The organism is Sphingomonas sp., from assembly GCF_026460985.1.
GTDB lineage: Bacteria > Pseudomonadota > Alphaproteobacteria > Sphingomonadales > Sphingomonadaceae > Sphingomonas.
In genome coordinates this window covers 111971-220256 of the sequence record NZ_JAPKNM010000001.1, presented here as the reverse complement: position 1 = coordinate 220256, position 108286 = coordinate 111971, and the positions used below count along the sequence as shown (strand labels likewise).

Below are 108286 nucleotides of genomic sequence, written 5' to 3'. Positions count from 1 at the left end.
GACGCTCGTCGAGGTGCTCGTCGAGGGCAAGAGGCTCGGCATGGACCTCGGCGACCCGCAATTGCTCGCGCGCTACCAGCGCTGGCGCGGGCTCGATACCTTCATGGTCGCCGCCGCCACTGACGGGCTGACCCGGCTGTTCGGCGTACCCGGCAGGACCGCCGCTGCGGTCCGCCGCTTCGGCCTCTCGGCGGTCGACAAGCTGCCGCCGCTCAAGGACTGGTTCATGGCCGAGGCGCGCGGCGAGAGCGGCGACGTGCCCAAGCTGCTCCAGGGGCTGACGGTCTGATCCGCATCCGCGAATTTCAGCAAGCGGCGGGTATCGGAAGCCGATCCGACTCGTCGAGACGCTAGGCCAGCTTTCGAGCTTCCTCGATCAACAGCACGGGCACTCCATCGCGAATCGGATAGGCAAGGCCTGCTTCGTCCGAGACGAGCTCCTGCCGCGCTTCGTCGTAACGCAGCTTCGTGCGTGTCGCCGGGCAGACCAGCTTCTCGAGCAGCCAGGGATCGAGCGTCATTGCAGCGTCACTCCGCCTTCCTCGCCGTGGCGGCCGAAGAACTGCATCAGCTGGACGATCAGTTCGGCGCGCGCCGAGAGTCCGTCGGCCTCGAGCAGCGCCTGTTTCGAGGCGACGTCGAACGGCGCGATCTGGGCGATGCCGTTGACGAGCGATTCGTCGTCGAGCCGCGTCACCGCCTCCCAGTCGACCGCATAGCCGAGCCCGTCGGCGAAGCGCCGCGATTCCATCTCGAGCGAGGCGCGCTCGGCCATGGCGAGCACTTCGCCTTCGCGCGCCGCCTCCAGCTCCGCCTCGACCTGGCGGAACGGCGTCGTGACGTCGAGCTCGCGCACGACGGTGAAGCGTGCCAGCCCTTCGAGGACGATGTCGTAGCGGCCGTCGGGCAAGGCCTCGACCTCGGCGATGCGGCCGACGCAGCCCATGTCGAACAAGGCCGGCGGCTCGCTCGCGTCGCGCGGCTGGATCATGCCGATTCGCCGGTCGCGTGCGAGCGCGTCGGAGATCATCGCGCGGTAGCGCGGCTCGAAGATGTGGAGCGGCAGGTGCATCCGCGGAAAGAGCAAGGCGCCCGCCAGCGGAAACACCGAAAGCCGCGTAACGGTCATCCGAACAGGATCGCCGAGAGTTTCCGCCGCTGCGCCGAGACCCAGGGGTCCTCGAGCCCCACTGCCTCGAACAGCTTGAGCAGCCGCTGGCGGGCGGCGCCTTCGTTCCATTCGCGGTCGTCGGCGATCATCGCGAGCAGGGTCGCGGAGGCGGCGTCGCGGTCGCCCGCCGCCATCTGGCCGCCGGCGAGCTCGTAGCGCGCATCCATGTCCTCGGGGTTGGCGGCGGCCTGTGCGGCGAGCCCCGACAGGTCCGCGACCGGCTGCGCCTCGCGCGCCAGCGCCACGGCGGCGCGCGCGCGCTCGACTTCGGGCAGCTTGCCTGCTTCCTCGGGAAGCGCGGCGAGCGCCGCCTCGGCTTCTTCGGCGCGGCCCAGCGCCACCAGCGCCCGCGCGCGTCCCGCCACTGCCTGCGGATGCTCGGGCGCGATCTCGAGGATCTGGTCGAACACCGAAAGCGCGCGCTCGCCGTCGCCCGAATCGAGCACCTGCTCGCCCATCGCGATCAGCGGCTCGAGCTCGGCCTCGGCCGCGGCTTCCTCGCTCTGCACGGGCAGCTGGCGCAGGATCTGGTCGAGCATCGTGCGCAACTGGGTCTCGGTGCGCGCGGTCGACAGGTCGGCGACGAGCTGGCCCTGGAACATAGCATAGACGGTGGGGATCGAGCGCACCTGGAATTGCGCGGCGATGAACTGGTTCTTGTCGACATCGACCTTGGCGAGCGTGACGCCCTTGGCCGCATAATCGGCGGTCACCTTCTCGAGCACCGGGGTCAGCGCCTTGCACGGCCCGCACCATTCGGCCCAGAAATCGATGACGACGAGGCTGGTCATCGACGGCTCGACGACGTCGCGGCGGAAAGCTTCGACGGCTTCCTTCTCGGCGGGGGACAGTCCAAGCGTGGCCAACGGGGGTGCTCCTGGCAGAGGATCGAGGTTGGGCCGCTATGTGGGCGCTCGCGCGTCCCCCGCCAAGCCTTTTCCCGAATCGCTTCTAGGGGGCTTGCGCTGCCCGAAACCCGCTGCTAGTGGCCGCGCCTCACCCGCCCCGAAGCGCTTGCCGCACGGGGCCAGACGCCAGAGCGGGCGTAGCTCAGGGGTAGAGCACGACCTTGCCAAGGTCGGGGTCGAGGGTTCGAATCCCTTCGCCCGCTCCAGCCGTCGCGCGGTGATTTAGCGAAGCTAGATTCCGCATGTTGCGACGGTGCGGTACTTGCCGCGGCGCTTTTCCTCGAAGACAGTGTTTCCCGAATCGCAGATCCAACCTGTTCATCGGGGAGCCATCCCGACTGTTCGAGAAAGCGCCCGTGATGAAGACCGCCTTGAAATTGCTGGCAGTCGCGCTCGTCGCACTGCCCGTCGCCGCGCCGGCTTTCGCCGACGAGGCGCCAGCGCCTCCGGTCGCGACCGAGTGGCGCAATCCTTCCAACAGCGTGCATGTCCGCATCGACACGTGCGACGGCCAATTGTGCGGCACGGTCACCTGGGCGAGCGCCAAGGCGCAGGCCGATGCGCGCCGCGGCGGCACGCAGAACCTGGTCGGCACGCGACTATTCCGCGATCTCGAGCCCGCGGGCCCCGGCAAATGGCGCGGCAAGGTGTTCGTGCCCGATATCCAGCGAACCTTCTCGGGGACGCTCAGCTTCGCCGATTCGAACACGATGGTCGGCAAGGGCTGCGTGCTGTTCGGGATCGTCTGCAAGTCGCAGACCTGGTCGCGGGTGCGCTGACAGCAGTTCGAGCGCAGCTTCCGGGACTGACCGCGCGGACATTCTCGGCTAGACCCCCTCCATGGCAAGCGCACCCATCCGAATCGGCATCGGCGGCTGGACCTTCGAGCCGTGGCGCGGGACCTTCTATCCCGAGGGGCTCGCGCAGAAGAAGGAGCTCGAATTCGCCTCGCGCCAGCTGAGCGCGATCGAGATCAACGGCACCTATTATTCGACCTTCAAGCCCGCGACCTTCGAAGGCTGGGCGAAGACCGTGCCCGACGGGTTCGTGTTCACGGTCAAGGGCTCGCGCTTCTGCACCAATCGGAAAGTGCTCGCCGAGGCGGGCGAATCGGTCGGGCGATTCGTTTCGCAGGGGCTGGTCGAGCTCGGCGACAAGCTCGGCCCGATCTTCTGGCAGTTCATGGCGACCAAGAAGTTCGAGCCCGACGACTTCCGCGCCTTCCTGGCGTTGCTCCCGCGCGAGGAAGCGGGCGTGCAGCTGCGCCACGCGATCCAGGTGCGGCACGAGAGCTTCCAAGTCCCCGAGTTCGTCGCGATGTGCCGCGATGCGGGGGTGGCGATTGTCTATGCCGATTCGCCGCAATATCCGGCGATCGCCGACATCACCGGCGACTTCGTCTATGTCCGGCTCGAGGCGGGCGAGGACGACAACCCGTTCTGCTATCCCGAGGGCGATCTCCCACGCTGGACCGAGGCGGCTAGGACCTGGGCGAGCGGCGGGCGTCCCGACGGCCTCCCCTATGTCGAAGACAAGGACCCGCCGAAACAGCCGCGCGAGACCTTCCTGTTCTTCATCCACGGCGGCAAGGTCCGCGCCCCCGCGGCCGCGCAGGAGCTGATCCGGCGGCTTTCCTGATCCGTCAGGGCCGCTTCGGGCTCGCCCGGTCCGAGACCATGCGCTCGCCGTCGATCACGATCGGGCTCGCCAGCCCGGGAAGCCCCTCCCGCTCGATCTTCATGCCGCGCGCCAGCACCTGGGGATCGGCGAACACCTCGTCCACGGCGTTGATCGGCCCCGCCGGCACGCCTGCCGCCTCGAGTGCCTCGTAGAGCGCGGCCTTGGCCCAGTCCCGGATCGCCGCCTCGAGCAGCGGGATCAGCGCCGCGCGGTTGGTCACGCGCGCCGGATTGGTCGCGAATCGTGGATCGTCGGCCAATGCGAGGCCGAGCACTTCGCACAATTTCCGGAACTGCGAATCATTGCCCACCGCGACGATCAGCGCGCCGTCCTTCGTCTCGAACGCCTGGTACGGCACCAGATTGGCGTGGCCGTTGCCCATCCGGTGCGGCACCCTGCCCGATGCCATCCAGTTGAGCGCCTGGTTGGCGAGCACCCCCACTTGCGTGTCGAGCAGCGCCATGTCGATATGCGCGCCTTCGCCGGTGACGTCACGGCGTCGCAGCGCGGCGAGGATCGCCACCGCCGAATAGACTCCGGTGAAGATGTCGGCATAGGCCACGCCGGCCTTTTGCGGGCTGCCGTCGGGCTCGCCGGTCAGCGACATGATCCCGCCCATGCCCTGGATGATGAAGTCGTAGCCGGCGCGGTGGGCATAGGGGCCGTCCTGCCCGAAGCCGGTGATCGAGCAGACCACCAGCCGCGGATCGGCGGCGCACAGGCTGGCGGGGTCGAGCCCGTATTTGGCGAGCCCGCCGACCTTGTAATTCTCGATCACTACGTCCGCGTCTGCGATCAGCGCGCGGACCTCGGCCTGGCCCTCGGGGGTGGCGATGTCGATGGCGCGGCTCGTCTTGCCGCGGTTGCAGGCGTGGAAATAGGCGGCGTCGTGATTGGCGCCGTCGGGACCATGCAGGAAGGGCGGGCCCCAGTGCCGTGTGTCGTCGCCTTCGCCCGGCCGCTCGACCTTGATCACTTCGGCGCCCAGATCGGCGAGCAATTGCCCGCACCAGGGCCCGGCGAGGATCCGCGCCAGCTCGACCACCCGAAGCCCCTCGAGCGGTTTCATCCCCGATTCCTTTTCTTCAGCCCCTCCCTGCAAGGGAGGGGTAAGGGGTGGGTCCGGGCGGGCGGAGGGCTCGATGCCCTCCGTCTGCCCTTAGTGGCTCGCGCCAAGATGCTCGCTTCGCTCGCAACCCACCCCCGGCCCCTCCCTTGTAGGGAGGGGAGTTCGAGTGCGAGCGACTTCATGGGCGGTGGATCTCGTAGATCACGTGGGGCGTCACCTCGCCCGCCATCGTCCGTTCTACGGTGCCCGGGCGCAGCACGCCGCCGATCTTCACCATCGCCTTGCGCGAACGGATATTGTCCTCGCCGACCATGAAGGTGGCGGTCCGCACGAAGCGGTGGATATGGTCGAGCATCAGCCGCTTGATCTCGCGATTGTAGACACCGCCCCAATAGGCCCGCGCGATATAGGTCCAGCCGATCTCGATCTCGTCGGCTCGGTGGTCATGGCCGTCATAGCGGCTCGATCCGATCACTGCGCCGGTCGCCCGGTCCTCGATCACCAATGCGCCGCCCGAGGCGAGTCCGGCGTCGAAGAAGGCGTCGAACACGTCGCGCTTCCAGCGATCGTGCGCGGGATGGACTTCCCAGATCAGCGGATCGCTGGCGACGGCGAACAGTGCCTCGCGGTCGTCCTCCCGCATCGGGCGCAGCGTCACCAGTTCGCCGGTGAGGATCGGCTGCCGGTCGGGCTCCATCAGAACGCCGCGATGCCGGTGATCGCGCGGCCGAGGATCAGCCCGTGCACGTCGTGCGTGCCCTCATAGGTGTTGACCGTCTCGAGGTTGATCGCGTGGCGCATCACGTGGAATTCGGCCGAGATGCCGTTGCCGCCGTGCATGTCGCGCGCGACGCGGGCAATATCGAGCGCCTTGCCGCAATTGTTGCGCTTGATGATGCTGATCGTCTCGGGGCTCAGCGTGCCTTCGTCGAACATCCGTCCGGCGCGCAGGGCCGCCTGCAGCCCGAGTGCGATCTCGGTCTCCATGTTGGCGAGCTTCAATTGCACCAATTGGTTCGCCGCGAGCGGCTTGCCGAACTGCGCGCGGTCGAGCGTATATTGCCGCGCGGCATGCATGCACGCCTCCGCGGCGCCCATGCTGCCCCAGGCGATGCCGTAGCGCGCGCGGTTGAGGCAGCCGAACGGGCCCTTCAGCCCCTGCACCTCGGGGAGCAAGGCGTCCTCGCCCACCTCGACGCCGTCCATCACGATCTCGCCGGTCACCGAGGCGCGCAGCGAGAGCTTGCCTTCGATCTTGGGAGTGGAGAGACCCTTCGTGCCCTTCTCGAGCACGAAGCCCTTGATCCCGCCGCCATGCGCCTCGGACTTGGCCCAAACCACCATGACGTCGGCGATCGGTGAGTTGGTGATCCACATCTTGGTGCCGGTCAGGCGATAGCCGCCGTCCACCTTTTCGGCGCGGGTGCGCATGCCGCCGGGATCGGATCCGGCATCGGGCTCGGTCAGCCCGAAGCAGCCGATCCATTCGCCGGTCGCGAGCTTGGGCAGATATTTACGCTTCTGCGCCTCTGTCCCGTAAGCGTAGATCGGGTGCATCACGAGGCTGGACTGCACGCTCATCGCCGAGCGATAGCCCGAATCGACGCGCTCGACCTCGCGCGCGACCAGCCCGTAGGCGACATAGCCGAGCCCGGCGCCGCCATAGCTCTCTGGAATCGTCGGGCCGAGCAGCCCCAGCGCGCCCATCTCGGCCATGATCTCGCGGTCGAATCGCTCGTCGAGGAAGGCGCTGGTCACGCGCGGGAGCAGTTCGCCCTGCGCATAATCGCGCGCGGCGGCCTGCACCATCCGCTCCTCGTCGGTCAGCTGCGCGTCGAGCGCGAACGGATCCTGCCAGTCGAACCGGCCCATCTCTGCCATGTGTCTTCCCTCAGCTGCTCGCCGGGCGCGCGACGGGAGCCGCGGCCGGCGGCGTGGCGGACGGCGCTTCGAGCGCGGCCCGTTCGATCTCGAGCAATCCCTGCCGTGCCGCGATATAGCGCTTGGCGGCGACGATCCAGCTCTCGGCGCTCGCGACGCCGGGCAGGTGCACCACCTCGGCGAGCGCCGTCTCGACATCGCCATGCTCGATCGCCAGGCGGGCGCGGCGCAGCCGGTCCGAAGTGCGCGGGCTCGGCGATTCGGCCTGGCGGAGCACGACGAGATCGCTCAGCAGCCGCCGCACGCGCATCCACATGCTGTCGTCGGCACCGCTCGAAAGCCGCGGCGCGATCGTCTCGAGCGCGAGCCGCAAGTCGCCCAGGGTCACTGGCTCGGCCGAGGCGCGGAGGATCAACCCCACCGCCTCGCCATGGTCCTCGCCGAAGCGCTGGCGCAGCTGGCCTTCCAATGGTCCCAGCGGCTGGCCGCGGTCGAGCGCGCGGCGCACCCCGGCGGCGATCATGAGCTGCTCGGCACGGCTGGCATAGGAAGACGCGTTGCGCGCGCTGCCGGCGACGTCGCGCAGCCGCAATTCGAGCTGATCGAGCTTGCCGGCAAGCTCCTGCTCGCGCGCGTTGAGCGTCGCGATATCGGTGCCGGGAGGCAGGGCCGCAGCGGGATTCGGCTGCGGCTGCGTCGCCTCGATCGGCGCCGGCGAGGGCGTGGCGCCCGGCGCGCCGCCTCCGCCCGCAAGCTGGAACGCGGCCGCCGTGACGGCGATGCCGCCGGCAAAGGCAAGGCCGCCAATGAGATAGTGGGTCCGCGTCTCGGTGCCGCGGACCGGCTCCGGCGCGAGGGGCTCGTCGCTCATGCCCCCTTATTCGCTGCCCCGCCCGCGCGGTCAATCGGCGAGCGCGATTGCCGCTTCGATCAGCGCCTCGCTGCGAACATCGTCGGGGACCACTACCCGCTCCCAGCCGGTGCCCGCCGCCTGCGCCGCGCGCGCGCTGACCGCGACCAGGGCGATACCGGCGCGCGCCAGCCCCGCACCGTCCACCACTTCGCCCAGCCGGGCTCCCGCGCGCGCGGACTGCACCAAAGCGACGCTGCCGGCGAGGCGGGGCGCGTCCTGCGGTGGGCAGGGTTCGCTGGCATAGACGGTGATCACCTGCGCCACGATCCTGCCCGGCTCGAGCGTCCGTTCGCGTCCGGCGAGATGCAGTGCATGGCGAATCCCCGCCGCCTCGGCCTGGGCGACGAGCGACTCGGCGCCTTCCGCTCCCACATGGACGACGTGGAACCCCGCTTGTCGAGCGGCCTCGGCGGTGGCCTCGCCCACCGCATGGACGGGCAGAGGACGCAGCGCCGACAGACCTGATCCGCCATGCCGCATCGCGTTCGCGCTGGTCAGGATCAGCGCGTCGAAGCTTTTCGAATCGGGGACTTCCCACGCGACCGGACGCACCGCGAACAGGGGCATCCGGATCGCGATGCGCCCGCGTGCCTCGATCGTCGCCGCGGTGGCGCCATTGCCCGGCCCGGGCCGCAGCACCGCGATCGCGCGGCTCATCCGCCGAACAACCGGCGGATCTCGTCGGGCGCGCCGAGCAGCAGGTCGCGCGCCACCGCGATCGGCAGCACCGGATCGGTCGGCGCGCCGGCTTCCTGTGCGCTGACATGCGCGCTGCCGTCCTCGGAGAGCAATTCGGCCCGGAGCGTCATGATCGCCCCCTCGATCGTCGCGAGCGCGGCGACCGGCGAGTGGCAATCGGCCTTCAATGCGGCCAGCAGCGCCCGCTCGGCGAGGACGCAGGCATGCGTCTCGGGATCGTCGATCTTGGCCAGCAGCGCCCGGGCATGCGAATCGCCGGCGCGGCACTCCACGCCGACGGCCCCCTGCGCTGGCGCGGGCAGCATCACGTTGATGGGGATGGCGATCCCGACGTCATGGCGTCCTAGCCGCTCGAGCCCCGCGGCGGCGAGCAGGGTCGCATCGGCCTCTCCCGCGGCGAGCTTGGCCAGCCGCGTGTCGACATTGCCGCGGAACAGCACGATCTCGAGGTCGGGCCTGAGCCTGCGCATCTGCGCCGCGCGCCGCGGCGAACTCGTGCCCACCACCGCGCCGTGGCGTAGCGCCTCGATCGAATCGGCGCCGACCAGCCGGTCGCGCACATCGGCTCTCGGGAGAACGGCCGCGATCGCGATCTCCTCCGGACGGATCGTCTCGACGTCCTTCATCGAATGCACCGCGCAGTCGATCTCGCCTTCGAACAGCGCGCGGTCGAGCTCCTTGGTCCAGAGCGCCTTGCCGCCGATCTCGGCGAGCGCGCGGTCCTGCACCTTGTCGCCGGTGGTGCGGATGGGGACGATCTCGATCGCGTCGGGCGCAACCGCGTGCGCGGCGACCAGTGCGTCGCGCACCATATGGGCTTGCGTGAGGGCGAGCGGCGAGCCGCGGGTGCCGAGGCGGAAGGGATTCATCCCGCCGCCCATATCCGTTCGTGCTGAGCTTGTCGAAGCACCGGCCCCTTCGACAAGCTCAGGGCGAACGGTTAGGGGATGCCCATGGCGCTGATCCTAGGCCTCGAATCGAGCTGCGACGAAACCGCCGCCGCATTGGTGACCACCGATCGCCATATCCTCGCGCACAAGCTTGCGGGCCAGGAGGCGGCGCACCGGCCTTATGGCGGCGTCGTTCCCGAGATCGCCGCGCGCGCGCATGTCGAGGTGATGGCGCCCCTGGTCGAGGCGGCGCTCGCCGAGGCGGGCGTGACGCTGTCGCAAGTCGACGCGATCGCCGCCACCGCCGGCCCCGGGCTGATCGGCGGCGTCATGGTGGGGCTCGTCACCGGCAAGGCGCTGGCGCTGGCGAGCGGCAAGCCGCTGGTCGCGGTCAACCATCTCGAGGGCCACGGCCTGTCGCCGCGGCTCAGCGATCCCGATCTGGAATTTCCCTATCTGTTGCTGCTCGTCTCGGGTGGGCATTGCCAGCTGCTGCTCGTCGAGGGCGTCGGCGCCTATCGCCGCCTCGCCACCACGATCGACGACGCCGCGGGCGAGGCGTTCGACAAGACCGCCAAGTTGCTCGACCTCGGCTTCCCCGGGGGACCGGCGGTGGAGAAGGCGGCGGCGCAGGGCAACGCGCGCGCGGTCCCGTTGCCCCGCCCATTGCTCGGCTCGGCCGAGCCGCATTTCTCCTTCGCGGGCCTCAAGAGCGCGGTCGCGCGCGTCGTCGGCCAATATGGCGCCGAGGATATCGCCGCCTCGTTCCAGCAGGCAGTGGTCGATTGCCTGCTCGATCGCACGCGCCGCGCGCTCCAGTCGGTCGACGCCACTGCGTTGGTCGTTGCGGGCGGCGTGGCGGCCAATGCGAGCGTCCGTGCCGCACTCCAGGGCCTCGCCGCCGAGCACGGCCTGCGCTTCGTCGCCCCGCCGCTCTGGCTGTGCACCGACAATGCCGCGATGATCGCCTGGGCCGGCGCCGAGCGCTTCGCCGCGGGGCTCACCGATCCGCTCGACTTCCCTGCGCGCCCGCGCTGGCCGCTCGATCCGGATGCCGAGAAGGTGCGCGGCGCGGGAGTGAAGGCATGAGGATCGCCAAATGCGAATAGGTGTCATCGGCGCCGGCGCCTGGGGCACCGCGCTCGCGCAAGTGGCGGCGCGGGGCGGCCGGCCCGTCACGCTCTGGGCACGCGAGCCCGAAGTGGTCGAGAGCGTCAACGGCGCGCACGAGAACCGCCAGTTCCTCGCCGGCGTTTCGCTCGCCGACTCGATCCGCGCCACCGGCGATCTCGCCGAGCTTGCCGGTCACGACGCGCTGCTCGTCGTCGCGCCCGCCCAGCATGTCCGCGCGGTGCTCGCCGCGGCGCCGGTCGGCGCCACCCCGCTCGTGCTCTGCGCCAAGGGAATCGAGGCGGGCACCCGCCTGCTGGTCGGCGAAGTCGCGCACCAGGCCGCGCCGCAAGCCCCGATCGCCGTGCTCTCGGGCCCCACTTTCGCGCACGAGGTCGCCGCCGGAAAGCCCACCGCGGTCACCCTCGCCTGCGAGGACGAGGACCTGCGCACGCGCCTCGCCGAGCGCCTCGCCGGACCGGCCTTTCGGACCTATGGCTCGGCCGACGTCATCGGCGCCGAGATCGGCGGCGCGGTCAAGAACGTCCTCGCCATCGCCTGCGGGGTGGTCGAGGGCGCCGGCCTGGGGCTCAATGCGCGCGCCGCCTTGATCGCGCGCGGATTCGCCGAGATGACGCGTTTCGGCCTCGCCCGCGGCGGCCAGGCCGAGACGCTCACCGGCCTTTCGGGCTTGGGCGATCTCGTGCTCACCTGCAGCTCGACCAATTCGCGCAACTTCTCGCTGGGGGTCGGGCTCGGCCAGGGCCGAAGCGCCCGGGAGCTGCTCGCCGACCGCAAGACCGTCGCCGAGGGCGCACACACCGCCCCCGTGCTCCGCGAGGCCGCGCGCGAGGCCGGAGTCGACATGCCGGTGACCGAGGCGGTCAACGCATTGCTCGAAGGCGCGCCCGTCGCCGATGTCGTCGGTGCGCTGCTGAGCCGCCCCTTGCGCGAGGAAGCGCAATGAAGTGGGCGGCGATGCTCCGGGGGATCAACCTCGGCAAGCGGCAACTCAAGTCGGCGGAGCTCAAGGCCGTAGTCGAGGGCATGGGCTTTACCGAAGTGAAGACGATCCTCGCCTCGGGCAATGTCGTGTTCGAAGCGGGCGACGCGAAACCCGAGGCGCTCGAACGCGATCTCCACGTCGCGCTGGAAAAGGCGACCGGGCTCAAGTCCGAGGTCTTCGTCCGCAACCGCGCCGAGCTCGCCGAACTGGTCGAGAACAACCCCTTCCCCGACGAAGCGCGCGAGCGGCCGAGCTTCCTGCTGGTCAGCTTCCATCGCGACTCGGTCGACAAGGATGCGATCGATCGGGTGGCCGCAAGCTATGACGGCCCCGAGCGGATGGTGGTGCGCGGCCGAGAGCTGATCACCGACTTCCCCGACGGCCAGGGCCGATCGAACCTGATCCCGGTGATGCAGAAGGCCAAGCTGGCGCAGGCCAATACCGGCCGCAACTGGAACACCGTGCTCAAGCTGCTGACGGCGCTGGGGGATTAGCCACAATACTCCCCTCCCTGCTTGCAGGGAGGGGTTGGGGGGTGGGTGCGCGCGTCTGCGCGCCCAAAGACTCATTTGCCGGCCGGAAAAAGCGTCGGACGAGGCATCGAGCCTCGCCCGACGCTAAACCCACCCCTTGCCCCTCCCTTCCAGGGAGGGGAAATCTAGGGCGGCGAGAATATCTAGAAATCGACCGCGATGCCCTTGCGCTCCCAGTCGCCGTAGCGCGTCGGATCCTTGCCGAGCGGATCCTTCGTCTCCTTCGCCGGTTGCGGCGCGGGCACCGGCGGGCTCTTCGAAAGATAGCTCGGGGGCTTCACATGGCTCGGGCGCTGGCCCATGGCACTGGCTCCAATGAACAAGCCTCCCAATCGTCGCCGCGCCCCGCGCGGTCAAGAGCCCGATGCTCCCGGCGTGCCTGCGCGCCGCGCGGCGCTCAAGCTGCTCGACGCAGTGCTCCGCCGCGGGCTCGCGCTCGAGCAGGCGCTCGATTCGGCCGCGCAGGGCCTTCCGCCCAAGGACCGCGGCCTCGCGCATGCCATCGCCGCCGAAGCGCTGCGCCGGCTCCCCGATCTCGACGCGCTGATCGATTCGGCGACGCAGCGCGATTTGCCCGACGACGCCAAGGCGCGGTTCGCGCTCCGCATCGCCCTGGTCCAGGCGCTCGCGCTCGGCACCCCCGGCCATGCCGCGATCGCCACCGTGCTCCCGCTCGTCGACGGCGGGCCGCGTAAGCTCGTCCACGGCGTGTTCGGGACCCTGCTCCGCCAGGGCGCGACCCTGCCCGAGCCGCCCACGCTTCCCGATCCCGTGGCACTCCGCTGGCACGCCACCTGGGGCGACCAGATGATCGAGGATGCCGAGCGCGCGATCGCCGTCCCGCCGCCGCTGGACCTCACGCTGCGTGACCTCGCCCGCGCGCCCGATCTCGCGGGCAGGAGCCTGCTCCCCGGCCATCTCCGCCTCGACGAGAAGGCTGCGATCCCCACGCTCGAAGGCTATGCCGAGGGCGATTGGTGGGTGCAGGACCTCGCCGCCTCGCTCCCCGCCCGGCTGATCGGCAAGGGCACAGGGACCGCGCTCGATCTCTGCGCCGCGCCGGGCGGCAAGACGCTCCAGCTCGCCGCCGCGGGCTGGCAGGTGACCGCGGTGGACGTCTCCGAAAGTCGTCTCGCGCGACTATATGAGAATCTCGAACGCACCGCCCTTGGCGCGCAGGTAATCGCCGCCGATCTGCTGCAATGGCAGCCGGCCGCGCCCGCCGACGCCGTGCTGCTCGACGCGCCGTGCAGCGCCACCGGCATCTTCCGCCGCCACCCCGACGTGCTCCACCGCGTACGTCCGTCGCTGATCGCCGAGATGGCCGAGCTCCAGGCGCGTCTCCTCGCCCGCGCGGCGGCGTGGGTGAAGCCCGGCGGGACGCTCGTCTTCTCGACCTGCTCGCTCGAGCCGCAGGAAGGCGAGGCCCAGCTCGAACGCTTCCTCACCGAGCAGTCCGGCTTCGCGATCGACCCGATCCGCGCCGACGAGCTGCCGCAAGGGATCGTACCGCAGGACGACGGCACCCTCCGCCTCCTCCCCGGCATGCTCGCGGAGCAGGGCGGCCTCGACGGCTTCTTCATCGCGCGCCTGCGCCGGGTCGATTAGGACTCACACGAAGACACAAAGCCACGAAGAGAAATGCCGCAAAGCGGCAGTGAGCCGCACATCTTCGCATTACTCTTTGTGCCTTCGTGTCTTCGTGTGAGCTAAATCTCTTCCACCTCCCGCATTGCGCCCGATTCGCGCGATGCTTAAGGATTCCTCCATGCCCGCAGTCCGCATCGCCCCCTCGATCCTTTCCGCCGACTTCGCCCGGCTCGGCGAGGAGATCCGCGCCATCGATGCGGCCGGGGCCGATTGGATCCATGTCGACGTCATGGACGGGCATTTCGTGCCGAACATCACGATCGGCCCGGGGGTGATCAAGGCGCTGCGGCCGCACACCGCCAAGCCGTTCGACGTGCACCTGATGATCGCGCCGGTCGATCCCCTGCTCGTCGCCTTCGCCGATGCCGGCGCCGACACGATCTCGGTCCATCCCGAGGCGGGCCCGCACCTCCACCGCACGCTCCAGACGATCAAGGCGCTGGGCAAGCGCGCCGGCGTGGTGCTGAACCCCGCGACTCCGGTCGACGTCGTCGATCACGTGATGGACCTGATCGACCTGATCCTGGTGATGAGCGTCAATCCCGGCTTCGGCGGACAGAAGTTCATCGAGAGCCAATTGCCCAAGATCACCGAGCTGCGCCGCCGGATCACTGCGTCGGGCCGCGCCATCGACCTCGAGGTCGATGGCGGCGTCGATCGCGACACCGCGCCGCGCGTGATCGCCGCGGGCGCCGACGCGCTCGTCGCGGGCACCGCCACCTTCACCGGCGGCCCCGATCGCTACGCCGCGAACATCGCCGCGCTGAGAGGCGGATGAACGACGGGCCAGCCGACTCCGGCGCCGACGGAGTCGAGGAGGGCAAGCGGCTCATCCGCACCGGCGGCGATCGCGGGCTGAGCCTCGCCGAGCGCATCTCCGAACGCTTCCAGCGGCTGACCTGGCGTACCCCGCTCCACGCGATGCGGCTCCGCGGCCGCCATCCGCTGAAGCTCATCGCGGTGCCCGACGATCCCTTCTTCGGCGATCCCGCATGCGGCAACGCGCTGCTCGAAGGGAAGGTCAAGTTCCGGGGCGAGGAGCGCGCGATCGAGGCGCTCGATTTCACCGCTCCCGACTGGTCCCCCGCCTTCGCCGAATATCTCCAGAGCTTCGCCTGGCTGCGCGACCTCTCCAGCGTCACCACGCGCGCCCGCGCGGTGCCGATCGCCGAGGAGATCATGCAGCGCTGGCTCGACGCGCATGGCGAGAAGGTCTCCGATCCCGCCTGGCGCGTCGATCTCTGGGGCCGCCGGATCCTGTTCTGGACCGCGCATGCGCCTTTGATCCTCTCCTCGTCGAACCTGATCTACCGGTCGAGCGTGCTCCACGCGCTCGCCCGCGGCGCGCGCCACTTGGATCGTGGCGCCGATCGCGCCCAGCCGGGCGTGGCGCGGATCGCGTCCTGGTGCGGGGTGCTGGTCGCGGGGCTGACCATGCCGGGCGGCGATCCGCGCCGCGCGTTCGGCGAGAACGGCCTCAAGCGCGCGCTCGACCAGTCGGTGTTCGAGGACGGCGGCAGCGTGACGCGCTCGCCCGTCGCGCAGCTCGAATCGATCCAGTTGCTCACCATCCTCGGCGAGGCCTATGCCGCGCGGCGGCTCGCGGTGCCGGAGTTCATCGAGGCGACGCGCGGCCGCATGGTCACTGCGTTGCTCGGGCTGTGCCACGGCGACAAGGGGCTCTCGAGCTGGCAGGGTTCGGGCCCGGTGCCGGGCGACGTCATCGAGCAGGTGATCGAGGCCACCGGCGTGCGCACCCGGCCACTCAAGCAGGCGCGCGAATGGGGCTATCAGCGCCTCTCAGCCGGCCAGAGCATCCTGATCATGGACGCCGCGCCGCCGCCGCTGGCGCGGCTGGTCGAGGGCGGCTGCGCCTCGACGCTCGCCTTCGAGCTCTCCGACGGGCCCGACCGTATCGTCGTCAATTGCGGCGGCGCGCGTGCCGCGCATTACAAGGTTCCGGCGGCGCTCGTCGAAGGGCTGCGCACCACCGCCGCGCACTCGACGCTGATCCTCAGCAACTCCAATTCCACGGCGATCCATGCCGACGGCACGCTCGGCCGCGGCGTGCTCGAGGTCGAGCTCGCGCGCCACGAGACCGAGAATGCCAGCCGGATCGAGGCGAGCCATGACGGCTATGTCCGTCGCCACGGCTATGTCCATCGCCGCGTCGTGGCGATGTCGCCCGACGGCCGGGACGTGCGCGGCGAGGACATGCTGCTCCCCGCCGATCGCCGCAAGCACAAGACGCCGACGCTTTTCGTGATGCGGTTCCATCTCCATCCGCAGGTCGAGGTCATGCCCACCGCCGACGGCCTCGCCGCGATCCTGCGCGTGCCCTCGGGGCATCTCTGGCAATTCCGCTGCAAGGGCGGCAGCCTCGCGGTCGAGGACAGCGTCTGGGTCGACGCGCGCGGCCGCCCGCTCACCAGCCAGCAGCTCGTCGTCACCGGCGCCAGCCCGGCGGGCGGCACCAATGTCAGCTGGCTGTTCCACCGGGCGAAATAGGGGCATTTAGGGGTTGCGACGCGGGGCTCGATCCTTAGGAGGGCGGGCCATGGATCAGGTCAGCATCAAGCGCGCGCTCCTTTCGGTCTCCGACAAGACCGGAATCGTCGAACTCGGCCAGGCGCTCGCCGCGCACGGCGTGGAATTGGTCTCTACCGGTGGCACCGCCAAGGCGCTGCGCGACGCGGGGCTGGAGGTGCGCGACATCTCCGATCTCACCGGCTTCCCCGAGATGATGGACGGCCGCGTCAAGACGCTCCACCCCAAGGTCCATGGCGGCCTGCTCGCGGTGCGCGACAATGCAGAGCATGTCGCCTCGATGCAGGAGCATGAAATCGGCGCGATCGACCTGGTCGTGGTCAACCTCTATCCCTTCGCGCAGACCGTCGCCCGCGGCGCGGCGCGCGACGAGATCATCGAGAATATCGACATCGGCGGCCCGTCCATGGTGCGCTCGGCCGCGAAGAACCACGATTCGGTCGCGATCCTCACCGATCCCGCCGACTACGCCTTGGTCTCGGAGGGTAGCACCACGCTCGCCCAGCGCCGGAAATTCGCCGCCAAGGCCTATGCCGCCACCGCCGCCTATGACGCCGCGATCGCGAGCTGGTTCGCCTTCGCCGACCAGGGCGAGCGCTTCCCGCAGACGCTCCCGATCGCGCTCACCAAGGGCCCCGAGCTGCGCTACGGCGAGAATCCGCACCAGTCGGCCGCGCTCTATCTGCCCCAGGCCGGCGCGCGCGGCATCGCCCAGGCCGAGCAGCTCCAGGGCAAGGAGCTCAGCTACAACAATTACAACGACGCCGACGCCGCGCTCGAGCTGGTCAGCGAATTCAAGGACGGCCCGCCGACCGTCGTCATCGTCAAGCACGCCAATCCCTGCGGCGTCGCCACCGCGGATACCTTGAAGCAGGCCTATCTCCAGGCGCTCGCTTGCGATTCGGTCTCGGCATTCGGCGGCATCATCGCGGTCAACCGCAAGCTCGATCGCGAGACGGCGGAGGCGATGGCCGGCATCTTCACCGAAGTCGTCGTCGCCCCCGATGCCGATGACGACGCCCGCGCGGTCTTCGCCGCCAAGAAGAATCTCCGCCTGCTGATCGCGGGCGACCTGCCCGATCCCGCCCGCCCGGGCCTGATGCTCAAGTCGATCGCCGGCGGCATGCTCGTCCAATCGCGCGATAACGGCCGGCTCGGTGAGCTCAAGGTCGTGACCAAGCGCGCGCCGAGCGAGCAGGAACTGGCCGACTGCCGCTTCGCCTGGACCGTCGCCAAGCACGTCAAGTCGAACGCGATCGTCTATGCCAAGGGTGGCAGCACCGCGGGTATCGGCGCGGGCCAGATGAACCGCCTCGAATCGGCGCGCATCGCCGCGTGGAAGGCGAAGGACGCCGCCGAAAAGGCCGGCTGGGCCGAGCCGCGCACGATCGGTTCGGCGGTCGCCTCGGACGCCTTCTTCCCCTTCGCCGACGGATTGTTGGCGGCCGCGGGCGCCGGCGCCACCGCGGTGATCCAACCCGGCGGCTCGATCCGGGACGACGAGGTGATCGCCGCCGCCGACGAAGCCGGGCTGGCGATGGTCTTCACTGGGATGCGGCATTTCCGCCACTGATCGCGACCAAATTTCAGGTCAGCCTTGCTGACCTTCTCGACAGCGGCTTTGAAATTTTATAACAAGCGTCCGGAACCCGAGTCCGTGCGTTCTCCGGAACGATACGGGCCGTAATTCGGAGAGATCATGGACGCCCCGCGCGCCAATTTGCCGCCGCTTTCGTTGCACGTGCCGGAGCCGCGCTTCCGCCCGGGCGACGAAGCCGACTTCAGTGATGTCGTGGTTCCGCCCGCGGGTTCCGCCCGCCGTCCGGACACCGCCGAGCCCGCGAGCAGCTTCCGCGAGCTGGCCTATACGCTCGTCCGCGTGCTCGACGAATCGGGCCAGGCGGTCGGCCCTTGGAACCCGCGGCTCGATCCGGAAGCGCTCCGGAAGATGCTCCGCGCAATGGCGCTCACCCGTGCCTTCGACGAGCGGATGTTCCGCGCCCAGCGCCAGGGCAAGACCAGCTTCTACATGAAGTCGACCGGCGAGGAGGCCGTCTCGGTCGCCGCCGCGATGGCGCTGGCGTCGGACGACATGTGCTTCCCCTCCTATCGCCAGCAGGGGATCCTGATCACGCGCGGCTATCCGCTGGTCACGATGATGAACCAGATCTACTCGAACAAGGGCGATCCGCTGCAAGGGCGCCAGCTGCCGATCATGTACTCGGCCAAGGATCACGGCTTCTTCTCGATCTCGGGCAATCTCGCGACGCAATATCCGCAGGCGGTCGGCTGGGCGATGGCGAGCGCGGCCAAGGGCGACACCCGCATCGCCGCGACCTGGTGCGGCGAGGGCTCGACTGCCGAGGGCGACTTCCACTCGGCGATGACCTTCGCGACCGTCTACAAGGCGCCGGTCATCCTCAACGTTGTCAACAATCAATGGGCGATCAGCAGCTTCTCGGGCTTCGCCGGCGCCGAGGCGACCACCTTCGCTGCGCGCGCGGTAGGCTATGGCATTGCCGGGCTGCGCGTCGACGGCAACGACGCGCTTGCGGTCTATGCCGCCACTGAGTGGGCGGCCGAGCGCGCGCGCACCAACCAGGGCCCGACGCTGATCGAGCATTTCACTTATCGTGCCGAGGGCCACTCGACCTCGGACGACCCCACCGCGTACCGCTCTGCGGGCGAGCCCAATGCCTGGCCGCTCGGCGATCCGATCCGGCGCCTCAAGGACCATCTTATCGCGATCGGCGAGTGGGACGAGGCGCGCCACGCCGCACAGGACCTCGCGCTCGCCGAGGAAGTGAAGCGCGCGCAGAAGGAAGCCGAGAAGAACGGCATCCTCGGCCACGGCCTCCACCAGCCCTTCGAGACGATGTTCGAAGGCGTGTTCGAGGAGACGCCGTGGCACCTCCGGGAGCAATCCGAGCAGATGATCGCCGAGCGCAAGGCGGCGGGGATATGACGATGAATGCACACACTCCTCTCTCTTTGGGAGAGGAAGGGGCCCGCTCGGCGCAGCCGAGTGGGAAGGTGAGGGTGAGCGCAAGCCCTCGCATCACCCTCACCCTTCCGCCGCTTCGCGGCTCCCTCCCTCTCCCGATGGGAGAGGGAGAATGACCCGCATGAACATGATCCAGGCGATCAACTCCGCCATGGACGTGATGATGGAACGCGACCCGAATGTGGTCGTGATGGGCGAGGATGTCGGCTATTTCGGCGGCGTCTTCCGCGCCACTGCGGGGCTCCAGGCCAAGTACGGCAAGACCCGCGCCTTCGACACGCCGATCACCGAGATCGGCATCGTCGGCGTCGCGATCGGCATGGGCGCCTATGGCCTGCGCCCGGTCCCCGAGATCCAGTTCGCCGACTATATCTATCCGGCGCTCGACCAGTTGGTCTCCGAGGCGGCGCGGCTGCGCTATCGCTCGAACGGCGATTTCACCGCGCCGATCACGGTGCGCTCGCCTTATGGCGGCGGCATCTTCGGCGGCCAGACGCACAGCCAGTCGCCCGAGGGCATCTTCACGCACGTCTCAGGGATCAAGACGGTGATCCCGTCGACGCCCTATGACGCCAAGGGGCTGCTGATCGCAGCGATCGAGGACAACGATCCCGTCCTCTTCCTCGAGCCCAAGCGCATCTATAACGGCCCGTTTCACGGCCATTATGACCGCCCGGCCAAGACCTGGGCCGATCATCCTGCTGCCGAAGTGCCCGCGGGCCATTACCGCGTCGAGCTCGGCAAGGCGGCGACGGTGCGCAGCGGCGAAGCAGTGACGATCCTCTGCTACGGCACGATGGTCCATGTCGTTGCCAACACGATCGAGGAACTGGGCGTTGACGCCGAGATCATCGACTTGCGCACGCTTGTGCCCCTCGATATCGAAGCGATCGAGGCGTCGGTGAAGAAGACCGGTCGCTGCATGATCGTCCACGAGGCGACGCGCACCTCGGGCTTTGGTGCCGAGCTCTCCGCGCTCGTCCAGGAGCGCTGCTTCTATCATCTCGAAGCCCCGATCGAACGCGTCACCGGCTTCGACACGCCCTATCCCCACAGCCTCGAATGGGCCTATTTCCCCGGCCCGGTCCGCATCGGCGAGGCGCTCAAGAAACTCCTGAAGGACTGACCGCGATGGCTCGTTTCACGTTTCGCCTGCCGGATATCGGCGAAGGCATTGCCGAGGCCGAGATCGTCGCCTGGCACGTGCGCGTCGGCGAGCGTGTCGAGGAGGACCAGCAGGTCGCCGACATGATGACCGACAAGGCGACAGTGGAGATGGAGTCGCCGGTGTCGGGCGTGGTGGTCGCGCTCGCGGGCGAGGTCGGCGACCAGGTCGCGATCGGTTCGGCGCTGATGGTCGTGGAGACCGATGGCGATGGCGCCGAAGGGCCGGCCGAGGAAGTGATCGAGGCGGAGAATCCGGGCGTCGAGGAAGTGGCCCAACCCACCGTTCGCGCTGAGCCTGTCGAAGCGCCGTCCTCCTCTTCATCCGAGCCGCAGAAGGAAGAACAGCCCTTCGACAAGCTCAGGGCGAACGGGGAGAGCGTGGCCGCTCCGCACCGCCACGTCCTCGCTTCCCCCGCCGTCCGCGCCCGCGCGCGGGACCTCGGCATCGACCTTGCCTCGGTGAAGTCGGATTCCGATCGCGTCCGCCATGCCGATCTCGACGCCTATCTCCGCTACGGCCAGGCCCAGGGCTATCACGCCCCGCACGCCAGCCGCGCGCGCGAGGACGTGCCGGTCAAGGTCATCGGCATGCGCCGCCGCATCGCGGAGAACATGGCCGCGTCGAAGCGCGCGATCCCGCATTTCACCTATGTCGAGGAGATCGACGTCACTGCGCTGGAAGATATGCGCGGCGATCTCAACGCCAATCGCGGCAATCGCCCCAAGCTGACGATGCTGCCCTTCCTGATCGTCGCGATCTGCCGGACGATCCCCGCTTTCCCGATGATCAACGCGCGCTACGACGACGAGGCGGGCCTGATCACGCGCCACGGCCGCGTCCATCTCGGCATGGCGACGCAGACCGATGCGGGCCTCATGGTCCCGGTGATCCGCGATGCGCAGGACCGCAACGTCTGGCAGCTCGCGAGCGAGATCGGCCGCTTGGCCGAGGCCGCGCGCACCGGCAAGGCGAAGAGCGAGGAACTGAGCGGCTCGACGCTCACCGTCACGTCGCTCGGGCCCTTGGGCGGGATCGCCACCACCCCGGTGATCAACCGGCCGGAGGTCGCGATCATCGGCCCCAACAAGATCGTCGAGCGGCCTATCTTCGTGGGCGACGAGATCGTCCGCGCCAAGCTGATGAACCTGTCGATCAGCTGCGACCACCGCGTCGTCGACGGCTGGGACGCGGCGAGCTTCGTCCAGGCGCTCAAGAAGCTGCTCGAGACCCCCGTCTTGCTCTTCGCCGATTGAGATGACGCCGCGGGGCAAGATCGCGCTGGCGGTCGGGCTGTCGCTCCCGCCGGCAGGGCTGCTCTGGGTCGCGCTTTGCCATGCGCTGCCGCCCATCCAAGGCGATCCAATGGCGTTCGCGCTGGGGTGCAGCGCCGCCGCGCTCCTGCTCACGCTGGCGCTCGGCATCGAGGCGGTGGCGCACGAGCGGCTGTTCCATGCCTCGATCGATCCCCTGGCCGGGGCCGATTCGCGGCGGCTGGAGGTGAACCAGCGCTATCTCCGCAATACGCTCGAGCAGGCGGCTCTGTTCGTCCCCGGGCTGTTCCTGCTCGCGCATCATGCGAGCGACCTGCGCGTCGTCGCCGCCACGGCGATCGTCTGGACCCTGGGCCGCTGGGCGTACTGGATCGGCTATCATGTCGACCCGATGTGGCGCGGGATCGGGGTCTTCTCGATGGGGATCAGCCTGGCCCTGCTCGTCTACGGTGTCGGCGTGTTCGGGCATGCGCTCGCCGGCTGGGCCGGCACCGCGGCGCTGCTCGGTCCGTTCGTGCTGGTCGAGATCTACCTGTTCGTCGCGCTCCGGAGGCCGGCAGCCTGACCGGTCCGGGGCCGGCTCAGCCGCCCGCGAAGATCGACTTGCCGAGCATCTCGCGCACCCTGTCGCGTCCCTCCGTCATGCGTGCCTCGCCGGCGCGTTCGATCCGCTCGGCTTCGCCCGCCAGCTCCATCCGGCGTTTCGACAGCGCGCGGAAGCCTGCCTCGTCGGCGGTGCTGCGGAAGCCGAAATAGCTGTTGCTGTTGAACCAGCTGCGCTTGGCCAGCAGCGCGCACAATTCGGCCGTCGTCTCGGTCATTGCGAGCTGGTTGGCGAGGAGCGGATCGGTCGAATCGTTGCGCGCATTCGCCATCGTGGCGATGCCCTGCTTCGTCTTCGCCGGCAGGTTGGCGGCTTCGAGGGCGTCCGCCAGCGCCTTGGCGCGCTGGCTGCGGGCGGCCGCCTGCGACTTGGCCAGCGACTGCAGCTCCCGGATCGCGGCGCATTGCGCCAGGGCCCGCGGATCCTGCTCGAGCAGATAGGGACTGGTCAGATTGCCGACGCCGAGACGTCCGAACGCCGTCCCGAAGTCGCGCTTGGCCTGCGCGTCCGCGGTAACGGCCTCGACGAACATCCGCGAGAGCGGCCCGCGTGCCGCGGCGCCCGCCGGAGCCTGCGCCGCGCCGCCGGGACCGAACTCGACTTCGGCGAAGCTGCTCGCATCGGCGCGGGCGACCGTCTGGTACTGGCCGTGCGCGATCAGCGCCGCGCCCAGTCCCGCCGCCACGAGCAATGCCAGCGAACCCAGCTTCCAGCCGGTCGCCGAATGGCGCGTGGTCACCGCGAAGCCGATCCCCCACAGCAGCAGCGCGAGGGCCGCGCCCGTGCCCAGCAGCACCGCCAGCGGCTGTTGCGGCGCGATCCGCGGCAGCAGCAGCGCGCCGAGAACCAGCAAGGCGATTCCCGCCAGCGTCGCGAGCACAGGATGATCATACGGCGCCGGGGGCGCCGATTCCTCGAATTCCTCCATGATTTCCCCCCTTTGGCCGCCAAAGCTAGCGGGCTTCGCGGCGGTGACAAGGGTTGCTTGTCGCCGCCCAAGCGCGTCGCCCTTGCCCGATCCGGACCGACAGGCGAAGGGGGCACATGCGCAACTCGTCCCAGCCCGGCGCCGCGGGGCTCGCCTTCGGTGTCGGTTCCTACACGCTCTGGGGCGTCCTGCCGCTCTACATCCATCTGCTGAAGGACGTTCCCGCCCTTCAGGTGCTCGCGCATCGCGTGCTCTGGTCGCTCGGCCTGCTCCTGCTGCTGATCCTCGTGCTGCGCCGCGGGCCCACGATCCTCGCCGCGGCGCGCGGGCGCACCCTGTTGCTGCTCGTCGGCAGCGCGCTGATGATCGGGATCAACTGGATCGTCTATATCTGGGCGGTCCAGAACGGCCATGTGCTCGAAGCCAGCCTCGGCTATTTCATCAACCCGCTCGTCAATGTCGCGCTCGGCTTCGCCTTTCTCGGCGAGCGGCTGCGCCGGTTCCAGGCGGCCGCGATCGCCGTCGCCGCGGCGGGCGTGCTCGTTCTCGCGATCAGCGGCGGCGGCGCACTGTGGCTGTCGCTGCTGCTGGCGCTCAGCTTCGGCTTCTACGGCCTGCTCCGCAAAGTCGCCGCGATCGACGCGCTCGGCGGGCTCACCGTCGAGACCCTGCTGCTCGCGCCGTTCAGCATCGCGCTGCTGCTCCATGCCAGCCAGGCGGGCACCAACGCCTTCGGCCAGTCGACGAATCTCGATTGGCTGCTCGCGCTCGCCGGGGTGGTCACCGCGCTGCCGCTGCTGTTGTTCGCCGCCGCCGCGCGCCGGCTGCCGCTCGCGACCTTGGGGCTGCTGCAATATATCGCGCCTTCGCTGCAATTCGCCGAAGCCGTGCTGATCTTCGGCGAGCCCGTGCGTTCGGTCCATATCGTCACGTTCACGCTGATCTGGGCCGGCTGCGCGCTCTATGCCTTTGACAGCATCCGCGCCGTGCGTGCGTCCGAGGTCGCGCGAACCTGATATTCAACCATATGGTTGACTAATCGAGTGCCGGGGCCAAATTCAACCATATGGTTGAACAACGACTCGACACGACCTTCCACGCGCTCGCCGATCCCACGCGGCGCGGCATGCTCGCCACGCTGGCGCTCGGCGAGAAATCGATCGGCGAGCTGGCCGAGCCTTTCGCGATGACCTTCGCGGGCGCGGCCAAGCATGTGAAGGTGCTCGAAGGCGCCGGGCTCGTCGCGCGGCGCAAGGTCGGCCGCAACCAGCTCTGCCGGCTCAATGCAGGTCCGCTTGCCGAGGCCGACAAGTGGCTGCGCCAGTGGGAGCAATTCTGGACGCTGCGGCTCGACCGGCTCGAGGCGCTGATCGAAGCCGACAAGGAGAGAGACGCATGAAGGTCACGCTGCTCAGCATCATCGTCGACGATCAGGCGAAGGCGCTCGCTTTCTATCGCGACACCCTGGGGTTCGTCCTCAAGGAAGACGTGCTGACCGGCCCTCCCGGCGCGCCGCACTGGATCACGCTCGCGGGCCCCGAGGATCCGGAAGGCGCGCGCATCTCGCTCGAGCCCAATTTCTTCGACTTCGTGAAGGCCTATCAGGCGACGCTGAAGGAGCGGGGCATTCCGCTCACTGCCTTCCAGGTCGACGACATCGCCGCCGAACATGCCCGGCTCTCCGCCGCGGGCGTGGTCTTCAAGGGGCCGCCGAGCGTGGGCGATGCCGCCATGCCGTCAATGGCGACCTTCGACGACACCGTCGGCAACTGGATCATGCTCTACGAGAAGCCCAAGGGATGAGCGGCTCCGTCATCCCCGAGATCAAGCGAGGATTCGCCTTCGATGGCGCTCGCATATTGGAGAATTGAGATGGCCGATTCGATCACCGGCGAGACGCTGCGTTTCGAACGCGACCTCGCCGCCCCCGTCGAGACCGTTTGGCAATATCTGGTCGATCCGGAGCTCCGCGCGCGCTGGTTCATGGGCGGGCCGACCGACCTGCGCGAAGGCGGCACGATCGGCATGACGATGCGCCACGGCAACCTCGCCGACGAACCCGATCCGATGCCCGAACGCTACGCCCCCTATGACGGCAAGGCCTGGTCGGAGAAGATCACGCGGCTCGAGCCGCCGCGGCTGATCGCCTTCAGCTGGTCGGGCGGCGAGGCGGGCGAGGTCACGATCGAGCTCACGCGGATCGGCGACGCGCGCACGCGCCTCGTCCTCACCCATGCGGGCCTGCGCGGCCCCGACGACGCGCGCAATTTCGGCGGCGGCTGGGGCGCGCATCTCGCGGTGCTCGAGCGCCGGCTGGAGGGCAAGCACATCGCCAGTTTCTGGGCGCTGCACGCCCAGGCCGAGGCCGCCGCGGCCAGGGCGCTGGGGCTGGTCTGAGTGGTATCAACATTCAAATCCTCCCCCGCCAGGGGGAGGTGGCGCCGAAGGCGTCGGAGGGGGAGGTAGGCAGTGCACTCTCCAATTGAGCATAGCGCTTCCGCCCCCTCCGTCATGCTTCGCATGCCACCTCCCCCTGGCGGGGGAGGATAGGAAGGCTGAATGTCGACACGCCTTACGGTATCTCGAACAACCCCGCAGCGCCCATGCCGCCGGCGGTGCACATCGAGACGACCACGAAGCGCACCCCGCGCTTGCGCCCCTCGATCAGCGCATGGCCGACGAGCCGCGATCCGGTCATCCCGAACGGGTGCCCGATCGCGATCGCGCCGCCGTTGACGTTGAGCCGCTCGGGATCGATGCCGAGCGTGTCGCGGCAATAGAGGCACTGGCTGGCGAACGCCTCGTTAATCTCCCACAGGCCGATATCCGCGACCGTCAGCCCCGCGCGCGCGAGCAGCTTGGGCACCGCGAAGACCGGGCCGATTCCCATCTCGTCGGGCGCGCAGCCGGCGACCTGGAAGCCGCGATAGATGCCCAGGATCTCCCTGCCCTCGGCCTCGGCCGTTCGGCGGTCCATCAGGATCTGCGCGGCGGCGCCGTCGGAGAGCTGGCTGGCATTGCCCGCAGTGACGTTCCGCCCCTCCTTCACGAAGTCGCCATCCTTCCATACGGCCTGCAGCCCGGCGAGTGCCTCCACGGTCGTGCCCAGCCGGATCCCTTCGTCCTGGGTCACCGTCACCGTCTCGCTGCCGGTGCGATTGCCCTGCTTGTCGTACAGCGCCTTCTCGACCGTGATCGGCACGATCTCCTCGGCGAAGGCGCCCGTGGCGAGCCCCGCGGCGGCGCGCTGCTGGCTCTCCGCCGCGAACGCATCCTGCGCCGCGCGGCTGATCCCGTAGCGCTCGGCGACGATCTCGGCGGTCTCGATCATCGGGATATAGGCCGCCGGCACCCGCTCGATCACCGATCGGTTCACCACGCGCGGTGCGTTCTGCATCGTCAGGCTGATCGATTCCATGCCGCCTGCGAGCGCGACGTCGATCTCGTCGGTCATGATCGAGCGTGCGGCGAGCGCGATCGCGGTCAGCCCCGAGCCGCATTTGCGGTCGAGGCTGAAGGCCGGGACGCTATCCGGGACGCCCGCCGCGAACAGAGCGAGGCGCGCCATGTTGCCGCCCTGCGTCCCCCATTGGTTGCCCATCCCGTAGAAGACGTCGTCGATCCGGCCCGGATCGATCCCGGCGCGCGCGATCGCCGCGTTGATCACATGCGCGGCGAGCACCGGCGCCTCGGTCTGGTTGAACCAGCCGCGCCCGGCCTTGCCCACGCCGGTCCGCGCGGTCGAAACGATGGCAGCCTCTCGCATCCAGCACTCGCTTTTCGAGTTTCGGGTATGGAGTCCGGTGTAGGGCCTGTACCCCTTACCCGCAATGGCCATGACGGAGCGGATTTTGGCGCACAGGGAGGAATGAGGAGGGAGCGATGCGGTGCCATCGAGACCGACGAATGACGCTGCTGTGCGCCAAAAGCCGCCAGCCGCTTCGCGGTCGCCCGGAGACGCACGCTGGACTGCGTCAGCCCGCTTGCACGGGCCACCAGCCCGCGCTGCGCGAGCTTCCTTGCCAGCGCACGTCTCCGGGCGATCCTGGCCGTTGTGGGCAAGGGGTACAGGCCCTAGCGGCGAGTGCTCCGATTGCAAGGCTCAGTCGGTGAAGTTCGGCGCGCGCTTCTGCATGTTGGCCATCACCGCCTCGATCTGATTGGGCGAGCGGAGCAGCGCCGCCTGCTCGGCGCTCTCGGCGAGGAGGATGCCTGCGGCGTCGGCCTCGAGATTGGCGAGCCGCTTGGCCGCGCGGACGGCCTGCGGGTTGCGCCCGGCGATCGCCTGGGCGAGCGCCATCGCCTCGGCATGGGGATCGCCCGCCACGCGCGTCACGAAGCCCAAAGCCTGCGCTTCCTCCGCGCTGAACTCGCGCGCGGTATAGACCAGTTCGCGGAGCGCATCGTCGCGCACATTGCCCCGCCACAAGGCGAAGCCCGCCATGTCGGGGACGATCCCCCATTTCATCTCCATCACCGACAGCCTCGCATCGGGCGCGGCGATCCGCACGTCCGCCCCGCTCGCGATCTGCAGCCCGCCTCCGAAGGCGACGCCGTGCACTACGGCGATCACCGGCACCGGCAGCGTCCGCCAGCCCCAGGCGACCTGCTGGAAGTCGTTGACGAGCCCGTGCGTGCGTGCCGCGAGGTCGATTCCCGATCCGGCGCCCGCCATGCTCGCCATGTCGAGCCCGGCGCAGAAACCGCGCCCCTCGCCCGAGAGTATCACCGCGCGCAGCCCCGGCATCGCCTCCAATTGCGCGATCGCGTCGATCAGCGCGGCGAACATCGCCGGATCGAGCGCGTTGAGCTTGTCCGGCCGCGCGAGCCGGACCTGGGCGACATGCGCCTCGACGTGGATGGTGACGCGCTGCTCGGTCATTGCGGCTCCTCTCTCTGCTGCGCACGCTACGCCAATCCGCACGCGCGGTCAGCCCGGCGCGACGAGCCGGTATCCGCGTCCCTTGTCGGTCACCAGCATCGGCGCCGCGAACCCGCGGTCGAGCTTGGCGCGCAGCCGCGAGACATGGACCTCGACGACATTGGTGCCCGGATCGAAGCGCAGTCCCCAGACGGCGGCGAGCAGCTCGTCGCGCCCGACGCAGCGTCCCGCGGAGTGCGCGAGGTGGAGCAGCAGCGCATATTCGCGCGGCAGCAGCGCGATCGCTCGGCCGTCGCGTTCCACGCGCCGTTCGACCGGATCGATCCGCAGACCGCCCAGTGCGATCGTCAGCGGGCGCGCGCGCAGCCGCGCCGCGAGCCGCGCGACGATCTCGCCGGGGCAGGCGGGAAGCGCCACCGCGTCGTCGGCCCCCGCATCAAGCGCGCCTTCGATGCTCACGCCGCACTCGCTGGAGATCGCCAGCATCAGCGCGCCGCGCCAGCCCTGCGCGCGCACCATCTCCACGCAGCTCGCAGGATCGCGGCCGTCGAGCCCGATGATCGCCGCCTGCGCCCCGCTATGGCCCAGGGCGCCCGGCGCGATCGGCACCAGGCACAGCCCGCGCGCGCCCGCAGCCTGGTGGAGCTCGGGGATGTCGAGTGCGCATGCGATGATTGCGGCCACCGGTGCAGCCTAGCGCGCGATCGCGCTGCTTCGGACCAGACTGCCTCCGTTACGGATCAGCTCGCGCGGCCAGCCGCAGCCGCGCGTGGCCCGCCAGATAGGCGCTGGGCGAAGCAGCGGCCCGCTCGAGCTGCACTGTGGCGTCTTCGGGGATCGCCGAGGCGAGCGCGTCGAGCGCGGTCACGCGCATCCGGTCGCAGGGATGATGCCGGAGAAACGCCGCCGCGAGGTCCTGGCCGTTGGCGACATGCACCGCGACCGCGAGCAGGGCCTCCGCCGCGGTGCAGGTGAGTCCCTGCGCGATAGTGCCGCGGCGGATGTCGAAGCGAAATTGGTCGAGCCAGGGCTGGCTCGGATCGGCGCCGAGGATGTTGAGCGAGACCGAGAAATCGTCGGGGGGCAATTGGACGTGAATGTCGCGGCGCATCCGGTAGAGCATCAGCTTGCCCTGTTCGAGCCGCGAGCGCTCGACGAAGCGCAGCCGGGCGTCCTCCCCCGGTACCCCTGCGATCGCGCCGACCTCATATTCGAAATAATCGCTCCAATAGCCCGGTCCCAGATAACCATAAGTCAAGAAAGGGAAATTATGATCGTGCGGCAGGTCGTAGAAAAAGGCGTCCGTGCCGCTGGCGCGCACCACCGGATCGGCGCGCGCCGGCCAGAAATTGGCGCGGAGCACGGTGCGCCCATTGGGCGGATGGAGCAGGAAGACCTGCGCGCCATAGCCGTTGCCGCGATGTTGGGCCTCGCACCGCCCCTTGAGCTCGCCGATCGCCAGCTCGGCGAGGAAATCGCGATTGCGCCCCAGCCGCGCGAGCAGGGGGCCCAGCGCCGCGAATTCCTCCTCGTCGCGTGCGTCGAAGCGCGTGGCGTCGAGCGCCTCGACCAGTTCGCCGAGCTCGATCGCGTCGCCCGTGCCGGGCTCGATCAGGCGGGGCATCGCGCTTCCGCCAGGCGCCGTTCGACGATCGGGAGCATGCGCGACGCCGCTTCCCGCACCTCGGCTTCGAGGTCGCCGCGCGCCATCTCCGCCAGCCGTGGCGCCGCCGCCGCGGCATCGAGCGCCAGCCATTCGCGCATCGCCGCCCAGCGCAGGTGAAAGCCCGGTGCGTGCGTCGCCTCGGCGAAGCATCCGCCCGCATCCGTCCGCCCGGCCGCGCGCAGGAAACGCAGCAGCATCTCGGTGCGCGACGGCCGATCGTCGGCATCGGCGACGCGGACCAGCGCCCCCCCGGCGATGGAATATTCGCGCATCAGCGGCATCGCCCCTGCGCGGATCGTCGCTACGATCGTCACCACGTCGCTCTCGGCATCCGAGACCAATTGCGCCTGCGTCCGGCCGTCGATGCGATGCACCCCGCCGTCCCGCAGCGCGATCGGCGCCATCGGCGTGCAGCGCGGCGCGTGCGCTGCGCCGCCGAGCCCCGGCGCCTCCGTCCGCCAGCGCCTGAGCCGCGCGCCGCCCGCCTTGACCGTGCGCGTCACGGCGATCCTGCCGGTGAAGACGATCGTCGCCGGCGGCCGGACCGTTAGGGCCGCGGCATTGGTGACGCTCGCCGCAATCGACGCGGCGGGGCAGTCGAACAACACCGCACCGGTCCGCAGCGCATCGCGATGCACCTTGAACGGCGGCTCGAACAGCGGATCCGCGGCCAACGCCTCGACCAGCGGCGCGAGCATCGCCTCCGCCCATCCCGGGTCCGCCAGCAGCCGCTCCGCAGCATCGGCAGCGCGCTCGGGAGCGTCCTCGCAATCAGCGAAGGCGGAGCGCGCGGCCTGGAACGCCGCTCCCGCGCACCATCGGTCGATCGCGACACGCCCCGGCCCCCGCGCCGCCACGATCGCCGCGCGCACCGCCTCGGTCACGTCGTTCATCCGCGCTCAGCCGCCCGGCGCGATCTCGTAGATCAGCGCGGCGATCCCGACGAGCATCTCGAAAAGATCGTCCGCGCTCAACACCTCGGCCGCGCGCATCGCACCGTGCATCGCCACCTGCGTTCCCAGCTCGACGATCTCGCCGGGATCGATCTGCAACAGTCCCATATTCCCTTCCCCCCCGGAAAGTACCCGAGAGAGAGGCTAGATCGCGATGGCGCGACCATGCACGTTACAACCGTGTAATGTGAGGAGGGCCGCCGGTTTGCGCGCCCCATCGCCGCGCGCTAGGGCAAGGCGATGAGCGACAGCGAGACGCCCCCGGGGCGCGCCTTCGATCCCCGAAAGCTGTTCGGCGGCCGCTTCGGCGGGCATGGCGGAAGGCTGGGGATCGTCTATCACGATCATGGCGAGGACTGGGCCGAGCTGGCGCTCCCCTATCATCCCGACCTGGTCGGCGACGAGGCCTCGGGCATCATCGCCTCGGGGCCGATCCTCGCTTTGATGGACATGGCGACCAGCGTCGGCGTCTGGCTCAAGCTCGATGGGTTCAAGGGGCACGCCACGCTCGACCTGCGCATCGATTATCTGCGCCCGGCGCGGCCCGGCCACACCGTGATCGGCCGCGGCGAATGCTATCGCATCACCCGCTCGATCGCGTTCGTGCGCGGCCAGGCGCATGACGGCGATCCGGACGATCCGCTCGCGCACGTCGCCGGGACGTTCATGGCGGTGGAGGGCTATTGGTGATCCCCTATGCCCAGTTGCTCGGGCTCGAGGTGGAGCCGGGCGAGACCGCGCCGACGCTCGTGATGCCCTTCGCGATCGATGTGGTCGGCCGCCCCGGCTTCCTCCACGGCGGCGCGATCGGAGGGCTTCTCGAAATGGCCGCGGTCGGCGCGCTCAAACAGGCGCTCGCCGCCGAGGGCGCGGTGCGGGTCAAGCCGATCAACCTCACCGTCGACTACATGCGCGGTGGCCGCGACAAGCCCACCCGCGCCCGCGGCACCGTCACGCGGCTCGGCACCCGCGTCGCCAATGTCGAGGCGGTGGCGTGGCAGGACGAGCCCGATCGCCCCATCGCCGCGGCAAGGATGAACTATCTGATCGTTCGCTAGCCCGGCGTCAGCCGGAGCAGGCGGCCGTTGCTCGAATCCTCGAGCACCCAGATCGCGCCGTCGGGGCCCTGCTCGACTTCGCGGATACGCTGGCCGAGCGGGATGCGCTGCACCTCGGCGGCGCTGGTCGGGGTGAAGCGCACGCGCACCAGCCCCTGGCTCACCAGCCCCGCGATGATCGCATCGCCCTGCCATGCGCCGAACAGGCTGCCCGAATAGAGGATCATGCCCCCCGGTGCGATCACCGGGGTCCACCAGGCGAGCGGCGCGATATAGCCGTCCCCCGGCGCATGGTCGGGGATGTTGCTTCCGTCATAATCCTGCCCGTTCGAGGCGTTGGGCCAGCCGTAATTGCCGCCGCGCGCGATCAGGTTGAACTCGTCGCCCCCGGCGGGCCCCATCTCGTTCTCCCACAGCAGTCCGGCGGAATCGAAGAACAGGCCATAGGGATTGCGGTGGCCGTAGGACCAGATCTCCGGGCGCGCGCCGGCGGTGCCGACGAATGGATTGTCGCCCGGGACGCTGCCGTCGGCGTTGAGGCGGACGATCTTGCCGAGCGTCTTGGTCAGGTCCTGCGCGGGCGATCCCTGCTGGCGTTCGCCCGCGGTGACAAAGAGGTGCCCCGACGGCCCGAACGCCATCCGCCCGCCGAAATGCCCGGTGCCGCCCACCTTGGGCATCTGTTGCCAGATCATCGCGGTGCCGGTCAGCCGCGGGCCGGCATTGTCCTCGACCAAAGTGCCGCGCGCCACCGCGAGGCCGGCGCCCCCGCTGCCCGCCTCGGCATAGCTCAGATAGACGAGCCGGTTGGTCGCGAAGTCGGGATGCAGCGCCACGTCGAGCAGTCCGCCCTGTCCGCCGGCCGAGACCGCGGGAACGCCGCCGAGCGCGGCGGACTTGGCTCCCGCCTGCGTGACGATGCGTAGCGCGCCGCCCTTCTCGGTCACCAAGGCGCGCCCGTCGGGGAGGAAAACCATCGCCCAGGGCAAGGCGAAGGTCGCCACCGCGGTCGATTGCACCGACGCGATCGGCGTCGGCGTAGGCGTGGGGGATGGCGCAGGAGTCGGCGAGGCGCTGGGCGAAGGCGTGGGTGTCGGCGTGACCATGCCGCCGCCGCCACCGCCACTGCACGCCGAAAGCGTGGCCAGCGCCGCGCCCGCCAGCAACAGGGTAAATCGCATCAAAGGCTCCTCCCGCCGGCGGAAATCCTCAGCCGGCAGGGGTCAAACGCAGCAGCCGCCCCTGGGAGCCATCGTCGCCGTCCTCGAGCACGAATATCGCGCCGTCGGGCCCTTCCTCGACCTCGCGGATGCGCGCGCCCATCGGCCATTGGTCGCCCTTCCTGGCGTCGGTGCCGTTCACGTCGACGCGCACCAGCGACTGGCTCGAAAGACCGCCGATGAACAAGTCCCCTTTCCATTGTGGGAACATCCTGCCCGAATAGACGATCAGCCCGCCGGGGCTGATCACCGGGTTCCACATCACCTTGTACTTCTCGAACTCGGGCCGTGTGTCGTGATCGGGGATCGGGCGGCCGTCATAATGATCGCCGTCGGAGACGATCGGATAGCCGTAATTCTTGGCCGGCAGGATCAGGTTCACTTCGTCGCCGCCCTTCGGCCCCATCTCCTGCTCCCAGAGATTGCCCGCCGAATCGAAGGCGATGCCGAGCAGGTTGCGGTGCCCGTAGGACCAGGCCGCCGGGTGGAAGCCCTGCGTCGCGAGCGGATTGCCCGGCGCGGGCTTGCCGTCGGGGGTCAGCCGCAGCACCTTGCCGAGCGTCGCCTTGGGATCCTGCGCAGGATCGAACTTCTGGCGCTCGCCATTGGTGAAGAACAGGTACTTGCCGTCGGGCGAGAAGGCGATGCGTCCCGAATAATGGCCGTTGCCCGAGACGAACGGCGTCGCGCGGAACAGCTCGGTGACGCCGGTCAATTCCGGTTCCCTTTCCCTCCAACACTCATTGTTTGTCGAGCAGACGTCGTTGCCATCATGCAACTGCCCGCGCACCAGCACGACGCCCTTTCCGCCCTCGTCCGCGGTCGAATAGCTCAGATAGACGTGCCGGCTTTGGGCGAAGTCGGGCGCGAGCACGACGTCCATCAGCCCGCCCTGGCCGGCCGAATCGACCGGAAAGGTCGCGACCGTCTGGCGTTGCTTCCCGTCCGCCGAGACGTGGAGCAACCTGCCCAGCTTCTCGGTGACGAGCATCGATCCGTCGGGCAGGAAGGTCATCGCCCAAGGCGATTCGAAATCGGCGACGGGCGTCACCTTGAATGGAAGCCCCGCCGCCGGCGTGGGCGTGTCCTGCGCCACCGCGCCTGACTGCGAATTGCACGCGGCGAGCAGCGCCGCCGCCGGAAGGATCATGCGGAGCTTGCGCATCGGTTCCACCTTGAAGTCGTTGATCGCCCGAACGCACATCCCCCAGTTGCGCGCCGCCGTCCAGACCCGCCCGCGCTCATTCCGGCTGCGTATCAAAAAATTGCGTAAAAACCCCAAGTTGCGCAATTTTGTTCCATGCGCCATTGAGCAGCCAATAGAGAGCTTGGGGCGGATCTAGGTGATCGGACGGTATTTTCTGGGCGCGGTCCTGTGTGCGCTCGTGCAGATGGTCCCCGCGGCGGCGCAGCCCGCGGCGCGCCCCGCGGCCGACTATTTCGCGCAGGCCGCGATCGAGGATGCGACGCTTTCGCCCGACGGCCGGCGCGTCGCGGCGCGCGCGCTGATCCAGGGCCGGCCGCGCCTCGCGCTTTTCGACATGTCCGGTGCCGCGCCATCGGTACGCCCGATCGCGCTGCCCGAGTCCGAGCGGCTCGAATGGCATCGCTGGCTCGGTCCCGACCACCTGCTCGTCAGCCTGCTCCGCGAGGGGCCGGACGCCGCCAGCCGACTCGTCCGGGTCGATCTCACGACGGGCGCGCTGGTCCAACTCGGTGCGCCGCGTCCGGACGCGGGGGACGAAGTGCTCCATGTCTCGCCCGACGGCGCGTTCCTGCTGCTCGTCTCGGCGGTTCCGGGGCGGCCTACGCCCGGCGTCTATCGCGTGAACCTCGCCACCGGCGCCACCACGCTCGAAGTCATGCCCCAGGACCATGTCTGGGACTGGTACGCCGATTCGGCCGGTGTGATCCGCGCCGGCATGGCGCAGGACGGCAAGCGCTCCTGGCTGCTCTATCGCAAAAACGAGCATGACCGCTTCAGCCGCTCGACGCGCGGCGCGGGGGACACCCGCTCGGGAATCGAGCGCTTCGTGCCGATCCGCGGCACGGATCGCGGCTATGCGCTGGCCCAGACCCCGGGCGGCCGGGTCGGGCTCTATGCCTATGATTTCGCCGAGGGGCGGCTCGGCGCCCTGCTCTATGAGGATGCGCAGGTCGATCTCGAAGGCTTCCAGACCGATCCCGATGGCCGCCTGCTCGGCGTCGACACCTCCGCCGATCGCCCCGCGACGCGCTGGTTCACTCCCGAGACCGCGCAGCGCCAGGCGCAGATCGACGCGGCGCTGCCCGGGCGCGCCAATCGCGTGATGGGCGCGAGCGCGGACCGCGCCCGCATCCTGGTGTTCAGCGAATCGGCGGGCGATCCGGGCGCCTTCTATCTCTTCGCCGAAGGCCGCGCGGTCCTGGTCGGCGCGGTCAGCCCGACGCTCGCCGGCAAGCCCGCGGAGATGCGCGCGATCCGCTACCGTGCCCGGGACGGGCTCGAGATCACCGGCTACCTCACTTTGCCCGCCGGCCGCCCCGCGCATGGGCTGCCGCTGATCGTCATGCCGCATGGCGGGCCGTTCGCGCGCGACAGCTGGGGCTATGATCCCTGGGTCCAGTATCTCGCCGATCGCGGCTATGCCGTGCTCCAGCCCAATTATCGCGGCTCGACCGGCTTCGGCCGCGCCTTCGTCGCCAAGGGCGACGGCCAGTGGGGCCGCGGCATGCAGGACGATCTCGACGACGGCGTCGACTGGCTCGCCGGCCAGGGCGTCGCCGATCCGAATCGCGTCTGCATCATGGGCGCCTCTTATGGCGGCTATGCGGCGATGCGCGCCGCGACGAGCGACGCCTCGCGCTATCGCTGCGCGGTGAGCTTCGCCGGCATCTCCGACGTCGGCGCGCAGCTCGCCTTCGACCACAAGACCTTCGAAGAGCGCGCCTATCGCGCGTGGAAGGCGCGCATCCAGGGCGACGCGCCCTCGCTCGACCTGCTTTCGCCCATCGCCCGCGCCGCGGCGCTCCGCATCCCCCTGCTGATCGCGCACGGCACCGCCGACGACACCGTCCCGCCCGATCAGTCGGTGCGCCTCCACGAGACGCTGACCCGCCTAGGGCGCGCGCACGATTATGTCGCCTATCAGGGCCAGGGGCACACGCTCGAGGGTCCGGCCGACAATGCCGACTTCCTCGAACGGGTCGGCCGATTCCTCGCGGCGCACAACCCCGCCTAGCCCCACTTGCTTGCACGACAGCGAGCGCGTATATCGCTCCTGCTTTCTCGACATCGTCAAACATGCCGAGGTCGGGGCCCAGCAGGGCTCCGGCGCTGAAGCTGCTTATCTGATGCCGGAGACCCGATGGCGGACATCGCCGCACTGACCAGCCTGATCGAACCCGAAGCCAAGGCGCTCGGGCTCGCGCTCGTGCGCGTCAAGATGTTCGGCGGCCAGTCCGATCCGACGCTCCAGGTGATGGCCGAGCGCCCCGACACGCGCCAGCTGACGATCGACGATTGCGCCGATCTCTCGCGCCGCATCTCGGACCGGCTCGACGAACTCGAAGCCGCCGGTCGCGATCCGATCGACCACGCATACCGGCTCGAGGTCAGCTCGCCCGGCATCGATCGCCCGCTCACCCGCCTCCAGGATTTCGAGGACTGGAAGAGCCACGAGGCCCGCATCAATCTGAGCGAGCCGACCGAGGATGGCCGCAAGCAGCTGACCGGCATATTGCTCGGCGTGGACGGCGAGCAGGTCAGCATCGACGTCAACAAGTACAAGCAGGTCACGGTGCCGTTCGCCAAGATAGCGGACGCCAAGCTGCTGATGACCGACGCACTCATCGCCGCAACCGCGCCGCTCTCCACTGAGGGCGCAGAAGAATTCGAAGCAGAGGAACAAGACTGATGGCCACTGCCATTTCCGCCAATCGGGCCGAGCTGATCGCGATCGCCGATTCGGTCGCGCGCGAGAAGCTGATCGACAAGGCGATCGTGATCGAGGCGATGGAGGACGCGATCCAGCGCGCCGCCAAGAACCGCTATGGCAGCGAGAACGACATCCGCGCCAAGCTCGATCCGCAGACCGGCGATCTTCGCCTGTGGCGCGTCGTCGAAGTGGTCGAGGCGGTCGACGATTATTTCAAGCAGGTCGACCTCAAGGGCGCGCAGAAGCTCCAGAGGGACGCCAAGATCGGCGACTTCATCGTCGATCCTTTGCCCCCGATCGAATTCGGCCGCATCCAGGCCCAGGCCTCGAAGCAGATCATCTTCCAGAAGGTCCGCGACGCCGAGCGCGAGCGCCAGTTCGAGGAATTCAAGGACCGCATGGGTGAGATCATCACCGGCGTGGTCAAGCGGGTCGAGTTCGGCCATGTCGTGGTCGACCTGGGCCGCGCCGAGGGCGTGATCCGCCGCGACGCGCAGATTCCGCGCGAGGTCGTCCGCGTCGGCGATCGCGTCCGCTCGATCATCCTCAACGTCCGCCGCGAGAATCGCGGTCCGCAGATCTTCCTCAGCCGCGCGCACCCCGACTTCATGAAGAAGCTGTTCGCGCAGGAAGTCCCCGAGATCTACGACGGCATCATCGAGATCAAGGCAGCCGCCCGCGATCCGGGCTCGCGCGCCAAGATCGGCGTGATCAGCCACGATTCGTCGATCGACCCGGTCGGCGCCTGCGTCGGCATGAAGGGCAGCCGCGTCCAGGCGGTCGTCCAGGAGATGCAGGGCGAGAAGATCGACATCATCCCCTGGTCGCCCGACACCGCGACCTTCGTGGTCAACGCGCTCCAGCCGGCCAATGTCAGCCGCGTCGTGATCGACGAAGAGGACGACCGCATCGAAGTCGTCGTCCCCGACGACCAGCTCAGCCTCGCCATCGGCCGTCGCGGCCAGAATGTCCGCCTCGCCTCGCAGCTCACCGGCAAGGCGATCGACATCCTCACCGAGGCCGACGCCTCCGAGAAGCGCCAGCGCGAGTTCGTCCAGAATAGCGAGCTGTTCCAGAACGAGCTCGACGTCGACGAGACGCTCGCGCAGCTGCTCGTCGCCGAAGGCTTCGGCAGCCTCGAGGAGGTCGCCTATGTCGAGCTCGACGAGATTGCGAGCATCGAGGGCTTCGACGAGGAGCTCGGCCAGGAGCTGCAGAGCCGCGCGCAGGAAGCGCTCGAGCGCCGCGAGGAAGCCAACCGCGCCGAGCGCCGCGCGCTGGGCGTCGAGGACGATCTCGCGACCATGCCCTATCTGACCGAGGCGATGCTGGTCACGCTCGGCAAGGCGGGCATCAAGACGCTCGACGACCTCGCCGATCTCGCCACCGACGAGCTCGTCCAGAAGAAGCGCCAGGAGCCGCGCCGCCGCGCCGAGAATGCGCGTTCGTCGGAGCGCGCCGAGGACAAGGGCGGCGTGCTTGCCGAGTACGGCCTCAGCGACGAGCAGGGCAACGAGATCATCATGGCCGCCCGCGCGCACTGGTTCGCGGACGAGGAGCCGGCTCCGGCCGGTGCGGAGGACGCTGTTGCGGACTCCGGGCAATGATACCGCTGGCGTAAGCGCTGGGCTCTTCTTCAGCCCCTCCCCTTCAGGGGAGAGGTTGGGGTGGGGCAGTGCGGCAGGCGAAGGTCTCGGTGAGACACCTGCCCCACCCCCAACCCCTCCCCTGAAGGGGAGGGGCTTATGAGTCATGACCCCATCCGCACCTGCATCCTCGCGCGCGAGGAATCGCCGCGCGACGGGCTGATCCGGCTCGTGCTCTCGCCCGACGGCGAGGTGCTGCCCGATATCCGCGCCAAGGCCCCCGGCCGGGGCGCATGGATCGGCGTGGACCGCGCCGAACTCGAGGCCGCGCAGGCCAAGGGCAAATTGCGCGGCGCGCTCGCGCGGGCGTTCAGGACCCAGGACATCCGCATCCCCGAGGATCTCGGCGAACGAATCGCGAGCCAGCTCCAGCGGGGCGCGCTCGATCGGCTCGGGCTCGAGGCCAAGGCGGGGCACGTCACCACCGGCGGCGAGAAGCTCGACAAGGCCGCGCGCTCGGGCAAGCTCCATCTGCTCCTCCACGCGTCGGACGCGGGTGAGGACGGCGCCGGCAAGCTCGCCCAGGCATGGCGCGTCGGATCGGATATGGAAGGCAGCGGGCGCAAGGGGTTAACATTGCCCGTCCCGCGCACCATATTGTCCTTGGCGCTGGGCCGCGAAAATGTGGTACATGCCGGCCTTACCGACGCCAAAGCGGCCAAGCGGGTGAGCGACGCGCTCGACCGGTGGCTGCACTTTATCGGACCCGACCCCGTTCCCCGCCCTTGCGAAACCGGCTCGCAGGGCGCATCGGCGTTCCCGCCGAGCGGGTCGCAGAATACGACGAACTCGACTGAAGGACTTTGAGCACGCGCATGAGCGATACTGAAAACGAAAAGCCGAAACTGGGCATGCGCGCGCCGCTGGGGCTGAAGCGCACGGTCGAGACGGGCAAGGTGAAGCAGAGCTTCAGCCATGGCCGTTCGAACACCGTGGTGGTCGAGGTCAAGCGCCGCCGCGTCCTCGGTCCGCACGGCGCGCCGCAGGAAGAGACGACGGCGCCAGCGCCCGAGCCCGTCGTCGCGGCGCCAGCGCCGCAGGCGCCGCGCCCGGCCGCGCCCGCGCCGCGCCCCGCGGTCTCGAACGAGACGGCGCAGGAGCGTCAGGCCCGCCTGCTGCGCGAAGCCGACGAGCAGCGCATGAACGCGCTCGAGGAAGCGCGCCGCCGCGAGGAGCGCGAGCGCGCCGAGGCTGCCGAGGCCGAGGCCCGCCGTGCCGAGGAGCGTGCGCGCGCCGAGGCCGAAGCCGCCAATACGCCCAAGGTCGAGGCCAAGCCCGAGCCCGAGCCTGAGCCCGCCGCGGCACCCGAAACGGTGCCCCAGGCTGCTCCGGCGCCGGCGCCGGCTCCCACGCCGGCACCGCCCCCGCAGCCGGTCGGCATCCAGCTCGATCCGAGCCGCCCCGCGCCGCGCCTGTTCACGCCGGTGCAGCGTCCCGAAATCCCCAAGCCGCAGCCCAAGCCCGAGCCGCAGCCGCAGGAGCGCCCCGCAGCCGCCGCATCGGCGCCCGCGGCGTCGACCGCCGCGCCTCGCTCGGCCCCTTCGGGCGGCGCCGGCCTGGCGCCGCGGCGCCCCGCCGAGCCCGCGCGTCCGCAGCAGCGCGATCGCAAGGCCGACGATCGCCGCCAGTCGGGCAAGCTCACCGTCAATCGTGCGCTCGGCGACAATGACGGCGCCCGCGCCCGTTCGCTCGCCGCGCTCAAGCGTGCCCGCGAGAAGGAGCATCGCCGTTCCTATGGCGGCGCGCGTGAGCCGCAGGCCAAGCAGGTCCGCGACGTCGTGGTGCCCGAGGCGATCACCGTCCAGGAGCTCGCCAACCGTATGGCCGAGAAGGGCAGTGACCTGGTGAAGGCGCTGTTCAAGATGGGCATGCCGGTCACGATCAACCAGACGATCGACCAGGATACCGCCGAGCTGCTCGTCACCGAATTCGGCCACAACATCCAGCGCGTCAGCGAGAGCGACGTCGATCTGGTCGAGACCGAGGCCGATGCGCTCGAGACGCTCCAGCCGCGTCCGCCGGTGGTCACGATCATGGGCCATGTCGATCACGGCAAGACCTCGCTGCTCGACGCGCTGCGCGGCACCGACGTGGTCAAGGGCGAGGCCGGCGGCATCACCCAGCATATCGGCGCCTATCAGGTCACGCTGAAGGACAAGTCGAAGGTCACCTTCCTCGACACGCCGGGCCACGAGGCCTTCACCGAGATGCGTGCGCGCGGCGCCAACGTCACCGACATCGTCGTGCTGGTGGTGGCCGCGAATGACGGGCTGATGCCGCAGACGATCGAGGCGATCAACCACACCAAGGCCGCTGGCGTCCCGATGATCGTGGCGATCAACAAGATCGACCTGGATTCGGCGAACCCGCAGCGCGTGCGCGAGCGTCTGCTCGAGCATGAGGTGATGGTCGAGCAGATGGGCGGCGAGACGCAGGACGTCGAAGTCTCCGCACTCAAGAAGATCGGCCTCGACGAACTGATCGAGAAGATCCAGCTCCAGGCCGAATTGCTCGACCTGAAGGCCAATCCCGATCGCGCCGCCGAAGGCACGGTGATCGAGGCCAAGCTCGACAAGGGCCGCGGCCCGGTCGCGACGATTCTCGTCGGCCGCGGCACGCTCAAGGTCGGCGACGTCTTCGTCGTGGGCAGCGAGAGCGGCAAGGTCCGTGCGCTGATCGACGACAAGGGCCGCCAGATCAAGGAAGCCGGGCCGTCGATGCCGGTCGAGGTGCTCGGCCTGTCGGGCGTGCCGATGTCGGGCGATCCGCTCCAGGTCGTCGAGAACGAGGCACGCGCGCGCGAAGTCGCCGAATATCGCCAGGGCGTGGCGCTGCAGAAGCGCACCACCCAGGCGCCGGCCAGCCTCGAGAGCATGTTCTCGGCGCTGCGCGACAAGCAGGCGATCGAATATCCGGTGGTGGTCAAGGCCGACACCCAGGGCTCGGTCGAGGCGATCGTGGGCTCGCTCAACAAGATCTCGACCGACGACATCAAGGTGCGCATCCTGCACTCGGGCGTCGGCGCGATCACCGAGAGCGACGTCAATGTCGGCGCGGCCTCGGGCGCCCCGATCATCGGCTTCAACGTCCGCGCCAACGCCAAGGCGCGCGAGATCGCCGAACGGCAGAAGGTCGCGCTGAAATATTACGACGTGATCTACGACCTCACCGACGAGATCCGTGCCGGCATGGCGGGCGAGCTCGGGCCGGAGGCGTTCGAGACCGTCGTCGGCCGCGCCGAGATCAAGGAAGTGTTCAGCGCGGGCAAGCACGGCAAGGCGGCGGGTCTGCTCGTCACCGACGGCGTCATCCGCAAGGCGCTCAAGGCGCGCATCACCCGCGACGATGTCATCATCTACACGGGCGAGATCGCGTCGCTGCGGCGCTTCAAGGACGACGTCGCCGAAGTGCGCGCGGGCCTCGAATGCGGTGTCACGTTCAGCCAGAACTTCACCGACATCAAGGCGGGCGACTATCTCGAGACCTTCGAAGTCGAGATGCGCGAACGGACGTTGTAAAAGTCTCCCTCTCCCCTTGTGGGAGAGGGAAGGGGCCCGCGCCGAAGGCGTGGGAAGGGTGAGGGGGACCTAACCTACTCAGCCATTCCCCCTCACCCTTCCGCCGACTTTCGTCGGCTCCCTCCCTCTCCCACAAGGGGAGAGGGAGCTTGAGGCGGAAACCGATGGACTCGATCTTCGACGATTTCCCCGTCCCCTCCTCGGCCAGGCTGCTCGGCTGGGAAGTGCGGGCGGTGGACGTCGCCGCGCAGACGATCGAGATCGGCTTCACCGCCGATGATCGCTTCCTCAACCCCGCGGGGACGGTGCAGGGCGGCTTCCTCGCCGCGATGCTCGACGACACCCAGGGCCCGGCATTGTTCTCGGCGACCCGGGGCGCGGCCTATGCGCCGACGATCGACTTCCATGTCGTCTGCCTAAAGCCGGCCCTGCCGGGGCGGTTCGTCGGCAAGGGGCGGGTAGTGAGCCTCGGCAAGACCATCGCGGTCACCGAGGCCGAATTGTTCGACGAAGGCGGCATATTGGTCGCCCGCGGCACCTTCACGGGCCGCGTCATGGAAGGCGCGATGGCGCGCCGGGATACAGCATGAAGCACAACCAGACCGAAGACCGTTCCGTCCGCACCCTCCGCGTCGGCGAGCAGGTGCGTCACATCCTCTCGGAGATCCTCCAGCGCGGCGACGTCCATGACGAGACGCTCGCCAGCCACATGGTCTCGATCACCGAGGTGCGCATGTCGCCCGACCTGCGCCACGCCACTGTCTTCGTGAAGCCGCTGCTCGGCAAGGACGAGGAGGTGGTGCTCAAGGCGCTGCGCACCAACACCGCCTATCTCCAGCGCGAGGTCGCCCACCGGGTGAAGATGAAATACGCCGCCAGGCTCAAGTTCCTCGCCGACGAGAGCTTCGACGAGGGCAGCCATATCGACGCGCTGCTGCGCGATCCCAAGGTGGCGCGCGATCTGGGCGAGGAAGATTGACAGGCCGCACGGTAAGACCCATCTTACCGACATGAACGCCGAAACCACGCTCTCGGCCAAGGGCCAGGTCGTCATCCCCAAGGATGTGCGCGACGCAATGGGCCTGAAGCCCGGCGAGAAGCTGCGCGTGCATCGTGTCGGCCGGCGGATCATCCTCGAAGCGCCGGAGGAACCCCGCGCGCGCATCAGCTTCGAAGAATTCCGGCGCCGCGTGCCCAAATATGCCGGCTCTCCGCTCGCGATCGAGGACATGATGGTCGATTTCGATGCGCTCTGGCCCGATCAGGGATGATCGCCGTCGACACGAACATCGTCCTGCGTCTGATCCTCGGTGACGATGAAAGCCAGCTTGGCGCCGTGCGGAAACTGATGGCGGACGATAGCCTGTTCGTGTCGTTGACGGTGCTGCTCGAAACCGGCTGGGTTCTCGAAAGCCGGTGCCGCATGCCGCGCCCCGCAGTCGCCGACGCGCTCATTGCCCTGACTCTGCTGGAGGGCATTCAAGTGCCGCGCTCCGAGACCGTGCTGCGGTTACTCGAGCGCTACCGCGCAGGCGCTGATCTGGCGGACATGATCCACCTCGCTTCCGCCGCAAAGCTCGAAGCATTCGCCACCTTCGATCGGCGGCTCCACCGTGACGCTGACGGCGCATCCCTTTTGAAGATCGAGACCCCTGCCTGATGGCGAAGCTCTATTTCTATTATGCCTCGATGAACGCGGGCAAATCGACGACCTTGCTCCAGGCCGATTTCAACTATCGCGAGCGCGGCATGCGCACCCTGCTGTTCACTGCGGGCGTGCACGATCGCGGCGGCCGGGGCGTGATCGATTCGCGGCTCGGGATCAGCGCCAGCGCGATACCCTTCGATACCGGCACCGATCTCCAGCAGATCGCCGAGGATGCGCATTTCGAGGCGCCGCTCGCCTGCGTGCTCGTCGACGAGGCGCAGTTCCTCTCCATGGCGCAGGTCCGCCAGCTCGCCGCGCTCTGCGACGAGGACGACATCCCCGTGCTCGCCTATGGCCTGCGCACCGATTTCCAGGGCAAGTTGTTCGAGGGCTCGGCCGCCTTGCTCGCGCTCGCCGACTCGCTCGTCGAGATCAAGTCGGTCTGCGAATGCGGCCGCAAGGCGACGATGAACCTGCGCGTCGACGATACCGGCCGCGCGGTCCGCGAAGGCGAACAGAAGCAGATCGGCGGCAATGAGCGCTACATCGCTCTATGCCGACGGCACTTTATGCAGCGTACGGCGTTACCGGCGGAGCTGTCCTCCACAGAATGAGGACTTGATCATGTCCAGAACCTTCTCCGTCCCGCTTCTCGCGGCGTCGCTCCTGACCGCCTGCACCACCACCGGGGACACGCCGCCCGCCGGCGCGCAGGTATCGATCCCGTTCGTGACCGGGGGGCAGATCCGCACCTTCGCCCCCGATCGCGACGGCAGCGGCGTCTTCATCCAGAATGCCCGGCGCGACTGGTTCCATGTCCGCTTCTTCACGCGCTGCAACGAGCTTCCCTTCGCGTTCCGGATCGGCTTCCAGACCTTCGGCAACAGCAGCACGCTGTCGCGCGGCGACACGATCATCGCGGGCCGCGATCGCTGCCGCATCTCGAGCATCGTGCGCAGCGATCCGCCGCCGAGCAGGAGGCAGCGGCGGCAGCAGGAGCAGCAGGGGGAGCCGGAGCAGCCCCAGCCGCAGCCGACGCCGCAAGGCGCCTGATCCGCTGGCGGCGCGGCGCCCGCTGGGCTAGGGCGCGCGCGTGCACGGCTGGATCATCCTCGACAAACCCCTGGGACTCGGCTCGACGCAGGGCGTGAGTGCGGTCAAGCGCGCGCTGCGCGAAGGCGGCTACGGCAAGTTCAAGGTCGGCCATGGCGGCACGCTCGACCCGCTGGCGACGGGGGTACTGCCGATCGCGGTCGGCGAGGCGACCAAGCTGGCGGGTCGGATGCTCGACAGCGACAAGATCTACGATTTCACGATCCGCTTCGGGGTGGAGACCGACACGCTCGACCTCGAAGGCCGTGAGATCGCGGCGTCCGGCGCGCGGCCGACGCTGGCGGAGATCGAGGCGGTGCTCCCCCGCTTCACTGGCCCGATCGCGCAGGTCCCGCCGGCCTATTCGGCGCTGAAGGTCGGCGGCGCGCGCGCCTATGACCTCGCTCGGGCGGGGGAGGAAGTGGTGCTGGCGAGCCGGGACGTGGTGATCCATGCGCTGACACTATCCTCCCCCGGAGGGGGAGGGGGACCGCGAAGCGGTGGAGGGGTAGTTGCCCCAAGCGAAATCGCCCGTGGAGAATACCCCTCCACCAGCTTCGCTGGTCCCCCTCCCCCTCCGGGGGAGGAAGTGGATAGCGTCACCCTCACCGCCCATGTCTCCAAGGGCACCTATATCCGCTCCCTTGCGCGCGACATCGCATATGCGCTCGGCACCGTCGGGCACGTCACCATGCTTCGCCGCACCAAGGCCGGCCCGTTCGGCCTCGATTCCGCGATTTCGCTGGACAAATTGGCCGATGCCGCTAAGGCCCGCACCCTTGAACACCTCCTCCTGCCGCTGAGGGCGGGGCTGGACGACATCCCGGCTCTATCCCTCACTCCCGTCCAGGCAGGGCTGCTCCGTCAGGGGCAGGTTCTGGCCGGGATCGCCGCTGACGGCCCTGTCTTGAGGGATGGCCAATATTTCGCGTGTGAGGACGATGTTCCCGTCGCGCTGGTCGAGGCTCAGTCCGGACTTGTCCGGGTCGTCCGCGGGTTCAACCTGTAAAATGATGTCGTAGGAAAAGACATGTCGATCACGCAGGAGCGCAAGGACGCGCTCGTCAAGGAACATGCCCGCGAAAAGGGCGACACGGGCAGCCCCGAGGTCCAGATCGCGATCCTCACCGAGCGCATCGTCAACCTGACCGAGCACTTCAAGACCCACGCGAAGGACAATCACTCGCGCCGCGGTCTGCTGCTCATGGTCAACAAGCGCCGCAGCCTCCTCGACTATCTGAGGAAGAAGGACGAGGGTCGCTATACCGACCTCATCGCGAAGCTCGGTCTTCGCAAGTAACCTGAAAGGGCGCCCTCGCGGCGCCCTTTTGACATTCGAGCCGCAGGCAATCCGGCCCGCGGCTCTGGCAGGGATGAAGACCATCCCGAACCGCCCGGGCCGGATAGCCCGGACATAGGCCCCCGCCGCATCTGGCAGCGGGAGTGAAGGAACCAAAATGTTCGACAAGAAAACTGTATCGATCGAGTGGGGCGGCAAGACGCTGACTCTCGAAACGGGCAAGGTTGCCCGCCAGGCCGACGGCGCGGTTATCGCGACGCTCGGCGAGACCGTGGTGCTGTGCGCAGTGACCGCGGCCAAGAGCGTGAAGGAAGGCCAGGACTTCTTCCCGCTGACCGTTCACTATCAGGAGAAGTTCTCGGCCGCGGGTCGCATCCCCGGCGGCTTCTTCAAGCGCGAGCGCGGCGCGACCGAGAAGGAGACCCTGGTCTCGCGTCTCATCGACCGCCCGATCCGCCCGCTCTTCCCGGAAGGCTTCTACAACGAGATCAACGCGATCTGTCAGGTCCTCTCCTATGACGGCGAGAACGAGCCCGACATCCTCGCCATGGTCGCCGCCTCCGCGGCGCTCACCATCTCGGGCGTGCCCTTCATGGGCCCGATCGGCGCCGCGCGCGTCGGCTATGTCGATGGCGAGTACATCCTCAACCCGACCGACGCGCAGGTCGAGGCCGGCGAGCTCGACCTCGTCGTCGCCGCGACCCAGGACGCGGTGATGATGGTCGAATCCGAAGCCAAGGAGCTTTCGGAAGAGGTCATGCTCGGCGCGGTGCTGTTCGCGCACAAGGCGTGCCAGCAGGTGATCAAGGCGATCATCGGCCTCGCCGAGAAGGCCGCCAAGGATCCGTGGGAGCTCAAGACCGACGACAGCGCCGCTGCCGTCAAGGCCGAGCTCAAGAAGCTGATCGGCGCCGACATCGCCGCGGCCTACAAGCTGACCAACAAGTCCGAGCGTTCGAACGCCCTCAACGAGGCGCGTGCGAAGGCGAAGGCCGCGATGGCCGAGAAGACTCCCCAGGAGCAGCTCGTCGCCGCCAAGCAGGTCAAGAAGCTCGAGGCGGACATCGTCCGTACCGCGATCCTCAAGGACGGCAAGCGCATCGACGGCCGCAGCACCACGCAGATCCGTCCGATCGAGGCGGAAGCGCACTTCCTGCCGCGCGCGCACGGCTCGGCGCTGTTCACCCGCGGCGAGACCCAGACGATCGCGACCTGCACGCTCGGCACCCGCGACGCCGAGCAGATGATCGACGGTCTCGGCGGTCTCTCCTACCAGCACTTCATGCTGCACTATAACTTCCCGCCCTATTCGGTCGGCGAAGTCGGCCGCTTCGGCGCGCCGGGCCGTCGCGAAGTCGGCCACGGCAAGCTGGCGTGGCGCGCGCTGCACCCGGTGCTGCCCACCAAGGAGGAATTCCCCTACACGATCCGCCTGACCAGCGACATCACCGAGTCGAACGGCTCGTCGTCGATGGCGTCGGTATGCGGCGGTTCGCTGAGCCTCATGGATGCCGGCGTGCCGATCAAGCGCCCGGTCTCGGGCATCGCGATGGGCCTGATCCTCGAGGGCAAGGACTTCGCGGTCCTTTCGGACATCCTCGGCGACGAGGATCATCTCGGCGACATGGACTTCAAGGTGGCGGGCACGTCCGAAGGCATCACCACGATGCAGATGGACATCAAGATCGCCGGCATCACCGAAGAGATCTTCAAGACCGCCCTGCTCCAGGCCAAGGAAGGCCGCGCGCACATCCTCGGCGAGATGGCCAAGGCGCTCGACCACACCCGTGAGGAGCTGTCGGCGCACGCGCCGCGCATCGAGACCTTCACGATCGACAAGTCGAAGATCCGCGAAGTCATCGGCACGGGCGGCAAGGTGATCCGCGAGATCGTCGCCACCACCGGCGCCAAGGTCGACATCGACGACGAGGGCGTGATCAAGGTCTCGTCGAGCGATCCGTCGCAGATCGAAGCCGCGATCAAGTGGATCAAGGGCCTGGTCGAAGAGGCCGAGGTCGGCAAGATCTACCAGGGCAAGGTCGTCAACCTCGTCGATTTCGGCGCCTTCGTGAACTTCATGGGCGGCAAGGACGGCCTCGTCCACGTCTCGGAGATCCGCAACGAGCGCGTCGAGAAGGTCTCGGACGTCCTGAGCGAAGGCCAGGAAGTCAAGGTCAAGGTCCTCGAGATCGACCAGCGCGGCAAGGTCCGCCTGTCGATGCGCGTCGTCGACCAGGAGACCGGCGAAGAGCTCGAGGACACCCGTCCGGCCCGCGAGCCGCGCGAAGACCGCGGTCCGCGCGGTGATCGCGGCGACCGTCAGCGCGGCGGCGGCCGTGGCGGCGATCGCGATCGTGGTCCGCGTCGCGAAGGCGGCGACCGCGACCGGGGTCCGCGCGGCGATCGTGGTGATCGCGGCCCGCGCCGCGAGCGCTCGGAAGGCGGCGACGACAAGGGCGGCGAGGATATCGGCCTCCCCGCGTTCCTGACCGGCGACCGCGACTGATAGCGCGTCTCCGGCGAAAGCTCGGAGCGAAGACAGGGGGCTCGCGGAGACGCGGGCCCCTTTTCGTTGCGAATGAGGGGGTTGCCGCGCGTCGGCCGGGTATATCCCGATTGTGTTCGCATCCGCGCGGGCGCAGGATGGCGGGATGAGCAGGTCGGGGGGCAAGGCCGAGGGCGCTGGACGCTGGCTCGAACGGCTGCCGCTGTTCCAGAGGCGACCGCTGTTGGCCGTGGCCGCGATGCTGGCGATCTGCGCTATCGCCCTGGTGCTGCGGCTCCTGCTCGATCCGCTGATCCCGCCCGGCTTCCCCTTCCTCACCTTCTTTCCCGCCGTGTTCGGCGTGGGGCTGTTGCTGGGGGCGCGGCTCGGCCTGGTCGCGGGGGCGATCTGCGCGCTGCTCGCCCGCCATTTCTTCCTGCCCCGGCTCGAGAGCTTCGCGCTCGCGCCGGGCGCGCATTCGGCGACGACCCTGTTCCTGCTCGTCACCGCGGCGATGATGCTGCTCGTCTATTGGGTGCACCGCTCGACGGCCGGGCTGGTGCGCGAGCGCGAGCGCAGCGCGCAGCTTGCCCAGACGCGCGCGCTGATGTTTCGCGAGCTGCAGCATCGCGTGTCGAACAATCTCCAGGTCGCCGGGGCGTTGCTCGCGCTTCAGCGCAGCGCGGTGTCCGAGCCCGCGGCGCGCCATGCGCTCAACGAGGCGGCGATGCGGCTCACCGTGATCGGCGGCATCAGCCGCCAGCTCTACGATATCGAGGGCCGGCCGCGCCCGCTCCACGCATTGCTCGATCCCTTGTGCGGCGATGTCCTGCGCGCGAGCGGGCGGAGCGATATCGGGCTCGTGGTGCACGCGGCGGAGGGCCTCGCGGTGCCGCCGACATCGGCGCTCCCGCTCGGGCTGATCGTCGCCGAGGCGGTGGCGAATGCGATCGAGCATGGCTTCGCGGAGCGCGGCGGCGCGATCGAGGTCGCGGCGGCCTGCCGCGAGGACGGCGCGCTCGTGGTCGAGGTGGCGGACGACGGCGCCGGGCTCAGCCCGGGCTTCAGCATGGACGCGCATGGCGGCCTGGGGTTGCGGATCGCGACGATGCTCGCGGCGCAACTGGGCGGCGAGTTCGAGATGGTGTCGAACGGCGGCACGATCGCGCGACTCGTCATCCCGGCGGGATGCGAGACCATGGTCGATGCTTCGGACGAATGAGGTCCAGGGGGTTCTGTTGCCCGGCCCCCCTGGCGGCCGCTGGAATCCCCTTCTGTTGCCCGGTGGGGTCCAACCGCGCATCTTGGAATAACCTTAGGCCGTTAGGCCGTGGGGTTACGCCGCAATAGCGAGTGCTTCGTTATCGTTGGCACTTGTGTAGCGGACCGTCACAGTGGCCCACGCTGAGAGATAGATAGCGCTTTTCAACACACGTCGATCCTGGTTCGGCCCCGTCAGAAACGGTGTCCAGTACACCACCACTTATGGTGGAGCCGCCGGGTACTGCCCCCGGGTCCGCTGTGCCTATTGCACGCCTTCGTTTATCCCCATAGCCGGGCGAACCCGGCAGGATCCTATATAGGGACTTCGCGCTTAATGAAAAGGTCAGGTTGAAAGGCCTAAGGCCTTCCCTTCGGCGCCATCAATTGGCATGAAGGGTGCATCATGTTGACGCAGCGTTCCCGTTATGCGCTTCGCGCGATGCTTTTCCTCACCCAGCAGCAGGCCGCTACCGGGCCCGTTCCGATGAACCGCATCGCGACCGAGGCCAATGTGCCGCGCAAGTTCCTCGAGCTCATCCTCGCCGATCTGCGCGAGGCGGGGTTCCTGCTGTCGACCCGCGGCAAGATGGGCGGCTATCGCCTCGCCCGGCCGTCGCACCTGATCTCGCTCGGCGAGATCATCCGCGTGATCGAAGGCCCGCTCGCGCTCGTCCCCTGCGTCAGCCGCACCGCCTATCGCCCGTGCAATGATTGCAAGGACGAAGCGAGCTGCGCGATCCGCCACGCCATGGCGCGCGTGCGCGACGAGACCGCGCGCATCCTGGACGGCACCAGCCTCGCCGATGCCGTCGCCGAGGACCTCGCCGCGGCCTAGCGCGCGGAACCCTGCTTCTTCAGCTCGTCGCGGATCTCGCGCAGCAGTTCCACTTCCGCCGGATCGGCCGCCGCCTCGGCGCTGCTGCGCAGCACCCGGTTGGCGAAGCGCACGAGCAGGAAGACCATGAAGGCGAGGATCACGAAGTTGATCACCACGGTGAGGAACTGGCCGAAGCCGAGCAGGGGCACGCCCGCGGCCTTCAGCGCGGCATAATCGGTCAGCGAGCCGGTATAGCTCGCGGGCACCGCGCCCAGCTTGATGAAGTAGCTCGAGAAATCGAGCCCGCCGAACAAGGCGCCGACCACCGGCATGATCAGATCGTCGGTGAGCGACTTGGTGATCGTGCCGAAGGCCGCGCCGATGATCACGCCGACCGCGAGATCGAGGACGTTGCCCCGCGCGATGAAGGTCCGGAATTCCTTCCACATGGCACCAAACTCCCTGCTGTCGGTTCACGTCGTTTCGCAAGCATGTCCGATTTCGCTTTCGGGCTCCAGTGTTGCCGTCGTATAAGACACTCCTTGAACAAGATCCGGAGGATCACAGGTGATGAAGTTTCGTGCCGCACTCGCGCTCGCCGGCGCCGTCCTGCTCTCGGCCTGCGGGCTCAACAGCGTGCCCACCGCCGAGGAGAACGCCAAGGCGCGCTGGGCCGACGTGCAGGCCAATTACCAGCGCCGCGCCGATCTGATCCCCAATCTCGTCGCCACCGTGAAGGGCGCGGTCGGCGCGGAGAGCAAGATCCTCAACGACGTGGTCAACGCGCGTGCCAAGGCGACGACGATCCAGCTCAGCGGCGAGGATCTGACCGATCCGGCCAAGGTCTCGGCGTTCAACCAGGCCCAGAACGGCCTGTCGCTCTCGCTCCAGCGGCTGCAGGAAGCCTATCCGCAGCTCCAGAGCGTCGGCAATTTCCAGACGCTGATGTCGCAGATCGAGGGCACCGAGAACCGCATCACCATCGCGGTCCGCGACTACAACGCCGCGGTGCAGGCATATAATACCCGCATCCGCACCTTCCCCGACGCGATCGGCGCCAAGATCTTCTACGGCGCCAAGCCGATGACGCCCTTCCAGGCCAAGGCGGGGGCGGAGAATGCGCCGACGGTCGATTTCGGGAACGGCAGCTGAGCCGCGGCCACCCGCGATCCGCACCGGCGCGCGCCAGGTGCGGATTGCGGGCCCTCGCCGGCAATGAAGCCATCATTCGCGAGATCACGACATGAGTATCGTTCGTTTGCTGCTCGCATTCCTGCTCCTCGCGGTCCCCGCCGGGGCGCAGGCGCAGAATTTCCCCAAGCGCGACCGCGAGCCCGTGGTCGATGCCGCCAATCTGCTCGACGCCGCGCAGAAGGCGGAGATCACCAGGCTTTCCGAGGACATCAACAAGGCGACCACGCGCCAGTTCGTCGTCGCGACGATCCCCGATCTGCAGGGCTATGACATCGCCGATTACGGCTATCGGCTCGGCCGTGCCTGGGGGATCGGGCAGAAGGACGCCAATAACGGCATCATCCTGATCGTCGCCCCCGCCGAGCGCAAGGTGCGCATCGAGGTCGGCTACGGCCTCGAGCCGGTCATGACCGATGCGCTGTCGAGCAGCATCATCAACGACACGATCCTCCCCAAATTCCGCGCCAAGGACGTGCCCGGCGGGATCGTCGCGGGCGCGCAGGCGATCGCCGAGCAGATGAAGCTGCCGCTCGAAGCCGCCGAGGCCAAGGCCAAGGCCGCGGCGGACAAGGCGGCGGCGACGCCTCGTCAGGCGCGGCGCAGCGGCGGCGGTTTCCCCTTCGGGCTGCTGTTCTGGGGCTTCATCCTCCTCTTCGTGCTGATCCCGATGCTCGCCTTCGGACGGCGCCGGCGCGGCCCCTGGGGCGCACGCCGCTATCGGGGTGGCGGCGACGACAGCGGCATGCTGCCGATCCTATTGTGGAGCATCGCCAGCGAGATGAGCCGCGGCGGCGGCGGCTCGTCGGGCTGGGGTGGTGGTGGTGACGGCGGCGGCTGGGGAGGCGGCGGCGATGGCGGCGGCTTCTCGGGCGGCGGTGGATCGTTCGGAGGCGGTGGCGCCTCGGGGAGCTGGTGATGCGTCTGACCGAAGCCGATCATGCGCGGGTGAGCGCCGCGGTCACCAAGGCCGAACTCGCCACCGACGGCGAGATCGTCACCGTCGTGGCGGGGCGGTCGGACGCCTATCACGACGTCGCCTTGCACTGGACGGTGCTCGCGATGCTGTTCGTGCTGGCGTTGCTCGCCTGGCAGCCCGCGCCGGTCGAATGGCTCCATGCGATGCTCGTCGACGCCTGGTCGGAGACGCCGCCGCGCTGGTATCTCACCTTCGCGCTGATCCTGATGGCGCTCACCTTCCTCGTCGCGCGCGTCGTCCTCGCGCTCGATGCGCTGCGGATGGCGCTGACGCCGGGGGCGACCAAGACGCGCCGCGTGCATCGCCGCGCGCTGGCATTGTTCCGCACCGCCGCCGAGAAGCGCACCAAGGCGGCGACCGGTGTCCTGCTCTACCTCAGCCTCGCCGAGCATCGCGCCGAGATCATCGCCGACGAGGCTATCCATTCGAAGGTGAGCGCGGACGTGTGGGGCGCGGCGATGGCGGCGCTGATCACGGCGGTGAAGGACGGCCGCCCGGGCGACGGCCTGGCCGAAGCTGTCGCGCAGATCGGGAAAGTGCTTGCCGAGCATTTCCCGCGCAGCGAAGGCGACACCAATGAGCTTCCGGACCGTCTGATCGAACTATGAGCATCCCCGAAGAGCCGATCGAGACCGTCTGGCAAGGCAAGTGGATCGTCGCCAAGCGGCAGGGCAAATGGGAGTTCGTCGCGCGTGCCCGCGGCATCGAGGCGGCGGTGATCCTGGCGATCGACGCGGACGACCATGTCCTCCTCGTCGAGCAATATCGCGTGCCGCTCGGGCGGCGCTGCCTCGAGCTCCCCGCCGGGCTGATCGGCGATTCGCACGATGGCGACACCGCGATGGACGCCGCGCGGCGCGAGCTCGAGGAGGAGACGGGCTATCATTGCGACCAGGCCGAGGATCTCGGCTTCTTCCACGCCTCGCCGGGGATGGTCACCGAAGGCTTCACTTTGGTCCGCGCGACCGGGCTCACCAAGGTAGGCGAAGGCGGCGGGATCGAAGGCGAGGACATCATTGTCCACCGCGTCGCGCGCCGCGACGTACCCGCCTTCGTCGCCGCCAAACGCGCCGAGGGCGTGGCGATCGACGTGAAACTGCTGCTGCTGCTCGCTCAGTCGCTGCTGGGCGACGCGTAGAGGCTTTCCGCGCTCAGCCGGTCCCAATAGCCGCGCTGGAAGGCGATGCGGCCGTCGACGACATGGAAGAAGCCGCAGCCGCGCATCCCCTTGGGGTCGCGCCATTCGAGGATCGCCCATTCGCCGTCGCTGAACCGGTTCTCGGGGATGCACACCATCTCGGCGGCGGCGAACTCCGCGGCGAACATCGACCGGATCGCGTCACGCCCGACGACCGGATCGCGCACGACCTGATGGTTGGTCGCGTCGGCATGGTAGAGGTCCGCGAGCGCGTCCGGATCGGCGGCGTTGAACGCCGCGATCCAGCGGTCGAGCACCGCGCGCGGGCTCACCGGAAATTGTCGGCGTAGGCCTGGAGCTTGAGCTTGTGCGTCGGCGCGGGAACGACGTGATAGGCATAGCCTTCGCGCTCGGCATGCGCCTTGGCCGCGTCGAGCGTGGGGAAGGAGAGGCGGATCTGGTTGGTCGTGTCGCTGCCGCCGTTCCAGCCGGTCAGCGGATCGGCTTCCTGCGGCGTCACGGTCTGGAGCTCGAGCATCCAGAGATCGGTGCGCGCGCGGCCCGATTGCATCGAGTTCTTCGGGCGCTGATAGATACGGGCGGTCTTCACCTTGGCCTCCATGTGACTCCCGCGCCTTAGCGCGCGGTGGCGTTCCTTGCATCAGCCTTTTTGGTCCTGAGCGTCGCCGAGGCGGCGGCCGGATCGTCGGGCCAGGGATGCCGGGGATAGCGCCCGCGCATTTCCTTGGCGATTGCGGCCCAGCTGCCCTTCCAGAAGCCCGGCAGGTCGCGCGTCGTCTGGATCGGGCGGCCGGCCGGCGAAGTGAGGCTCAGCACCAGCGGGGTGCCGTCGCCCAGGGTCGGGTGGGTGGCGAGACCGAACAGCGCCTGGACGCGCACTTCGACGGTCGGGCCGGCTTCGGCGGCATAGTCGATCGCATGGCTCGATCCCGCCGGGGTCTCCAGCCGCGCGGGGGCAAGCCGGTCGAGCGTCTTCTGCCCCTCCCAGCCGAGCAGATTCTGCAGGGCCTGGGTCAGGCCCTCGGCGGGAATCGCGTCGAGCCGGCGCCTGCCCGCGAGCAAAGGCGGCAGCCATTCGTCGAGCGCGGATAGCAAGGCCGCGTCCGAGAGCGTCTCCAGCCCGGCATAGGCCGTGCGGGTCCGCAGCGCCTGCGCGGTCTCGGACCAGGGCAGCAGCGCGAGGCCGTGCGCGCGCACGCCTTCGAGCAATGCCGCCTCGATCTCGGCCGGGTCGGCGGCCGAATCGCTTCCGCTCGACAGCCGGATCGCGCCGAGCCGCCGCTCGCGCAGTGCCTCGATCCGCCCGGTGGCGGGATCGAAGCGCACGCTGCGCCGCGTCTCGATCCGGTCGGCGAACAGGGCTTCGACCGCATCGGCCGCGATCTCGGCGGCGGAAAGGATGCGCGCGCCCGCGGCCATTCCCTGCGTCTCGGCGACGGCGAGCCATTCGGCGTGGGCGAGCGGCGAGGCCGGGTCGAGCCGGAACCCCCGCCCACCGACCGAGGCCCAGGTCTCCCCCGAAGCATCCCGCCGCCGCGCGATCCGGTCGGGAAAGGCGAGGGCGATGCAGGTGGCCAATTCCGTCCCCCTCCCTGCAAGGGAGGGGCTAGGGGCGCGCTCTGCGGCATCCGGAGCTAGTTTCGCCCACCGTTCCGCCAGCCGCCGCCCATTCTCCGCGCGCATCCCGCGTTCGCCCCGCCACCGCCGCAGGCGCAGCTCGAGATCGGCGTCGTTCCCACCCAGCCCGCGCTCGCCGAGCAGCACCGCCACCTGCGCGGCAGTGTGCGCCAGCCCGATCTCGCCTGCGCGGACGAGCATATGGCCCAGCCGCGGCGGCAGCGGCAGGCGCGCGATCGCCTTGCCGTGCGCCGTCGGTCGTCCGTCCGCGTCGAGTGCCTCCAGCGTGGTCAGCCGCTTGCGCGCCTCGGCGACGGCGGCCTCGGGCGGCGGGTCGAGCCAGGCGAGGTCGCGCGGATCGGCGACGCCCCAGAGCGCGCAATCGAGCATCAGCGCCGAGAGATCGGCCTCGAGGATCTCGGGCGGATCGAAGCGCGGCAGCCCTGCCGTCGCCGCTTCCTCCCACAATCGATACGCCACCCCCGGCCCCTGCCGCGCCGCGCGCCCGGCGCGCTGCGTGACCGAAGCCTGGCTCGCCCGCTCGGTGACCAGCCGCGTCATCCCCGCGGCGCGATCGTAGCGCGGCCGTCGCGCCAGCCCCGAATCGACGACGATGCGGATCCCGCCGAGCGTCAGCGAAGTCTCGGCGATCGACGTCGCCAGCACCAGCTTCCGTCGCCCCTCTGGATCGGGCGCGATCGCCGCGCGCTGGGCGCCGGGGTCGAGGCTGCCGTGCAGGCGGTGGAGCGTCACGCCGTCCAGCGCGCCGAGCCGCTCGGCGGTACGCTCGATCTCGGCGACCCCGGGCAGGAAGGCGAGCACCCCGCCTTCGCCCTCGCGCAATGCGGTGCGGATCGCCGCGGCCATCGAGTCCTCGATCCGCGCCTCGGCCGCGCGGCCGAGATGGCGCAGCTCCAGCGGATAGCTGCGCCCCTCGCTCTCGATCACCGGCGCGCCTCCCATCAGCGCCGCGAAGCGCGCGCCGTCGAGCGTCGCCGACATCGCGACGAGGCGCAGGTCCGGCCGCAGCGCCGCCTGCGCGTCGAGCGCGAGCGCCAGCCCGAAATCGCTGTCGAGGCTGCGCTCGTGCACTTCGTCGAACAGGACCGCCGAGACCCCGGCGAGCTCGGGATCGGCCTGGATGCGATTGACGAAGATGCCCTCGGTGACGACCGTCACGCGCGTCGCCGCCGATCGCTTGCTGTCCATCCGGGTCGCATAGCCGAAGGTCCTGCCGACGCTCTCGCCCGCCAGCGCCGCCATCCGCTCGCCCGCCGCGCGTGCGGCGAGTCGGCGGGGGGAGAGCAGGAGCACCTCGCCGTCGCACCAGGGTTCGCCGAGCAGGGCCGGTGCCACCGCGGTGGTCTTGCCCGCGCCGGGCGGCGCGACCAGCACCGCGTTGCTCGCACCGCGCAATGCGGCGAGCAGATCGGGCAATATGGCGTGGATCGGCAGCGCCTCGCTCATCGCGCGCAACCAATTCCCTCAGCCCGGGTTAGGCGAAATCGAGGCGAAGGAGCACGAGACATGGCAAGGACCCTGGCACAGTTCACGATCACTCCCGACGTGAAAGGCGATTACACGCTGCACCTCGAGGACGAGGACGGCGAGACGCTGGAGTTCAGCGCCAGCTACGAGCAGCTGGACCTGATTGTCGAGGCAATCGAGGAGCAGCTCGACAGCGACGAAGAGGACATGCTCGGCGTCGACGACGATGACGAGGTGGAGGAAGAGGAGTGAGCGGGGCTCAATAGGCGCGGGCGACCGCGAACTCGACTGCCTCGACCATCGCATCCTTGGCCGCGCCCGGCGCGAAGCCGCCCAGCGCATCGATCGCCCGCTGCCCGTAGTGGCGCGCGCGCGCCAGCGTATCGTCGACCGAGCGGCTGGCGCGGACCAATGCGATCGCCTCGGCGAAGTCGGCGTCCGACGTGCGCCGCCCGCCGATCGCGTCCTTCCAGAAATTGCGCGCCGCCTCGTCGCCGCGGGCATAGGCAAGGATGACCGGCAGCGTCATCTTGCCCTCGCGGAAATCGTCGCCCGCATCCTTGCCCATGGTCGAGGCGTCCGAAACATAGTCGATCGCGTCGTCGACCAGCTGGAACGCGATGCCGAGGTTGCGGCCATAGGCGTCGAGCGCGGCCTCCTCGGCCTCGCTGCGTTCGGCGACCACCGCGGCGATGCGGCAGGCGGCGGCGAAGAGCGCGGCGGTCTTGGCGCCGATGATGTCGAGATAGCGCTCCTCGGAGATGTCGAGCCGGCGCACCGCGGTGAGCTGGTTGACCTCGCCCTCCGCGATCACCGCGCTGGCGTTCGACAGGATCTTGAGCACCTTGAGGCTGCCGTCCTCGACCATCAGCTCGAAGGAGCGCGAGAACAGGAAGTCGCCGACCAGCACGCTCGCCGGATTGCCCCAGATGATGTTCGCGGTACGGCGGCCGCGGCGCAGGTCCGACGAATCGACCACGTCGTCGTGGAGCAGGGTCGCGGTGTGGATGAACTCGACCGCCGCGGCGAGGCGGTGGTGGCGCGTCCCCGAATAGCCGAGCAGTTGCGCGCTCGCGAGCGTGAGCATCGGCCGCATCCGCTTGCCGCCGCCCGCGATCAAATGTCCGGCGAGCTCGGGGATGAGCGGGATGTTCGACTGCATGCGATCGAGGATGACCGCGTTCACCAGGTTGAGGTCGTGCGCGACCAGCTGCAGCATCGGTTCCAGCGAAGGCTCGGGGCGGGCTCCCAAGCGATGGATGGTGGCGCTCATGGGCGGGCTCTGGCGCGTGACGGCGCCAAAGGCAAGGCTTGCGTAGCGGCGCGGCCCGAGCAAAAGAGGGCGCCATGCCCGACGAGACGCTCAATCGCTATCGCCAGAGCATCGACAATATCGATGCCGCGCTGATCCACATGCTCGCCGAGCGCTTCAAGGTCACCCAGGCGGTGGGCGCCTACAAGGCCACCCATGGCCTGCCCCCCGCCGATCCCAGCCGCGAGGAAGCGCAGATCGCCCGGCTGCGCGCACTCGCCAAGGACGCGGACCTCGACCCCGAATTCTCCGAGAAGTTCCTGCGCTTCATCATCGACGAGGTGATCCGCCACCACGAACGGCTGCAGGGCGGAACAGGAGTGCGATAGCTCCGTTCGGGTCAGATAACCGAGGGGAGCGACGGTGTCCGACGACTATCTGATCTTCCGCCCCGACGACGTCGACCTGACCCGCTCGCCGCTGCGTCACGGCGTCGACGAGCCCACCCATGTGCTGGGCGCATTCAATCCCGGCTTCACTCGGCTGCCGAACGGGAATCTGCTGCTGATGGTCCGGGTCGCCGAGGCGCTGCGCGATCCCGTCCACACCGATAGCGCACGCGCCGTCCGCTGGACGCCCGGGGGCTATGTGCTCGATCGCCACTCCGTCCATCAGATCGACATGGACGATCCGCGCCAGTTCGCGCTCAAGGATCGCAACCCGCGGCTGCTCGGCCTCACTTCGCTGTCGTGGCTGCTCCCGGTCGAGCTCGATGCCGAGGGGTGTACGATCGTTGCGATCCACTATGACAAGGCGATCGAGCCCTCCGCCAGCTATATGGACTACGGCGTCGAGGATGCGCGGATCACCAAAGTAGGCGACGCGTACTGGATGACCGTCTGCGGCGTCTCGGCCGAACGCCACTGCACTGCGATGTACCGCTCGGCCAACGGGCTCGACTACGACCTGCTCGGCGTCGTGCTGGACCATCAGAACAAGGACATGATCCTGTTCGAGGGGAAGATCGGCGGCAAGTTCATGGCGCTCACCCGTCCCCTGGGCGAATGCTATTTCGCCTGGCCCGAGGACAGCCCGTGGCTCGGCGGCCCCTCGATCAACATGGCGCAATCGCCCGACGGACTGCACTGGAAGCCACTCGATATGCCGGGCATCCGCGCGCGCAAGGGCACCAGCTCCACGCAGCGGATTGGCGGGGGCAGCCAGCCGGTGCTCACGCCCGAGGGCTGGATGCTGATCTATCACGGCGTCGAGAAACTGGGCGCGGTGGGCATCTATCGCAGCTTCTGGGCGCTGCTCGACAAGGACGATCCCTCGAAGATCCTGCGGCTCGAGGACCAGGTCCCGCTGCTCGAGGCCAACCCTGCGCTCACTGCCGACATCGCGCACCAGATGTACCTGCCCACCCCGGTGGTGTTCACCACGGGCGTGGCCGATGCGGGGGACCACTACATCGTCGCGAACGGCGAGGCCGACTTGGCCTGCCGGATCACGCACATCGCGAAGGAGCGGTTCCGGTGAAGGGCGAACGGGATGTGGAGAATGCGCAATGACCGAACCGCTCTGGTGGCAGAAGGGCGCGATCTACCAGATCTATCCGCGCTCCTTCCAGGATTCGAACCATGACGGGATCGGCGACCTCAAGGGCGTGGAGTCCCGTCTCGACGACCTCGTAGCGCTCGGCGTCGACGCGATCTGGATCTCGCCCATCTATCCCAGCCCACAAGCCGATTTCGGCTACGACGTGGCCGATTACACCGGCATCGACCCGCGCTTCGGCACGCTCGACGATTTCGATTCGCTGCTGAAGGCCGCGCACGATCGCGGGCTCAAGCTGCTGCTCGATTTCGTCCCCAACCACAGCTCGAGCGAACATCCCTGGTTCCTCGAGAGCCGCGCCTCGCACGACAGTCCCAGGCGCGACTGGTACATCTGGCGCGATCCGGGTCCGGACGGCGGCCCGCCCAACAACTGGATCAGCGATTTCGGCGGCCCCGCCTGGGAGTGGGACGCGGCCACCGGCCAATATTATTACCATGCCTTCCTCAAGGAGCAGCCCGACCTCAACTGGCGCAATCCCGAGCTCCGCCAGGCGATGCTCGACGTGTTGCGCTTCTGGTTCGATCGCGGGGTCGACGGCTTCCGGATCGACGTGCTGTGGCACATGATCAAGCACGCCGACTTCCCCGACAATCCGGCCAACCCCGCCTTCACCCCCGCGATGGGCGAGATGCACCGCGTCCTCCAGCTCCATTCGACCGACCAGCCCGAGGTCCATGGCATCGCCGCCGACATGCGCCGCGTGGCGGACGATTATCCCGAGCGCGTGCTGGTCGGCGAGATCTACCTGCCGGTCGAACGGCTGATGCGTTATTATGGCGAGGGTGAGCCGGGGGTGCACCTGCCCTTCAACTTCCAGCTGATCGAGGCGCTCTGGGACGCGCGCGGCCTCGCCGGGCTGATCGCCGATTACGAAGCCGCGCTGCCGGCGGGCGGCTGGCCCAATTGGGTGCTCGGCAACCATGATCGCCCCCGCGCCGCCACGCGCTTCGGCGCAGGGCAGGCCCGCGTCGCCGCGATGCTGCTGCTCACGCTCCGCGGCACGCCCACCATCTATTATGGCGACGAGATCGGCATGGAGGACGTCGCGATCCCCCGCGATCAGGTCCAGGATCCGCGCGAGCTCCGCGAGCCCGGCATCGGGCTCGGCCGCGATCCGGTGCGCACGCCGATGGCGTGGGATTCGAGCGCCAATGCCGGCTTCTCGACGGCAACGCCCTGGCTTCCGCTCCACGCGGACTGGGCGAACCGCAACGTCGCCGAGCAGCGCGAGGATCCGCGCTCGATGTGGCGGCTCTACCATGACCTGCTCGCGCTCCGCCGATCACGCGCGGCGCTGTCGATCGGCGACTGGCTGCCGGTCGAATGCGCCGGAAACCTGCTCGCCTATGAGCGGCGCCACCGCGACGAACGGCTGCTGGTGGTGCTCAATCTCGGCGACGCGCCCGAGAGCTTCGCGATCCCCGAATGGGCCGAGGGGCTGGAAGTGCTGCTGACCACCGGCACCGGCGGCGATCCGGCGCTGCTCGGCCCGAACGAGGGATATGTGCTCGGATGAGGATCGCGATGCTGGCGCCGATCGCCTGGCGCACGCCGCCGCGTCATTACGGTCCCTGGGAGCTGGTCACCAGCCTGCTCACCGAGGCGCTCGTCGCGCGCGGGATCGACGTGACTCTGTTCGCCACGCAGGATTCGGTCACCGCGGGCACGCTCGCCGGAGTGGTGCCGCGCGGCTATGAGGAAGACACCGCGATCGACGCCAAGGTCTGGGAGTATCGCCATCTCAGCCATGTCTTCGCGCGCGCGGGCGAATTCGACCTGATCCACAACCAGGCCGATTTCCCCGCCCATGCCTTCGCGCCCCTGGTCCCGACGCCGATGGTCACCACGATCCACGGCTTTTCGTCGGATCGCATCCTGCCGATGTACAAGCCGTTCGAGGACCGCGTCCATTTCGTCGCGATCAGCGCGGCCGATCGGCACCCCTCGCTCCGCTACGCCGCGACGATCCACCACGGCATCCGCCTCGACGAATTCCCGTTCGACGCGGAAGGGAGCGACGACCTGCTCTTCTTCGGCCGCATGCACCCCGACAAGGGCGCCGCCGAGGCGATCCAGGTCGCGCTTTCCACTGGCCGCCGACTCGATCTCTACGGGATCGTCCAGGACCAGGGCTATTTCGACCGCGAGGTGATGCCGCATGTCGATGGCGAGCGGATCCGCTATCTCGGCCCGGTCGGCGGCGAGGCGCGGCTGCGCGCGCTCGGCAAGGCCAAGGCCCTGCTCCACCTGATCAATTTCGACGAGCCCTTCGGCCTTTCGGTGATCGAGGCGATGGCCTGCGGCACCCCGGTGATCGCTATGGATCGCGGCAGCATGCCCGAGCTCGTCGCGCCGGGGACAGGCATCCTCGTCCGCTCGACCGGCGAGGCGATCGCCGCGCTGGCGGAGGTGGAAGCCATCGACCGCGCCGCCTGCCGCGCCCATGTCGAAGCGCATTTCTCGGTCGAGGCGATGGCCGACAAATATGTCGCGCTGTACGAGCAGATCCTGTCCTGAATTCCCTCTCCCCTTGTGGGAGAGGGAGGGAGCCGATGAAATCGGCGGAAGGGTGAGGGGGAGTGTGTCTCGAGGGACGTCCCCCTCATCCTTCCCCCTGCTTCGCAGCGGGCCCCTTCCTTCTCCCACAAGGGGAGAAGGAGATTGTCACTCCGCCGCCAACAGCGTCTCCGCGCCGCCCAGATCGACCGACACCAGCCGGCTCACCCCGCGCTCGACCATCGTCACGCCGAACAGCCGGTGCATCCGGCTCATCGTCGCGGCATTGTGGGTGACGATCAGATAGCGCGTCGCGGTCTCGCGGGTCATCGCTTCGAGCAGGTCGCAGAAGCGCTCGATATTGGCGTCGTCGAGTGGCGCATCGACTTCGTCGAGCACGCAGATCGGCGCCGGGTTGGTCAGGAACAGCGCGAAGATCAGCGCCACCGCGGTCAGCGCCTGCTCGCCGCCCGAAAGCAAGGTGAGCGACTGGAGCCGCTTGCCCGGCGGCTGCGCCATGATCTCGAGCCCCGCCTCGAGCGGATCGTCCGAATCAACCAGCTCGAGATGCGCCTGCCCGCCGTTGAACAACGTGGAGAACAATCGCCGGAAATGCAGGTCGACCGCTTCGAACGCGGCGAGCAGCCGCTGGCGCCCCTCGCGGTTGAGCGTGCCGATCGAACCGCGGAGGCGGTTGACCGCCTGGGCCAGCTCGTCGCGCTCCTGCGCGTTGCTGGTGAACGCCGCCTCGAGCTCGGCCAATTCGGCCTCGGCGACCAGGTTGACCGGCCCGATCCGCTCGCGCTCGACATTGAGCTTCTCATGGGCGGCGGATTCGTCCTGCGGGCTGCGCACGCTCTCCGCCTCGAATCCGGCCTTCTGGGGCAGTAAGGGCGGCGGGCATTCGAAGCGCTCGCCCGAGAGGCGCCCCATCTCGATCCGCCGCGCCTCCTGGTTCTCCGCGCGCGCGGTCGCGCCGGCGCGTGCCTCGCGGGCTTCGGCCAGGCCCTCATTGGCGGCGCGGACGGCGCCCTCGGTCGCGCGGAGCGCCGCCTCGGCCTCGCGCTCGGCGGCCTGTGCGGCGGCCGATTCGGCGCGCGCCGCCTCGGTCGCCGCCTCGGCTTCGGCGACCGCGGCGTCGAGCTCGGCGGGGCGCGCCGCGAACGTCATGCTCTCCTCGGCGAGTTCGGCGGCGCGCTTCTCCATCTCGGCCGAGCGCCGCGCCGCCTCGCCCGCGCGCGACTTCCAGCTGCGACTTTCGGCATTGGCCGCGGCAAGCCGCTCGCGTGCCTGGCCGATCTCGCGCTCCAGCGTCCCGCGCTCGCTGCGCGCATTGGCGGCGGCGGCGCGGCGCACCTCGGCCTCCGACGACAGCGCGGAAACGCGCGCCCGGGTGGCCGAACCGTCGGGGAGCGCGGCCTTGGCGGCCTCGGCGCGGGCGAGCTCGCCCGCCGCTTCGTCCTGCTCGGCGGCGATGCGGTCGCGGCGCGATTCCAGGTCGGCGCGCTGCGATTCGAGCCGCTCGAGCTGCGCGGTCGCGCGATCCTCGGCGCGCCCGGCCTCGCGCCCGGCATTCTCGGCATGGTCGAGCATGCGGCGGCAATCCGCGGCGGCGCGGCGCGCCTCGGCGATCGTCTCGTCGATCCGCGACAATTCCGCGTCGGCCGATTCGACCGCGCGCACCGCCGCGGGCCGCGCCTTCTCGATCGCCGCCAGCCGGTTGACGCGCTCGAGCCGCTCGGCCGCCGCGGCGCCGCCCGACCTGGCGACATAGCCGTCCCAGCGCCGGAGGACCCCCGCCAGCGTCACCAGCCTCTGCCCCACCGCGAGCGGCTGCCCGGTATCGCTCTCCGCCACCAGCACCTGGGCCAAGCGGCGCGCCAGCCCCGCCGGCGCCGCGACATGGCCGCTCAGCGGCGTCGTCCCCGCCGGAGCGCCCGGATCGCCGGGGAGCGGTTCCGCCCCCGCCCAATAGCGCTCGGCGCTCGTATCGAGCCCGGCCTCGAGATCGTCGCCCAGCGCCGCGGCAAGCGCGCGCTCATAGCCGGCATCGACCTTGAGCCGATCGAGCAGCCGGTCCTTGCCCGAGGGGCGCGTCGCCTTGGCGAGCGCGGCGGCTTCGCTGTCGAGCTGGGCGAGCTCGGCATGCGCGGCGGCGCGCGCGGACTGGGCGCGGTCGCGCGATTCGATCGCGCCGCGCTCGCTCGCATCGGCGCGGGCGAGCCCGGCGCGCGCGGTCTCGGCCCGGCGCAGCGCCTGGGCCCGCGCCTCGGCGGCGCGCGCCTTCTCCGCCTTGAGCGGCTCGGCATCGCCCAGCGCGCGGATCTCGGCATCGATCCGCGCCTGATCGCGTGCCGCCCGCTCGGCGCGGGTGCGCGCGGCGGCCAGGGCGGCCTCGGCGACGCGTGCATCGGCGGCCTCGCTCGCCTGCGCCGCGAGCGCCTGGGCCAGCGCGACCTCGGCATCGCGCGCGGCGCGCTCGGCATCGGCCAGCGCCGTATCGAGCGTCGGCATCCGCGCGCCTGCGTCGGCGATCCGCGTCTCGAGCGCCTTGGCTTCGTCCGCGAGCCGGGCCAGCGCCTCGGCGGCGTCGTGCGCCAGCGCGCCCTCGCGCCCTCGATCCTCGGCCAGCCGCGTCCCCGCATCGCGCAGCTCGACGATGCGGCGCTCGACCGCGGCGCGCTCGCTGCGCAAGGTCGCCAGCCGGTGCATCGCCTCGGTCGCGCGGTCGCGGACGCTCAGCGCATCGGCGCGCACCCCGGCGAGCGCCTCGGCGGCGGCCTGCTGGCGCGCGGCGGCGGCGTCGTGCGCCTGCGCGCGCTGGGCGACCAGCGCCTCGGCGGCGGCCGCCTCCTTCTTCGCCGCGTCGGCGGCTTCGGCGGCATCGCGCCAGCGCGCGAAGATCATCCGTGCCTCGGCGACGCGGATCCGCTCGGAAAGCTCGCGATAGCGCTCGGCCTGTCGCGCCTGACGCTTGAGCGCCGCCGCGCGCGATTCCTGGTCGCCGATGACTTCGTCGAGCCGAGTGAGATTGGCCTCGGTCGCGCGCAGTTTCTGCTCGGCGTCGCGACGGCGGACATGCAAGCCCGCGATCCCCGCCGCCTCTTCGAGCATCGCGCGGCGCTCGCCCGGCTTGGCCGAGATGATCGCGCCGATCCGCCCCTGGCTGACCAGGGCCGGCGAATGCGCGCCGGTCGCCGAATCGGCGAAGACCAGGGCGACGTCCTTGGCGCGGACGTCGCGGCCGTTGATCCGGTATGCCGAGCCGGCGCCGCGCTCGATCCGGCGGACGACCTCGAGCTCATCCTCCTCGCCCACCTGCTCGGCGAGGATCGAGACTTCGGCGAAGTCGCGCGCGGGCCGCGTCGCGGTGCCGGCGAAGATCACGTCTTCCATGCCGGCGCCGCGCATCGACTTGGCGCTGTTCTCGCCCATCGCCCAGCGCAGCGCCTCGAGCAGGTTGGACTTGCCGCACCCGTTGGGGCCGACGATCCCGGTGAGGCCGGGTTCGATGCGCAGATCGGCCGGATCGACGAAGCTCTTGAAGCCCGTCAGTCGCAGCCTCTTGATCTGCATGCCTGCCGTCCCCCGTGTTTGTCGGCCTTAGCGGGCCCCCGCCGCCTGCAGCGCCGTCTCGACCTGCGACCACATCGCCGCGTCGACCTGCTTGCCGTTGATGAAGAAGGTCGGCGTCCCCTGCACGCCGCGATTGTTGGAGGCATCGGCCATGACGTCGGCGATGCTCTTGATCACGGCCTGGTCCGCAAGGCACTGGCGGGCCTTCGCCTCGGGCACGCCGCGCTGCTTGGCGAACTCGACCGCGCCCATCGCGTCGGCGATCGCGGCTGCGGCCTGGGGCGGCGTCATCGTCTGGAGCTGCTGCTGGAACCCTTCGGGCAGCGCATTCAGCTTCTCGCCGAAGGCTACCTGGTTGGCGAACATCTGGTCGAGCATCGGGAAGAAGGCGTCGGTGCCGACGCATTGATTGAGCAGCGCCAGCGCGAGATCGGGCGCGCCGTGGAGCGGGAAGTCGCGGAACTCGTAGCTCACCTTGCCGGTCGAGACGTATTTCTGGCGCAGCGGCTCGACACCCTCCGCAGCGAAGCGGCCGCAGGTGGGGCAGGTGCGCGAGCCATATTCGACCAACTGGATCGGCGCATTGGGATTGCCCTGGCGGAAGCCACCCTCGGGGGTCTTGGCGACCACATCGACCCATTGCTTGCCCGCGGGAGGCGTGGCCGCCGCCACCGGGGTGGTCGACGTCACCGGCGCGGAGGCGTTCTCGGTGCCGCCGCCACAAGCTGCGAGCGCAAGAAGCGGAAGGAAAGCGAGGGCGAAACGCATGGTCGTTGGTCTCCGAGAGAAATGGTCGCTCAGCTGTCCGCGGCGCGGAGCTCGGGCTGAAGTTGGTCCCAGGTGAAGGCGCGCACGCGGCGGCCGTTGACGAAGAAGCTCGGGGTGCCCTGGACGCCCGCCTTGGCGCCGCCGGCATAGGCATCGGCCACGCTCTTGATCAGCGCAGGGCTGGCGAGGCAGCGCCGCGCCTGCGCCTCGGGCAGGCCGCGCGCCTTCATGAAGGCGATCATCCCCAGCGCCTCGGCGAACTTCGTCGCGGCCTGGGGCGGGGGCAGGTTCTGCCACGCCTCGACCTGCTCGGGCTGGCTCTCGATCAGTTTGTGGAGCGGCGCGTCGAACGCCTGCTGGTTGGCGAACATCTGGTCGAGCACCGGGAAGAAGCGCGCGGGCGCGACGCACTGGTTGAGCAAGGCGAGCGAGAGATCGGGCACGCCGTGGATCAGATAGTCGCGGAACTCGTAGCTCAGCTTGCCGCTCGCGATCCATTCGCGGCGCAGCGGCTCGACGCCCTCCACCGCGAATGCGCGGCAGGTGGGGCAGGTGCGCGAACCATATTCGACGAGCTTGATCGGCGCGTCGGGATTGCCCTGGCGGAAGCCGCCCTCGGGCGTCTTGACGACCAGGTTCACCCAGTTGGCGGTCGCGCGGCGCGCCTGCTGCGCGGTGACCGGGCCGGTCCCGACGATCAGCAGCAATGCGGCGGCAAGCAGGCGGAGCGCCATCAATCGATCCTGCCGAGCTTGAGGCCCTTGTCGGCCGCTGCGACGCCTGCGGCGAGCGATTCGAGCACGGCCTTCAATTCGGGATCGGCGATGCCGCGCAGGCTGTCGCCCATCGCCTCGGTGAGCGGCGCGAGGCTCGGTGGCGGCGCGGCCTTGGCGACGCGCTTGATCTCGCCCTGGCGGATCGCGACGCGGACCACGGCGGGATAGCCGAAGAAGCGATTGACGCGATCGACGATCTCGGGGGCGATGTGCTGCATCATCGGGGCGTGGGCGCCGGCGACGACGAGGCTCAGCACGCCCTCGGCGCGCTTGCCCTGCGGGAAGCGGATCGATTCGGGCATCGAGACGCGGGCATAGCGCTCGCCGACGATCTCGCCCCAGCGGCTGACGATCGCATGCTGGACGAAGCCGAACTTGCGGAACGCGGCACGGCCGACATCGGGCAGCAGCTCGGAAACCGCGCGCGCACGGTTCGATCGCTGCGGTTCGAGCTTGGGCTGGCGCGTGGTGGCACGCTTGGGTTTATCAGGGGCCTTCGTCATTACCGCCTACCCATGCCATAGGCGGGGCGTGCCCGACAACGTCCCTCGCGCAATCGCCGCTCCCTTGCTCCGCTGGTACGACGCGCATGCCCGCGACCTGCCGTGGCGCGCGCGGCCGGGAGCGAACGCGCCCGATCCCTATCGCGTCTGGCTGAGCGAGGTCATGCTCCAGCAGACCCAGGTCGCGAGCGTCATCCCCTATTTCGAGAAGTTCACCGCGCGTTGGCCGAGCTTCGCGGCGTTGGCGGCGGCGGAGGATGCCGAGCTGATGGCCGCCTGGGCCGGGCTCGGTTACTATGCCCGGGCGCGCAACCTGCTCGCCTGCGCCCGCGAAGTCGCGGCGCGCGGGAGCCTCCCCGAAACCGAGACCGAACTGCTCGGCCTGCCCGGCGTCGGCGGCTATACCGCGGCGGCGATCGCGGCGATCGCCTTCGGGCAGCGCGCGGTGGTGGTCGACGCCAATGTCGAGCGCGTCGTTACTCGGCTTTTCGCAGTGACGGAGCCGCTGCCCGGCGCGCGACCCAGGATCCGCGCGCTCACCGACAGGATCACGCCCGATGCGCGGGCAGGGGACTTCGCCCAGGCGATGATGGACCTCGGTTCGGGCATCTGCACCGCCCGCGCGCCGCGCTGCCTCCTCTGCCCCTTGCGCGCGCAATGCGATGGTCTTGCCGGCGGCGCGCCCGAGACCTTCCCGGTCAAGGCGCCCAAGGCCGCCAAGCCGCAGCGCTACGGCACGATGTTCTGGCTGGAGCGCGACGGACGGGTGCTGCTCGTCCGCCGCCCGGCCAAGGGCCTGCTCGGCGGCATGCGCGCCTTGCCGACCGGGCCGTGGAGCGATTCGCCGCCGGGGCTGGCCGGCGCGCCGCTCGCGGCCGGCTGGCGCCTGCTCGATGACCAGGTTCGCCATGGCTTCACCCATTTCAACCTCGACGTGGCGCTTGCGGCTGCAACAATCCCAGCGCACACAGACGCGCCGGAGGGCGAATGGTGGCCGGTCGCCGAGATAGCGGCGGCGGGGCTGCCCACCGTGTTCGCCAAGGCGGCAAGGATGTTCGGGAGGTTGCATGCATAGCTGGCGGATATTCGGATCGATCGCGGCACTGGCGCTTACCGGCCCGGCCTGGTCGCAGGCGACGGCGCCGCTGCCGTCGCAGGGCGCGCAGGCGCAGGCCACGAGCGCGACCGCCCGGCTGGAGAAGCGCGTCGTCGCCGAGGGCAGGGTGCCCGGCATCGTGATCGTGACCGGCATCGGCGATGCACCGACCCGGATCGCCTCGGAAGGGCGGATCGCCATCGAGCCCGATGCTCCCGTCGCCGATGCCGACAGCCTGTGGCGCATCTATTCGATGACCAAGCCGATCACCGGCATCGCCGCGATGATCCTGGTCGAGGAAGGCAAGCTCAAGCTCGACCAGCCGATCAGCGACTTCATACCCGCCTTCAAGGACATGAAGGTGCTGGTCGATCCGGCCAAGGACCTCACCAGCCGCCCTGCGACGCGCCCGATCACGGTGCGCCACCTGCTCACCCACACCGCCGGGCTCGGCTACAGCATCGTCACCAAGGGCCCCTTGCTCGACGAATATAACCGCCTCGGCATCAACCCGGCGCAGGTCAACGCGCTGATGGAACCGGGCATGCGCGCGGCGCGGCCCAAGACGCTCGAGGAGTTCGCCAACCGGGTCGCGACGCTGCCGCTGATCGCCGATCCGGGCACCAAATGGAGCTATTCGATCAGCCTCGACCTGCTCGGCCGGGTGATCGAGGTCGCGGGCGGCATGCCGTTCGACCAGTTCGTCAACACCCGCATCTTCGCGCCGCTCAAGATGCGCGACAGCTATTGGACCGTGCCGCAGGACAAGGCGCGCATCCTCGCCACCAACTATCTCTCGCCCAGGGTCGCCGCGGACGTGGGCGCCACCTCGGTCTGGCTCCAGCCGCCGAGCTTTCCCTATGGCGGCGCGGGGCTCGTCATGTCGGCGCACGACTATGACCGCTTCCTCCACATGCTGCTGAACGGCGGCACGCTCGACGGTGCCCGCGTGCTCAAGCCCGAGACGGTTAAGCTCGCCCTGTCGGACCTGCTGCCGCCCACCGTCGACCGCTCGACGCTCGCGCACATGACCGCCGATAGCGGCGTGCCGATGGGCTTCGGCGCGGGCGGCTCGGTCTATCTCGCCGACAAGCCCGGCGGCCCGGGCAAGGGCACTTTCGGCTGGGCCGGCGCGGCGGGATCGATCGGCTGGGTCGATCCGGCCCACAAGCTGCGCGCGACGATGATGGTCAATTCGTTCAGCGAGCAGCTGCTCAAGCGCGAGACGTCTCAGGCGGTCTACGCCGATCTCGCGCGGTGAGGGCACCCGGCTTCACCGGCGGCACGCTCGACCGTGCCGATCGGGTCCGCCACGAGCCCGAGCTGCTGCGTGCTGCCGAGGCCGATCCGCGCGCCCGGTTGCTCGTTCTGCGCGGCCTCGACCCCGAGCTCGACGAAGCCGATCGCCTCATATGGACCGGGCTCGACGCGGCCGAGGGCGAGCGGCTGTTCCTCGGCTTCGACGAGGGCGTGCCGCTGTTCGCCGCCGCGCCGCCGCACGGGCAGCCGCTCCCCGGAGCCCGCTCGCCCGCCTTGTTCGCGATGCTCGATCGCTTCCATGCCGGCGACGCCGCACTCTATGCCGCGGCGCGCAGCCTGGTCGACTGGCATGGGCGGCACGGCTTCTGCGCGGTGTGCGGCACCGCCACCGCGATCTTCCGCGCCGGCTGGGGGCGCACCTGCCCTTTTTGCCATGCCGAGCATTTCCCGCGCGTCGACCCGGTGGTGATCATGCTCGCCGAGCATGGCGACAAGGTGCTGCTCGGCCGCCAGCCGCCCTGGCCGCAGGGGCGCTATTCGGCGCTCGCCGGCTTCCTCGAGGTCGGCGAGTCGATCGAGGAGGCGGTGCGCCGCGAGACGCTCGAGGAGGCGGGCATCCGCGTCGGCGCGGTGCGCTATGTCGCCAGCCAGCCCTGGCCCTTCCCCTCGTCGCTGATGATCGCCTGCATCGGCGCGGCCGAGAATGACGACATCACGGTCGACGTCCACGAGCTCGAGGACGCGCGCTGGTTCATCCGCGACGAGGTCCGCCGCGCGCTCGCCCGCGATCCCGACGCCCCGTTCGGCGCCGCCCCGCCTTATGCGATCGCGCACACGCTGCTGACGGCGTGGGTGGAGGGCGGTTAGGGCCGCTCGCGCGCCTGGGGATAGGTGCCGAGCACGCGCATCCATTTCGAATGGAACTTGAGCTCCTCGAGCGCGCGGTCGATCGCGGGATCGCCCGGGCCGCCGACGATGTCGGCGTAGAATTCGGTCGCCGCGAAGCTGCCGCCGCGCTGGTAGCTCTCCAGCTTGGTCATGTTGACGCCGTTGGTCGCGAAGCCGCCCAGCGCCTTGTAGAGCGCCGCCGAGACGTTGCGGACCTCGAAGATGAAAGTGGTCATCACCGGCCCCTCGATCGGCAGCGGCAGCGCCTCGCGCGCGAGCACGACGAAACGCGTCATATTGTGCTCGGCATCGGCGAGGTCACTCTCGAACAGGTCGAGCCCGTAGAGCTCGGCCGCTCCCGGCGGGGCGAGCGCGGCGACCGCGGGGTCGGCCATCTCGGCGATCACCGCCGCCGCGCCCGCCGTGTCGGGATAGGCCACCGGCGCGATGCCGCGCGCCTTGAGCCAGTGGCGGCACTGGCCGAGCGCCTGCGGGTGGCTCATCGCCTGGCGGACCTGGTCGAGCCCGCCAACACCCATCAGCCCGTAGCGGATCGGCAGGAAATGCTCGCCGGTGATCGCCAGGCCCGATTCGGGCAGCAAGAAATGGATGTCGGCGACGCGGCCGTGGAGCGAATTCTCGATCGGGATCATCGCGCGGTCGGCGCGGCCTTCCTTCACTGCGTCGATCGCGTCCTCGAACGAGAAGCAGGGCAGGGGAAGCCTGTCGGCAAAGGCTTCGCGCACCGCGATGTGCGAATTGGCGCCCGGCGCGCCCTGGAACGCCACCGCGCGGCCCGGTTCGGCCGAGGCCCTTGCGATCATGTCCGCGACGATCGGCCGCGCCGGGCTTGCGAAATTCTCCATGGAAGCGCGCGCTAGCCGTCTGCGTTTCCGGCGGCAACCCCGGCTTGCGATAGCAAAAACCGCAGCCTAAAGGGCGAACGACTTTCCTTTAGGGGCATGTGATGGACGATCGGTTCAATACGATTGCGGGTTGGGCACTGGCGGGCGGCATTGCGGCGCTCGGCCTGTCGATCGTGAGCGGCATGGTCTTCCACGCGGAACGCCCCGAGAAGATGGGCTATGCGATCGAGGGCGTCGAGGAGGCCGGCGAAGGCGGCGGTGCCGCCGTCGCGCCGATCGCGGTGCGTCTCGCCGCCGCCGATGTCGCCAAGGGCGCCGACGTGTTCAAGCAGTGCACCGCCTGCCACACGATCAACTCGGGCGGCGCTTCGGGCATCGGCCCGAACCTCTACGCCACGGTCGGCAAGCCGCACGGCCATGTCGCCGGCTTCGCTTATTCGGACGCGCTCAAGGGCGTGCCGGGCACCTGGACCTTCGACGCGCTCGACGCGTGGCTGACGAGCCCACGCAAATACGCGCCGGGCACCAAGATGACCTTCGCGGGCATCGCCAATCCGCAGGACCGCGCGAACGTGATCGCCTATCTCAACAGCCAGGGCTCGAACCTGCCGCTTCCCGCCGCCCCGGCCGCGGGCGAGGAGCCGGCGGCCGACAACGCCGCCGAGGCCAATGTCGCCGACACCGGCAACGTCTCGAACGAAGCGACCCCGGCGGAAGGCACCCCGGCCAAGGATCCCCAGGCGGCGGTCCAGGCCGAGAAGAAGGGCCACTAAGGCCGCGCATCGCCGAGCGTGCGGCGGATTTCCGCCAGTACGCCGAGCGTGTTGCCCAGGATATTGTTGTTCCAGAAACGGAGCACGATGTAGCCCGCAGCCTCGAGTTGCTGCGTGCGCGGCGCGTCGGCTTCGGGCCTGTGCTGGCCGCCATCGGCTTCGATGATCAGCTTGGCCTCTTCGCAGAGGAAGTCGACGATATGGCCCGCGAGCGGCTCCTGCTGACGGAACTTGAAGCCGCTCAGTCGTCGATTGCGAAGATGGTACCAGAGGCGCTTCTCCGCGCCGGTTGGATCGCGCCGCAATTTCCGTGCAACTGGAACGAGCCGGTTCCGCATGCCCCTCTCCCATAGGGAGAGGGTTGCGCAGACTTGGGTCCGGCGCAAGCCGAGCCTTAGTCGGAGCTGGGTGAGGGGTTTCGCCCTCTCGATAGTCCCGGAACCCCTCACCAACCTCCGCTAGGCAGCAAGCTGCCAAGCTCCGGTATCCTCTCCCCATGGGAGAGGGAAGGATGGGCGAGCGCTCAGCGTTCAGCCCCTCGCCTTGTGGTTGCGCCAGAAGTCCTGGACGATCTCCCAGCCTTCCTCGGCGGTCTCGACGAAGTGGAACAGCCCCAGGTCGCGCGGGGAGATCACGCCTTCCTCGCACAGCGCCTCGAAGTTCACCACGCGCTGCCAGAAGGCCTTGCCGTAGAACAGCACCGGGATCGGATCGATCTTGCCGGTCTGGATCAAAGTCAGCAGCTCGAAGCTCTCGTCGAACGTCCCGAACCCGCCGGGGAACACCGCCACCGCGCGCGCATGGAGCAGGAAGTGCATCTTCCTGAGCGCGAAATAGTGGAACTGCAGGCTGAGCCCCGGCGTGACATAGGGGTTGGGCGCCTGTTCGTGCGGCAGCACGATGTTGAGCCCGATCGATTCGGCGCCCACGTCCTGCGCGCCGCGATTGGCGGCCTCCATGATCGACGGGCCGCCGCCCGAGCACACCACGAAATGGCGCTTGCCCGCCTCGTCGAGCGGGAAGTTGCTCGCCAGCCGGGCGAGTTCGCGCGCGACGTCGTAATAATGCGACTTCTCGATCAGCCGCTCGGCGATCTTCTTCTGCTCGGGCGTGTCGGCGAGCTCGAGCAGCGCCTGGGCCTTTTCCGGTTCCGGGATGCGCGCCGATCCGTAGACGACCAGCGTCGAGGCGATGTTGGCGGCGTCGAGGATCAACTGTGGCTTGAGCAGCTCGAGCTGGAAGCGCACCGGGCGCAGATCCTCGCGCAACAGGAAGTCCATGTCCTGGAAGGCGAGGCGATAGGCCGGATGCTCGGTCTGGGGCGTGCCGCTGTTGGTGTTGGCGTTCTCGGCTTCCTGCTGCGCGGGGCGGAAGACGCGGCTCGGGACGCGTGTATCGTTGCTCATTTGGGCCGGCTTAGGCCGATCGTGCGGTCTTGCCTAGGCGCAGAAAGGGCCGCGGCCCATGTCGAGATGCAGGTGGTTGTAATGCGCGGCGTTATAGTCGGGGCCGAGCACCGTCCTGAAGCGCTTGCACGCCGATTTGTGGATCACCTCGAAGAATTCGCGCACCGCGGGGTCGTCCGATCGCCAGCCGGTCTCGACGCGGATCTTCCGCCCGTCGGCGAGCACGAATCCGCCGATGTCGACGGCGTTGCCCAGCCCGTGCTCGGACATGCGCGCCCCCGATTGCCCGCCGCCCCCGATGATCGCGCGGCACGAATAGCTGCCGAAGCTCTCGACGCGCACCAGCTCGCTACCCAATATCTGCTTGGCCGCCGGCGCGACCGCGAAGCGCACCCATCCCGTGAAGCTGCGCGCGAGCGGGCAGCGCATCGATTTGAGGTTGGTCACCGGCACGCCGATGTCGAGCAGTTCCACCGCACCGGTGACGATGCAGCCGCTGCCGAAGTCGCGATCGGGCAGCGGCGAATAGCGCACCGATTCGCGCGAGAGGTCGGCGAAGCATTGCTGCGTCTCGCGCGGGGTGGGGCGGTTGAGCGTGATCGGCCCCGATTTGCGCTCGCGGATCGGCGCGGGACGGTCGTCGTCGTCGCCGCCGATGCAGCTGGCGAGGAACAGGGCCAGGAACACGATGCCGAGACGCATACCGCAGGCATAGCACGGCGATTCTGAAGATTCGCTGTGTTCCGTCGCACGCGGGTACCGGTTTGACTCTGGACCTGTTACCGCTACCATCGCCGCCGGATGCCGCGCGAAGACGGCGTCGACCGGAGAGGCCCATGACCAAGCTGCTCGCCGCCTTCGCCTGGGCGCTCGCCCTGTTCGCATCGCCGGCCCTGGCGCAGCAGCCGCCTGCCGAGCCGCTGCGCATCGCGCTCTGGAGCCATGGCGCGCCGGGGTTCGAGGCCCGGAAAGCGATTCCCGAACAGTCCGAGGCCTATTGGCTCAAGCCGGTCAACGATCCCAGCATCACCTATTTCCCCGCGCGTCCCGGCCGCGAGACCGGCGCGTCGGTGCTGATCATGCCGGGCGGCGCGCACGAATTCCTGGTGATCACCACCGAGGGCAACCATGTCGCGCGCTGGTTCGCCGAGCGCGGAGTCGCGGCCTTCGTGCTGCGCTACCGGCTCTTCCGCGGGACCGGTTCGCCCTACAAGTTCGAGCATGCCCGGCAGGATGCCGAGCGCGCGATGCGGACGATCCGGTCGCGGGCCGGCGAATGGAAGCTCGATCCTGCGCGAATCGGCGTGATGGGCTTCTCCGCCGGCGGCGAGCTCGCCCGGGTGACCTTGCTCAGTCCGCCCGTCGCGGCGCCGGGAAAGGGCGACGCGATCGACCGGCTCTCGCCGCGCCCCGATTTCGGCATCCTCGTCTTTCCCGGGCCGCTCCACGACCAGGAGAGCATCACGCGCGATTCGCCGCCCTTGCTGATGGCGGCGACGAATGACGACCAATGCTGCTCGCAGCCGATCATCGACCTGCTGAACGCCTATCGCGCCGCGGGCGCCTCGTCGGAGCTGCACATGTATGCGGCGGGCGGTCACGCCTTCAACATGGGCGAATCGACTCCCATGGTGAGCCTGCGCAACTGGCCCGCGCGGATCACCGACTGGATGACCGACCGCGGGCTGCTGGCGAAATGGCCGCCCGAGCCCTGACCGTCATCCCGGCGCAGGCCGGGATCTCAGGCGAGGGTGCGATACGGCACGAGATCCCGGCTTTCGTCGGGACGACGAATGCGGCCAGACGACAACATGCGCGCATTCTCGCCAATTGACTTTGCGCCCGCCGCCGTTAGGGGCGTCGGCGGGCCACGCGGTCCCAACGCCGCGCGTGCTCTCTGCAAGGAGAGACTGACATGAGTGATTCCGCCGTTACCGACGCCAATCTTGCGTCTGCGAAGCCCGCCGCCAAGCCGGTTCGCCCCTTTTTCTCTTCCGGTCCCTGCGCCAAGCCTCCGGGCTGGGATGCGTCGAAGCTCGCCAGCGAATCGCTCGGCCGCTCGCATCGCTCGAAGATCGGCAAGACCCGCCTGCAATATGCGATCGACCTGATGCGCGAGATGCTCGCGCTCCCCGACACGCACCGCATCGGCATCGTTCCGGGTTCGGACACCGGCGCCTTCGAGATGGCGATGTGGACGATGCTCGGCGCCCGCGGCGTCACCACGCTTGCCTGGGAAAGCTTCGGCGAGGGCTGGGTCACCGATGCGGTCAAGCAGCTGAAGCTCGAGCCCAAGATCCACCGCGCCGATTACGGCCAGCTCCCCGATCTCGACCAGGTCGACTGGTCGGACGACGTGCTGTTCACCTGGAACGGCACCACGTCGGGCGTTCGCGTGCCCGACGGCGAATGGATCCCGGCCGATCGCGCGGGGCTGAGCTTCGCCGACGCGACCAGCGCGGTGTTCGCCTACGACCTGCCCTGGGACAAGATCGATGTCGCCACCTTCTCCTGGCAGAAGGTGCTGGGCGGCGAGGGCGGCCACGGCGTGCTGATCCTCGGCCCGCGCGCGGTCCAGCGCCTCGAGGAATATACCCCCGCCTGGCCGCTGCCCAAGGTGTTCCGCCTGATGGCCAAGGGCAAGCTCGCCGAGGGCGTGTTCAAGGGCGAGACGATCAACACCCCGTCGATGCTCGCGGTCGAGGATGCGATCTTCGCGCTCGAATGGGCCAAGGGCCTGGGCGGCCTGCACGGCCTGATCGCGCGCTCGGACGCCAATGCCGCCGCGCTCGACAGGATCGTCGCCGAGCGCGACTGGCTGGGCCATCTCGCGCTCGATGGCGGTATCCGCTCGAAGACCAGCGTGTGCCTGACCGTCGAGGGCGCCGACGAGGCCTTCATCAAGAAGTTCGCCGCTAGCCTCGAAAAGGAAGGCGCCGCCTACGACGTCGCCGGCTATCGCGACGCGCCCCCGGGCCTGCGCATCTGGTGCGGCGCGACCGTCGACACCGCCGATATCGAAGCGCTCGGCCCCTGGCTCGACTGGGCCTACGCCGAAGCCAAGGCCTGATCCGTCATCCCGGCGAAAGCCGGGATCTCGGACCGCGATTCCCCACACATCATGAGGTCCCGGCGTGCGCCGGGATGACGAGGTAGAAAATGCCCAAGGTACTGATCAGCGACAAGATGGACCCCAAGGCCGCCGAGATCTTCCGCGCGCGCGGAGTCGAGGTGGACGAGATCACCGGCAAGACCCCCGAGGAACTGAAGGCGATCATCGGCGAATATGACGGCCTGGCGATCCGCAGCTCGACCAGGGTGACCAAGGAGATCCTCGAGGCCGCGACCAACCTCAAGGTGGTCGGCCGCGCCGGGATCGGCGTCGACAATGTCGACATCCCCGCCGCCTCGGCCAAGGGCGTGGTCGTCATGAACACCCCGTTCGGCAACTCGATCACCACTGCCGAGCATGCGATCGCACTGATGTTCGCGCTTGCCCGCGACCTGCCCGAGGCCGACAAGTCGACCCAGGCCGGCAAGTGGGAGAAGAACCGCTTCATGGGCGTCGAGGTGACCGGCAAGACGCTCGGCCTGATCGGCGCGGGCAATATCGGCTCGATCGTCGCCGACCGCGCACTGGGGCTCAAGATGAAGGTGATCGCCTATGATCCCTTCCTCACCCCCGAGCGCGCGCTCGAGATGGGCGTCGAGAAGATGACCCTCGACGACCTGCTGCTGCGCGCCGATTTCATCACGTTGCACACGCCGCTGACCGACCAGACGCGCAACATCCTCTCGGCCGAGAACCTCGCCAAGACCAAGAAGGGGGTGCGCATCATCAATTGCGCGCGCGGCGGGCTGATCGACGAGGCGGCGCTCAAGGCGGGCCTCGAATCGGGCCATATCGGCGGCGCCGCGCTCGACGTGTTCGTGCAGGAGCCGGCGAAGGAATCGCCTTTGTTCGGCACGCCCAACTTCATCTCGACGCCGCATCTCGGCGCCTCGACCAACGAGGCCCAGGTCAATGTCGCGATCCAGGTCGCCGAGCAGATGGCCGATTATCTCGTCTCGGGCGGCGTCACCAACGCGCTCAACATGCCTTCGCTCTCGGCCGAGGAAGCGCCGCGGCTCAAGCCGTACATGGCGCTGGCCGAGCGGCTGGGCAGCCTGGTCGGCCAGCTGGCGCACGGCGCGCTCGATTCGATCTCGATCGAAGTCGAAGGCGCTGCCGCCGAGCTCAACCAGAAGCCGATCACCGGCGCGGTGCTCGCCGGGCTGATGCGCGTCCATTCGGACACGGTGAACATGGTCAACGCGCCCTTCCTCGCCAAGGAGCGCGGGCTCGACGTGCGCGAAGTGCGCCACGAGCGCGAGGGCGACTATCACACTTTGGTGCGCGTGACGGTCGGCACCCAGGCGGGCGACCGCTCGGTCGCGGGCACCCTGTTCGGCAATCTGGCGCCGCGGCTCGTCGAGCTGTTCGGCATCAAGGTCGAGGCCGATCTCGCCGGCCACATGCTCTACATCGTCAACGAGGACGCGCCCGGCTTCATCGGCCGGCTCGGCACCACGCTCGGCGAGGCGGGCGTGAACATCGGCACCTTCCACCTCGGCCGCCGCTCGGCGGGCGGCGAGGCGGTGCTGCTGCTCTCGGTCGACGACGAAGTGACTCCCGAGCTCGTCGCCAAGGTCCGCACGCTCCCCGGCGTGAAGACCGCGATGGCGCTGCGGTTCTGAGCTGCTAATCTAAAGCCCTCTCCCCTCCGGGGAGAGGGTTGGGAGAGGGGCAGTGCCGCAAACGGATCGCGCGTTGTTGGCTCGTGCCAAGCAAATGCGCGCCAACCCCACACCCACCGAAGCTGCGATGTGGCGCATCCTTCGCGCCAAGCAGTTCGAGAGTGTGAAATTCGCTCGACAGGTGGTCATCAAACCCTACATCGCCGACTTCGTCGCGCGGTCGCGAAAGCTGGTTGTGGAGATCGACGGCGACACGCATGCATTGTGCGAGCTGAAGGACGCGCGCCGCACGGCGTGGCTGGAGCGACAGGGGTACAAGGTGATCCGGTTCACGAACTACGAGGTTGGAAGCAATCTGGACGGCGTTGCTCACGCGATCAGCGTGGAACTTGCCGCACTGCCCCTCTCCCAACCCTCTCCCCAGAGGGGAGAGGGCTTTTGACCGGCCTTCTCCCCGAGGGATTCCACGATCGGCTCCCGCCCGCCGCCGATGCGGCAGCGGGGCTGGAAGCGCGCGTGCTCGGCGTGGCGCGGCTCTACGGCTATGAGCAGGTCGATCCGCCGCTCGCCGAATTCGCCGACGAGCTCGCCACGCGGCTCAAGGCGGGCGGGGTGCGCGACGCGGTACGCTTCGTCGATCCGGTCTCGCAGCGCACCCTCGCGATCCGGCCCGATCTCACCGCGCAGGTCGGCCGTATCGCGGTCACCCGCATGGGCCACCATCCGCGCCCGGTGCGGCTTTCCTATGCCGGGCCGGTGGTCAAGCTCAGCGCTTCCGAGCTCAACCCGCAGCGCGCGATGCGCCAGATCGGTTGCGAGCTGATCGGGCTCGACACCGTCGCCGCGGCGATCGAAGTGGTCTGTGTCGCGATCGAGGCGCTCCAGGCCGCGGGCGTCACCGGGATCGCGATCGACTTCACGCTGCCCGACCTCGCCGATACGCTCGCCGCGGATCTCGACGCCGCGACGCTCGCCACCCTGCGCGACCGGCTCGACGCCAAGGACGCCGGCGGGGTCGCCGCGATCGATTCGCGCTGGCTGCCGCTGATCGAGGCGGCCGGGCCCTTCGACGCGGCGATGGCGCGGCTGCGCGCGATCGACGCGGGCAATGCGCTGGCGAGCCGGCTCGACGGCCTCGCGCGCATCGCCGCCAGCGTCGACGGCCAGGCGGCGCTCACGCTCGACCCCACCGAGCGCCACGGCTTCGAATATCAGAGCTGGCTGGGCTTCTCGATCTTCGCGGCCGGCGTGCGCGGCGAGATCGGCCGGGGCGGCACCTACACGATCCTCCACGGCGACGGCCGCGAGGAGCCCGCGGTCGGCTTCTCGCTCTATGCCGATCCGATCCTGAACGCCGGGCTCGGCGCGGGCGAGCGACGCCGGCTGTTCCTGCCGTTCGGTACTCCGGCAGAGGCAGGCGCCAGGCTGCGTGCCGAGGGCTGGGTCACCGTCGCCGCGCTCGAGGCCGACGACACGCCCGAGGCGCAGCTCTGCACCCATGTGCTGGGCGCGGGGGGACCTCAGGCGCTCTAGCGCGCCAGCAGCAGGGCGATGTCGCCCTGCGCGAAATGCTGGAACGCCTCGCGCACCGCGGCGCGGAACCGCTCGTCGCCTCCCAACCGCGCGCCGAACACGGGCTCGATCGCGAGCATCTCCGTCACCGGGTTGGCGCTGGTCGCCGCGGCGGCGAGCGTGTCGGCCATCGGATCGGTGATCGTCTCGCTCGCCTCGGCCTTGCGGCGCAGGAAGGCGATCCATGCCGCGACCGGCACCGCGAGCCGCTCGACATTGCGCCCGGCGTCGAGCGCGGCGCGCGTCGTGTCGAGCAGCCGATAGGGCAGCTTCTGCGAGCCGTCCCAGGCGATCTGCGACAGGAGATGGCGGATCTCGGGGTTGCGGAAGCGATCCAGCACCGCATCGGCATAAGCGGCGGTGTCGAGCCCCTCGACCGGCGCCAGCGACGCGGCGATGTCCTGGTGGACCAGCCGCGTGACGAAGCCTTCGAGCGCAGGGTCGGACATCGCCTCGAACACCGTCTCGTGCCCGCGCGCGAGCCCGGTATAAGCGAGCGTCGAATGCGCGCCGTTGAGGATGCGCAACTTGGCCTGCTCGTAACCGCGCACGTCGCTGGTGAGCGTCACGCCCGCCGAAGCGAGGTCCGGGCCATCGGTCATGTCGAAGCGCTGGAGCACCCATTGGGTGAAGCTCTCGCGCTGGACCGCGGCCTGGTCCGCGACGCCGAGCGCGCCCTGCACCTTGGCCAGGAACGCCGCGTCGCTCGCCGGGGTGATCGAATCGACCATCGAATCGGGGAAGGCGACTTCGCCGGCGATCCAGTCGGCCAGGCCCGGATCCTGGGCGCGGGCCAGCGCGACGCAGGCGGCGCGGAGCTTGGCGCCGTTGCCGGTCATGTTGTCGCAGCACAGCATCGCGAAGGGCGGCAGGGCCGCCGCGCGGCGATCGCCCAGCCCGGCGACGATCCAGCCGATCACGCTCGCCGGCTCGGCGGGGCGCTGGAGGTCGTGGACGATATCGGGATGCGCGAAGTCGAGGCTGCCGTCGCCCGCCAGGCAATAGCCCTTCTCGGTCACCGTGCTCGTCGCGATCCGCACCGCCGGATCGGCGAGCAGTTTCCGCAGCCGCGCGCCTTCGCCGGGTCCGATCGCGTCGGAATGCGCGGCCACGATCCGCATCGAGGGATCGCGATCGATCACCGCGAGCGTGTAGAGCCCGTCCTGGGCCTTGAGCGCATCGGTGGTGCCGCCGCTGCGCAGCGAGACCGCGGCGATGCCCCAGCGCGGATCCTGGTCGAGCAGCCGGTCGACATAGGCGGCCTGGTGCGCGCGGTGGAACGCGCCGGGGCCGAAATGGACGATGCCGGTGCTTATGTCCTGGGGCGCGTGGCCGGGGCGAGCGACGGCGCCGGGAAGCGCGGCGAGCGAAGTGCGGGACAGACGAGTCATGCGCCGAGCCCAAGCAGGCGGGCGCAGGCGAAGTCAATCCGTCGTCAGAGCGTCTTGTTCGACGAATAGCCGCCCGTGCCCGTGGTGGGCGAGCGATATTCCTGCAACCGGCTCGGTGTGTTCTTGGGCATCAGGAAGCGGACCTGCCGGTTCGGGAAATCGATATCTACCCGGCGGAAGCTGCGCAGCGCATCCATCCCCAGAAGCAGCGCGGGGCGGTTGGTAAGGCCGAACCGTTCGAACGGCGCGACGTCGGCGAACGCGACCGGCATCGCCCCGAACACCACGTCGCCGACCTTGATGTTGGGCACCGAGGTATAGTCGGCGAGCGTCTTGTCGCCGGTCACGTCGGTGAGCTCGATCGGCTGGGTCTTGCGCGTGCGCGCGACGCGCTTGCGCAGCGCGCTGTTGCCCATGCTGACCTGGCTGCCGGTGTCGAGCACGACCTGGATGCGCGTGCTGCCGTAATAGGCATCGGTGACGATCAGCTGGCCGAACAGGCTCTTCGCGGTCACGACGATCTCGTCCCGCGCCGCGCGCCGGAACTTGCTCCGCTTCTCGCTCTTGCGCACTTCCATCGTCCCGCGATCGAAATCGATCGAGACCTGGTGATCGCGCAGCGTGTCGATGCCGAGCAGCCCCATCGCGCCGAGATTGCGCGCCTCGAGCTTGGGGGCGACCATGCTGTGCTGCACCCCGATCGACTTGATCATGAGATCCGGGACGAGGACGGTGTCGACCTTGCTGCGCCCGGTCATCGAGAGCAGGGTCACCGGATTGCCCGCGCTCAGCCGCAGCGAATTGGCCAGCTCGCGCGAGACCACGGTGCGCTCGGCGCCGGTGTCGATGATGAAGTTGTACGGCCCCTTGGCGTTGACCGCGACCGGGACGGTAAGCCGCTGGTCGATCTCGCCGAGCGTCAGCAATGTCGCTTCCATCACCGATTCGGGCGTGATCAGCTCGGGATCCTGCGCAGGCGCGGGTGGCGTGCCGCCGGGAGCCTCGATCGGCAGGGTGAGAAGCAGGAGCGGATAGACGACTCCAGGCATGGGGTGACGATATACCTGCACATATTGCGCAGCAATCGAAATCAATCGAGCCGCATCGCCTCCGCCGCGATGCCCTCGGCCTCGATGAGCAGTGCATCTTCCGCCGTGCCCTGCGGCGTGCGTTCGCGGCCGATGATGATCAGCACCGGCACCGCCATCGGGCTCACCCGCGGCAGATCCACGTGCAGCATCGTCTCGGCGGCGGTGTCGAGCAGGTGCGCGAGCCGGCCGACATCGGTCATCCGCGCGCGCGCATCGGCCCAGGCGGCCTTGAGCAGCAGATGATCGGGCTCGTATTTGCGCAGCACGTCGTAGATCAGGTCGGTCGAGAAGGTGACCTGCCGCCCGCTCTTCTTCTTGCCCGGATGCTGGCGCTCGACCAGCCCGCCGATGATCGCCACTTCGCGGAAGGCGCGCTTGAGCAAGGCCGATTGCTGCACCCAGTCGACGAACTCGTGCTCGAGGATGTCGGGCGAGAAGAGCGAAGCGGGATCCTCGATCCTCTCGAGCCCGTACACCGCCAGCGCATAGTCGTTGGCGACGAAGCCCAGGGGCTTCAATCCCATCGCCTCCATCCGCCGGGTCACCAGCATGCCGAGCGACTGGTGCGCGTTCCAGCCCTCGAAGCTGTACACGACCATATGGTGCCGCCCTTCGTGCGGGAAGGTCTCGACGAGCAACTGGCCGGGGGCGGGGATCGCCGAGCGCTGCGCCTGCACCTCGAGCCATTCGCGAACGTCGTCGGGAAAGCGCTGCCAATGGCCGCGGTCGTGGAGGAAGACGCGTACGCGTTTCGCCAGCGTCGAGGTGATCGCCAGCCGCGCGCCCATGTACGAGACGTAGCGCGCCTGCTTCGCGCTCGCCCGCACGATCAGGTCGGTGAGCTCGACGCGCTCGACCTCGAGGCTCAGCCCCGCGAAGAAGAAGGTGTCGCCCGGCGCCAGCGTCGCGCCGAACGCCTCCTCGACCTTGCCCAGCCGCCGGCCGTTCTTGAAGCGCACGTCGAGCATCGGCGCCTCGACGATGATCCCGGCATTGAGCCGGTGCTGCGCGACGAACGAGGGCTTGGTCACGCGCCACAGCCCGTCCTGCCCCTTGGTCAGCCGCTTGAACTTGTCATAGGCGCGCAGCGAATAGCCGCCGTCGGCGATGAAGCCCAGCACCCGGTCGAAAACCTCCTCCTCCAGCGCCGAATAGGGCAGCGCCGCGCGCACCTCCTGCAGCATTTGCGCAGCATCGAACGGCGCGGCGCAGGCGCAGGCCATGATATGCTGCGCGAGCACGTCGAGCGCGCCGGGGCGGAAGATATCGGGGTCGAGCTCGCCTTGCTCGACCGCGTCGAGCGCCGCGCGTGCCTCGAGATATTCGAAGCGATTGCCGGGGACGAGCACCGCCTCGCTCGATTCGTCGAGCCGGTGGTTGGCGCGCCCGATCCGCTGGAGCAGGCGCGACGATCCCTTGGGCGCGCCCATCTGGATCACGCAGTCGACATCGCCCCAGTCGACCCCGAGATCGAGGCTGGCGGTCGCCACCAATGCGCGCAGCTTGCCGTCGGCCATCGCCTGCTCGGCGCGCCGCCGCGCCTCCAGGCTGAGGCTGCCATGGTGCACCGCGATCGGCAGCTTGAGCTCGTTGACCTTCCACAGATTCTGGAAGACGAGCTCCGCCAGCCCGCGCGTGTTGCAGAAGACGATCGTCGTGCGGTGCGTCTCGATCTCGGCCATCACCTGCGGGATCGCATAGACGCCCGAATGCCCGGCCCAGGGGACGCGGCCCTCGGGGAGCAGGATCGCGATGTCGGGATCGGCGCCCTTCTCGCCCTGGACCAAAGTCACCGCATGGATGTCGCCGTCGGGCGCCAGCCAGGCGCGATAGCCGTCGGGATCGGCGACCGTCGCCGACAATGCGACGCGGCGCACGCCCGGCGCGAGCCGGTGGAGCCGCGCCATCGCCAGCGCGAGCAGGTCGCCGCGCTTGCCGGTGGCGAAGGCGTGGACCTCGTCGATCACCACGGTCCTGAGCCCCGCGAACATCGTCAGGCTGTCCTCATAGGAGAGGAGCAGGCTCAGCGATTCGGGCGTGGTGAGCAGGATCTCGGGCGGCCGCGCGCGCTGGCGGACTTTCTTCTCATGCGGCGTGTCGCCGGTCCGCGTCTCGACGCGGATGGCGACGCCCATTTCCTCGATCGGCGTGAGCAAATTGCGCTGCACGTCGACCGCGAGCGCCTTGAGCGGCGAGATGTAGAGTGTGTGGAGCCCCTGTCCGGGCGTCTCGATCAGCTCGGCGAGGCTCGGCAGGAAGCCGGCGAGCGTCTTGCCCGCGCCGGTCGCGGCGACGAGCAGCGCATGCTCGCCGCGCCGCGCCGCCGCGAGCATGTCGAGCTGGTGCCGCCGCGGACGCCAGCCGCGCGCGGCGAACCAGTCGGTGAGGATTTGGGGTAGTTCCGTCACTAGCTGAGGGCTTTTGGAGTGTGGGAACCGCCGGGCATCCCGCCCATATAGACTCGATGGCGAAGCTCGGCGACTGGATCACGCCCCATCCGACGGGCATCTACATTCCCGCCGCGGATGCGTGGGTCGATCCCTCGCAGCCGGTGCCGCGCGCCTTGATCACGCACGGCCATGCCGATCACGCCCGTAGCGGCCACGGCGAGGTCTGGGCGACGCCCGAGACGCTGGCGATCATGGAATGCCGCTACGGGCCGCAGAACGGCCGCCCGGTCGCTTACGGCGAATCGCTGCGCATGGGCGCCGTCGACGTGCGCTTCGTCCCCGCCGGTCACGTCCTCGGCTCGGCGCAGCTGGTGCTCGAGCATGGCGGCGAGCGGATCGTCGTCTCGGGCGATTACAAGCGCCGCGAGGACCCGACCTGCGCGCCCTTCGAGCCGGTGCCGTGCGACGTCTTCGTCACCGAGGCGACCTTCGGCCTGCCCGTCTTCCGCCATCCCGAGACGCATGACGAGCTCGACAAACTGCTCACCGCGCTCCGCGCCAACCCGGCGCGCTGCGTGCTCGTCGGCGCCTATGCGCTCGGCAAGGCGCAGCGCGTGATCCGCGAGCTCCGCGTGATGGGGTTCGACGATCCGATCTATCTCCACGGCGCATTGCAGCGGCTCTGCGACCTCTATGTCGCGCATGGCGTGGAGCTGGGCGAGCTGCGTCCCGCCACCGGGGTGCCCAGGGCCGAACTGGAGGGGCGGATCGTCCTGTGCCCGCCGGGCGCGCTCAACGATCGCTGGTCGCGGCGGCTGCCCGATCCGATCACCGCGATGGCGTCGGGCTGGATGCGCATCCGCCAACGCGCGCGGCAGCGCAATGTCGAGCTGCCGCTGATCCTCTCGGATCACGCCGACTGGGACGAACTCACCACCACGATCCGCGAACTCGCCCCGCGCGAGGTCTGGGTGACGCATGGCCGCGAGGACGCCCTGGTCCATTGGTGCCGCACGCACCAGATCAAGGCCCGCGCCCTCGATCTCGCCGGCTTCGAGGACGAGGATGACTGAGCTTAGCCCGCCGCGCGCAATTCCCCCGAGATCGCGCCCTGGAACAGCCAGGCCTCGGCCTCGGCCACCGTGTCGAAGCAGCGCGTTTCGGGGCCGCGCGCGGAGAGCGCGCGCTGGAGTTGGCTGCGTGCCAGCGTGCGGCCGATCACGAAGGCGAGGCGCCGCGAGCGATATTCGGGCGCGCCGAGCATCTGCTGGAATTCCGCGACGCTCTCCTGCGGCTGGATCTTCATGCCGCGCAGGTCATTGATCGTGAGATGCGCGTTGCGGCCGCAGGTCAGCTTCGCATGCGCGACCTCCCGCTCGGCATAGAAGCCCTGGATATCCTCGGGCGTGAACAGGCCCGCCATCGCGATCCGCACCAGATCGCGCTCGGGTTCGACGTTGATGGAGAAGGTCGCGCTCATGTCCCCATTATAGGAAGAACGCCTCTACGGAGTCCTACGGCGCGGGATTGCCCGGCGTATCCGCGCAATCCTGGCCCCGAATCCTAGCCCACGCCCTCCAGCGCCTTTTGCCGGCGCCGCTGGACCGAGCTGCCGATCCCCATCGCCTCGCGATATTTGGCGACCGTCCGCCGCGCGATGTCGAAGCCCTTGGCGTTGAGCAGCTCGACCAACGTATCGTCCGACAGGATCTTCTTGGGGTCCTCGGCCTGGATCAGCGCGCGGATCGCGCTCTTCACCGCCTCGGCCGAGACCGCGTCGCCGCCATCGGCCGATTGGATCGCGCTGGTGAAGAAATATTTGAGCTCGAACAGCCCGCGCGCGCAGCTCAGATATTTGTTCGAAGTGACTCGGCTCACCGTCGATTCGTGCATCTCGATCACGTCGGCGACCTGGCGCAGCGTCATCGGCTTGAGATGCGCGACGCCCTTCAGGAAGAACGCCTCCTGCTGCTTCACGATCTCGGACGCGACCTTGATGATCGTCCGCTGGCGCTGGTCGAGCGCCTTGACCAGCCAGTTGGCGCTGGCGAGCATGTCCGACATCCAGGCCTTGCTTGCCTTGTCCTGCGGACCCGCCGAGATCTCGGCATAATAGGCCCGGTTGACGAGCAATTTGGGCAGGGTCGCGGCGTTGATCTCGATCGCCCAGCCCGCGCCCCGGCGCGCGACGAAGATGTCGGGCACCACCGCCATGGTCGGCTCGCCGCCATAGCGGCATCCCGGCTTGGGATCATAGTTGCGCAGCTCGCGGATCATGTCCGCCAGGTCCTCGTCGTCGACGCTGCACAGCCGCTTGAGCCGGGCAAGGTCGCCGCGCGCGACCAGCTCGAGATTGTCGATCAGCCGCGCCATGCACGGATCGTAGCGATCGGCCTCCTTGGCCTGGAGCGCCAGGCATTCGGCGAGGTTGCGTGCGCCCACCCCGGTGGGATCGAAGGTCTGGATCGTCGCCAGCACGCCCTCGACCCGCGCGAGCGGCACGTTCAGCCGGCTCGCCACGTCGAGCAAAGCGGCGGTGAGATATCCCGTCTCGTCGATCTGGTCGATCAGATGCGCGGCGATGAACAGGTCGGCGCCGTCGACGCTCGCCCCTGCCTGCGCCATCAGATGGTCGGCCAGGCTGAGCTCGGACGCGCTCATATTGTCGAAATCGGGCCCGTCCTCCGATCCGCCGCCGCCCGTCGCCGCCATGCCGAGGCTGCCGTCGAGCCCGCCGATCGAATCGGACGCGCTGTCGTGGTGGAAGGTCTCGGCGGCGAAATCCACGTCGAGCGCGGCCTCGCCCGCCGCCTCGCCGCCGCCCGCGATCAGCTCGCTCGTATCGGCCGGGCCGTCGCGCGCCGCTTCGAAATCGCTTTCGGGCTCGGAGGGCGCCGCATCGGCCGCATCGTCACCCCCGCCCTGCGCCTCGAGCAGCGGGTTCTTCTCCAATTCCTCGGCGATGAAGGTCTCGATCTCGAGGTTCGACAGCGCCAGCAGCTTGATCGCCTGCTGGAGCTGCGGCGTCATCACCAGCGATTGCGACTGGCGCAGGTCGAGGCGCGGCGCGAGGGACATCCTACGCCACCCCGTCACCCCCGCGAAAGCGGGGGCCCATCTCCCGGACGTGCATCCCGCGCGACGGACGTGGTTGCGCGTGACGCCTGCACGAGATGGGTCCCCGCTTTCGCGGGGATGACGTCAGGTGGGAAAACCGCGTCGTCATCGCCTCAGAGCTCGAAGCTCTCGCCCAGGTACAGCCGCCGGACATTCTCGTCGCGGACCAGGTCGTCGGGCGAGCCGGCGAAGAGCACGCGCCCGTCATAGATGATGTAGCCGCGATCGACGATGTCGAGCGTCTCGCGGACATTATGGTCGGTGATCAGCACGCCGATGCCGCGATTCTTGAGCTGGATCACGAGCTCGCGGATATCCGAGATCGAGATCGGGTCGATGCCGGCAAAGGGTTCGTCGAGCAGGATGATCGTCGGGTCGGCGGCCAGCGCGCGGGCGATCTCGGCGCGGCGCCGCTCGCCGCCCGAAAGCGCCATGGCGGGCGCGGCGCGGAGGCGCGTGAGGCCGAACTCGTCGAGCAATTGCTCGAGCCGGGCCTGGCGCGCGGCCTTGTCGGGCTCGGCGAGCTCGAGCACCGCCAGGATGTTCTTCTCGACGGTCATGCCGCGGAAGATCGAGGTCTCCTGCGGCAGATAGCCGAGCCCCAGGATCGCGCGGCGATACATGGGCAGCTTGGTGATGTCCTCGCCGTCGAGCATGATCCGGCCCGAATCGGGCTTCACCAGCCCCATCACCGAATAGAAGCAGGTCGTCTTGCCCGCGCCGTTGGGCCCGAGCAGCCCGACCACCTCGCCGCGTCCCACCGAGACCGAGACGTCGGTGAGCACCACACGCTTGTCGTAGGACTTGGCGATCGAGACGACCGCGAGCCCCTTGTCCGGCAGCGGGGCCGGATCGGCGACGGTGTGCTCGAGCATGGCGACGTCGTTCATAAGCTTCCTGCGCGGACCGTTTCACTCACCCGCCGCATATAGGCGCGGAATGGCAGGATTCCTGCATGAGAATGCGAGGGATGGAAAGCGAAACTGCGCCAGGGCGTTGAGAAACGCCGCCTACTGACGCTGGTTGATACGGTGCTGGTGCACGCGCTTCAACGCATCATTGCCCGTTGCGCTTGGGCACCGAGAATCGTCCGGTCACGCGCCCGCCCTGGCTCTGGACGCCCGGCGTGCCCGGAGTCGCGCCGGCGCCCGTGCCTGCGCCGTCGATCGTCGCGCGGCCGGTGTCGAGGTCGATCGAGAGCCGCCCGCCCGAGATGGTGTTCGTGCCCTGGCGCAGCGTCACTCCGCCGATCATCGTGATCACCCGGCGATTGAGGTCGTAGACGGCGAACTGGGCGCGGGCGCTCTGGTCGGGGCGCGTCACGGTCACCCCGCCGGCGGCGTCGAGCCGCGAGATCTGCGGCGAGCCGTCGCTGATCTGGCCGGTATAGGTGACGGTCACGCGCGGGGCGGTGAGCGTCATCTCGGCCTGGGTGATCTTCACGTTGCCGCTCAGCAGCGCGCGGTTGGCGCGGTCCTGCAATTCCATCCGTCCGGCATCGACGTCGATCGGCGCCGACGAATCGTGGCGGGTCTGCGCGGCGGCGGGCGCCGACGCGACCAGCATCAGGGCCAGCGGCGCGGGGAGCGCGAGCGCAAGCAGGGCGGTACCGCGGGTCATCATTGCCTATTTGCGCGGTTGGGGATGATCCGCAAGCGCGCATTGCCGGTCAACGACACGGTGCGTTGATCGAGATCCGCGCTCAGCGCGTCCGCGCTGAACGAACCGAACCGCGTATTGCCGGTCACCGCGCCGCCGCTCTGGAGCTGCCGGCTCTTCAGGTCGACGGTGGCGTCATGGGTGTTGAGCACATAGCCGTCGGCGGTCTGGAACTTGAGCGGGCCGTCGATCGCGACCTTCTGGTTGGCCATGTCGTAATGGCCGCGCTCGGCGGTGAGCGAGGCGGGGCCGGTGTCGAGCCGGATCTGGGCGGAGAGGTCGTTGAGCTTGACGATCGGCTCGGACGAGCTGCGCTGCACCGCGGATCCGGCGTGGAGATGGAAGGGGCGGCCCTTGGCGTCGGCGCCGCGATATTCGGCGGAGTCGATGCGCAGCCTCTCGGGGGAGATGTCGACCTTGTTCTTGTCGAGCACGAAGCTGACGTCGCCGCTCATCAGCAGCGGCGACACCACCAGGAATGCGCCGAGCACGCCGATGCCGATCGGCAGGATGATCAGCCCCAGCCGGACGATGCGGTCGTGGCTGCTGCCCGGATGCGCCCAGCCGCGCTTCTGCGAGCGGAGGCGCGCGGCGACTTCAGACATTGCCTGGCCCTTTGGCCGGGCGGGGCCGGTGCGGCCTCCTGGAATCAGATATGCGCAAAGATGTCCACCTCGGGCCAGCCGGCGAGATCGAGCTCCGCGCGCCAGGGGAGGAAGTCGAAGGCGGCCTGGGCGAGCGGCATGCGGCCTTCACGCTCGAGACGCCTGTCGAGTTCCGTCTTCATCGCATGCAGATAGCGCACGTCGGACGCGGCATATTCCTTCTGCGCGTCCGAAAGCTCGGGGCCGCCCCAGTCCGACGATTGCTGCTGCTTCGAGATCTCCTGGCCGAGCAGTTCGCGGACGAGGTCCTTGAGACCGTGCCGGTCGGTATAGGTGCGCACCAGCCGCGACGCGGTCTTGGTGCAATAGACCGGCGCGGCGGTCACGCCGAGATAGAAACGGATCGCCGCCAGGTCGAAGCGCGCGAAGTGATAGAGCTTGAGCCGCTCGGGATCGGCGAGCACCATCCGGAGGTTGGGCGCGTCATAGGAAGAGCGCGGCCCGAAGCGGACGAGATGCTCGTCGCCGCTGCCGTCGGAGAGCTGGACGACGCACAGCCGGTCGCGCGGCGTGATCAGCCCCATGGTCTCGGTATCGACGGCGATCGAGGCGCCGGGGGCGAACACGCCCTCGGGCAGGTCTTCTTCATGGAAATGCACGGTCATGCCGATCGCCTAGACTTGTTCGCCGCGCGCCTCAATGGGGTGAAGGCGGCGCCTTGCCCGCGGCCTTCCGGTCCTTGGTGCGCCGCGACATGATGTTGAGCCCCTCGACCGCCGCCGAGAAGGCCATCGCGGTGTAGATATAGCCCTTGGGCACGTGCGCGCCGAAGGCCTCGGCGATCAGCACCATGCCGATCATCATCAGGAAGCCCAGAGCGAGCATCACCACCGTCGGGTTGCGATTGATGAAGTTGGCGAGCGGATCGGCGGCGACGAGCATCACGGTCACCGCGAAGACGACGGCGACGTACATGATCTCGACATGCTCGGTCATGCCCACCGCAGTGAGGATCGAATCGATCGAGAAGACGATGTCGAGCAGCAGGATCTGGACGATCGCGGCGGTGAAGGTCAGCGACGCGACCTTCTTCTTGTCCAGCAGGTCGTCGGTGTCGTGCTCGTCCGAATCGACCGAATGGTGGATCTCGGTGGTCGCCTTCCACATCAGGAACAGCCCGCCGGCCAGCAGGATCAGGTCGCGCCACGAGAATTGCGTCTCGAAAGTCGGCGCGCCATGCGCGTCGAGCGGTCCGGCGATCCCCAGGTCGAAGACCGGCGCGGTGAGCCCGACGATCCACGCGATCATCGTGAGCAGCGCCAGCCGCATCACCAGCGCCAGGCCGATGCCGACTCGCCGCGCCTTCTGGCGTTGTTCCTCGGGCAATTTGTTCGACAGGATCGAGATGAAGATGAGGTTGTCGATGCCGAGAACGACTTCCATCACGATCAGCGTGACGAGCGCCGCCCAGGCGGCCGGGCTGGCGAGCAGTTCGATGATCGTCTCCATGGGAAGACTGTCTGCCGCGCGCCGAAGCGGGGCGCAAGCGGCGTCCCTTCCATGAATCTGCCGTAATCAAGTCGATTTTTGTTCGCCCCCTGTACGATTTTGGGCTATGACCGATTCTGTGGCGCTATTTTTTGTGCCCGAACACCTGCGTTTTTCGTCCGGCGCTTGGGTTTTGATTGAGTATGGGCGAACCGGGAAGACGAACAGGGCATGAGTTTTGATCGAGGGCGCCGTGGGGATCGCGGCGGGCGCGGCAGAGACAAGCGCGACGGTTTTGGCGACGAAGGTGGCGGCGGTTTCGGCGGCAGCAGCTATGGCGATCGCGGCGGCTTCGGCGGCGGTGGTTTCGGTGGTGACCGCGGCGGCTTCGGCGGTGGCGGCGGCTATGGCGGCGGCGGTGGCGGTGGCTATCGCGGCGGCGGTGGTGGCGGCTTCGGCGGCGGCGGCGGTGGTTTCCGCGGCGGCGGCGGCGGTGGCGGCGGCATGCCCCCCCAGGTCGTCGGCGAGGCGACGGGCGTCGTAAAATTCTTCAACGCGCAGAAGGGCTTCGGCTTCGTCGTTCGCGATGACGGCGGCGAGGACGTGTTCGTGCACATCTCGGCGGTCGAGCAGGCGGGCCTCACCGGCCTCGCCGAAGGCCAGCCGATGGGCTTCACGCTCGTCGATCGCGGCGGCCGCATCTCGGCGACCGACCTCAAGATCGATGGCGAGCCGATGCCGGTCGAGGACCGCGGCCCGCCGCGTGATCGCGACGCAGGCGGCGCCCGTGGCGCCGGCGGCCCGCAGCGCCAGCTGACCGGCGAGAAGGCGACCGGAACGGTCAAGTTCTTCAACGCGATGAAGGGCTTCGGCTTCATCCAGCGCGACGACGGCCAGCCTGACGCGTTCGTCCACATCAGCGCCGTCGAGCGCGCCGGCATGCCGACGCTCAACGAAGGCGACCGGCTCGAGTTCGAGCTGGAGGTCGATCGTCGCGGCAAGTACGCGGCAGTGAACCTCACGCCCGGCAGCTGATCCTCAGCGACCGAATCACGAAGGGGCCGGGCGGAAACGTCCGGCCCTTTTGCTTTGGGCGCCCGCTTTGGACTTGCGCTTTCCCTTCCCCGTTTCGTCACCCCGGCGAAGGCCGGGGTCCAGAGTCGTAAAGGCAACCCGCCGCGGCTCTGGGCCCCGGCCTTCGCCGGGATGACGGCTGGGGGTATTTCACCGGCGAGCTATCGGCAGGACGCAATCCGTCCTGCTCTATATCCCACTCCCTATTCGATCACCCGCCCGATCCGCACCAGCGTCCCGCTGGGGTCGCTCACCGCGAACTCATAGGTGCCCCACGGCTTCGCGTGCGGCGCGCCCTTCTCGATGATCAGCTCGCGCACCCGATCGGCGACGGCGTCGACATCCTCGACATAGAGATAGAGCCCGAACGGGTTCTCCTCGATCTTGCGCGGCCAGCCCTTGATCCGGTTGAGGTGCAGATGCCAGCCGCGTCCGTCGGCGAGGATGCGATAGTCGCCATGGTCGCTCACCACCTCGAAGCCGAGCCGCTGGTAGAAACGCTCGCTGGCGTCTAGGTCGTCGCTCGGCAGGATCGCCACCACACGATGTGCTTCGCTCATTCGTCCGCTCCTGCAATTGCCGCGCACCCTGCATCAGCCGGGCCCGATGCGCGAGCGGCAAACCGGCGCGAGACGCCCCTTCCGGACAAGGCGCGACGAAAGTCCGGCACGCGCGCCGCCCCATGCGCTACATGCTGGGGCATGGACCAAGGCGATCCCGATCCGCGCGCGCAGCGCACGCGCGAAGCGATCCTCGGCGCATTCGTCCAGCTCGTCCTCAGCCGGCGCTACGACGCGATCCGCACCGGGGAACTGATCGCCGCGGCGGGCGTCGGCCGCGCGACCTTCTACGAACATTTCCGCGGCAAGGACGACGTCCTCGTCGCCGCGACCGAGCCGATCCTGCGCACGCTGGCCAACGCCGCATTGGGGAGGGCGAGCAAGGTCCAGGTGCACGCGACGCTCGAACATGTCTGGCAGCGGCGCGGCTTCGCGCGACACCTTCTCGACGCCAGGACGGGGCAGAAGCTGCAACAGCGGCTCGCGGCGATGATCGAGGCGCGGCTCGAACCCGGTGCCCCGGCCGCGATGTCGGCGAGGGCGGCGGCCGCCGCCCAGCTCACGATGCTGCGCCTCTGGGTCAGCGGCGCGGTTGCCTGCCCCGCACCCGAGCTGGCGATGCGGATGAAAGCCTGCGCGTCCCTGCTGGCCGACCCCCGCTGACGCGCGTCACCGTGCCCGGATCGGCGCCGCACCACCAAGCCGCGTTCATTCCGTCTCGGCGTCGAGCGGCAGCGCGAGGCTGAACTTCCGGCGGCGCTTGACGAAGCTGGTCTCGTAGCGCCGCACCACCGGGTCGGCGCCCAGCATCGTGTCGGCGAAATCGTTGAACGCCGCCATGTCCTTGATCGTCACCAGCAGCAGCAGGTCGAAGGCTCCCGATATGTCGAGGAACAATTGGACATGCGGGCTGGCGGTGAGCCGCCGCCGCAGCGCCTCGACCGCGGCGAGCGCATGCCGGTCCATCTGGACCTGGACGACCGCCGAGAGGAACGACCCCACCTCCTCGGAGAGCACCGCCACATCCCCGACGATCGCCCCGCTTTCGCGCAGCCGGCGGATGCGCCGGGCGATCGCGGAGGCCGAGAGCGGCAGCTTCTGCGCGAGCGCATCCGCGGTCAGCAACGCGTCGTGCTGAAGCAGCGCGAGGATGCGGAGATCGAGGTTGTCGCGCATCGCGCCCATCTTCCGGCGGAACTCCTCCCCAACATGCCAGAATTGTGCACACAGGGTGGCAACTATGCCTCCGCAACGCCGCCTGCGCCAGCGCAGAGTGTTGGCGGGGGCGTCAGCCGGGGCGTAACCGGCGCGCAATGGGAGGAAGTTCGATGCGTATCCTGTTATTGGCCGGGGCGGTCGCCGCCGCGGCCCCATTGGTCTTTGCCGCGAGTCCGGTGACAGCGCAGACCCAGCCCGCGGCGAAGGTGGATTCGCGCGCGGTGATCGAGGCGGTGCGCAAGGCACTGCGCGAGAACTACGTCATCAAGGAGCGCCGCCCCGCGCTCGACGCCGCGCTTGCCAAGGGCCTGGCGAGCGGTCGCTATGCGGTCACCGATCCGCAGGAACTGTCGACCCGCATCAACGACGATCTTGCCGCGGTCGCGCATGACAAGCATCTCTCCATCAACTTCGATCCGCGCGTCGCCGCCGAGCTCGCCGCCGGGCGCCAGAATGACGAGGTAGCCGATTCGGCATTCTGGCGCGCACTGGCGCGGCGCAACAACCACGGCGTCAGCGAGCTCAAGGTGCTGCCGGGCAATGTCCGCATGCTCCGCTACGACGGCTTCATGTGGACCGGCGACGAGAGTCGCGCGACGCTCGACAATGCGGTGGCGTTCCTGCGCGGTGGCGACGCGATCGTCATCGACATCCGCGACAATGGCGGCGGCAGCCCCGAGGCGGTTCGGCGACTGACGAGCTATTTCGTACCCGCGGGCGCGAAGCTGGTCACCTTCCACATGCGCGACGAGAAGCCCACCGTGTCGGTCGCCGACACCGAGGTGCCGGGCGGCCGCATCACCGGCGTGCCGGTCTATGTGCTCACCAGCGGCCGTTCGGCCTCGGCCGCCGAGGAATTCGCGTCGCACGTCAAGGGCTTCGGCTTCGGCACGCTGGTCGGTGAGACCACTGCGGGGGCGGGGTATCGCAACGATAGCTTCACCATCCCCGGCGGCTTCGCACTGAGCGTTTCGGTCGGCCGGCCCGAGCTTCCCGACGGCAGCGACTGGGAGGCGAAGGGCGTCGCGCCAAAGCTCGCGGTGGCGCGCGACCTCGCGCTCGATCGCGCGCACCAGGACGCGCTGACGCGCCTCGCCGCCAAGGCGCAGGGCCCCGAGAAGACCGAGCTCGAATGGAGCGCCGCCCTCGCCGGCGCACGCATAGAGCCGGTCACGCCGGCGCGGCCGCTAGACGCCTATGCCGGTCGCTATGGGCTGCGGACGGTGAAGGTCGAGAGCGGCGCATTGGTCTACCAGCGCGAAGGCAACCCCAAGACCGCGCTGGTGCCGCTGGGTGCCGATCTGTTCGCGCTCGAATCCGATCCGCGCACTCGCGTCCGCTTCGTCCTCGTCAACGGCGCGGTTACCGGCTTCGTCCTCGAACGCGTCGATGGCACGATCATCGAGGTGCAAAAGGCCTAGGTCGCGAGCTTCCGCAGCCCCTCGATCGTGTCCGCCTCGCGTGCCGGCTTGTCGGTGCGGATGCGGCTGATCCGGGGGAAGCGCATCGCGAGCCCCGATTTGTGGCGCTTCGATTCTTGCACCGAATCGAACGCCACTTCGAGCACCAGGCTCTTGTCGGTCTCGCGCACCGGGCCGAAGCGGTTGACCGTGTGGTTGCGGACGAAATGGTCGAGCCATTTGAGCTCTTCGTCGGTGAAGCCGAAATAGGCCTTGCCGACCGGGAGCAGTTCGCCCGCGTCCGTCCACGCGCCGAACGTATAGTCCGAATAGAAGGAGCTGCGCTTGCCCGAGCCCCGCTGCGCGTACATCAGCACGCAATCGGCGATCAGCGGGTCGCGCTTCCATTTGTACCAGAGGCCCGCGCGCCGCCCGGCGACATAGGGGGATGCGCGGCGCTTGAGCATCACCCCCTCGATCGCCGCGTCGCGCGCGCCGGCGCGGATTTCCTCCAGCGCGGCGAAGTCCGCCGCCTCGATCACCGCTGATACGTCGAACCGCTCGGGATCGAGCCGCGCCGCAAAAGCCTCCAGCTGCACCCGCCGCACCGACCAGGGCAGCGCGCGCAGGTCCTCGCCGCCGTCGAACAAGATATCGTAGAGCCGCACGAACGCCGGATACTCGGCCAGCGTCTTCGCCGGCACCAGCTTGCGCCCCAGCCGCTGCTGGAGCGCGTTGAAGCTCCCCGCGCCGCCTTCCCCGCCCTGCGTCGTCCCCTTCACCAGCAGCTCGCCGTCGAGCACCCCGGGCGTGCCGAACGCCTGCGCCACTTCGGGGAAGCTGTGGGTGATGTCGTCGCCCGCGCGGCTGTAGAGCCGCGTCTCGCCCGCGACATGGACGAGCTGGACGCGGATCCCGTCCCATTTCCACTCGGCGGCATAATCGTCGAGGCTGACCTCGGCCTCGAGTGGATGCGCGAGCATGAAGGGGCGGAAGACGGGCAGGTTCTCGGGCGTCGGCTGCTCCCCGCGCCCCTCGGCCCAGTCGAACAGCGCGGCATAAGGCGGCGCCAGCCCGTGCCAGACCTCCTCCACCGCATCGACATCGAGCCCGAACGCCTGTGCCAGCGCGGTCTTGGCGAGTCGCGCCGAGACTCCGACCCGGAGCGCCCCCATCGCCAGCTTGAGCAAGGCGAAGCGCTCGTCCGCCTCTAGCCGGTCGAGCATCGCAGCGAGCGCCGCGGGGGCATCGGATTTGGAGATGGTGCCCAGGACATGCACTACTTCGGAAAGCGTCAGCGGCCCCGCGGGAACGGCCGCGCCCTCGGGCTCGGGCCAGAGCAAGGCGATCGTCTCGGCCGAATCGCCGACGAAGTCGCGGCTGAGTGCGAACAGCACCGGATCGACGCGCTCCTCGACCAGTGCGCGGACCAACGCCGGCTTGATCGCGGGCAGGTCGAGCCCGCCGGTCAGCGCCGCCATCGCCCAGCCGCGATCGGGATCGGGGGTGCGCGCCAGATAATCGCCGATCAGCCGCAACTTGGCGTTGCGCGAGCGCGTGTAGATCAGGGAATCGAGCAGATCGGCAAAGGCGCGCATGGTCGCGCAACGCATGGCATTGCAATTGCGCTCCCGTTACGAGTCTGGCGATGACGGCTCGGGGGCAGTTGGAATGACCAGATACAAAGCGGGCCTGCTCGTCCTCGCCTGCCTCGTCCTCGGCGGACTGGCGCTGATGGGCTACAGCTTTGCCGAGGCGCGCCGTGATCCCGTCGTCCGCACCGCGGCCATCGCGCTTCCCGATTGGCCTGCCGGCGCGCCGTCGATCCGTGCCGTGCTGATCAGCGATGTGCATATCGGCACCGCCGCGATGGACGGTGCGCGGCTGACACGCATCGTCGACCAGATCAACGCGCTCCATCCGGACATCGTGCTGATCGCCGGCGATTTCATCTTCGGCCACGAGCCCGGCAGCGCGTCGCGGCTCGGCGAGGCGATGGTCGCGCCTTTGTCGCGGCTGCGCGCACCGCTCGGCGTGGTCGCGGCGCTCGGCAATCACGATCATTGGACCGGAGTGGAGGCGGTGCGCGACGAGCTCCGTCGCGCGGGGGCGACCGTCGTCGCCGACAATGCGGCGATCGCGCGGGGCCCGCTGGCGCTCGGCGTGGCGGGGGACGATTTCACCGGCCGCGCCGATCTTCCCGCCACCGTCGCCGCGATGCGCCGGTTCGCGGGTGCGCGCGTGATCCTGACGCATTCCCCCGACATCGCGCCGAACCTTCCCGGCGACGTCTCGCTGCTCCTTGCGGGGCACACCCATTGCGGGCAGGTGGTGCTGCCCCTGCTCGGCCCGATCTCCGAAGTGTCGCGCTTCGGTGCGCGCTATCGTTGCGGCGTCCGGCGCGAGGGCGGCCGGACCGTCGTGGTCACCGCCGGGCTCGGCACCAGCGGCGGCCCCTTCCGCCTGGGCGCGCCGCCCGATCTCTGGCTGCTGACGCTCGGGCCCGCGCCGCGATAGCGATGCCATGAATTTGCGGTTAGGTTCGCGCCGCCGGAGCATGTCCGGCCTTGGGAAAGGGGTTTCGCTCACAATGAAGTTCACGCTTTCGGCCGCCGCCGCGCTCGCTTGCCTCGCGCCGGCCGCATTCGCCCAGACCGCGCCCGCGCCCGCGCCCGCGCCTGCGCCTGCCGCCGCCCCGGCCGCGGCGAAGTTCAACCTCGATACGCCGATCGAGGGGCTGGTCGCCGATGCCCAGGCCAAGGCGGTGCTCGACGCCGATCTGCCGGGCGTTTCCACCCACCCGTCCTACGACATGTTCAAGGGCATGAGCCTGCGCGCGGTGCAGCCCATGTCGGGCGGCAAGCTCACCGACGAGATGCTCAAGAAGGTCGAGACCGACCTCGCCGCGATCAAGTAAAGCAGGAACAAACTCCCCTCTCCCGTCGGGAGAGGGTTGCGCAGACTTGGGTCCGCTTCTTCAGCGGGCCCTAGTCGGAGCTGGGTGAGGGGATCGCGCTAACGATGGCGGGAAACCCTCACCCAGCTCCCACAGGAAGAGGAAAGAGGATCCGCTCAGCCCTTGCGGCTGGCCTCGAACAGGAACCAGGCGCGCTCCTCGGCCTGGTCGGTCCAGTCGTCGACGATACCCGAAGTGGCGTTGTCGCCCGCATCCTCGGCCGCCTGCTTCACCGCGCGGAAGCTCTCGACCAGCTTGAGATTGTCGTCGCGCAGCTCGGCGAGCATGTCGCCGGGCGCGACGAAATCGGCGTCATTGTCCTTCACCGTCTGGCGGCGCGCGATGTCGCCCACCGAGCGGATCGTGACGTTGCCGGTCTTGCGCACGCGCTCGGCGATCGCGTCGGTCACGCCGTAGATCTGCGTCGCCTGGTCGTCGAGCAGCAGGTGATAGTCGCGGAAATGCGGGCCCGAGACGTGCCAGTGGAAGTTCTTGGTCTTGAAATAGAGCGCGAAGCAATCGGCGAGCGCGCTGTTCAGCGCATCGGCCACGCTCTTGGTGTCGTTGCGGTTGAGGTCGGTGGGCGTCAGGAGCGCCGCCTTGGTGTCTGCCATCATGTCCTCCGGGAAACGATACGTGAGCCCAACGAAGTGCATATAGGGCGGGCTCCGCGCGCTGCCATGGGTATTTTCGATGAGAGCGAGCGGCGGCGGCGATCAGCGGCTGGCAAGCCGGGCGCGTCGCGGATAAGCATCCGGAGTCGTCACGGTGCGACCGTGGAAAGGAATCCGATGCTCCGATCGCTCGCAGCCGCGGCCATGCTCGCCGCCCTGTCGCCGTCCGCCGCGCATGCCCAGGCCGCGCCCTCCACGGTCGCCGCGCCCGATCCCGCGCGGCTTGCCGTGGCGAAGATACTGATCGAGCGGTTCATGCCCGCCGATCGGCGCGACGCGATGGTCGAGCAGATGGTGCGGCCGATGATGGACAATGCCCGCGAGGCGATGTTCAGCGGCGCGCTGTTCGATTCGATTCGGGCCGACGATCCGAAGCTGCGGGCGACGATCGACGATTTCATGAAACAGGAATTCGAGCATTCGCTCGCCAGGATGAAGGCCGCGATGCCGGCGCTGGCCGACGCCATGGCGCGCGCTTATGCGCGGCGCTTCACGCTCGAGCAGCTGCAGGCGATCAGCGCGTTCTACGATACGCCGGCAGGGCGCGCCTTTGCCGAGCAGGCGCCGACTCTGATGTCCGATCCCGACATATTGGCCGTGCAGCGCACGATGATGACCGAGGCGATGGCGGGGATGGAGCAGCGCATCGCCGGGTTCAGCGCCAAGATGGTCGAGAGCAGGAAGGCCAAGTAGTTGCGGAGGCGTCCGCCAACGCCTTCTTGACTTTTGCGCCGAACTCGCGCATCCGCCGCGGCCTGACAGCGGTGCGCCCGTGCGCGCCGCTCTTTCTTTTCGCACGATTCAAGGGTTTCGGGTCATGGCCAAGCCGACCACTGTCAAGATCAAGCTCGTCAGCACGGCGGACACGGGTTTCTTCTACGTCACGAAGAAGAATCCGCGCACCCAGACCGAGAAGTTCTCCTTCCGCAAATATGATCCCGTCGCGCGCAAGCACGTCGAGTTCAAGGAAGCCAAGATCAAGTAAGCGCCCTGGGGGCCGCCCTGGCCCCCATCCGGAGCCGCACGCGGTTTCGGCGATCGGTGCGCGAGGGCGGCATTGCCCCTTTCCCTCGCCGCGCCATGGGCCTAAGACCCCGGCATCCCCGGGGGAGCGCCGAACCGCGCTTGAGAGGAGGGCAGGAGCCCTCGACCCGCTGAACCTGATCCGGCTGACACCGGCGTAGGGAGGGAGCGGTGGCCCATCCGGAAACCGTCTTCTCCCGCGAGACATGGAGAAGACTCAATGGCCGACCTCCCAGCACGCACCGAAATCGGCGTAACCACCGGCCCGATCCGCGGTTCGCGGAAAATCCATGTCGGCCCGCTCGGCGTCGCGATGCGCGAGATCCAGCTCGAGCCCGGCAGCGGCGAGGCTCCGGTCCGCGTCTACGACACCTCGGGCCCCTATACCGATCCGAACGCGCGCATCGACATCAAGGCCGGCCTGCCGTCGCTCCGCCGCGACTGGATCCTCGGCCGCGGCGATGTCGAGCAGGTCGCCGCGCGTGAGGTCCGTCCCGAGGATAATGGCCAGCTCGGCCCGGATCGCTCGGGTGGCGTCGAGCCCTTCCCCAATGTCGTCAAGCGCCCGCTGCGCGCCAGGCCGGGCGCGAACGTCAGCCAGATGCACTATGCGCGGAAGGGCATCATCACCCCCGAGATGGAATATGTGGCCACCCGCGAGAATCTCGGCCGCGAGCGGCTGGCCGAGTACATCCGCGACGGCGAGGATTTCGGCGCCTCGATCCCCGATTATGTGACGCCGGAGTTCGTCCGCGACGAAGTGGCGCGGGGCCGCGCGATCATCCCAAACAATATCAACCACCCCGAATCGGAGCCGATGGCGATCGGCCGCAACTTCCTGGTCAAGATCAACGCCAATATCGGCAACAGCGCGGTCGCCTCGAACGTCGCCGCCGAGGTCGACAAGATGGTCTGGTCGATCCGCTGGGGCGCGGACACGGTGATGGACCTCTCGACGGGGCGCAACATCCACGACACGCGCGAATGGATCCTCCGCAACTCCCCCGTGCCGATCGGCACGGTGCCGATCTACCAGGCGCTCGAGAAGGTCGGCGGCGTGGCCGAGGATCTGACCTGGGAGATCTTCCGCGACACGCTGATCGAGCAGGCCGAGCAGGGCGTCGACTATTTCACCATCCATGCCGGCGTCCGCCTGCCCTATATCCCGATGACCGCCAAGCGCGTCACCGGCATCGTCAGCCGCGGCGGCTCGATCATGGCCAAATGGTGCCTCGCACATCACCGCGAATCGTTCCTCTACGAGCGCTTCGACGAGATCACCGAGATCATGAAGGCGTACGACATCGCCTATTCATTGGGCGACGGCTTGCGCCCCGGCAGCATCGCCGATGCGAACGACGAGGCCCAGTTCGCCGAGCTCTACACGCTGGGCGAGCTGACGAAGCGCGCCTGGGCTGAGGACGTCCAGGTGATGATCGAAGGCCCCGGCCATGTGCCGATGCACAAGATCAAGGCCAACATGGACAAGCAGCTCGAGGCCTGCGGCGAGGCGCCCTTCTACACATTGGGGCCGCTCACCACCGACATCGCGCCGGGCTACGACCATATCACCAGCGGCATCGGCGCCGCGATGATCGGCTGGTACGGCACTGCGATGCTTTGCTACGTCACGCCCAAGGAGCATCTCGGGCTGCCGGATCGCGACGACGTCAAGGTCGGCGTGGTCACCTACAAGCTCGCCGCCCATGCCGCCGACCTCGCCAAGGGGCATCCGGCGGCCAAGGTCCGCGACGACGCGCTGTCCCGTGCAAGGTTCGAGTTCCGCTGGCGCGACCAGTTCAACCTCTCGCTCGATCCCGACACCGCCGAGCAATATCACGACCAGACCTTGCCGGCGGAGGGCGCCAAGACCGCGCATTTCTGCTCGATGTGCGGCCCCAAATTCTGCTCGATGAAGATCACCCAGGAGGTGCGGGACTTCGCGGCGAAGCAGAACCAGTCGGCGGACACCTTCCTCGCCGCGCAAAATCCTCCCCGGAACGGGGAGGGGGACCAGCCGCAGGCTGGTGGAGGGGGCTCACCGCTGGACGAGGCGTCCGCAGAGGAAGGCATGGCCGCGATGAGCAGGGTCTTCAAGGAAACCGGCAGCGAGCTCTACATGGGCTCGGGCGGGCGGGAGCACGACTGAGCGATCAACTCGGGGCGTACTGCGGCGGATATTTGGTCCGTCCAGGTACGCCCCTCTAGAGCTTCCATCCACACCCTTCTGCGATCGGCGAAACGGCCTTCTCTATCCCTTTGAGGTTAAAAACAGCCGTGACCGGACTTTCATTGTAAGGCGTAGTCTGGAGAACCAAGCGATCAACCTTCGCCATTTTTTGGATGAGGGCAACCGGTGAACTTGGCGCGAACGTCGCCTCGCTATCTGTCGAGATACCCCAGCGCTCTGTTCGCGCTTCTTGGCTGCCGATGCGGATGGTTATTTTCTTCCATTCCTCATAAACATCACCACTGTCGTCACCCAGATAATCGTTCCAATTGACGTACAACTCAGTTCGATTCGATTGGCACCGGATGGTGAGCGAGACGGATTCATGCATTGATGAGGCCCCCTCGTCTGCCAGCAATGTGGCGCGACGGGTCTTGCTGTCGTCGACAGGATTCACATCCTCGCTTGTTACCCAATTGGTCCCCTCCGCGCTCTCGCTGGCCGGTGTTTCGCTAGTTGTTGGACTTTCCTTGGGCGTTGCTACGGCCTTGTAGCAACGGTTCATCATTTTGGTAAAATCCGGGCTTCCTGCGAATGTCACGCTGACACCGTCGTAGAAAAAGGGGTCAAATCCGGTGTAGGCTCCCATACGATTTTTCGCGTTGACCGCTCCCCTGAAGACTTGGGTGTCTCCGGAGCATTGTGCGACGTCGCGGAATTGGGCCGATTCCGCGTCTATTAACTCATGCTTGACAGCCTCTTCAACCTCGCTTTGGCATCCTGCCAAGACAATAAAAAGCGGAAGCGGCACCCATGCCATTAGGAAGGTTTTCATGAACATCCCCCCGGAGTCGCGAATATTGAGATATAGTGCCTATTTAGGGATGTGTAGCAATATTCTCCCTATATGTCGGTGAGTTCATGGGTGTTCCCGAGTTCAATCGTACTCCCATGAACCATAGGTTCAACGCGTGAGCGATTAGGCCAAGGGCGCCTCCGCATGGCCCAGCGTCCTACTCTCTGCCCGTTTATGTTGTGTGATCGAGGCGACCTTGTTGGCTGTCCTTCAGGCGGTCGCATGTGGACGGCCAATCAGAACTGGCCCGATTGACCGCCCGCCCGCACTTCTGAAACATGTCCGTAACGACATAGGGGAGGGATGATGGTGCGGTTGCTCGGAGCGTTGGTGCTCATGCTTTGCGGTCTCGGCGGCGCGGCGCAAGCCCAGCCCGCTCCCGGCACCAAGCTCTGGGAGTTCCGCACCGGCGGTCCGATCTGGGGCTCGCTCGCCGAGGATCGGGGCACGCTCTATTTCGGCAGCGATGATCGTCATCTCTATGCGCTCGACCGCGCCACGCGCCGGCCGCGTTGGAAGTTCGCGACCGGCGGCGGCGTCCGCGCGCGCCCGGCGATCGCCGGCGATCTCGTCTATGCGGCGAGCGACGACGGCTTTCTCTACGCGGTCGACCGCGCTTCGGGCCGCGAGCGCTGGCGCTTCGATCTCAAGGCGCGCGATCTGGCGCGGCGGCCGCCCTCGCCCGACAATCCCTATTTCGATTACCTCCAATCCTCGCCGCTGGTGCACGAGGGGCAGGTCTTCATCGGCTCGCTGAACGGCGCGCTGTTCGTCGTCGACGCCGCCACCGGCAAGCTCGCCTGGAGCGTCGGCACGCTCGACGCGGTCCGCAGCACGCCCGTGATCGCGGGCGGTCGCGTCTATTTCGGCAGCTGGGACGACCATCTCTATGCGGTCGACCTCGCGACCCGCAAGATCGCCTGGCGCGCCGATACCGGCGGCATCGTCCAGTCGACCCCGGCGATCGGCGCGGGACGCGTGGTCGTCGGCAGCCGCAGCGCGCGCCTGATCGCCTATGACGCGGCCACCGGCGCCGAGGCGTGGCGCCACGATTATCCGGACGGCTCCTGGGTCGAAAGCTCGGCCGTCCATGCCGGCGGCTTCTTCTATGTCGGCAGCTCGGACTCGCTCAAGGTCTCCGCCTTCGCCGCCGACAGCGGCCGCGAGGCGTGGCAGTTCAAGACCGGCGGCTGGACCTGGGCCATGCCCCGGCTGGCGAACGGCACGCTCTATGTCGGCGCGATCAGCGCGGCGCCTTATTATTTCGAGGGCGTGACCCTGCGCCCGGGCTTCTTCGCTTTGGATGCAGCCACCGGCCGCGAGAAATGGCGGTTCGCGCCGGGGCCGGTGGAGGGCTACGTCACCGGCGGCGTGATGGGCTCGCCGGAGATCGTCGACGGCGTGGTCTATGTGGGCGCGCTCGACGGGCGGGTTTATGCGTTGAAGGAGTGAGGGGTGGGGGCGGGCGCAGGGGTTTATCCACAGGGCGTTCACAGGAACAAAACAGGACTTTACTACTCTTGACTCACAACTAAAAATATGACTCCGCTTGCGAGTCGCGAATAGGCGCTCTATATAATATCTGACCCTGCCCGATCTGAAACCTCGCGCTCTGCGCGGGGTCTACTGTAGGATCAGGTGGGGTCACTTCTTTTTTGCCGCCGCTTTCTTGGTCCGTTCAGGATCAACCTTCGCATTGAATGGTACGAACAGCCAATGTCGGTATGGGTGCTCGAAGCGCATTTGAGGGCCCTCGGTCGCGGCCGTACTAACCCCAACATTGAAGTTTGGGTATAGAGTGAAAATTCGGTCTTTGATGGCTTTGTAAACCCTCTCCTTTGCTCTTGCTCGCTTACTTCGCCGCTTTGCTGGAGGAATCGGTTTAGTATGCTTCTCGTTCAAGCGAGATTGGATTCCGCCTAAAATTACGTCCAGCGCTTGCAGCACGTTGTGCTTCTTAGAATCGACATCTGTGATGTCCTCATAAGAAATGCTGAACCCGGCGCGGCTCCATTTTGGAAATGTCGACAAACTCGACATATATTCTTTGAATTGGTGGAATTTTTCTGCGTTGGCCGGAACATCATCTAAAAGTAACGTGGCAGATGCTGTAAATCCGTGTGGAACGGAGTGCTGCAATCCAAACGCGTGCTTTATGAATTGATAGTATAAAAGGAAATAATCGTTGCCTATTTGGTATTCATCCAAAATAGGCTGATTCCTGTTTTGAGTGAACATGATTCTGATCTTCATGTCACCGCGTGCAATAATGTCAAATGTGGCATTTACAAAGGAAATATATTTCTCAGCGTAGGGCTCAGTAATTCGTTCCCATTTCATCTCGCCTTCGAATATATTCAAGTCATCCTTAACGGCTTGAAGCTCGGTGTGCAGCTTTTGCTGCTTGGAAGCCTCGATAAGTGCTCCGCCATAGAAATTGGAGTAGAAGCGACCCTTGTCGTCGGATTCGTCGCAGAAAATGATGTAACGCTTATGCGGCATACGAAAAACTTGCCGAACAAGCAGGCATAGTCAAACCTTACCTAGAGTACCGACAGCTCAACACCTCCAACGCCTGCGTATCCCCGCCGCCTGTCACCCGATACACCAGCCGATGCTCGCCGCTGATCCGGCGTGACCACCATCCGGCCAGATTCTGTCGCAGCGGCTCCGGCTTGCCTGTGCCGCGGAACGGGTCGCGCAGGCATTCGCCGATCAGCAGGTTAATGCGCTCCAGCACCTTGGCGTCCTCGCGCGACCAGGCGACATAGTCGCGCCACGCATCGCGCGCGAAGACGATCTTCACGGCTGGATCAGCTCATGCTCCTCGCCGAGCCCGGCATCGAGTCCCTTGATGCCGTCGAGCAGGCGCTTCGCGTTGGCGGGCGACGAGAGCAGGTGCATGGTCTCCTGCATCCCCTCCCATTCGCTCTGCGAAACCAGCACCACGCCCTCGCCCTTGGGACGCACGATCTGCACCGGCGCCTTGTCGGCGACGACGCGGTCCAGCACGGCCTTCAGATTGGCGCGGGTCTCGGATACGCTCAGCGTCTGCATGTCAACAATGTACAACCTTATGTACAAAATTCAAGCGAGCCGCCCATGACCTACGCCGCCCACGCCACGCCGCCTTTCTACCACGGCACCCGCGCCGATCTTCGCCCGGGGGACCTGATCGCGCCCGGCTTCGCCTCGAACTACGGCCAGCGGAACCAGGCGTCCTGGGCCTATTTCTCCGGCACGCTCGACGCGGCGATCTGGGGCGCCGAGCTGGCGCAGGGGGAGGGCAGGGAACGCATCTACATCGTCGAGCCCAGCGGCGCGTTCGTCGACGATCCCAATCTCACCGACCAGAAATTCCCCGGCAACCCGACCCAATCCTATCGCTCGCAGGCGCCGCTGCGCGTCCTGGGCGAAGTCGCCGAGTGGCAGGGCCATTCCCCCGAGCAGCTCCGGCACATGAAGGACCATCTCGCGCGCCTCAAGGAGCAGGGCGTCGAGGCGATCGACTGATGCCCCATCTCGCCCACGTTGCCCTGGTCGTCCGCGACTATGACGAAGCGCTCGCCTTCTACATCGGCAAGCTCGGCTTCGTGGCTGTAGAGGACACGTACCAGCCCGAGCAGGACAAGCGCTGGGTCACCATCCGCCCGCCCGGCGCGCCCGCGAGCGCCACCACGATCCTCCTCGCCCGCGCCGCCACGCCCGAACAGGCGCGCTTCGTCGGCGATCAGGCGGGCGGGCGCGTCTTCCTGTTCCTCGCCACCGACGATTTCGATCGCGACTTCGCCGCATACGCCGCGGCCGGAATCCGCTTCGTCCGCGCGCCCGCCGTCCATGATTACGGCAAGGTCGCCGTGTTCGAGGATCTCTACGGCAATCGCTGGGATCTGGTGCAGTTCGCCGACGGCCGCTGAGCAGCGCCGCCGCCGGCACGCGCGCGTCAGCCCTTGATGGTCACCATCGCGACGGGCTTCTCCTTGGTCGATGCATTGGCGGCGATCGTCTTGACCTTCTCCGCCTTGGGCTTGCGAATCTCGCGGTTCGATTTCTTCTGGCTCTTGGCCATCGCCTGTCCTTCGGGGGCGAAAGGC

At 68.6% G+C, this 108286-nt stretch carries 117 protein-coding genes, 1 tRNA gene, 1 other RNA gene and 1 riboswitch (1 of these 120 only partly in view); of the genes, 67 read left to right on the top strand and 52 right to left on the bottom strand.

Annotated elements, in window-relative coordinates:
* On the top strand, positions 1 to 289 hold the 3' end of the coding sequence (locus MT490_RS01115) for an FAD-dependent monooxygenase (protein ID WP_297383499.1). The gene continues 929 nt to the left of window position 1, outside the view; only the last 289 of its 1218 coding nucleotides appear in the window; its start codon lies beyond the left edge, outside the window; it ends in the stop codon at positions 287 to 289.
* A gap of 61 nt (positions 290 to 350) precedes the next feature.
* Here the strand turns inward: MT490_RS01115 and MT490_RS01110 are convergent, their stop codons facing one another.
* The 3 genes from MT490_RS01110 to MT490_RS01100 are packed head-to-tail and all read right to left on the bottom strand — an operon-like array spanning position 351 to position 2022.
* Positions 351 to 521, bottom strand: coding sequence for a Trm112 family protein (locus MT490_RS01110; protein WP_297383497.1), 171 nt, complete (start codon positions 519 to 521; stop codon positions 351 to 353).
* Positions 518 to 1129, bottom strand: a complete 612-nt coding sequence (locus tag MT490_RS01105; RefSeq protein WP_297383494.1) for an LON peptidase substrate-binding domain-containing protein — start codon at positions 1127 to 1129, stop codon at positions 518 to 520. Before MT490_RS01105 ends, MT490_RS01110 begins: the two co-directional genes overlap by 4 nt.
* Positions 1126 to 2022 (bottom strand): tetratricopeptide repeat protein, encoded by an 897-nt coding sequence (locus MT490_RS01100; RefSeq protein ID WP_297383666.1) that lies wholly within the window; start codon positions 2020 to 2022, stop codon positions 1126 to 1128. Before MT490_RS01100 ends, MT490_RS01105 begins: the two co-directional genes overlap by 4 nt.
* Positions 2023 to 2210: 188 nt before the next feature.
* Here MT490_RS01100 and MT490_RS01095 point away from each other — a divergent pair.
* The 3 genes from MT490_RS01095 to MT490_RS01085 all read left to right on the top strand — a co-directional run bounded on the left by MT490_RS01095 (position 2211) and on the right by MT490_RS01085 (position 3717).
* Positions 2211 to 2285, top strand: a tRNA-Gly gene (locus MT490_RS01095).
* 153 nt (positions 2286 to 2438) lie between these two features.
* On the top strand, positions 2439 to 2858 hold the full coding sequence (locus tag MT490_RS01090; RefSeq protein ID WP_297383492.1) for a DUF2147 domain-containing protein: 420 nt from the start codon (positions 2439 to 2441) through the stop codon (positions 2856 to 2858).
* 61 nt (positions 2859 to 2919) lie between these two features.
* Complete coding sequence (locus MT490_RS01085) at positions 2920 to 3717, top strand: DUF72 domain-containing protein (RefSeq protein WP_297383490.1); 798 nt, start codon at positions 2920 to 2922, stop codon at positions 3715 to 3717.
* Between the two features lie 4 nt (positions 3718 to 3721).
* Here the strand turns inward: MT490_RS01085 and MT490_RS01080 are convergent, their stop codons facing one another.
* The 6 genes from MT490_RS01080 to hemC all read right to left on the bottom strand — a co-directional run bounded on the left by MT490_RS01080 (position 3722) and on the right by hemC (position 9190).
* Positions 3722 to 4828, bottom strand: coding sequence for a CaiB/BaiF CoA-transferase family protein (locus MT490_RS01080; RefSeq protein ID WP_297383488.1), 1107 nt, complete (start codon positions 4826 to 4828; stop codon positions 3722 to 3724).
* Positions 4829 to 5006: 178 nt separating this feature from the next.
* Positions 5007 to 5525 carry a GNAT family N-acetyltransferase gene (locus tag MT490_RS01075; RefSeq protein ID WP_297383486.1) on the bottom strand — a complete coding sequence of 173 codons (519 nt, stop codon included), beginning with the start codon at positions 5523 to 5525 and terminating at the stop codon, positions 5007 to 5009.
* Positions 5525 to 6709, bottom strand: a complete 1185-nt coding sequence (locus tag MT490_RS01070) for an acyl-CoA dehydrogenase (protein ID WP_297383484.1) — start codon at positions 6707 to 6709, stop codon at positions 5525 to 5527. Before MT490_RS01070 ends, MT490_RS01075 begins: the two co-directional genes overlap by 1 nt.
* A gap of 10 nt (positions 6710 to 6719) precedes the next feature.
* Positions 6720 to 7580 (bottom strand): hypothetical protein, encoded by an 861-nt coding sequence (locus MT490_RS01065; RefSeq protein WP_297383482.1) that lies wholly within the window; start codon positions 7578 to 7580, stop codon positions 6720 to 6722.
* 30 nt (positions 7581 to 7610) lie between these two features.
* Positions 7611 to 8279 carry a uroporphyrinogen-III synthase gene (locus MT490_RS01060; RefSeq protein WP_297383479.1) on the bottom strand — a complete coding sequence of 223 codons (669 nt, stop codon included), beginning with the start codon at positions 8277 to 8279 and terminating at the stop codon, positions 7611 to 7613.
* The gene (hemC, locus tag MT490_RS01055; protein ID WP_297383477.1) at positions 8276 to 9190 is read right to left on the bottom strand and encodes a hydroxymethylbilane synthase; all 915 of its coding nucleotides are present in this window, start codon (positions 9188 to 9190) and stop codon (positions 8276 to 8278) included. Before hemC ends, MT490_RS01060 begins: the two co-directional genes overlap by 4 nt.
* An 84-nt stretch (positions 9191 to 9274) precedes the next feature.
* Here hemC and tsaD point away from each other — a divergent pair, with 84 nt between their 5' ends.
* Genes tsaD through MT490_RS01040 form a run of 3 tightly spaced genes read left to right on the top strand, consistent with a single transcriptional unit; the run spans position 9275 to position 11821 of the window.
* Positions 9275 to 10300 (top strand): tRNA (adenosine(37)-N6)-threonylcarbamoyltransferase complex transferase subunit TsaD, encoded by a 1026-nt coding sequence (tsaD, locus tag MT490_RS01050; RefSeq protein WP_297383475.1) that lies wholly within the window; start codon positions 9275 to 9277, stop codon positions 10298 to 10300.
* A gap of 10 nt (positions 10301 to 10310) precedes the next feature.
* Positions 10311 to 11288 carry an NAD(P)H-dependent glycerol-3-phosphate dehydrogenase gene (locus MT490_RS01045; RefSeq protein ID WP_297383472.1) on the top strand — a complete coding sequence of 326 codons (978 nt, stop codon included), beginning with the start codon at positions 10311 to 10313 and terminating at the stop codon, positions 11286 to 11288.
* Entirely contained in the window at positions 11285 to 11821 is a 537-nt protein-coding gene (locus tag MT490_RS01040) for a DUF1697 domain-containing protein (protein WP_297383470.1), read from the top strand. The genes MT490_RS01045 and MT490_RS01040 overlap by 4 nt, the downstream gene beginning before the upstream one ends.
* 182 nt (positions 11822 to 12003) lie before the next feature.
* On the opposite strand, the gene MT490_RS01035 is transcribed toward MT490_RS01040, so the two are convergent.
* The gene (locus MT490_RS01035; protein WP_297383468.1) at positions 12004 to 12162 is read right to left on the bottom strand and encodes a DUF1674 domain-containing protein; all 159 of its coding nucleotides are present in this window, start codon (positions 12160 to 12162) and stop codon (positions 12004 to 12006) included.
* Between the two features lie 13 nt (positions 12163 to 12175).
* Between MT490_RS01035 and MT490_RS01030 the strand changes: the two genes are divergently transcribed.
* The 8 genes from MT490_RS01030 to MT490_RS00995 all read left to right on the top strand — a co-directional run bounded on the left by MT490_RS01030 (position 12176) and on the right by MT490_RS00995 (position 22065).
* Positions 12176 to 13468 (top strand): transcription antitermination factor NusB, encoded by a 1293-nt coding sequence (locus MT490_RS01030; RefSeq protein ID WP_297383664.1) that lies wholly within the window; start codon positions 12176 to 12178, stop codon positions 13466 to 13468.
* A gap of 160 nt (positions 13469 to 13628) precedes the next feature.
* Positions 13629 to 14288, top strand: a complete 660-nt coding sequence (rpe, locus tag MT490_RS01025; RefSeq protein WP_297383466.1) for a ribulose-phosphate 3-epimerase — start codon at positions 13629 to 13631, stop codon at positions 14286 to 14288.
* Positions 14285 to 16018, top strand: a complete 1734-nt coding sequence (locus tag MT490_RS01020; RefSeq protein WP_297383464.1) for a heparinase II/III family protein — start codon at positions 14285 to 14287, stop codon at positions 16016 to 16018. The genes rpe and MT490_RS01020 overlap by 4 nt, the downstream gene beginning before the upstream one ends.
* Positions 16019 to 16067: 49 nt before the next feature.
* Entirely contained in the window at positions 16068 to 17630 is a 1563-nt protein-coding gene (gene purH, locus MT490_RS01015; protein ID WP_297383462.1) for a bifunctional phosphoribosylaminoimidazolecarboxamide formyltransferase/IMP cyclohydrolase, read from the top strand.
* 126 nt (positions 17631 to 17756) lie between these two features.
* The gene (locus tag MT490_RS01010) at positions 17757 to 19022 is read left to right on the top strand and encodes a 3-methyl-2-oxobutanoate dehydrogenase (2-methylpropanoyl-transferring) subunit alpha (RefSeq protein WP_297383460.1); all 1266 of its coding nucleotides are present in this window, start codon (positions 17757 to 17759) and stop codon (positions 19020 to 19022) included.
* 160 nt (positions 19023 to 19182) lie between these two features.
* Entirely contained in the window at positions 19183 to 20187 is a 1005-nt protein-coding gene (locus tag MT490_RS01005; RefSeq protein WP_297383662.1) for an alpha-ketoacid dehydrogenase subunit beta, read from the top strand.
* Positions 20188 to 20192: 5 nt separating this feature from the next.
* Positions 20193 to 21482: a dihydrolipoamide acetyltransferase family protein gene (locus MT490_RS01000; RefSeq protein WP_297383459.1), complete on the top strand. Its 1290-nt coding sequence runs from the start codon at positions 20193 to 20195 to the stop codon at positions 21480 to 21482.
* Between the two features lies 1 nt (position 21483).
* Entirely contained in the window at positions 21484 to 22065 is a 582-nt protein-coding gene (locus MT490_RS00995; protein WP_297383457.1) for an MAPEG family protein, read from the top strand.
* A 16-nt stretch (positions 22066 to 22081) separates the two neighbouring features.
* On the opposite strand, the gene MT490_RS00990 is transcribed toward MT490_RS00995, so the two are convergent.
* Positions 22082 to 23032, bottom strand: coding sequence for a hypothetical protein (locus MT490_RS00990; protein ID WP_297383455.1), 951 nt, complete (start codon positions 23030 to 23032; stop codon positions 22082 to 22084).
* Between the two features lie 116 nt (positions 23033 to 23148).
* Here MT490_RS00990 and rarD point away from each other — a divergent pair, with 116 nt between their 5' ends.
* The 4 genes from rarD to MT490_RS00970 all read left to right on the top strand — a co-directional run bounded on the left by rarD (position 23149) and on the right by MT490_RS00970 (position 25429).
* Positions 23149 to 24048: an EamA family transporter RarD gene (gene rarD, locus MT490_RS00985; RefSeq protein ID WP_297383453.1), complete on the top strand. Its 900-nt coding sequence runs from the start codon at positions 23149 to 23151 to the stop codon at positions 24046 to 24048.
* Positions 24049 to 24098: 50 nt separating this feature from the next.
* A complete protein-coding gene (locus MT490_RS00980) occupies positions 24099 to 24431 on the top strand; it encodes a metalloregulator ArsR/SmtB family transcription factor (protein WP_297383450.1) in 333 nt (110 codons plus the stop codon).
* Entirely contained in the window at positions 24428 to 24835 is a 408-nt protein-coding gene (locus tag MT490_RS00975; RefSeq protein ID WP_297383448.1) for a VOC family protein, read from the top strand. Before MT490_RS00980 ends, MT490_RS00975 begins: the two co-directional genes overlap by 4 nt.
* A 69-nt stretch (positions 24836 to 24904) precedes the next feature.
* Positions 24905 to 25429, top strand: coding sequence for an SRPBCC family protein (locus tag MT490_RS00970; RefSeq protein ID WP_297383446.1), 525 nt, complete (start codon positions 24905 to 24907; stop codon positions 25427 to 25429).
* Positions 25430 to 25604: 175 nt separating this feature from the next.
* Here MT490_RS00970 and MT490_RS00965 read toward each other — a convergent pair whose 3' ends face one another.
* The 6 genes from MT490_RS00965 to MT490_RS00940 form a co-directional block, all read right to left on the bottom strand.
* Positions 25605 to 26798, bottom strand: coding sequence for a thiolase family protein (locus MT490_RS00965; protein ID WP_297383444.1), 1194 nt, complete (start codon positions 26796 to 26798; stop codon positions 25605 to 25607).
* Positions 26799 to 27134: 336 nt separating this feature from the next.
* Entirely contained in the window at positions 27135 to 27914 is a 780-nt protein-coding gene (locus MT490_RS00960; RefSeq protein WP_297383442.1) for a crotonase/enoyl-CoA hydratase family protein, read from the bottom strand.
* A 48-nt stretch (positions 27915 to 27962) separates the two neighbouring features.
* On the bottom strand, positions 27963 to 28598 hold the full coding sequence (locus MT490_RS00955) for a winged helix-turn-helix domain-containing protein (RefSeq protein ID WP_297383440.1): 636 nt from the start codon (positions 28596 to 28598) through the stop codon (positions 27963 to 27965).
* A 49-nt stretch (positions 28599 to 28647) separates the two neighbouring features.
* Positions 28648 to 29538 carry a transposase gene (locus MT490_RS00950; protein WP_297383437.1) on the bottom strand — a complete coding sequence of 297 codons (891 nt, stop codon included), beginning with the start codon at positions 29536 to 29538 and terminating at the stop codon, positions 28648 to 28650.
* Positions 29526 to 30473, bottom strand: a complete 948-nt coding sequence (locus tag MT490_RS00945) for a hypothetical protein (protein ID WP_297383435.1) — start codon at positions 30471 to 30473, stop codon at positions 29526 to 29528. Before MT490_RS00945 ends, MT490_RS00950 begins: the two co-directional genes overlap by 13 nt.
* A gap of 6 nt (positions 30474 to 30479) precedes the next feature.
* Positions 30480 to 30641 carry a hypothetical protein gene (locus MT490_RS00940; RefSeq protein WP_297383433.1) on the bottom strand — a complete coding sequence of 54 codons (162 nt, stop codon included), beginning with the start codon at positions 30639 to 30641 and terminating at the stop codon, positions 30480 to 30482.
* 132 nt (positions 30642 to 30773) lie between these two features.
* Between MT490_RS00940 and MT490_RS00935 the strand changes: the two genes are divergently transcribed.
* Both MT490_RS00935 and MT490_RS00930 read left to right on the top strand, forming a co-directional pair.
* Entirely contained in the window at positions 30774 to 31223 is a 450-nt protein-coding gene (locus MT490_RS00935; RefSeq protein WP_297383431.1) for a PaaI family thioesterase, read from the top strand.
* Positions 31217 to 31591 carry a PaaI family thioesterase gene (locus tag MT490_RS00930; protein ID WP_297383430.1) on the top strand — a complete coding sequence of 125 codons (375 nt, stop codon included), beginning with the start codon at positions 31217 to 31219 and terminating at the stop codon, positions 31589 to 31591. Before MT490_RS00935 ends, MT490_RS00930 begins: the two co-directional genes overlap by 7 nt.
* Here the strand turns inward: MT490_RS00930 and MT490_RS00925 are convergent.
* Together MT490_RS00925 and MT490_RS00920 are read right to left on the bottom strand one after the other, a co-directional pair.
* Positions 31588 to 32772, bottom strand: coding sequence for a PQQ-dependent sugar dehydrogenase (locus MT490_RS00925; RefSeq protein ID WP_297383427.1), 1185 nt, complete (start codon positions 32770 to 32772; stop codon positions 31588 to 31590). The two genes, MT490_RS00930 and MT490_RS00925, sit on opposite strands and share 4 nt — an antisense overlap.
* 28 nt (positions 32773 to 32800) lie before the next feature.
* Positions 32801 to 33976, bottom strand: a complete 1176-nt coding sequence (locus tag MT490_RS00920; RefSeq protein WP_297383425.1) for a PQQ-dependent sugar dehydrogenase — start codon at positions 33974 to 33976, stop codon at positions 32801 to 32803.
* A gap of 178 nt (positions 33977 to 34154) precedes the next feature.
* Here MT490_RS00920 and MT490_RS00915 point away from each other — a divergent pair, with 178 nt between their 5' ends.
* The 15 genes from MT490_RS00915 to MT490_RS00845 all read left to right on the top strand — a co-directional run bounded on the left by MT490_RS00915 (position 34155) and on the right by MT490_RS00845 (position 49639).
* On the top strand, positions 34155 to 36032 hold the full coding sequence (locus MT490_RS00915) for a S9 family peptidase (protein WP_297383423.1): 1878 nt from the start codon (positions 34155 to 34157) through the stop codon (positions 36030 to 36032).
* A gap of 126 nt (positions 36033 to 36158) precedes the next feature.
* Entirely contained in the window at positions 36159 to 36707 is a 549-nt protein-coding gene (rimP, locus tag MT490_RS00910; RefSeq protein WP_297383421.1) for a ribosome maturation protein RimP, read from the top strand.
* Positions 36707 to 38335 carry a transcription termination factor NusA gene (nusA, locus tag MT490_RS00905; protein ID WP_297383419.1) on the top strand — a complete coding sequence of 543 codons (1629 nt, stop codon included), beginning with the start codon at positions 36707 to 36709 and terminating at the stop codon, positions 38333 to 38335. The genes rimP and nusA overlap by 1 nt, the downstream gene beginning before the upstream one ends.
* Positions 38336 to 38473: 138 nt before the next feature.
* Complete coding sequence (locus MT490_RS00900; protein WP_297383417.1) at positions 38474 to 39181, top strand: DUF448 domain-containing protein; 708 nt, start codon at positions 38474 to 38476, stop codon at positions 39179 to 39181.
* 8 nt (positions 39182 to 39189) lie between these two features.
* Complete coding sequence (gene infB, locus MT490_RS00895; protein WP_297383415.1) at positions 39190 to 41892, top strand: translation initiation factor IF-2; 2703 nt, start codon at positions 39190 to 39192, stop codon at positions 41890 to 41892.
* Positions 41893 to 42056: 164 nt separating this feature from the next.
* Entirely contained in the window at positions 42057 to 42482 is a 426-nt protein-coding gene (locus MT490_RS00890) for a PaaI family thioesterase (protein WP_297383413.1), read from the top strand.
* Positions 42479 to 42871: a 30S ribosome-binding factor RbfA gene (gene rbfA, locus MT490_RS00885; RefSeq protein ID WP_297383411.1), complete on the top strand. Its 393-nt coding sequence runs from the start codon at positions 42479 to 42481 to the stop codon at positions 42869 to 42871. The genes MT490_RS00890 and rbfA overlap by 4 nt, the downstream gene beginning before the upstream one ends.
* Positions 42872 to 42902: 31 nt before the next feature.
* Positions 42903 to 43163, top strand: coding sequence for an AbrB/MazE/SpoVT family DNA-binding domain-containing protein (locus tag MT490_RS00880; protein WP_297383409.1), 261 nt, complete (start codon positions 42903 to 42905; stop codon positions 43161 to 43163).
* A complete protein-coding gene (locus tag MT490_RS00875) occupies positions 43160 to 43552 on the top strand; it encodes a type II toxin-antitoxin system VapC family toxin (RefSeq protein WP_297383407.1) in 393 nt (130 codons plus the stop codon). Before MT490_RS00880 ends, MT490_RS00875 begins: the two co-directional genes overlap by 4 nt.
* Positions 43552 to 44154: a thymidine kinase gene (locus tag MT490_RS00870; protein WP_297383405.1), complete on the top strand. Its 603-nt coding sequence runs from the start codon at positions 43552 to 43554 to the stop codon at positions 44152 to 44154. Before MT490_RS00875 ends, MT490_RS00870 begins: the two co-directional genes overlap by 1 nt.
* A 10-nt stretch (positions 44155 to 44164) precedes the next feature.
* Positions 44165 to 44593, top strand: a complete 429-nt coding sequence (locus MT490_RS00865) for a DUF6491 family protein (RefSeq protein WP_297383403.1) — start codon at positions 44165 to 44167, stop codon at positions 44591 to 44593.
* 40 nt (positions 44594 to 44633) lie between these two features.
* On the top strand, positions 44634 to 45641 hold the full coding sequence (gene truB / locus MT490_RS00860; RefSeq protein WP_297383401.1) for a tRNA pseudouridine(55) synthase TruB: 1008 nt from the start codon (positions 44634 to 44636) through the stop codon (positions 45639 to 45641).
* Between the two features lie 21 nt (positions 45642 to 45662).
* Positions 45663 to 45932, top strand: a complete 270-nt coding sequence (gene rpsO / locus MT490_RS00855; protein ID WP_297383399.1) for a 30S ribosomal protein S15 — start codon at positions 45663 to 45665, stop codon at positions 45930 to 45932.
* A gap of 157 nt (positions 45933 to 46089) precedes the next feature.
* Positions 46090 to 48438 carry a polyribonucleotide nucleotidyltransferase gene (gene pnp, locus MT490_RS00850; RefSeq protein ID WP_297383397.1) on the top strand — a complete coding sequence of 783 codons (2349 nt, stop codon included), beginning with the start codon at positions 46090 to 46092 and terminating at the stop codon, positions 48436 to 48438.
* A gap of 145 nt (positions 48439 to 48583) precedes the next feature.
* Positions 48584 to 49639, top strand: a complete 1056-nt coding sequence (locus MT490_RS00845; RefSeq protein ID WP_297383395.1) for a sensor histidine kinase — start codon at positions 48584 to 48586, stop codon at positions 49637 to 49639.
* A 40-nt stretch (positions 49640 to 49679) separates the two neighbouring features.
* Here the strand turns inward: MT490_RS00845 and ssrA are convergent.
* Positions 49680 to 50025, bottom strand: a transfer-messenger RNA (tmRNA) gene (gene ssrA / locus MT490_RS00840).
* 58 nt (positions 50026 to 50083) lie between these two features.
* On the opposite strand from ssrA, the gene MT490_RS00835 reads away from it, so the two are divergent.
* Positions 50084 to 50515: an Rrf2 family transcriptional regulator gene (locus MT490_RS00835; RefSeq protein WP_297383393.1), complete on the top strand. Its 432-nt coding sequence runs from the start codon at positions 50084 to 50086 to the stop codon at positions 50513 to 50515.
* Here MT490_RS00835 and mscL read toward each other — a convergent pair.
* Positions 50512 to 50946, bottom strand: coding sequence for a large conductance mechanosensitive channel protein MscL (mscL, locus tag MT490_RS00830; RefSeq protein WP_297383391.1), 435 nt, complete (start codon positions 50944 to 50946; stop codon positions 50512 to 50514). The two genes, MT490_RS00835 and mscL, sit on opposite strands and share 4 nt — an antisense overlap.
* A 121-nt stretch (positions 50947 to 51067) precedes the next feature.
* Here mscL and MT490_RS00825 point away from each other — a divergent pair, with 121 nt between their 5' ends.
* From MT490_RS00825 to MT490_RS00810, 4 genes are all read left to right on the top strand, one after another.
* Positions 51068 to 51649, top strand: coding sequence for a LemA family protein (locus MT490_RS00825; RefSeq protein ID WP_297383389.1), 582 nt, complete (start codon positions 51068 to 51070; stop codon positions 51647 to 51649).
* 91 nt (positions 51650 to 51740) lie between these two features.
* Positions 51741 to 52607: a TPM domain-containing protein gene (locus MT490_RS00820; protein ID WP_297383387.1), complete on the top strand. Its 867-nt coding sequence runs from the start codon at positions 51741 to 51743 to the stop codon at positions 52605 to 52607.
* The gene (locus MT490_RS00815; RefSeq protein WP_297383385.1) at positions 52607 to 53275 is read left to right on the top strand and encodes a hypothetical protein; all 669 of its coding nucleotides are present in this window, start codon (positions 52607 to 52609) and stop codon (positions 53273 to 53275) included. The genes MT490_RS00820 and MT490_RS00815 overlap by 1 nt, the downstream gene beginning before the upstream one ends.
* Positions 53272 to 53805, top strand: a complete 534-nt coding sequence (locus MT490_RS00810; protein ID WP_297383383.1) for an NUDIX hydrolase — start codon at positions 53272 to 53274, stop codon at positions 53803 to 53805. Before MT490_RS00815 ends, MT490_RS00810 begins: the two co-directional genes overlap by 4 nt.
* Here the strand turns inward: MT490_RS00810 and MT490_RS00805 are convergent.
* Genes MT490_RS00805 through hrpB form a run of 3 tightly spaced genes read right to left on the bottom strand, consistent with a single transcriptional unit; the run spans position 53781 to position 56910 of the window.
* Positions 53781 to 54137: a nuclear transport factor 2 family protein gene (locus MT490_RS00805; RefSeq protein WP_297383382.1), complete on the bottom strand. Its 357-nt coding sequence runs from the start codon at positions 54135 to 54137 to the stop codon at positions 53781 to 53783. The genes MT490_RS00810 and MT490_RS00805 overlap by 25 nt on opposite strands.
* On the bottom strand, positions 54134 to 54415 hold the full coding sequence (locus MT490_RS00800; RefSeq protein WP_297383380.1) for an ETC complex I subunit: 282 nt from the start codon (positions 54413 to 54415) through the stop codon (positions 54134 to 54136). Before MT490_RS00800 ends, MT490_RS00805 begins: the two co-directional genes overlap by 4 nt.
* A 26-nt stretch (positions 54416 to 54441) precedes the next feature.
* On the bottom strand, positions 54442 to 56910 hold the full coding sequence (gene hrpB / locus MT490_RS00795; protein WP_297383377.1) for an ATP-dependent helicase HrpB: 2469 nt from the start codon (positions 56908 to 56910) through the stop codon (positions 54442 to 54444).
* A gap of 60 nt (positions 56911 to 56970) precedes the next feature.
* Here hrpB and MT490_RS00790 point away from each other — a divergent pair, with 60 nt between their 5' ends.
* Positions 56971 to 57183: a hypothetical protein gene (locus MT490_RS00790; protein WP_297383375.1), complete on the top strand. Its 213-nt coding sequence runs from the start codon at positions 56971 to 56973 to the stop codon at positions 57181 to 57183.
* Positions 57184 to 57190: 7 nt separating this feature from the next.
* Here the strand turns inward: MT490_RS00790 and MT490_RS00785 are convergent, their stop codons facing one another.
* Positions 57191 to 58204: a polyprenyl synthetase family protein gene (locus tag MT490_RS00785; RefSeq protein ID WP_297383373.1), complete on the bottom strand. Its 1014-nt coding sequence runs from the start codon at positions 58202 to 58204 to the stop codon at positions 57191 to 57193.
* A gap of 74 nt (positions 58205 to 58278) precedes the next feature.
* Between MT490_RS00785 and MT490_RS00780 the strand changes: the two genes are divergently transcribed.
* From MT490_RS00780 to MT490_RS00765, 4 genes are read left to right on the top strand one after another with little or no spacing between them, the layout of a single operon-like run.
* On the top strand, positions 58279 to 58572 hold the full coding sequence (locus MT490_RS00780) for a chorismate mutase (protein ID WP_297383371.1): 294 nt from the start codon (positions 58279 to 58281) through the stop codon (positions 58570 to 58572).
* Positions 58573 to 58606: 34 nt separating this feature from the next.
* Positions 58607 to 59722, top strand: coding sequence for a glycosidase (locus tag MT490_RS00775; protein WP_297383369.1), 1116 nt, complete (start codon positions 58607 to 58609; stop codon positions 59720 to 59722).
* 28 nt (positions 59723 to 59750) lie between these two features.
* On the top strand, positions 59751 to 61319 hold the full coding sequence (locus MT490_RS00770) for an alpha-amylase family glycosyl hydrolase (RefSeq protein WP_297383367.1): 1569 nt from the start codon (positions 59751 to 59753) through the stop codon (positions 61317 to 61319).
* The gene (locus tag MT490_RS00765; RefSeq protein ID WP_297383365.1) at positions 61316 to 62320 is read left to right on the top strand and encodes a glycosyltransferase family 4 protein; all 1005 of its coding nucleotides are present in this window, start codon (positions 61316 to 61318) and stop codon (positions 62318 to 62320) included. The genes MT490_RS00770 and MT490_RS00765 overlap by 4 nt, the downstream gene beginning before the upstream one ends.
* Before the next feature lie 147 nt (positions 62321 to 62467).
* Here MT490_RS00765 and MT490_RS00760 read toward each other — a convergent pair whose 3' ends face one another.
* Genes MT490_RS00760 through MT490_RS00745 form a run of 4 tightly spaced genes read right to left on the bottom strand, consistent with a single transcriptional unit; the run spans position 62468 to position 67922 of the window.
* The gene (locus tag MT490_RS00760; RefSeq protein WP_297383363.1) at positions 62468 to 65875 is read right to left on the bottom strand and encodes an AAA family ATPase; all 3408 of its coding nucleotides are present in this window, start codon (positions 65873 to 65875) and stop codon (positions 62468 to 62470) included.
* A 27-nt stretch (positions 65876 to 65902) separates the two neighbouring features.
* Complete coding sequence (locus tag MT490_RS00755) at positions 65903 to 66643, bottom strand: thioredoxin domain-containing protein (protein WP_297383361.1); 741 nt, start codon at positions 66641 to 66643, stop codon at positions 65903 to 65905.
* A gap of 29 nt (positions 66644 to 66672) precedes the next feature.
* A complete protein-coding gene (locus tag MT490_RS00750; protein WP_297383359.1) occupies positions 66673 to 67377 on the bottom strand; it encodes a thioredoxin domain-containing protein in 705 nt (234 codons plus the stop codon).
* Positions 67377 to 67922, bottom strand: coding sequence for a DciA family protein (locus MT490_RS00745; protein ID WP_297383357.1), 546 nt, complete (start codon positions 67920 to 67922; stop codon positions 67377 to 67379). Before MT490_RS00745 ends, MT490_RS00750 begins: the two co-directional genes overlap by 1 nt.
* A gap of 28 nt (positions 67923 to 67950) precedes the next feature.
* Between MT490_RS00745 and MT490_RS00740 the strand changes: the two genes are divergently transcribed.
* Genes MT490_RS00740 through nudC form a run of 3 tightly spaced genes read left to right on the top strand, consistent with a single transcriptional unit; the run spans position 67951 to position 71145 of the window.
* Complete coding sequence (locus tag MT490_RS00740; protein WP_297383355.1) at positions 67951 to 68997, top strand: A/G-specific adenine glycosylase; 1047 nt, start codon at positions 67951 to 67953, stop codon at positions 68995 to 68997.
* A complete protein-coding gene (locus tag MT490_RS00735; protein ID WP_297383353.1) occupies positions 68990 to 70279 on the top strand; it encodes a serine hydrolase domain-containing protein in 1290 nt (429 codons plus the stop codon). Before MT490_RS00740 ends, MT490_RS00735 begins: the two co-directional genes overlap by 8 nt.
* Positions 70276 to 71145: an NAD(+) diphosphatase gene (gene nudC, locus MT490_RS00730; RefSeq protein WP_297383351.1), complete on the top strand. Its 870-nt coding sequence runs from the start codon at positions 70276 to 70278 to the stop codon at positions 71143 to 71145. Before MT490_RS00735 ends, nudC begins: the two co-directional genes overlap by 4 nt.
* Here nudC and MT490_RS00725 read toward each other — a convergent pair.
* Positions 71142 to 72032 carry a prephenate dehydratase gene (locus MT490_RS00725; protein ID WP_297383349.1) on the bottom strand — a complete coding sequence of 297 codons (891 nt, stop codon included), beginning with the start codon at positions 72030 to 72032 and terminating at the stop codon, positions 71142 to 71144. The genes nudC and MT490_RS00725 overlap by 4 nt on opposite strands.
* Positions 72033 to 72133: 101 nt before the next feature.
* Between MT490_RS00725 and MT490_RS00720 the strand changes: the two genes are divergently transcribed.
* Positions 72134 to 72805 carry a cytochrome c family protein gene (locus MT490_RS00720; RefSeq protein ID WP_297383347.1) on the top strand — a complete coding sequence of 224 codons (672 nt, stop codon included), beginning with the start codon at positions 72134 to 72136 and terminating at the stop codon, positions 72803 to 72805.
* On the opposite strand, the gene MT490_RS00715 is transcribed toward MT490_RS00720, so the two are convergent.
* The 3 genes from MT490_RS00715 to MT490_RS00705 form a co-directional block, all read right to left on the bottom strand.
* The gene (locus MT490_RS00715) at positions 72802 to 73143 is read right to left on the bottom strand and encodes a DUF559 domain-containing protein (protein ID WP_297383345.1); all 342 of its coding nucleotides are present in this window, start codon (positions 73141 to 73143) and stop codon (positions 72802 to 72804) included. The two genes, MT490_RS00720 and MT490_RS00715, sit on opposite strands and share 4 nt — an antisense overlap.
* Before the next feature lie 192 nt (positions 73144 to 73335).
* Positions 73336 to 74211, bottom strand: a complete 876-nt coding sequence (locus MT490_RS00710; RefSeq protein ID WP_297383343.1) for an LOG family protein — start codon at positions 74209 to 74211, stop codon at positions 73336 to 73338.
* Between the two features lie 33 nt (positions 74212 to 74244).
* Positions 74245 to 74913, bottom strand: coding sequence for an extensin family protein (locus tag MT490_RS00705; RefSeq protein WP_297383341.1), 669 nt, complete (start codon positions 74911 to 74913; stop codon positions 74245 to 74247).
* A gap of 134 nt (positions 74914 to 75047) precedes the next feature.
* On the opposite strand from MT490_RS00705, the gene MT490_RS00700 reads away from it, so the two are divergent.
* The 5 genes from MT490_RS00700 (at position 75048) to MT490_RS00680 (ending at position 80481) form a co-directional block, all read left to right on the top strand.
* A complete protein-coding gene (locus MT490_RS00700) occupies positions 75048 to 75926 on the top strand; it encodes an alpha/beta hydrolase (protein WP_297383339.1) in 879 nt (292 codons plus the stop codon).
* Between the two features lie 200 nt (positions 75927 to 76126).
* Positions 76127 to 77281, top strand: a complete 1155-nt coding sequence (locus MT490_RS00695) for a phosphoserine transaminase (RefSeq protein ID WP_297383337.1) — start codon at positions 76127 to 76129, stop codon at positions 77279 to 77281.
* 89 nt (positions 77282 to 77370) lie between these two features.
* Positions 77371 to 78948 (top strand): phosphoglycerate dehydrogenase, encoded by a 1578-nt coding sequence (gene serA / locus MT490_RS00690; protein WP_297383335.1) that lies wholly within the window; start codon positions 77371 to 77373, stop codon positions 78946 to 78948.
* A gap of 52 nt (positions 78949 to 79000) precedes the next feature.
* Positions 79001 to 79390, top strand: a complete 390-nt coding sequence (locus MT490_RS00685; RefSeq protein ID WP_297383333.1) for a DUF559 domain-containing protein — start codon at positions 79001 to 79003, stop codon at positions 79388 to 79390.
* Positions 79387 to 80481, top strand: a complete 1095-nt coding sequence (locus tag MT490_RS00680; protein WP_297383331.1) for an ATP phosphoribosyltransferase regulatory subunit — start codon at positions 79387 to 79389, stop codon at positions 80479 to 80481. Before MT490_RS00685 ends, MT490_RS00680 begins: the two co-directional genes overlap by 4 nt.
* On the opposite strand, the gene MT490_RS00675 is transcribed toward MT490_RS00680, so the two are convergent.
* Genes MT490_RS00675 through MT490_RS00665 form a run of 3 tightly spaced genes read right to left on the bottom strand, consistent with a single transcriptional unit; the run spans position 80478 to position 85410 of the window.
* Positions 80478 to 81911, bottom strand: coding sequence for a mannitol dehydrogenase family protein (locus tag MT490_RS00675; protein ID WP_297383329.1), 1434 nt, complete (start codon positions 81909 to 81911; stop codon positions 80478 to 80480). The genes MT490_RS00680 and MT490_RS00675 overlap by 4 nt on opposite strands.
* 44 nt (positions 81912 to 81955) lie before the next feature.
* Positions 81956 to 82960, bottom strand: coding sequence for an aspartyl protease family protein (locus MT490_RS00670; protein WP_297383327.1), 1005 nt, complete (start codon positions 82958 to 82960; stop codon positions 81956 to 81958).
* A gap of 41 nt (positions 82961 to 83001) precedes the next feature.
* Positions 83002 to 85410 carry a ligase-associated DNA damage response DEXH box helicase gene (locus MT490_RS00665; protein WP_297383325.1) on the bottom strand — a complete coding sequence of 803 codons (2409 nt, stop codon included), beginning with the start codon at positions 85408 to 85410 and terminating at the stop codon, positions 83002 to 83004.
* Positions 85411 to 85466: 56 nt separating this feature from the next.
* Between MT490_RS00665 and MT490_RS00660 the strand changes: the two genes are divergently transcribed.
* Positions 85467 to 86465 (top strand): ligase-associated DNA damage response exonuclease, encoded by a 999-nt coding sequence (locus tag MT490_RS00660; protein ID WP_297383323.1) that lies wholly within the window; start codon positions 85467 to 85469, stop codon positions 86463 to 86465.
* Between the two features lie 2 nt (positions 86466 to 86467).
* On the opposite strand, the gene MT490_RS00655 is transcribed toward MT490_RS00660, so the two are convergent.
* The 7 genes from MT490_RS00655 to MT490_RS00625 all read right to left on the bottom strand — a co-directional run bounded on the left by MT490_RS00655 (position 86468) and on the right by MT490_RS00625 (position 92282).
* Positions 86468 to 86872: a hypothetical protein gene (locus MT490_RS00655; protein WP_297383322.1), complete on the bottom strand. Its 405-nt coding sequence runs from the start codon at positions 86870 to 86872 to the stop codon at positions 86468 to 86470.
* An 83-nt stretch (positions 86873 to 86955) separates the two neighbouring features.
* The gene (gene rpoN, locus MT490_RS00650; RefSeq protein WP_297383320.1) at positions 86956 to 88470 is read right to left on the bottom strand and encodes an RNA polymerase factor sigma-54; all 1515 of its coding nucleotides are present in this window, start codon (positions 88468 to 88470) and stop codon (positions 86956 to 86958) included.
* 152 nt (positions 88471 to 88622) lie between these two features.
* Entirely contained in the window at positions 88623 to 89399 is a 777-nt protein-coding gene (gene lptB, locus MT490_RS00645) for an LPS export ABC transporter ATP-binding protein (RefSeq protein ID WP_297383318.1), read from the bottom strand.
* 166 nt (positions 89400 to 89565) lie between these two features.
* Positions 89566 to 90129 carry an LptA/OstA family protein gene (locus tag MT490_RS00640; protein WP_297383316.1) on the bottom strand — a complete coding sequence of 188 codons (564 nt, stop codon included), beginning with the start codon at positions 90127 to 90129 and terminating at the stop codon, positions 89566 to 89568.
* Positions 90129 to 90773 carry an LPS export ABC transporter periplasmic protein LptC gene (gene lptC / locus MT490_RS00635; RefSeq protein WP_297383314.1) on the bottom strand — a complete coding sequence of 215 codons (645 nt, stop codon included), beginning with the start codon at positions 90771 to 90773 and terminating at the stop codon, positions 90129 to 90131. The genes MT490_RS00640 and lptC overlap by 1 nt, the downstream gene beginning before the upstream one ends.
* A 44-nt stretch (positions 90774 to 90817) precedes the next feature.
* A complete protein-coding gene (locus tag MT490_RS00630; RefSeq protein ID WP_297383312.1) occupies positions 90818 to 91438 on the bottom strand; it encodes a ribonuclease D in 621 nt (206 codons plus the stop codon).
* Positions 91439 to 91469: 31 nt separating this feature from the next.
* A complete protein-coding gene (locus MT490_RS00625) occupies positions 91470 to 92282 on the bottom strand; it encodes a TerC family protein (RefSeq protein ID WP_297383310.1) in 813 nt (270 codons plus the stop codon).
* A gap of 210 nt (positions 92283 to 92492) precedes the next feature.
* Here MT490_RS00625 and MT490_RS00620 point away from each other — a divergent pair, with 210 nt between their 5' ends.
* Positions 92493 to 93296, top strand: coding sequence for a cold-shock protein (locus tag MT490_RS00620; protein ID WP_297383308.1), 804 nt, complete (start codon positions 92493 to 92495; stop codon positions 93294 to 93296).
* Between the two features lie 242 nt (positions 93297 to 93538).
* On the opposite strand, the gene MT490_RS00615 is transcribed toward MT490_RS00620, so the two are convergent.
* The gene (locus MT490_RS00615; protein WP_297383306.1) at positions 93539 to 93895 is read right to left on the bottom strand and encodes a VOC family protein; all 357 of its coding nucleotides are present in this window, start codon (positions 93893 to 93895) and stop codon (positions 93539 to 93541) included.
* A gap of 141 nt (positions 93896 to 94036) precedes the next feature.
* On the opposite strand from MT490_RS00615, the gene MT490_RS00610 reads away from it, so the two are divergent.
* Positions 94037 to 94558 carry a TetR/AcrR family transcriptional regulator gene (locus MT490_RS00610; RefSeq protein WP_297383304.1) on the top strand — a complete coding sequence of 174 codons (522 nt, stop codon included), beginning with the start codon at positions 94037 to 94039 and terminating at the stop codon, positions 94556 to 94558.
* Between the two features lie 45 nt (positions 94559 to 94603).
* Here the strand turns inward: MT490_RS00610 and MT490_RS00605 are convergent, their stop codons facing one another.
* The gene (locus tag MT490_RS00605; protein ID WP_297383302.1) at positions 94604 to 95071 is read right to left on the bottom strand and encodes an Lrp/AsnC family transcriptional regulator; all 468 of its coding nucleotides are present in this window, start codon (positions 95069 to 95071) and stop codon (positions 94604 to 94606) included.
* 152 nt (positions 95072 to 95223) lie between these two features.
* Here MT490_RS00605 and MT490_RS00600 point away from each other — a divergent pair, with 152 nt between their 5' ends.
* A complete protein-coding gene (locus MT490_RS00600) occupies positions 95224 to 96534 on the top strand; it encodes a S41 family peptidase (protein ID WP_297383300.1) in 1311 nt (436 codons plus the stop codon).
* Here the strand turns inward: MT490_RS00600 and MT490_RS00595 are convergent.
* The gene (locus tag MT490_RS00595) at positions 96531 to 98111 is read right to left on the bottom strand and encodes a cisplatin damage response ATP-dependent DNA ligase (protein WP_297383660.1); all 1581 of its coding nucleotides are present in this window, start codon (positions 98109 to 98111) and stop codon (positions 96531 to 96533) included. The two genes, MT490_RS00600 and MT490_RS00595, sit on opposite strands and share 4 nt — an antisense overlap.
* Before the next feature lie 73 nt (positions 98112 to 98184).
* Between MT490_RS00595 and MT490_RS00590 the strand changes: the two genes are divergently transcribed.
* Both MT490_RS00590 and MT490_RS00585 read left to right on the top strand, forming a co-directional pair.
* Positions 98185 to 99030 carry a metallophosphoesterase gene (locus MT490_RS00590; RefSeq protein WP_297383298.1) on the top strand — a complete coding sequence of 282 codons (846 nt, stop codon included), beginning with the start codon at positions 98185 to 98187 and terminating at the stop codon, positions 99028 to 99030.
* Between the two features lie 73 nt (positions 99031 to 99103).
* Positions 99104 to 99430: a hypothetical protein gene (locus MT490_RS00585; RefSeq protein WP_297383296.1), complete on the top strand. Its 327-nt coding sequence runs from the start codon at positions 99104 to 99106 to the stop codon at positions 99428 to 99430.
* A 155-nt stretch (positions 99431 to 99585) separates the two neighbouring features.
* Here the strand turns inward: MT490_RS00585 and MT490_RS00580 are convergent, their stop codons facing one another.
* Positions 99586 to 100083, bottom strand: a complete 498-nt coding sequence (locus MT490_RS00580; protein ID WP_297383294.1) for a DNA starvation/stationary phase protection protein — start codon at positions 100081 to 100083, stop codon at positions 99586 to 99588.
* Positions 100084 to 100260: 177 nt separating this feature from the next.
* Between MT490_RS00580 and MT490_RS00575 the strand changes: the two genes are divergently transcribed.
* From MT490_RS00575 to thiC, 3 genes are all read left to right on the top strand, one after another.
* Positions 100261 to 100836, top strand: coding sequence for a DUF2059 domain-containing protein (locus MT490_RS00575; protein ID WP_297383291.1), 576 nt, complete (start codon positions 100261 to 100263; stop codon positions 100834 to 100836).
* 124 nt (positions 100837 to 100960) lie between these two features.
* Positions 100961 to 101128, top strand: coding sequence for a 50S ribosomal protein L33 (gene rpmG / locus MT490_RS00570; protein ID WP_135987089.1), 168 nt, complete (start codon positions 100961 to 100963; stop codon positions 101126 to 101128).
* 115 nt (positions 101129 to 101243) lie between these two features.
* Positions 101244 to 101334: riboswitch (TPP riboswitch) on the top strand.
* 52 nt (positions 101335 to 101386) lie between these two features.
* Complete coding sequence (thiC, locus tag MT490_RS00565) at positions 101387 to 103315, top strand: phosphomethylpyrimidine synthase ThiC (protein WP_297383287.1); 1929 nt, start codon at positions 101387 to 101389, stop codon at positions 103313 to 103315.
* 55 nt (positions 103316 to 103370) lie between these two features.
* Here the strand turns inward: thiC and MT490_RS00560 are convergent, their stop codons facing one another.
* Positions 103371 to 104171, bottom strand: coding sequence for a type VI secretion system-associated protein TagO (locus MT490_RS00560; protein ID WP_297383285.1), 801 nt, complete (start codon positions 104169 to 104171; stop codon positions 103371 to 103373).
* 327 nt (positions 104172 to 104498) lie between these two features.
* Here MT490_RS00560 and MT490_RS00555 point away from each other — a divergent pair, with 327 nt between their 5' ends.
* A complete protein-coding gene (locus MT490_RS00555) occupies positions 104499 to 105644 on the top strand; it encodes a PQQ-binding-like beta-propeller repeat protein (RefSeq protein ID WP_297383283.1) in 1146 nt (381 codons plus the stop codon).
* A gap of 192 nt (positions 105645 to 105836) precedes the next feature.
* On the opposite strand, the gene MT490_RS00550 is transcribed toward MT490_RS00555, so the two are convergent.
* Genes MT490_RS00550 through MT490_RS00540 form a run of 3 tightly spaced genes read right to left on the bottom strand, consistent with a single transcriptional unit; the run spans position 105837 to position 107249 of the window.
* Positions 105837 to 106694 (bottom strand): DUF3800 domain-containing protein, encoded by an 858-nt coding sequence (locus MT490_RS00550; RefSeq protein WP_297383281.1) that lies wholly within the window; start codon positions 106692 to 106694, stop codon positions 105837 to 105839.
* Between the two features lie 37 nt (positions 106695 to 106731).
* Entirely contained in the window at positions 106732 to 106998 is a 267-nt protein-coding gene (locus tag MT490_RS00545) for a Txe/YoeB family addiction module toxin (RefSeq protein WP_297383279.1), read from the bottom strand.
* Complete coding sequence (locus MT490_RS00540) at positions 106995 to 107249, bottom strand: type II toxin-antitoxin system prevent-host-death family antitoxin (protein ID WP_297383277.1); 255 nt, start codon at positions 107247 to 107249, stop codon at positions 106995 to 106997. Before MT490_RS00540 ends, MT490_RS00545 begins: the two co-directional genes overlap by 4 nt.
* 45 nt (positions 107250 to 107294) lie before the next feature.
* Between MT490_RS00540 and arr the strand changes: the two genes are divergently transcribed.
* On the top strand, positions 107295 to 107705 hold the full coding sequence (gene arr / locus MT490_RS00535) for an NAD(+)--rifampin ADP-ribosyltransferase (RefSeq protein WP_297383275.1): 411 nt from the start codon (positions 107295 to 107297) through the stop codon (positions 107703 to 107705).
* Positions 107702 to 108109, top strand: a complete 408-nt coding sequence (locus tag MT490_RS00530) for a VOC family protein (RefSeq protein ID WP_363321719.1) — start codon at positions 107702 to 107704, stop codon at positions 108107 to 108109. The genes arr and MT490_RS00530 overlap by 4 nt, the downstream gene beginning before the upstream one ends.
* Before the next feature lie 26 nt (positions 108110 to 108135).
* Here the strand turns inward: MT490_RS00530 and MT490_RS00525 are convergent, their stop codons facing one another.
* On the bottom strand, positions 108136 to 108261 hold the full coding sequence (locus tag MT490_RS00525; RefSeq protein WP_297383271.1) for a hypothetical protein: 126 nt from the start codon (positions 108259 to 108261) through the stop codon (positions 108136 to 108138).
* Between the last annotated feature and the right edge of the window lie 25 nt (positions 108262 to 108286).

What these genes read in the sequence shown, in the direction of transcription:
- MT490_RS00560 (WP_297383285.1), bottom strand. Translation starts at nt 104,171, where the DNA reads ATGAAAACCTTCCTAATGGCATGGGTGCCGCTTCCGCTTTTTATTGTC.
- MT490_RS00820 (WP_297383387.1), top strand. Translation starts at nt 51,741, where the DNA reads ATGAGTATCGTTCGTTTGCTGCTCGCATTCCTGCTCCTCGCGGTCCCC.
- hrpB (WP_297383377.1), bottom strand. Translation starts at nt 56,910, where the DNA reads ATGAGCGAGGCGCTGCCGATCCACGCCATATTGCCCGATCTGCTCGCC.
- MT490_RS00610 (WP_297383304.1), top strand. Translation starts at nt 94,037, where the DNA reads ATGGACCAAGGCGATCCCGATCCGCGCGCGCAGCGCACGCGCGAAGCG.
- MT490_RS01105 (WP_297383494.1), bottom strand. Translation starts at nt 1,129, where the DNA reads ATGACCGTTACGCGGCTTTCGGTGTTTCCGCTGGCGGGCGCCTTGCTC.
- MT490_RS01005 (WP_297383662.1), top strand. Translation starts at nt 19,183, where the DNA reads ATGAACATGATCCAGGCGATCAACTCCGCCATGGACGTGATGATGGAA.
- MT490_RS00875 (WP_297383407.1), top strand. Translation starts at nt 43,160, where the DNA reads ATGATCGCCGTCGACACGAACATCGTCCTGCGTCTGATCCTCGGTGAC.
- MT490_RS00600 (WP_297383300.1), top strand. Translation starts at nt 95,224, where the DNA reads ATGCGTATCCTGTTATTGGCCGGGGCGGTCGCCGCCGCGGCCCCATTG.
- MT490_RS00880 (WP_297383409.1), top strand. Translation starts at nt 42,903, where the DNA reads ATGAACGCCGAAACCACGCTCTCGGCCAAGGGCCAGGTCGTCATCCCC.
- MT490_RS00660 (WP_297383323.1), top strand. Translation starts at nt 85,467, where the DNA reads ATGGCGAAGCTCGGCGACTGGATCACGCCCCATCCGACGGGCATCTAC.
- nusA (WP_297383419.1), top strand. Translation starts at nt 36,707, where the DNA reads ATGGCCACTGCCATTTCCGCCAATCGGGCCGAGCTGATCGCGATCGCC.
- arr (WP_297383275.1), top strand. Translation starts at nt 107,295, where the DNA reads ATGACCTACGCCGCCCACGCCACGCCGCCTTTCTACCACGGCACCCGC.
- MT490_RS00965 (WP_297383444.1), bottom strand. Translation starts at nt 26,798, where the DNA reads ATGCGAGAGGCTGCCATCGTTTCGACCGCGCGGACCGGCGTGGGCAAG.
- MT490_RS00555 (WP_297383283.1), top strand. Translation starts at nt 104,499, where the DNA reads ATGGTGCGGTTGCTCGGAGCGTTGGTGCTCATGCTTTGCGGTCTCGGC.
- MT490_RS00700 (WP_297383339.1), top strand. Translation starts at nt 75,048, where the DNA reads ATGACCAAGCTGCTCGCCGCCTTCGCCTGGGCGCTCGCCCTGTTCGCA.
- mscL (WP_297383391.1), bottom strand. Translation starts at nt 50,946, where the DNA reads ATGTGGAAGGAATTCCGGACCTTCATCGCGCGGGGCAACGTCCTCGAT.
- MT490_RS00595 (WP_297383660.1), bottom strand. Translation starts at nt 98,111, where the DNA reads ATGCGCGCCTTTGCCGATCTGCTCGATTCCCTGATCTACACGCGCTCG.
- hemC (WP_297383477.1), bottom strand. Translation starts at nt 9,190, where the DNA reads ATGAATCCCTTCCGCCTCGGCACCCGCGGCTCGCCGCTCGCCCTCACG.
- MT490_RS00695 (WP_297383337.1), top strand. Translation starts at nt 76,127, where the DNA reads ATGAGTGATTCCGCCGTTACCGACGCCAATCTTGCGTCTGCGAAGCCC.
- MT490_RS01070 (WP_297383484.1), bottom strand. Translation starts at nt 6,709, where the DNA reads ATGGCAGAGATGGGCCGGTTCGACTGGCAGGATCCGTTCGCGCTCGAC.
- MT490_RS01075 (WP_297383486.1), bottom strand. Translation starts at nt 5,525, where the DNA reads ATGGAGCCCGACCGGCAGCCGATCCTCACCGGCGAACTGGTGACGCTG.
- MT490_RS00970 (WP_297383446.1), top strand. Translation starts at nt 24,905, where the DNA reads ATGGCCGATTCGATCACCGGCGAGACGCTGCGTTTCGAACGCGACCTC.
- infB (WP_297383415.1), top strand. Translation starts at nt 39,190, where the DNA reads ATGAGCGATACTGAAAACGAAAAGCCGAAACTGGGCATGCGCGCGCCG.
- MT490_RS00935 (WP_297383431.1), top strand. Translation starts at nt 30,774, where the DNA reads ATGAGCGACAGCGAGACGCCCCCGGGGCGCGCCTTCGATCCCCGAAAG.
- MT490_RS01065 (WP_297383482.1), bottom strand. Translation starts at nt 7,580, where the DNA reads ATGAGCGACGAGCCCCTCGCGCCGGAGCCGGTCCGCGGCACCGAGACG.
- MT490_RS00590 (WP_297383298.1), top strand. Translation starts at nt 98,185, where the DNA reads ATGACCAGATACAAAGCGGGCCTGCTCGTCCTCGCCTGCCTCGTCCTC.
- rbfA (WP_297383411.1), top strand. Translation starts at nt 42,479, where the DNA reads ATGAAGCACAACCAGACCGAAGACCGTTCCGTCCGCACCCTCCGCGTC.
- lptB (WP_297383318.1), bottom strand. Translation starts at nt 89,399, where the DNA reads ATGAACGACGTCGCCATGCTCGAGCACACCGTCGCCGATCCGGCCCCG.
- MT490_RS00945 (WP_297383435.1), bottom strand. Translation starts at nt 30,473, where the DNA reads ATGAACGACGTGACCGAGGCGGTGCGCGCGGCGATCGTGGCGGCGCGG.
- MT490_RS00625 (WP_297383310.1), bottom strand. Translation starts at nt 92,282, where the DNA reads ATGGAGACGATCATCGAACTGCTCGCCAGCCCGGCCGCCTGGGCGGCG.
- MT490_RS00620 (WP_297383308.1), top strand. Translation starts at nt 92,493, where the DNA reads ATGAGTTTTGATCGAGGGCGCCGTGGGGATCGCGGCGGGCGCGGCAGA.
- MT490_RS00790 (WP_297383375.1), top strand. Translation starts at nt 56,971, where the DNA reads ATGGCAAGGACCCTGGCACAGTTCACGATCACTCCCGACGTGAAAGGC.
- MT490_RS00925 (WP_297383427.1), bottom strand. Translation starts at nt 32,772, where the DNA reads ATGCGATTTACCCTGTTGCTGGCGGGCGCGGCGCTGGCCACGCTTTCG.
- MT490_RS01060 (WP_297383479.1), bottom strand. Translation starts at nt 8,279, where the DNA reads ATGAGCCGCGCGATCGCGGTGCTGCGGCCCGGGCCGGGCAATGGCGCC.
- MT490_RS00720 (WP_297383347.1), top strand. Translation starts at nt 72,134, where the DNA reads ATGGACGATCGGTTCAATACGATTGCGGGTTGGGCACTGGCGGGCGGC.
- MT490_RS00715 (WP_297383345.1), bottom strand. Translation starts at nt 73,143, where the DNA reads ATGCGGAACCGGCTCGTTCCAGTTGCACGGAAATTGCGGCGCGATCCA.
- MT490_RS01085 (WP_297383490.1), top strand. Translation starts at nt 2,920, where the DNA reads ATGGCAAGCGCACCCATCCGAATCGGCATCGGCGGCTGGACCTTCGAG.
- MT490_RS01040 (WP_297383470.1), top strand. Translation starts at nt 11,285, where the DNA reads ATGAAGTGGGCGGCGATGCTCCGGGGGATCAACCTCGGCAAGCGGCAA.
- MT490_RS00825 (WP_297383389.1), top strand. Translation starts at nt 51,068, where the DNA reads ATGAAGTTTCGTGCCGCACTCGCGCTCGCCGGCGCCGTCCTGCTCTCG.
- MT490_RS01000 (WP_297383459.1), top strand. Translation starts at nt 20,193, where the DNA reads ATGGCTCGTTTCACGTTTCGCCTGCCGGATATCGGCGAAGGCATTGCC.
- MT490_RS01035 (WP_297383468.1), bottom strand. Translation starts at nt 12,162, where the DNA reads ATGGGCCAGCGCCCGAGCCATGTGAAGCCCCCGAGCTATCTTTCGAAG.
- tsaD (WP_297383475.1), top strand. Translation starts at nt 9,275, where the DNA reads ATGGCGCTGATCCTAGGCCTCGAATCGAGCTGCGACGAAACCGCCGCC.
- MT490_RS01110 (WP_297383497.1), bottom strand. Translation starts at nt 521, where the DNA reads ATGACGCTCGATCCCTGGCTGCTCGAGAAGCTGGTCTGCCCGGCGACA.
- MT490_RS00675 (WP_297383329.1), bottom strand. Translation starts at nt 81,911, where the DNA reads ATGACTCGTCTGTCCCGCACTTCGCTCGCCGCGCTTCCCGGCGCCGTC.
- serA (WP_297383335.1), top strand. Translation starts at nt 77,371, where the DNA reads ATGCCCAAGGTACTGATCAGCGACAAGATGGACCCCAAGGCCGCCGAG.
- MT490_RS00940 (WP_297383433.1), bottom strand. Translation starts at nt 30,641, where the DNA reads ATGGGACTGTTGCAGATCGATCCCGGCGAGATCGTCGAGCTGGGAACG.
- MT490_RS00835 (WP_297383393.1), top strand. Translation starts at nt 50,084, where the DNA reads ATGTTGACGCAGCGTTCCCGTTATGCGCTTCGCGCGATGCTTTTCCTC.
- MT490_RS00540 (WP_297383277.1), bottom strand. Translation starts at nt 107,249, where the DNA reads ATGCAGACGCTGAGCGTATCCGAGACCCGCGCCAATCTGAAGGCCGTG.
- MT490_RS00670 (WP_297383327.1), bottom strand. Translation starts at nt 82,960, where the DNA reads ATGCCTGGAGTCGTCTATCCGCTCCTGCTTCTCACCCTGCCGATCGAG.
- rarD (WP_297383453.1), top strand. Translation starts at nt 23,149, where the DNA reads ATGCGCAACTCGTCCCAGCCCGGCGCCGCGGGGCTCGCCTTCGGTGTC.
- MT490_RS00745 (WP_297383357.1), bottom strand. Translation starts at nt 67,922, where the DNA reads ATGACGAAGGCCCCTGATAAACCCAAGCGTGCCACCACGCGCCAGCCC.
- MT490_RS00870 (WP_297383405.1), top strand. Translation starts at nt 43,552, where the DNA reads ATGGCGAAGCTCTATTTCTATTATGCCTCGATGAACGCGGGCAAATCG.
- MT490_RS00705 (WP_297383341.1), bottom strand. Translation starts at nt 74,913, where the DNA reads ATGCGTCTCGGCATCGTGTTCCTGGCCCTGTTCCTCGCCAGCTGCATC.
- thiC (WP_297383287.1), top strand. Translation starts at nt 101,387, where the DNA reads ATGGCCGACCTCCCAGCACGCACCGAAATCGGCGTAACCACCGGCCCG.
- purH (WP_297383462.1), top strand. Translation starts at nt 16,068, where the DNA reads ATGGATCAGGTCAGCATCAAGCGCGCGCTCCTTTCGGTCTCCGACAAG.
- MT490_RS00580 (WP_297383294.1), bottom strand. Translation starts at nt 100,083, where the DNA reads ATGGCAGACACCAAGGCGGCGCTCCTGACGCCCACCGACCTCAACCGC.
- MT490_RS00780 (WP_297383371.1), top strand. Translation starts at nt 58,279, where the DNA reads ATGCCCGACGAGACGCTCAATCGCTATCGCCAGAGCATCGACAATATC.
- MT490_RS00655 (WP_297383322.1), bottom strand. Translation starts at nt 86,872, where the DNA reads ATGAGCGCGACCTTCTCCATCAACGTCGAACCCGAGCGCGATCTGGTG.
- MT490_RS00755 (WP_297383361.1), bottom strand. Translation starts at nt 66,643, where the DNA reads ATGCGTTTCGCCCTCGCTTTCCTTCCGCTTCTTGCGCTCGCAGCTTGT.
- MT490_RS00815 (WP_297383385.1), top strand. Translation starts at nt 52,607, where the DNA reads ATGCGTCTGACCGAAGCCGATCATGCGCGGGTGAGCGCCGCGGTCACC.
- MT490_RS01010 (WP_297383460.1), top strand. Translation starts at nt 17,757, where the DNA reads ATGGACGCCCCGCGCGCCAATTTGCCGCCGCTTTCGTTGCACGTGCCG.
- MT490_RS00975 (WP_297383448.1), top strand. Translation starts at nt 24,428, where the DNA reads ATGAAGGTCACGCTGCTCAGCATCATCGTCGACGATCAGGCGAAGGCG.
- MT490_RS00640 (WP_297383316.1), bottom strand. Translation starts at nt 90,129, where the DNA reads ATGACCCGCGGTACCGCCCTGCTTGCGCTCGCGCTCCCCGCGCCGCTG.
- MT490_RS00575 (WP_297383291.1), top strand. Translation starts at nt 100,261, where the DNA reads ATGCTCCGATCGCTCGCAGCCGCGGCCATGCTCGCCGCCCTGTCGCCG.
- MT490_RS00765 (WP_297383365.1), top strand. Translation starts at nt 61,316, where the DNA reads ATGAGGATCGCGATGCTGGCGCCGATCGCCTGGCGCACGCCGCCGCGT.
- MT490_RS00990 (WP_297383455.1), bottom strand. Translation starts at nt 23,032, where the DNA reads ATGGAGGAATTCGAGGAATCGGCGCCCCCGGCGCCGTATGATCATCCT.
- MT490_RS00900 (WP_297383417.1), top strand. Translation starts at nt 38,474, where the DNA reads ATGAGTCATGACCCCATCCGCACCTGCATCCTCGCGCGCGAGGAATCG.
- rimP (WP_297383421.1), top strand. Translation starts at nt 36,159, where the DNA reads ATGGCGGACATCGCCGCACTGACCAGCCTGATCGAACCCGAAGCCAAG.
- MT490_RS00950 (WP_297383437.1), bottom strand. Translation starts at nt 29,538, where the DNA reads ATGCCCCGCCTGATCGAGCCCGGCACGGGCGACGCGATCGAGCTCGGC.
- MT490_RS00890 (WP_297383413.1), top strand. Translation starts at nt 42,057, where the DNA reads ATGGACTCGATCTTCGACGATTTCCCCGTCCCCTCCTCGGCCAGGCTG.
- MT490_RS00760 (WP_297383363.1), bottom strand. Translation starts at nt 65,875, where the DNA reads ATGCAGATCAAGAGGCTGCGACTGACGGGCTTCAAGAGCTTCGTCGAT.
- MT490_RS00810 (WP_297383383.1), top strand. Translation starts at nt 53,272, where the DNA reads ATGAGCATCCCCGAAGAGCCGATCGAGACCGTCTGGCAAGGCAAGTGG.
- MT490_RS01030 (WP_297383664.1), top strand. Translation starts at nt 12,176, where the DNA reads ATGAACAAGCCTCCCAATCGTCGCCGCGCCCCGCGCGGTCAAGAGCCC.
- MT490_RS00960 (WP_297383442.1), bottom strand. Translation starts at nt 27,914, where the DNA reads ATGACCGAGCAGCGCGTCACCATCCACGTCGAGGCGCATGTCGCCCAG.
- pnp (WP_297383397.1), top strand. Translation starts at nt 46,090, where the DNA reads ATGTTCGACAAGAAAACTGTATCGATCGAGTGGGGCGGCAAGACGCTG.
- MT490_RS00725 (WP_297383349.1), bottom strand. Translation starts at nt 72,032, where the DNA reads ATGGAGAATTTCGCAAGCCCGGCGCGGCCGATCGTCGCGGACATGATC.
- MT490_RS00785 (WP_297383373.1), bottom strand. Translation starts at nt 58,204, where the DNA reads ATGAGCGCCACCATCCATCGCTTGGGAGCCCGCCCCGAGCCTTCGCTG.
- MT490_RS01080 (WP_297383488.1), bottom strand. Translation starts at nt 4,828, where the DNA reads ATGAAACCGCTCGAGGGGCTTCGGGTGGTCGAGCTGGCGCGGATCCTC.
- MT490_RS00605 (WP_297383302.1), bottom strand. Translation starts at nt 95,071, where the DNA reads ATGCGCGACAACCTCGATCTCCGCATCCTCGCGCTGCTTCAGCACGAC.
- MT490_RS00550 (WP_297383281.1), bottom strand. Translation starts at nt 106,694, where the DNA reads ATGCCGCATAAGCGTTACATCATTTTCTGCGACGAATCCGACGACAAG.
- MT490_RS01090 (WP_297383492.1), top strand. Translation starts at nt 2,439, where the DNA reads ATGAAGACCGCCTTGAAATTGCTGGCAGTCGCGCTCGTCGCACTGCCC.
- MT490_RS00525 (WP_297383271.1), bottom strand. Translation starts at nt 108,261, where the DNA reads ATGGCCAAGAGCCAGAAGAAATCGAACCGCGAGATTCGCAAGCCCAAG.
- MT490_RS00865 (WP_297383403.1), top strand. Translation starts at nt 44,165, where the DNA reads ATGTCCAGAACCTTCTCCGTCCCGCTTCTCGCGGCGTCGCTCCTGACC.
- MT490_RS00615 (WP_297383306.1), bottom strand. Translation starts at nt 93,895, where the DNA reads ATGAGCGAAGCACATCGTGTGGTGGCGATCCTGCCGAGCGACGACCTA.
- MT490_RS01020 (WP_297383464.1), top strand. Translation starts at nt 14,285, where the DNA reads ATGAACGACGGGCCAGCCGACTCCGGCGCCGACGGAGTCGAGGAGGGC.
- lptC (WP_297383314.1), bottom strand. Translation starts at nt 90,773, where the DNA reads ATGTCTGAAGTCGCCGCGCGCCTCCGCTCGCAGAAGCGCGGCTGGGCG.
- MT490_RS00770 (WP_297383367.1), top strand. Translation starts at nt 59,751, where the DNA reads ATGACCGAACCGCTCTGGTGGCAGAAGGGCGCGATCTACCAGATCTAT.
- rpmG (WP_135987089.1), top strand. Translation starts at nt 100,961, where the DNA reads ATGGCCAAGCCGACCACTGTCAAGATCAAGCTCGTCAGCACGGCGGAC.
- rpoN (WP_297383320.1), bottom strand. Translation starts at nt 88,470, where the DNA reads ATGTCCCTCGCGCCGCGCCTCGACCTGCGCCAGTCGCAATCGCTGGTG.
- MT490_RS00995 (WP_297383457.1), top strand. Translation starts at nt 21,484, where the DNA reads ATGACGCCGCGGGGCAAGATCGCGCTGGCGGTCGGGCTGTCGCTCCCG.
- rpe (WP_297383466.1), top strand. Translation starts at nt 13,629, where the DNA reads ATGCCCGCAGTCCGCATCGCCCCCTCGATCCTTTCCGCCGACTTCGCC.
- MT490_RS00630 (WP_297383312.1), bottom strand. Translation starts at nt 91,438, where the DNA reads ATGACCGTGCATTTCCATGAAGAAGACCTGCCCGAGGGCGTGTTCGCC.
- MT490_RS00920 (WP_297383425.1), bottom strand. Translation starts at nt 33,976, where the DNA reads ATGCGCAAGCTCCGCATGATCCTTCCGGCGGCGGCGCTGCTCGCCGCG.
- MT490_RS00980 (WP_297383450.1), top strand. Translation starts at nt 24,099, where the DNA reads ATGGTTGAACAACGACTCGACACGACCTTCCACGCGCTCGCCGATCCC.
- MT490_RS00585 (WP_297383296.1), top strand. Translation starts at nt 99,104, where the DNA reads ATGAAGTTCACGCTTTCGGCCGCCGCCGCGCTCGCTTGCCTCGCGCCG.
- rpsO (WP_297383399.1), top strand. Translation starts at nt 45,663, where the DNA reads ATGTCGATCACGCAGGAGCGCAAGGACGCGCTCGTCAAGGAACATGCC.
- MT490_RS00750 (WP_297383359.1), bottom strand. Translation starts at nt 67,377, where the DNA reads ATGGCGCTCCGCCTGCTTGCCGCCGCATTGCTGCTGATCGTCGGGACC.
- MT490_RS00845 (WP_297383395.1), top strand. Translation starts at nt 48,584, where the DNA reads ATGAGCAGGTCGGGGGGCAAGGCCGAGGGCGCTGGACGCTGGCTCGAA.
- MT490_RS00710 (WP_297383343.1), bottom strand. Translation starts at nt 74,211, where the DNA reads ATGAGCAACGATACACGCGTCCCGAGCCGCGTCTTCCGCCCCGCGCAG.
- MT490_RS00735 (WP_297383353.1), top strand. Translation starts at nt 68,990, where the DNA reads ATGCATAGCTGGCGGATATTCGGATCGATCGCGGCACTGGCGCTTACC.
- MT490_RS01045 (WP_297383472.1), top strand. Translation starts at nt 10,311, where the DNA reads ATGCGAATAGGTGTCATCGGCGCCGGCGCCTGGGGCACCGCGCTCGCG.